Source organism: Altererythrobacter chaiwopuensis, assembly GCF_054957755.1.
Map to the genome: position 1 here is coordinate 164,618 of NZ_JBTXJG010000001.1, position 113,119 is coordinate 277,736.

Genomic DNA, 113,119 nt, shown 5'->3' on the forward strand with positions numbered 1-113,119 from the left:
TCGGCGGAGATTCCGGTCAACAACCGCATCATTGCGATCCGCTACAGCGACGGCGACCCGGCGATGGCGGCGATGATCGCCAATGCCTATGCCCGCAACTTCGCGGTGAGTGACAATGCCCGCCGGCTGGAAGCCAACGCCTATGCACTCGAATATCTGAGCGGGCAGATTTCGCAGACACGAGCGAAACTGCAGGATGCCGAACTTGCGGCCAATGCCTATGCCCGCAGCAACCGAATTATCAGTTCATCAACCGGCCAGACCAACTCCGTGCCGTTTGGCAACGACAATTCACCCACCATCACAGCGGCCAATCTGGCTAGCGTGAACGCAGGCTATACCGAAACGCGCGCCAACCGGATCGCGCTTGAACAGCGTTGGCTTGCGATAAAGGATGTCCCCGCCGGGCAGATTTCCGAAGTGCAGCAAAGCCAGGTTTTGCAAGACCTTTCTGCTGAGCGGACGCGAGTGGCCGCCGAGCTTGCCGATTTGCGCGAGCGCTATGACGAAAGCTTTCCGCAGGTCGCCGAACTCGCTGCCAAGCGGGCCGAGCTTGACCGGCAGATCGCCCGCACCGGCGCCGATATAAAGTCCGCCCTCGAAAACGAATTCCGTATTGCGTCGCGGCAAGAACGCGCGCTCGCGGGTGAGCTTGAGCGGATCTCGCAGGAATCGCTGGCGGAACAGGATCGCAAGGTACGCTTCGGTATGCTCGATCGCGAAGCCGGGGCGCTGCGGCTGCAGCTTGCTGCCTTGCTTGACCGTTACAATGACATCGCAGCGGCCGAAAATGTCCAGGCAGGGTCAATCACCTTGCTCGATTCCGCCGTCATTCCCGCAACGCCGGCTTCTCCCAGCCTGATGCGCAACCTGCTGATCGCGCTGGTGCTTGGCTCCGGGCTGGCACTGACGCTGGCGATCCTGCGCGAAGTGCTCGATGACCGACTACGCAGCCTCGAAGATGTCGAAGCCAAGTTCGGGGTTCCCCTGATCGGGCACACGCCGTTCATTGACGGCACGCGGATCGAAGAGGAGATCAGCAAGCCTTATGGGGCGCTGCTCGAATCCTATTCCTCGATTGTCTCGACGCTGGACTATATCCTGCCGCGCGAAGGCCAGGTGTTGCAGTTCACCAGCAGCCAGGCTTCGGAAGGCAAGACCACCACCGCCAAGGTGGTGGCCGAACGTTACGCCCAGCTTGGGCGCAAGACGCTGCTCATTGACGCCGATTTGCGCCGCCCCGCACTGGCCGCAGAATTTGGCCATGAGCGGCCCGATTGCGGGCTGACGGAAGTTCTGCTGGGGCATTGCGACCTTCAGGCCGCACTGCTGCCCGGAACGCCCGAAAATCTGGATGTGCTGGCGGTGGGCAAGGTTCCCCCAAATCCGGTGGATCTGCTGTCATCCGACGCACTGGGCGCATTTATCGCCCAGCTACGGCCGCATTATTCGCGCATCATCCTGGACACATCGCCGGTGATGGGAATTGCCGATGCGCCGCTGCTGGCGCGCCATGCCGACGGCACGGTGTTCATCGTCGAAGCGAACCGCGTCCACTTCGGCCAGGCGCGCGCGTCGCTGCGCCGCCTGCAAGCGGTGGGTGCCAGGGTATGCGGCATCGTGCTGACCAAATATCGCGCACTCGAAGCTGGCCAATCCTATGGCTACGAATACCGATATTACAGCTATTCGGCAGAGCAATGAATGGCGCTGCGCGCGCAGGGGCACCTCAGGCGGGCGACCTGACGGCGGCAACACCCGCCTTTTCGATCGTGATCCCTGCGCATGATGAAGAGGCAGTGATCGCCCGGTGCCTTGAGGCAATCCGGGCTGATCGGCCCGCACATGCTGCGGCGGAAATCATCGTGGCGGTCAACGGAAGTTCTGATCGCACAGCCTGCATTGCCCGCGAGATTGCACCGGAGGCCCGGGTAATCGAACTGCCGCGAGCATCAAAGGCGCATGCGATCAACCGCGGCTTCACCATGTGCACTCACGCCATCCGGCTAGTGGTAGATGCCGATGTCATCACCAGCTACCGCGCACTGGCCGCCACTGCACAAGCTCTTGCCCAACCCGGCGTAATGGCGGCATCGCCCGCGATTGCGATCGAGCTGAGCCGATCGAGCGCGCCCGTGCGGGCCTATTACAGGGTGTGGGAAAGCCTGCCCTATGTCACCCAGCGGCTGGTCGGCGGCGGGGTCTATGGACTTTCGCAAGCGGGTTATCGCGCGTTGGGCGAGATGCCCGATATCATCGCCGACGATCTCTATGTGCGAACGCGTTTCAGTTTCGAGGCGCGCCGGTGCGTTGCCGCCGACGCCGCGGGGATTCCGATTTCAACGACCATCTATCCACCCCGCAATATGCGTGACCTGATCCGCACCGAGGCGCGGCGGCTGCGCGGCAAACGGCAGGTTGACCGTCGCTTCGCCACAGCTGAAACCGGCACCATCAACGGCGGCCGTGCGTTGGTCGGCGCAATCAGGCAGGGCGCAAGCTTGTCAGACGTTGCAACTTATGTCGCGGTCAAGCTGCTGGCAAAAGCCCTCCATGGCTGGCACCGGATCAATGGCCGGCAGGGCTGGAGCCGCGATTTGTCATCGCGGGTGATGCGATGAGGAATCAGGCAACTCCGCCTGCTCAAGTGGCACCGTTACAGGGGCGCTGGCAGGGATTGCGCTTGCCCGCCATACCCGGGCACATCTGGCCAGCAATCATTGTCGCCTATGCAGTGCTTCTCCCACGCGAGTTTTCGATCTCGATCGCCGGGGCGGCGTTCTATCCCTATCGGCTCGCCCTGTTTGGCGTGCTCCCCTTCATCGTGGGCAGCCTGTTCAAGCATCAGTTGCGCCTTCACCCGATCGACGCGGTGGCAGGGTTTGTTGCGCTGTGGGTGGTGGTGGCGCTGATCGCGAACGAACCGCTCCTGCGCGCGCTTGAGGCCGGGCTTGCGCTGAGCCTTGATTTCAGCCTCGCCTATCTGCTGGGCAGGGTCACGCTGCGGCGCGCCGATGACTTGCGCTGCCTGCTGGTGGCACTGCTGCCGGGTCTGATAATGGTCGTGGCGGTGCTGATGGCAGAGGCATTGGCGGACCGGCAAATTCTCAGGCCGCTGGTGGCAGAGCTGGCCGGATTGCCGCCGCCCGAGGTCTATGATGAAGAGCGGCTGGGCCTCTACCGCGCGACCGGCCCGTTCCCGCACCCCATTCTGGGCGGGGTGCTGCTTGCGACCCTGCTGCCAATGATGTGGTTCGCGCTCGACGACTGGCGCCTGCGGATGATCGGGATTGTGGTTGCGAGCGGCATGATCTTTACTGTCAGCAGCGCGGCCATTCTGGCCTATCTGGGCTGCGCCGGGTTGATCGCGCTTTACCTCGCTCAGCGATGGAGCGGGCTGCCGCTGCATCTGATTGCCGGCGTAGCGGTGCTGTTGATGCTGGGCGCAATCATGGTCCTGTCCGATTCGGGCTTGCTGTCCTTTTTCGGTCGCTACCTGTCGCTGTCACCCGCATCGGGCAATTGGCGCATTCTGATCTGGCAATATGCCACTGCCGAGACATTGGCCAATCCGCTGTTCGGGATCGGCCTGCGCGACTGGTCGCGCCCGGTCTGGATGTACACCGATTCGATCGACGCCCACTTCCTGCTGTGGTCGATGCGGTTCGGACTTCCCGCCGGTATCGGTGTGCTCGTTGTCATGCTCGGCTCTGCCCTGTTGTTGCTGCTTAATGCGCGGTTTCAGACGCCGCGCGCGCGGCTGGTTTCGCTCGGTCTGGCGTTCACCCTGCTGACGATCGTGTTCAGCGGGTTTACCGTTACACTGCTTGAAGGCGTGGGTGCATGGATGCTGATGCTCAGCGGAATGGCGGTGAGCCTGGGAACGCCGCCGCCCGGGCTGCGTAAGGCGCAGGCCCGTGTCCATTTGCGGCGCCGGGTTGAACAAGAATGACGCAGTTCGCACTGGTCACGAAAACCTATCGCGGCGATCTTGATCTGTTTGCCGGGCTATGCCGCACCATCGACCGGCACATGCCGGACGTGCAGCATTATGTGCTGGTCGACAGCGCTGACGTGGCGCTGTTCGCGGGGTTCGCGACCGCTCGGCGCCAAGTGGTCGATTGCGCCGAGCTGTTGCCTCAGCTGCGTGAATTCAACCTGCCCGGGTACCGTTTGTGGCGGCGTGCGCCCTTCACGCTTGTGCGCGGCTGGATCTACCAGCAACTGGCCAAGATCGCCTTTGTTGCCGGGATGCAGGAACAGGCCGCAGTGCTCGTCGATAGCGACTTGCACCTGCTGAATGCGATCACACAGGAACATGTGTTTTGCGAGGGGCGCCCGCGGCTCTATCGCAATCCGGGCGGCGGGCGCGGCAAGCACCACCGCAAATGGCACCGCATTGCGCAAGCGACGCTTGGCCTGCCGCAAACCGGCTATCAGGGGTTCGACTACATCGGCCAGGGCGTGGTCTGGTCCCCCAGCGTCGTGCGCGAAATGATCGCCCGGATCGAGGCGGTTTCGCATAGGCCCTGGCTGGATGTGCTGGCGGGACGATTCCGCTTCTCCGAATATCTGCTCTACGGGGTATTCTGCGACCAGTTCGAAGGCCCGCACCAGCAATGCGTTTGCCCTTCGGACGAGAGCTTCTGGCACATGTCCTGGCATTATGATTTGACCAGCAAGGCCGGGACCGATGCATTCTTGGCTGCAATTGCCCCGCAGCATATCGGGCTGTTGATCCAGTCCAACCTTGGCCTGGACCTGGCGCGACGGGATGCGATCATCGCGCACATCGAACAGAAATATCGCGGACACGGCCAGTGACCTGCGGCAAGCCCGATGTGAGCGTGCTGATAGTGGGCTATCATTCGCAGGAGTTTCTGCCTTCATGCCTGACAGCGCTTGAAAGGGCGAGCGCTGGATTGAACAGCGAATTATTGTTCATCGACAATGGCGACGAGGAATCGGAGGCTTTGGTCAGTCAGCTATGCCCGGCTGCGCGCATTGTTCCCGGGCAAGGCAATATCGGCTTTGGGGCAGCCAACAATCTGCTTGCCAAGCAAGCGCAGGGCCGCTGGCTGCTGTTGCTCAATCCCGATACCGAGATCGCCCCCGGCGCGATCGGGTATCTGCTGGAGGCGGCGCGCACCCACCCGGAATTCGGCATTTTGGGCGGAATGACGATAACCGATCGCGACACCGGCAGCCTGCTGCCGCCGCTTTCCCCGCCCGGGCCGGGCACGGCGATCAGGGGAATGTTCGGGGCAGCACGGCAACAATGGAAGCTATCCGGGAACGAGCAGCTTGTGCCCGTCCAGGTAACCAGTGGCGGCTTTATGCTGATCGAGCGCGATGTGTGGAGGCGGCTGGGCGGCTTCGACGAACGCTTCTTCCTCTACGGCGAAGACTTTGACCTTTGCACCAGGGCGGGGAACATTGGCGTGGGAGTTGGAATTGTCCCTCATGCGAAGGCATTTCACGCAATCGGCGGCGGGGCACCTTATTCCCCGCAGCGACTGACCAGCCAGATGCGCGGCAATGCCACCTATGTCCGCAAGCATTATCGCCAGCCCGCTGGCACGCTGGTGCTGGCGCTGCTGTGGCTGTCTGTCTGCGTGCGCATGTTTGGCGCCATGCTGCTTCAGCTTGGCAGCGAGCATTATCGCCAGATGTTTCGCGGCTATGTTCCCCTGGCTTTGAAACCGCAGCGCTGGTTCGCGGGCTACAGCGACACAAAGTGCACTGAAACGACCAGAGACCGCGAATTTAGAACCTGATTGGTTACAACAGTATTTTTCATTTTCCTACATGGTACATGATTCGGTAGGCACTCCAGCGAAATCAACGGAGTGAACCATGCCACAGGACAATTTCCAGACTACTACCGAAAGCCTTACCGCGCCCGCCAAGATCTGCTTCGAGATCACGCCCGACGATCTTGCCGAGGTGTCTCAGGTGACCAAGGCAATCTATGTCGGTGGCGGCGGCGACGTGAGGCTGCGCGCGCTCGACGGGCCGGGCGATGTCACCTTCGCCAATGTTCCTTCAGGCGCGATCCTGGACGTGCGGGTGATCGCGGTCCGGGCCGTCGGCACCACCGCCTCTGGCATCGTGGGCCTGGCCTGATGGGCCGGTTCGGCTTAGGGTTTCCCGCAGGGCGACGGCGGCGCCTGCCGGGCGGCGAACCAGCGATTGCGGCCGTCGTTCCAGGCCCGCAATGGAACGGGATGGCTGCGAGCGGGTTCTCCGTGACCCCGACTGATCCAGTGCGGACCACAGCCAAGCCCGCGATCAGGCTGCTCGCACCGCCCGACCAGTTCTTTACCGACACGGTGACGATCGGCGTGCTGGCCATGGCCAACAATGGCGGCTCGCTGCTCAACAATCTCGGGCTAAATTATGTCCGGGTGCATTATGAGGGCACGGTCCACGATATTACCGCCCCCACCCTGCGCAGCTTCACCGACGTCAACGGTGTGCAGCGGACATATCTCGGCTGGTGGATCACGCTGCAGCACAGCGGCACCAGCGGCGCGGCGCAGCTCTATTTCGAAGCTGTGCCCAAGGATGCGGCCATGCAGAGCCGCGTGATTGGGCCTTACACGTTCCACCCAACCGCAACCCTGCATGATTTCGAGCTCGAAGTGGCTGCTACTCCCGCGACTATCGTTGGTGCGCGCTACAAGACGATTTACGAAGCCACCGCCTATCTTGTTGCACAAGGTGCCCAAAACCCGCGCATCACCGTGACCGAGACGGCGGATTACGATATGCTGATCTGGCACAGCGGCTATCAGGGCGCGGGCTATTGCACCGTTGAAGCCACCGTCCCGATCACGATCAGGAAGCCCCCGCATGTCGCTGGCGCAAATTCGCTGCTGCGCCCCCGCTATGACGGGATGTGGTTCAAGGGCAGCAACATCACCTTCGACTTCGCCAATGTGGGCAACATCTACCATGAGGCTGCTACTTGGCGGCAGCATGTGTTCGAAGGGGTCAATTTCACGGACAGCAGTGGCCGTTCGGCGCTGTGGCTCAAGGGGCAGCGGCCCACGCCCTATATCGCGCGCGACAACCCCTATTACCTCGAATGCAGCGTCTCCCACATCCAGAACGCCTTCCTCAATGCCTCGCTGGTTCGCGGGTGCACCTATAGCGACGGCGGTTTTGACGTGTTTTCCAATGCGCGTTGTGCCGTGTCCAATAGGGTTACAGGCCACCACGATCAGATCCTGCGCGCACCCATCGATGCAATGACGGTGCATTACACTGGCGCAGCCGCCACCGCCACGATCGAACTTTCAGGTGCCAGCGACACCAACAACCGCGTGCTGACGGTGAAGGAAGATGGCGTCACAGCCTCTAGCTTCACCCTCAAGAATACCGAAGCGGACTTCACCACCGGCACCAATTACGATGTGGCTGATGTGGTGGCCTGGCTCAATGGCTTGGCCGGTTGGTCTGCCACGCTCCTTGACGATACACGCAGGGCAACCGCGCTTTCGCATGTATCGGCGGGTTCGTTGGGGGCCGCTTTTGCCGCAATCGACGCCAAGAGTGCGCCCGTTACCCTGCATACTGTGTTCGACCCGCATGGCGATGTGTGGACGTTGGATAATACCATCCCTGAAAACGCCATCGCCTTCGCCAACCTGCTGCACGGCAACTTCGTCCCCTCGATCAATTTCGGCAATAGCCAGCATCGCGACCAGTTCTTCGTCAATAACACAACCGAAACCGACGAGGTGCTGGACCCGTTCTTCTTCAACATGATCAGCCAGTGGAGCAAGCCCAGCAGCCATGTGGTGGTGGCGCACAACAGCTTCGCCAATCATCGGCTGCTGATCCGCCCTAGCATGGGCATGACAGCCGATGGCTTCTGCCTGCTGGCCAACAACACCATGTCGAAAATCGAGTGGGAGGGGACGCCGCAGCCCAACCTGACCATTGCCGACAACCACCTGCACACCGGCTCGGTCGCGCCAAGTGGGGCTACGGGAACGACCATCGGCGGCGACAAGGCAAGCCTGTTCGTCGATGCGACTGGCGGCAACTTCGCTCCTGCGGGCGAGCTGCTGGCGAACACAAAAACGCCGCGCCTCAAGCACGACATGCTCGGCAGGCTTCGCGGCTCGTCGGCGGCTGCGGGAGCTGTCGCCTAGCGGCTAATCCGCCCCGCGCACAAGCTGGCGTGCTTCGGACAGGATCGGATGCCGGCTGGCGGCCACGGCCGCCAGCCACACCGCCGCCGCGACCAGGCACAGCACAGCCATCAGGCCCGACTCGCCAAGTTTGCCCCGCAGCAATTCGAGCATGGCCCAGCTGGCAAGGCCGGTGATCAGCGCGACGAATGCGCTCCTCATGCTCGTTCGCGCCAACTCACTCAGCCGCAGCCCGATCGCCTGATGGAGCAAGCGCTGATGCACCGCGAAACCGAACAGGGCGGCAAGCACGGCGGCACCCGCAACTGCCGCTGCATTGATCTGCGCTGCCGCCACCAGCATCACCAGATAGGGTAGCTGCAACCACACTTCGCGGTTGAGTATCTGCCGGGTCTGGCCGATGGCGGCGTGCAATTGCTGCGACAGGCCGCTGGCGGCATAGACCAGCCCGCCTGCACACAATATCTGCATCAGCGGGGCGGCGGGCAACCATTCGCGCCCGAACAATGTAAGGGTTAGCGGCTGGGCAACCACGATCAGCCACACCAGCGCGGGCCAGGTGAATACGGTGAGCAGGCTGGTCGCGTGAAGATAATTCTGCCTGAGCAGCGTGCGATCGCCGCGCACGCCCGCAAATTGCGCCAGCACGATCGGATGAACGGCACCCTCGATGCCGGAACGCAGCAACTGCATCACCATCCGCCCGCGATTGTAAAAGGCCGTCACCGCCAAACCCTGATACGCGCCCAGCATCAGCGAGGTCACCGATACCGATAGTGTGATTGCCAGATGGGCGCCGGTATAGGGCAGGCAATAGGCGATCACTTCGCGCGCGCCATCGCGAAACGGTGGCACAAAGCGAAACCCGCGCTTGACCCGCGCGATGCCGGCCAATTCGGTGGCGCCCTCTGCCAGCACGCCCCAGGCCAGCGCTTCAGGCCCCCATCCGGCGGCGAGCAGGCCCACAGTCAGTAGCAGCTTGGCGAGCGCCCCGCCCAACCTGATCGCCGCGATTTCACCATGGCGCATGTCGCGTGCCAGCACCGCCATGGGCACCAGCGAGAACGGGCGGATCACGAAGCTGAAGCTCATGATCAGCAGACAATTGGCAATCTCCGGCGCGGGATAGCTGGCGAAAAAGATGGCGCTGGCAATGAGGCACACCGCGAGGCCCAGAGCCGAGCTTGACGCCGAAACGAACATCACCGACCTTAGCGCATCAGGCGAAATCCCGCCGCGCTGGATGACATAGTTCTGGAGCTGGAAATCGCGCACCGGCAATGTCAGCAAGATCACTGCATAGGCCATCAGATAGCTGCCCACCTGATCGGGCGGCAGGATACGCGAGGCGATCACCACCAGCGCGAGCGAAATCAGGAGCTGCCCGAAATAGGCTAGGCTCGACTGGACCAGAGATTTACCGACCTTGGGCATCAGCCGCGCCGCCCCGCGCCTTGCCCGAAACTCATGCGTTCACCAACGGGCGCCACCAGCCTTCATGATCGAGATACCAGCGCACGGTCTTGGCAAGGCCATCGGCAAAACCGTGCCCGGGCCGCCACCCAAGCTGCGCCGAGGCCTTGGCCGGGTTGATCGCATAGCGCCAGTCATGCCCCGGCCGGTCATTGACGAATTGCATCAGCCCGGCGGTGCCCCCGCCGCTGGCAGCGGGGCAATCGGGAAAGCGCCGGGCCAGTTCCGGCTGGCGGGCAAAGGCATCGTCAATCGCAGCGCAGAGCGCTTCCGCCACCGCCAAATTGGGCAAGTCCTCACCGCTGCCGAAATTATAGGTTTCGCCGGCAATGCCGCGTTCGAGACAGGCCTCGATCCCGGCGCAGTGATCCGCCACATGCAGCCAGTCGCGCCGGTTCCCGCCATCCCCATAAACCGGCATTGCCCGCCCGTGCAGCGCGTTGAGCAGGAACAGCGGGATCAACTTTTCCGGATATTGATAAGGCCCATAATTGTTCGACGAATTGGATGTGGTGACTTCAAGGCCGTAGGTCTGGTGATAGGCCCGCACGAGATGGTCGGATGCCGCTTTCGAGGCGGCATAGGGCGAATTGGGCGCGTAAGCGGTGGTTTCGGCAAAGGCAGGGTCATCAGGGCCAAGCGCGCCGAACACTTCGTCGGTCGAGATGTGGTGGAAGCGATGCGGCTGGCCGCTGCCAGTCTCGATCCAGGCCGCACGGGCCGCCTTGAGCAGGCTGTGCGTGCCGACGATATTCGCCTCGATGAAACTGTCAGGCCCGCTGATCGACCGGTCGACATGGCTCTCGGCAGCGAAATGGACCAGCGTGCCTATCTTGTGCTCGGCCAGCAGCTTCTCAACCAGTGCCGTGTCGCGGATATCGCCGACAATCAGCCGCGCCTGCTCGATATCGGCAATGGTGGCCCGGTGGCCGGCATAGGTCAGCGCGTCGAGCACCAAGATCGCGTCATCAGGATGGTTTTCAGCCCAATAGCGCACGAAATTGCCGCCGATGAAGCCGGCACCGCCTGTCACGAGCAGGTCAGGCATCGGCCATCTCCTCGCGCAGCATCTGTTCCAGCGTCTCGCGCCAGTGGGCCGTGCTGTCCTGCAAGGCAGCGCGCGTGGCACTGTCATCCAGCACCGAGAACGCCGGGCGCGGTGCCGCAGCGCCATATTCCGCCGAAGTGACCGGCAGGATCTCGGGATTGCGCTCCAGCAGGCCCAGTGCCGCCGCCTCTTCGCCAATTGCGAGGGCGAATTCGTACCAGCTCGCCTGCCCGGCGTCGCGGTGGTGATAAATGCCTGGAACGCCGCGCTGCGCCAGCGCCCAAGCGGTTCGCGCCACGCCCGCCGCATGGCTGGGCGCGGTGATCTGATCAGCCACCACCCGCAGCGGCCTGCCGTTCTGCATGGCATCGAGCATGGCGGTGACGAAGTTCCTGCCATGCGCGGAAAATATCCCGCTTGTCCGCAGCACCACCGCTTCCGGCCCTGCTGCCAGCTCTCCTGCCAGCTTCGATTTCCCATAGGCAGACAGCGGATCGGGGCGATCATCCGGCAGATAGGGCCGCGAAGCAGCGCCGCCAAAAACATAGTCGGTCGAAACCTGCAGCAATCGCCCGCCCCATGGCTCGAGGGCTTGCGCGATGGCGCCGGGCGCAAGCGCGTTGACCGCCCAGGCCAGCCCCTGTTCTGCTTCGGCACGGTCGACCGCCGTATAGGCTGCGGCATTGATGACCCAGTCGGGCCGCTCCGCCGCGATCACGCGCGCGATTTGCGCACGATCGGTGAGATCAAGCTGGCTGCGCGCAAGGCCCGTGCATTGCCAGCCTTGCGGCACTGCCGCCAGCAGCGCCAGCCCCAGCTGGCCCGCCGCTCCAGTCACCACCGCCTTCATGGGAAGCAGGCGCTTTCAGCCAGGCTCAACCCGCGCCGGTCCTTGTCCGAAATGATCGGTTCACTTCCACCGAGCGGCCATTCTATTGCAAGCACTGGATCGTCCCAGGCCAGGCAATGCTCATGCTCGGGCGCGTAATATTCGCTGCAAGCGTAAGCGACCCCGGTGTCGGATTCGAGCGCCAGGAAACCATGCGCAAACCCGCTGGGCACCCACAGCTGGCGCCTGTTTCGCGCGCTCAGCGCATAGCTCGACCAGCGCCCGAATGTAGGCGATGATCGCCGCAGGTCGACCACCACATCGAAGATCGCGCCGCTGGTCACCCAGACCAGCTTGGCCTGCGGCAAGGGATTCTGGAAATGCAGCCCGCGCAGCACGCCTGCCTGCGAGTGGCTGTGATTGTGCTGAACAAAACTGGTCTCGATCCCATTCGCGGCCAGATCCCTGGCGTTCCAGCACTCCATGAAGAACCCCCGCCCATCGGCGTGGATTTCGGGCTCGATCAGGCAGACCCCCTCAAGCTCGCCCGGCACGATCTTCACAGCCGGTAGCCCGGCTCGAGCAGGCGCAGCAGATACTCGCCATAGCCCGATTGGCGCAGCGGAACTGCCAGATCGCGCAATTGCGCGTCATCGATGAAGCCCTGACGCCAGGCGATTTCCTCCGGGCAGCAGATCTTCAGCCCTTGCCGCTCTTCGGTGATCCGCACATAACTCGCCGCATCGAGCAGGCTGGCATGGGTTCCGGTATCGAGCCAGGCGAAGCCGCGCCCCAGCACTTCGACCGCAAGCTTGCCCTGATCGAGATAGGCCCGGTTGAGATCGGTAATTTCATATTCGCCGCGCGCTGAACGGCTTAGCTCGCGCGCCTTTTGCGGTGCCGTTTCATCGTAGAAATAGAGCCCGGTAACTGCGAATTGCGAGCGCGGGCGGGCGGGCTTTTCCTCGATCGAAAGAACCCGGCCATCCTCGGCGAATTCGATCACCCCATACTGCTCTGGCCTGCTCACAGGATAAGCGAACAGCGTAGCCCCCGATTCCTGCTGACCCGCGCGGGCGAGCAGGCCGGGCAGCCTGTGCCCGTGAAACAGATTGTCACCCAGAACCAGCGCGCAGTTCCCGCCGGCCAGAAATTCCTCTGCAATAACCAGTGCCTGCGCAATGCCTTCGGGCCTATCCTGGGTGGCATAGGAGAGCGAAATCCCAAGGTCCGAACCATCACCCAGCAATCGCTCGAAAAGCGGGCGATCGTCAGCCGTGGTTATCAGCAGGATCTCTCGAATTCCGGCCAGCATCAGCGTGCTGAGCGGGTAATAGACCATCGGCTTGTCGAAGACCGGCATCAGCTGCTTCGATATCGCGCGCGTCAGCGGATACAGCCGCATGCCCGCCCCCCCGGCGAGTATAATCCCCTTGCGACCCGTTCGCGCCACTTGCGCTGCCCTTTTCTGCATGATGCCCGGAAGCCGGGCACGAACAAGGAATTGCCTGATCGCTCTGGCGAATTCAACTGCCAGCGGTGCGAAGTGCACCGCCGCGGCGCTATCAATCCGGCTGCGCCAACCAATCAAGCATGGCCGCCCGGCGATGATGCTCGGCCAGAAATGCCGGATCGCGCCTACTGCGCCAGTAACGCCCTCCCTTGGCCAACAGCCAGGCGGGGTAGCCGATCCAGCGCAGCGGGCTTGCGGGCGACTGCCCGGAAAACTGCGCCAGCTGGTGCCGTTCAGGCATGGCGATGCGCGACAAAGCCGCCAGCGCCTCGGGCCTCCCCTCGCTGCGGTGGCTGAGCCGGCGCAATTGATCGTGCGCTTCGACCTGTTCGCGCCCGGCAAACATCGCGGCCGCCGCTGCCGGGGCATAAGGGGCGGCAGATTGCGCCCGCTTCGCCAACGCGGGCGGAACCCATCGCGCGCCGTACTGCCGGGCGATCTGCGCGACCAGGATCAGCGCCCGCGTCAGCCCCATTTGCCCGGCGGCATGGCTGATTGCATCCCAATCGGGCTGCGCCCGTGTGGCCATGAAATGCAGGTCGGCCAGCACCAGTGGCCCATTGGAAAAGCCATGATGGAGCGTCGCGTGCTCGACAAGATGCAGCAGATTGGCCTGAGTGGACGGAACGCGAACCGGCGTGCCAAGCAACTCAATCGTCTCTTGCTCTCGCCACATCGCCTCCAGCAATTGCGGCTCCCCCGCCCAGCCGCGCGCATTCAGACGATGGTGAATCTCGATCACCACGGCGTTGTCCTGGTCCTCGATCTCCGGCAATTGGTGCCCGTAATCGATGCCGTATGGCCCCGCCCAAGCAGGCTTGCGATAGCCAGCATGAGACAGCAGCAGCGCGTGCGCGGCCTCGGCCTCATCAGGGCGGACCAGCAGGTCGATGTCGCGCAGCGGGCGCAGCTGCGGGGCGGGATAATCGCGGAACGCCAATGCCGCGCCTTTCAGCGCGATGCACTCGATCCCTGCATCACGCAGCAGGCCAGCTGCACGCGCCAATCCGCGCGCCTGGCTTAGCGCATGAAGGGTTTGCCGGCGGGATAATCGGGCCAATTGCGCCGCCATTGCCGGGGGCCCCTCCGCCGCGCGCGCAAGACAGAACTCGGCCAAAGGGCCGGTCCGGGTCAGTTCGAACAGATACGCCGCTTCGCCCGGGCTGGCGGCGCCGAGCAATTCTGCAAGCCCGCCATGCTCGCCTTCGGGATCGGCGCAGCATCGCAGCAACGCCTCTTGCAGCGGCGAGAGCGGCTGGTTCATCCAGCGGCATCCAGTTCGATAATGCGATCGGCCAGCGTCAGGAATTCGCGATCATGACTCAGCAGCACGATGGTGCACGATCCCCTGAGGCCTTCGGCCGTGCGCATGATCGCCGCGCGGTTGGCCGCGTCAAGCCCGGCGGTCACCTCGTCAAGGATCAGTAGCTGCGGCTTCGCCACCAGCGCCCGCGCCAGCGCCAGCCGCTGCAATTCACCACCTGAGAATTGCCTGCCGCCCTCACCCATCACGGTTGCCAGGCCATGCGGAAGCTCGCGCGCGAATTCGGCCGAGGCCTGTGCCAGAGCGGTTTCAATCACTTGGGGATCGATATCGCCGCGGCCCCAGCACAGGTTCTCCGCAATTGTGGCATCGAGGAAGAACGGCTTCTGTTCGACGTAACCGACCTGCCGCCGCCATTGCAGGCTCTGTGCCGGATCAAGCGCGCAGCCATCAATCAACAGCTCACCGCGATCAGGCCTGAGAAGCGCGGATAAAAGATCGGCCAGGCTGCTTTTGCCCGAACCCGATGGGCCGGACACACCGGTCACGCTGCCCGCCGCGAGCGACAGGGTGAAGCCATCGAAAACGGTCACGCCGCGATCGGGGTATTCAAGGCAGACATCGCGCAGCTCGATCGACTGCGAAAATGCGATCGGCGTGCTCGTTTCGCCCGCCACCTCGCTGTGCCGTTCGGCTGACCCGACATGCGCAAGCAGCTGCGCCAGTGCAGGCCGGTTATAGCGCCAGCCGCGCATCCCCTGTTGGATCGTGGAAAGAAGCGGCACCGCACGGATCGCGATCAGCAGCACGGGCAGCCACATAAACACCGGTGTCCGCCACACTTCGACCATCGCATAGACACCGGCGGCAAGCGCTGTCACGGCAAGAATCTGGAAGATCATCTGGGCAAGATGACCGGCCCGGAAATAGACCCGCTCAAGCTCCGCCAGATCGCGCGTTGCCCCTGCGAAATCCCGCTCCAGCACCGGCTCGGCCCCGGCAATCCGCGCCGCGCGCAAATGGGCAAGGCCTTGCGACAGGATGCGCTGGAGGCGCGCATAGGCGTGCCAATAGGCCTCGCCCTCGCGCGCGCGCCGGGTGCGCAGCAGCGCCATCAGGCCCGCTAGGGCGCAAACCGCGATCAGGCCGGCCAGAGTCAACCAGGGTGAAATCGCTGCTGACGCTGCCAGCAGCACCAACAAGGTCGTCGCCGCAGTGGCGATGACCAAGGCATCATTCGCCAGGCTGGCGCTGCGATCGGCCTCGCCGATGATCAGCGCAGCATGGTCGGCGCTGTTCTGCCTGCTCAACCAGCGCCACTGAGCGTTCAGAATGGCGCGGTGCGCCATCAGGCGCAGGCGGCGGCTGAGCGAAAGGCCGATTCCGCGGCGCAATTCGCTGGCCATGAACACGATCGCTGCGCGCAAGGCAACCAGCGCGACCACGGCGACCAGCAGCGCCGCCAGCGGTTGGCCCTGCAAGCCGGCAAGCCATGGCGGGACCACCTGCGAGCCATCCCCCGCAACCGATTGCGCGATCGGCACCAGCAGCAGCAGCCCGACACCCTCGGTCAGGCTGGCGGCCAGCATCAGCGCCCCCAGCAGCGCGATCTTCCCCCCACCCAGCTGGCGGCCGAGGAAGCTCAGCGCTTCACGGCTGGAGATGTCCCGCTCAGCCAAGCGATCCACTTTGGACGCGGTGTGCAAATCGCGCCAGCGCAAGCCCGCGCGGAAGCTGCGCCGCGACTTCAAGCCAATCATTGCCGCCTGTGCCGCTGACCCCGTCGCAGCGCTGCGCAATCGCGCCAAGCCGGTCGAGGTCAATCGGCAGTTCTGGCGGCAGGTCTGGCGGCAAGGCATGTTTGAGCACGGCAATCTCATCCAGGATCTGTGCGCGGTCGCGCTGCATCCTGCCAAGCATGTCGGCAGACTGTATGGCAACCCGTGACTGATCGGCGATCACCGGCGGCGTGCGCTGGCGCAGCAATTGCCGCGCGAGCAGGCGGCGCGAGCCGCCGCGGAGGAACATATCGTCAGGCAAGCCCGCGCAAAACTCCCACAAGGGGCGAAAGGCGAAGGGATCACGGCGCTCGATCCCGTGCAGCAGCCGCAGGCCCAGATCGACTTCCGGCCCTTCTGAAACCGGCATGGCAATCATTGCCGCGCGCGCTTCACGGCTCGATGCCGCCGGATAATAATTGATGTCATATCCTTCGCGCGCTGCGCGCTTCAAGGCCGCGCGGGTTAAAGGGTGGCGCGGATCGAGCGGTGACCAGCGCGCAAAGGAAGGCTTCGGATTGCCGCGCAACCGCTCGATCGCGCGGCGCAAACTGCCTGGCAACAGCGGCAGGAGCGCATGGGAGGCAAACCGCCGCCACATCGGCCGCGCATCATCCAGCGCGCCAAGTTCGCCCCGCAAGCGCCGCAAGCTGCCACTGCGCAGCCAGCCGGGAAATGCACTCAGCCCGTCATAGCTGAGCGAGGAATCGCCCAGCTCGCCATGCAGCATCACGTCGCAGCCATCGGTTGCGGCCCGGGCATGGACCGCATGCACCCAATGCATGTTCATCTCATTGGTTGTGGACCATGCGGTCAGCGCAATCATCCGGTCAAGGTGTTCGCCAAAGCGCGCATCTTCGCCGGTCAGAAAATTTGGCAGAAGGTTCGGGTATTGGCCCGCTAGCGCATCGACATGCGCGCGCTCATCATAACTCAGCCTGGGGTCGCTGCGCGGCAACCAGTCCGCCACCGGCACGGAGGTGTAGGACCGCAGCCGGCCCGCGTCGCCAAGCTGTTCGAGCGCGCTCGCCGCCAGCAATTGCGAATCGAGCCCGCCCGACAGCGAGATTGCAGGCTTGCCCGCGCCGCCAAGCGCATCTGTCACGGCGCGCCCGAGAAGTTCCTCTGCGGCATCGAGGCAGGCATCGGCAGAAGGCAGGCGCACTTCAGGCAAGGCCTCGATGGACCAGAAACCTTGGCGCCGCTGGCCAAGCTGATCGTGCCATTGCTGCGTTCCGCAGGCGACCCGGTGCAGCCCGCGATAGAAACTGCGCTCGCCGACGCGAAAATTGAGCAGTCCGGCGTCAGCCAGATGTGCCATGTCGAGCTGAGGTTTGATCCCGGCGGCAAAGATCGCGCGCGGAGTGGAGGCAGCAATTACCCGGTTTCCATCGCGCCACACATGCAGTGGCGGCGCTTGCAATGGCGAGCGAGCCAGGCGCAAACGTCGCTCATCCGCGAACCATTGAATCACGGCATAGGAGCCGATGATCTCACGGTCGCAGGCTTCGCCCCATCTGCGATAGGCACAGGCGTATAATTCGGCGTCATCGGCAGGCGGTGCGATCCCCAGCCGGGCCGCCAGTTCCCCCCTTTCCGAAAGGCGTCCAGCCAGCAGGGTATAGCCCCCGTCAGGCCCGGCCTGCACATCAAACGGCTTGATATGCGGTGATTGGGTGCCTGGCACTATGTCAGCGCGCACTGCAAGCCCCGCACCCTTGACCCGCGTCTGAAAGATATCGCCCGCCATGCCCGCGCCAAGGCTGCGTGCTATCTGCGCCCAAAACGGCCCGAACCAATCCCCGCCATCGAGATCGATCGCTGCACTGATCAGAAGATTCCGCGTCATTTGCAGGCGATCAGCCAGCCTCCCGCCAGCTTGATTAGGCGAATTGGTCGAAGCTCGCCACGCAGGAATAGCTCGCCCTGTCGCAGTGGCCAATCACCAGTTCGCCGCCCACTTCGATCCAGGCGTGAAAGCTGTGCCTATGCGCGCGATCAGATTTATGGACGGCAATGACCAACCGCGATCCGATCGCCTCGCGCCGCAAGAGCCACTGCAGCGCCATGGCCTGCGGCAGGCACTTGCTCTCACCGGGAAGGCGGCTTGCGGCGCGCTCGACACGGTTGGCCCAGGCATGCGCATGCGCGATGGCAGCGGCCCCGGCCTTCGGTGCGCACTGCCGCGAAACCGCGCCCAGGCTCCCCCTCCACACCCGAAACGGAACGAAGCCCACCAGCACGCGCGCCCGCACCAGTTGCAGCAAGGCGGCCAGGGTTCTCCAGCGCAAGATGGCCGGGCTTTGGGAAAGGAAACTCGCGCTGTCCATCGCAGCCGCTAGGCGTATTCGGCGAGCCCGGCCTCAACCAGCTCGCGGGCGAATGCGCCAATTTGTGCGCTACAATCCTGTGCTTCGATCTCGTATTCCTCGACCAGCTGGCCGCACAGGCGATCAAGCTCGTCGCTGTGGTCAAGCAGTTGCCAGATTTCCAGACCCACATCCCTGATCGAAAAGAAGCTGCCGGTATCGCCATGGATAAGGATCAGCTCGCCATCGACCTCGCTGGCAATATAGTTGCCAGGCAGCTTTCGTATGCGCGCAGGTTGCACAGTCATCCGGCCCGATTTCAGGAAACTGGCGGGACGAGCGATTTGCCCGACCCGCTGTTGCCATCGCCCGGTGGAAAGTTCGCCCCGGCAACACAGCTCAAATCCGCCGCCAGCTTTTCAAGCTGCGGCACGATCCATTGCTTGCGTTTCGGCGATGAACGCTCGTTTGCGGGCGTCATGGCGGATGCTCCAGAGTTCCTCGAAAAATATTCTAGGTAATTCTACTTAGCATACCTGCATTTACTTGCATGGGCAATACACACCGTACCATGCGATATTTGGCATGCGGATTATCGCGGCAGAATGCCAGCAGCGGTCAGTTCTTTCGCGATCATATCGAAGTCCTGATCGAACCGACTTCCATCGACCGGCCGTGTAAGTTCCCAGAACCGCACATTACTTGCCAATGTCAGGGCCGCACGCGCATGAAAGTCGCGGTCGCCAAGCGCCGAATGGATAAACCCGCGGTAAAACAATTCGGGCAGTCGCTCGAACTTGGCCGAACCGGTGACCGGCGCAAGCGAGATCTTGTCCCCCTCCTTCAGCCAGACGATATCCCGCAGGGGCACTGGCTGATCGCTGGCGTGCCGGGGCTGTACGTAAAACTTGCCCGGCAAGGCATCAATCTTGGTCGCTTCGGATACGGATAGCATGCTCGCCGCATCACCCCATAGTTTTGCAGGCTTGCCATCGGGCAGCGCCCACGGCCCTCCGCCCGACATACTGAGCACCAGCGTATCGTCGCATAGATGCGCAAGACCCTGCTTTACCAGCGCAGCGGCCATGGTCGACTTCCCGCCCCCCGAAGGCGCGGTGAAAGCCACCGACCTGCCCGGCAACGAAACCGCGCTGCAATGCAGCGGCACCAGCCGGTTGAGCCATGCAATGGCTCCGAAAACTGTGCCCCACAGGTAGAGCGCGCATTCGCCTGCCAGTTCGGGATGCGGGCAATCGACCTTCACACGCTCGCCCAGCCGATAGGAAAAGCGCGCGCCGCCCGGAGTGCGGAAGGCAAAACCGTCATGCGTAAGCCGGGTAAAACGGTCCTTGTAGAGCAGTTCACCCTCAAGCTCGGCCACCGGCCCGCGATCGGGCACCATCGCCGCGCGCAGCACCGCCAGCGCAGCCCGGGCGCTGCGCTGCGAAGCTTCGTCAATGATCGGCGGTGAATGTGCCATATCTGCGTGCCGAAAGCCTGGGGGTGATTGCGCGATGCCGCCAAGCTTAGCTCGCAATTGCCCGCCCCGCCATCGCAGCGAAGCCTTTTCGCACGGCTGGATTGCGCTCTAACGCTCTGCTAAGGGTTTTCCCGTAATACAACATGCTGCTGAACCGCTGCCTGCGTAATTCTGCGGGATGCGAATTGGAGATGTCGCAATGGAATTATGGCTGAAAAGGCTGTTTTTGGCCTCGGTTTCGATCAGTGTGATCGCTGTGCCAAGCGCATCTCTCGCCAACACACGGGCTGGCGGCAATGGCACTTATTACACAGCTGCATCCGGCACACAGGCAAGCACTTTTCTGTATTCCAGCTGGCTGGTGCAGACAGAGGCTGACGAAACTTACCTGTGGCAATGGATGCTTGGCGGCACTGCGTTTTTCGGACCCATGCAGGCAGCGGTATTGACCAATCGGGATTCCACCCCGCCTCGAAACCAGTCGAACGGTGCGAACTGATCTGAACGCGCGGGTACGCATGCGCCCGCCCGAAGCTTGACCGCCGCCAGAACCGAAACTGGCTTGCCAGCCTGGCGCAAGCCGGAAGCTCAACTGGCTGTGCTGATCGCTATGGCCGTGCTGCTGGGCGGCGGCGGCGTGGCTTATGCCTTCAACAATCTGGCGGTCCAGCTGCTTGCGCTGCTGATCCTGGCGCTCAACGCGGAACGGTTCGCGCAATTCTGGCGTGATGCGCCCCGGCCACTCACAGGGCTCGTTGCGCTGTCGCTGGCGCTGCCGCTGCTCCAACTGGTGCCGTTGCCACCCGCCATCTGGCAGCAACTACCGGGGCGGGAACTGGTGCTGGAGGCGCTCGATGCGGCACAGCTGCAACCTGGCTGGCGCCCCCTCTCGCTCGATCCGGCGCGGACATTCGTGGCGGCGCTGGGGCTGATCGTGCCGCTGACGCTGCTGTCCATCGGTTGGCACCTGCCGATGCGCGCCATCGCACGGCTTGCCGGGCTGGCGGTCATCCTCGGCCTCGTCAATTTCATCTGGGGAATCCCGCAGGTGCTTTCGAACGGCTCGGCCGCGATCCCCTATCCTGAAAATCCGATGCCGGGCGTGATGTTCGGCGGCTTTGCCAACCGCAATTCAACCGGGCTTTTCTTCGCCGCATGCCTGGCCTTGACGCTGGGCCTGAAGTGGCCGCTGCGCCAGGATTGGGCAAGCGGGGCGAAGGTAGCGGCGGGAGCCACTTTCCTGATCGCGATCCTGCTCACCCAATCGCGCACCGCCATCGCGCTGGGGGCGGTGATTGGCGGTGTAGCCGCCTTGCGCTGGGCCATCGCCCGGCCCGCGCTAAAATGGATCGGCATCGCCATCATCACCGTATTGATTGCGGCGGCTTTTGGGGCGACGTTGTCGAGTGGAACACGCATCGAATCGGCAATCGATCGCTTCAATTTTGAGGGAGATACGCGGCTCGAGCTGTGGGAGGATGCGGCTTATTCCGCGCAGCGGTTCTGGCCAATTGGCGCCGGGATGGGGACTTTCGACGAGGTGTTCCAGCTCGACGAATCGCTCGAACATCTTTCGGCGCGCAAGGCCGGGCGCGCGCACAATGACTATCTCGAGCTGGCCGTGGAAGGCGGGGCCCCGGCGCTGATCCTGCTGCTCGGCTGGATATTGCTGACAGGCAGGCTGGCATGGCGAACGCGCCGCACGGATCAGGGCGGATTGGCGCTGGCCGGGGTGCTGGTGCTGCTCGCTATTGGGCTACAGTCGATTACCGATTATCCGCTCCGGAACCAGGCCATGCTGGCGGTGGCGGCATTGGCGCTATTGATGCTTGCGCGCACAAGCATGGAGCGGCGGGAATGACGCGCGTGCTTTGGCCCGCATTTCTGCTGGTTGTCGCGCTGACAGCGGCGGCGGCGCAGCTTGACCGGCAGTCGCGCTATCATCCGCATCTGGCCGTGCTGGTTCCCGAAGCATTCCGCAGCTTTGCCGCCGATCACCTGGCCGTAGATGCGGCGCGCGGCGCGGACCAGGAAAGGGCGCTGCGCAGTGCGCGCCTGCTGGTGTCGAGGCGGCCGGTCCCGGCTGGACATCTTTCCTTGCTCGCCGCGGCACAGCTCCAGCGCGATCCGCAAGGGCGCGGGCTGCTGACGATGGAGCAGGCTGCACGGCGCGGCTGGCGCGATCTGGCCGCCCAGCAAGCCATGCTGGCCCTCGCGCTCAGGGCGGGTGACGATGCGGAAGCTGCAGCACGGCTGGCGGCGCTATTGGCACTTGGCGCTAACGAAGATGAACTGGCAGCTTTGGCCACGGACGCCCTCGCCCGCCGAGGCGTGCGCCAGGCGTTTGCGGAGATCCTGGCCTCCACCCCCCGCTGGCAGAGCGCCGTGATCGTCAGATTGGCGCGCCTGATACCTGCACCAGCATTCGCCGACACGCTCGCGCGCGCAGGCGCGGCAGGTGCCCGGTTCGATTGCATGCGGCTGCGGCGCAGCTTGCCCGCAAGCGAGGGTCAGATCATGCCGCGCGCGTGCCAGTGATCCTCGCCTGCGGCCCTGCTTTCGTCGGCCCGCATCAGGCTGGTGATGGCACGGTCCTGCGACAGGAAGACTTCGCCGTGCAGATCATCGAGGAAGTGGGATTTGTGCAACCGGTCCATCACCGGCCCCTTCACTTCTGACAGGTGCAGGCTGATCCCGGCATCGCACAGCCGATGGTTGATCGCCTCAAGGCTTTCGAGCCCCGATGCGTCGATCGCATTCACCGCCGAACACATCAGCACCACGTGGCGCAGTTCGGGCTTTTCCACCACGCGTTCGAGCACATATTCCTCCAGCCAGCGCGCGTTGAGATAACTCAGGCTTTCATCGATCCGGATCGAAAGGATATGCGGCCAGGTGATGACCTTGTGCCGGTCGACATTGCGGAAATGTTCGGTGTCAGGCACGCGCCCGACAATTGCGGCATGCGGGCGCGAAGCCTTCCACAGATAGAGCAGCAGGCCAGTCGCGACACCCGCGATGACGCCCGTCTCCACGCCCATTGCCAGCGTCACCGATATGGTCGCAGCATGGGCGCTGAAGTCGCTTTTGGAATAGCGCCACAATTGCACCGGCGTGCGCAAATCGACCAGGCTCAACACCGCAACGATGATCGTTGCCGCCAGCGTTGCCACAGGCAGCGAAAACAGCAGCGGGGTCAGGAAGACAGAGGCCAGCGCAATGCCAACGGCCGTATAGGCGCCCGCCGCCGGGGTCTGCGCGCCAGCGTCAAAATTGACCACCGAACGGGCAAAGCCGCCGGTTACCGGATAGCCGCCGGAGAAGGCCGAGGCGATATTGGCCGCGCCCAGCCCGATCAGTTCCTGGTCGGGCGCAATGCGCTGCCTCCGCTTGGCCGCAAGGGTTTGTGCAACGGAAACGGACTCGACGAAGCCGATGATCGAGATCAGCAGTGCTGGCACCCACAGCTGGCTCCACAGGTCCAGATCGACGCCGGGAACTGCCAGTGGCGGCAAACCGCTGGGGATCGCGCCGACAATGGCCACCCCGCGCTGCTCCAGATTGCCCCAGATGACCGCCAGTATCGTCGCAAACACGGCCAAGACAGGCCCTGCCTTGGCCAGCAGGTCGGCCATGCGCGGCCCCAGCCCTGCGCGCATCAGCAGCGGGCGGGCACCCTTGCGCACCCAGAACAGGAAGGCGATGCTCAACCCGCCGATCGCCAGAGTGGGCGCGTTCCACCCCATGATGTTCGAAGCCAGCGTGCGGGCAAGCTCGGGCAGATTGTCACCGCCTCCCTTGATGCCCAGGATGTGGCGCAGCTGGCTGGTCGCGATCAAAATGCCGCTGGCGGTAATGAAGCCGGATATGACCGGGTGCGACAGCAAATTGGCGAGAAAGCCCAACCGCAGTAAGCCCAGCAGCGCCAGCATCAGGCCCGAGAGCATCGCCAGCGCCATTGCCGCCTCAAGATATTCTGCGCTGCCCTGTGCCGCCACGCTGCCCGCTGCGGACGCTGTCATCAGCGAGATCACCGCCACCGGCCCCACGGCCAGCGTGCGGCTGGTGCCGAGCAGCGCATAGGCGACCAGCGGCAGGATCGAGGCGTAGAGCCCCACCACCGGCGGCAGCCCCGCCAGCAAGGCGTAGGCCAGGCTTTGCGGGATCAGCATGATGGTGACGATTACCGCCGCCATCATGTCGCTGCCCAGCATGGCGCGATCATACTGCTTGCCCCACTCGAGGATGGGGAGATACCGCGCCAGCCCGCTCACCGCATTTTTCCCTTGCTTCACGCGGCCATAAATCGGCGCTGATTGAAGTCGGTGAACTGGCGCTGCATCCACATGCCCGCCAGCATCGCAGCGACCAGCACGAATGGCTGCCAGTCACCCAGCGCCATGCCCGCGATCGCGGGCCCGGGGCAATATCCGGCAAGTCCCCATCCGGCACCGAATATGGCGCCGCCAATCAGCAATTGACGGTCTATCGTTTGGTTTTCCGGGATGTAGAACTGGGCACCAAGTACCGGGCGCTGCATCCTGCGGGTAAACCAGTATGCGATCGACGAAGGGATGATCGCGCCAATCATGACAAAGGCAAGTGCCGGGTCCCACGCACCGAAAATGTCGAGAAAGGCCAGCACGCGCGCCGGGTTGACCATGTCGGAAAGCGCCAGCCCGGCTCCGAAAACCAAGCCGGTCAACAGGGCAATGACAATCTGTTTCATGGCCTCAACCTCCAACCATCATTCGCGCGGTGCCAACCACCAGGAAGCCGACCAGCATGAAGCTGGCGGTTGCGGCAATCGAGCGCGGGGAAAGCCGCGACACGCCGCACACGCCGTGTCCGCTGGTGCAGCCATTGCCCATGCGGGTGCCGAAACCAACCAGAAGGCCAGCCACGATCAGCAGCGGGATGGAAGTCGTCACGCCGATGTCAGGCGTGCGCACCCAGTTGCTGACCAGCACGGCGCCGATTGGCAGCCCGGCAACGAAGGCCAGCGCCTGCGCGCGCGGGATGCCGGTATCGGCTATGCCAACTGCGCGCGCGACCATGCCGCTGATCCCGGCGATGCGGCCCGAGAATACCAGCAGCAGTGCGGCAGCGAGCCCGATGAGCAGGCCTCCTGCCAGCGCTACCAGCGGATCGAGCGGTGCAATATCTGTCATGGCTGCAATCCTTTCCTTACAAAGTGTTTAGCGGAAGCTTGAGGTAACGGGTACCGTTGCTTTCGGGCTCGGGCAGGTGCCCAGCGCGCATGTTGATCTGGATCGAAGGCAGGATCAGCTGCGGCATACCCAGCGTGCCGTCGCGTGCCTCGCGCATGGCGACGAAGGCCTCCTCGTCAACACCCTCGTGCACATGCACATTGCCACTGCGCTGCGCACCGATGGTCGTCTCCCAGGCAAAGGTATGGCGGTTCGGTGCCTTGTAGTCGTGACACAGGAATACGCGGGCCTCATCCGGCAGCGCCAGCAGGCGGTGGATTGAACGATAGAGCGTGCGCGCATCGCCGCCGGGAAAGTCAGCCCGGGCGGTGCCATAATCAGGCATGAACATGGTGTCGCCGACGAACACCGCGTCACCGATGACATAGGCGAGGTCCGCCGGGGTATGGCCCGGCACGTGCAGCGCGATGATCGCGATCTCGCCCAGTTCGAGGCGATCGCCATCCTTCAGCAGGATATCGAACTGCGAGCCGTCGCGGGCGAATTCCGATCCCTCGTTGAAGACCTTGCCGAATACTTGCTGCACGGTCAGGATTTCGTGTCCGATCACGATCTTCCCGCCGAGCTTTTCCTGCAGATAGGGCGCGGCCGAAAGGTGATCGGCATGGGCATGCGTTTCGAGCAGATAGGCCGCGCTGAGGCCGTTTTCGCGCACATATTCGATGATGGCATCGGCCGAAGGCGTGCTGGTGCGGCCCGAAGGCTGGTCGAAATCGAGTACCGAATCGACAATCGCCGCCTGTCGGGTCGCCGGGTCATGCACCACATAGCTGGCGGTAAAGGTGGGCTCGTGAAAGAAGCTCTGCACTATTGGCGCACGGGCTGGCGCTGCGATCACTGCTTCGACCTCGCCGATGGCAGTTTGAAGATGGGTGTCGGTTGGCATATCTGTCGCTCCTCAGTCTTTGGTGTCATTCCGCAGCATTCGGCATCGGCTGGCGCGTATCAGGCTCGCAAAAGATTACGTGTAGCGTGCCAAGAAGGCGCTCCGCACGCGGATCTTCGATGCGATAGAACACCATCTGTGCCTGTTTGCGGAACGCCACCAGGCCCTGCGCCCGAAGCTTTGCCAGATGCTGCGACAGTGCCGACTGGCTGAGGCCGACCCGCTCGACCAGCTCGCCAACGGGCAGCTCGCCCGCCTCAAGAAGGTGGCACAGGATCAGCAGTCTCGGCTCGCTCGACAGCATCGCCAGGAAATCGGCTGCCCTGCCGGCATTGGCGCGCATGGCGCTCAGTTCAAAGGGCTGCGGAACAGTCATGCGCTCAATATATTAGATATTTCTACTTTATCAAGTACTAATATATTCCGGCGCCCTTTTCCAGGTGGGAAGCGGACAATTGGGCGGCCCGCTTGTGCAAGCCCCGTGGCGAAGCTATTGGCGCAGTACTGAGCCAAGTCGCATCTCAACCAAAGCCCAAGGCAGAACGTGAACACCAATCCGCTCGACATCTATGGCGCCTGGATTGCCGAAACTCCGGACAACTGGCCGCAGGACGCGAGGGACTGGGCGCATCGCGAATTCGTCGACACCGTAGCCGTGATGGTGCCCGGCGCGATCGAGCCGGTGGCCGAGAAACTGTTCGGTGTGGTTGCACCATGGGGTGAGGGGCCGTGCACAGTGTTCGGCAGGCCAGGCAAACTGGCCGCACCCTGGGCCGCGCTGGTCAACGGCACCATCGCCCATGCGCTTGACTTCGATGACAATTTCGATCCGCCCAAGGCGCACCCCACCACTGTGCTGCTGCCCGCAATCATGGCGATTGCCGAGCAACAAAGGCTTTCGGGCGCGGCCTGCATCGATGCCTATATTGTCGGCCTGCAGATCCTTGGGCGCATCGGGCAGGGCCTCAATCCCACGCATCGCAATCGCGGCTGGCACGCGACTGCGACGGTCGGGGTTATGGGCGCTACGGCGGCAGTTTCGCGGCTGCTGAAACTCGACGCCGGGGCTTGCGCGCGGGCACTGTCGATCGCGACCAGCATGTCGTCTGGCTTCATGAGCCAGTTCGGCTCGGAGATGAAGCCGGTGCACGCCGGGCTCGCCGCCAAGGGCGGAATAATGGCGGCCACCATGGCGCAGGCGGGGATCACCGCCGGGCGCGATACGCTGGACGGGCGCACTGGCATGAACCGGCTGATGGTGGGGCCCGATTACGAACATCTGCGCGATACCATCACCCATATCGAACACGGGCAGAACCTGCGGTTCGAACTGGAAAATGTCGGTGAGCCGCTGCTGATCACCGAGCACAAGTTTCGCGTGAAGCGCTTCCCCACCTGCGGCGCGATCCACCGCGCGATGGATGGCGTTCTCGAACTGATGACTGAACATGGCTTTAGCGCGGGCGATGTAACCGCCGTCGACCTCCACATGCCGCGCGTCCATTTCAATAACGTGTTCTACACCGATCCGCAGGAACCGCTCGAAGCCAAGTTCTCGGCCGAATATGCAGTCGGCTGCGTGCTGGCGCGGGGCGATTGCACTTTGGCAGATTTCACCCCCGAGCGGGTCATGGGGGATGACGTGCGCGGCCTGTTCCCGCTCATCCACCGTCATCCGGTCGACAAGCTGGAAGGCGAATTCCCGACCGAGGTACACATCACCCTGAAAGACGGGCGGCAACTGAAATCGGTGCACGAATGGCCCAAAGGGAGCAAGGCCGCACCATTCAGCTGGGCGGAATACTGGTCCAAGTTCGATGCCTGCTGTGATGGCGTGATCGATGCAGAGACTCGCGCGGGCCTGCGCGAAACGCTCGAGAGCTTCCCGTCCCTCGACGATGCCGGTGCGCTGATGCGCCATGCCGGCCTGGCTTTCGCGCAGCAGCCATGATCCACCTGGAATATAGGAAGCGATAGAGATGCAGGCAGGCGAACAGGCAACCCCCGAAGGTTACAAGCCAGCAGTGCTGGTGATGGCCGCCAGCCGCCGCGGCGTGGAAGATCCGGTGGCAAAATTGCAGGGCAAGGCGCACAAATGCCTGGTCGAGCTTGACGGCCAGGTGATGCTCGAGCGCGTGCTCGAAGCGCTGGTCGACAGCGGCTGTTTCGACAAGATCCATGTCTCGCTCGACAGCCCCGACGTCCTGCTGGCGACCCCGCGGATGCGCGGCTGGGTGGAGGAAGGCCGGGCGATTTTCGTCCAGGCCAGCGGCAATCTGGCTGACAGTGTGCTGGCCGCAGTGAAAGAGATCGACAATCCGCTGCCGCTGGTGATCACCACGGGCGACAATGCGCTGCATACGCCCGAACTGGTACGCGATTTTGTCGAGGGATTTCTGGCTTGCGATGAAGATGTGGCGCTGGGCTTGTCGAGCGAGGAAGTGGTGCTGCGCGAATTCGCCAATTCGGGCCTTGCCTTCCACCAGCTGAAGGATGGCGGATCATCTTCGTGCAATCTCTACGGCCTGCGCAACCGGCGCGCGCTCACTGCGGTCAAGGTGTTCGAAGGCGGCGGCCAGTTCGGCAAGCGTCACTGGCGCATCCTCAAGGCTTTCGGGCTGTGGCCCTTCGTGCTCTACAAGCTCAAGCTCACCACCATGCGCGGCCTGGTGGATGCAATCGGGCGCCGATTGGGCGTCAGCATTGCACCGGTGATGCTCGACTATCCCTACGGGCCGATCGATGTCGATCACAAGCACAGCTTCGACATTACCGAGGCAGCGCTGATCCGCCGGCGTGAGGCAGCGCAGGGCTAGATTCTATAACCGCTGATCCGATGCATCGAGCGGCAGCGCGGACTTGACATCGTAAAGCACCGCGCCCGGCTTGCCCAGCGCGCGGATGCTTTCAGCCCCCATGGCGACGATGTCATCATGCGCCACGGCCAGAATGATCCCGTCGTATTTGCCGGCTTCTAGTGTGCTCACCGGACGGATGCCATATTCGTGCGCGCATTCGTCCGCATCCACCCAGCTGTCATAGACATCCACCGCAATGTCGAATTCATTCAGATGGGTGACGATGCTGGCGACCTTGGTGTTGCGGTGATCCGGGCAGTTTTCCTTGAACGCAAAGCCCAGCACCAGCACGCGCAGTTCATCCTTCAACAGACCCTTGCGGCCCATCAGGCGGACGAACTGGTTCACCACATATTTGCCCACCCGGTCATTGATCCGGCGCCCGGCCAGGATCACTTCGGGATGGTGGCCGATCTCCTCGGCCTTGTGGGTAAGGTAATAGGGGTCAACGCCGATACAGTGCCCGCCAACCAGGCCGGGGCGCACGGGCATGAAGTTCCACTTCGTCCCCGCCGCCTCAAGCACTTCGGTGGTATCGATCCCCAGCGAATTGCAGATCATCGCCAGTTCATTGGCCAATGCGATGTTGAGATCGCGCTGGGTATTCTCCATCACCTTTGCCGCCTCTGCCACACGGATCGAGCTGGCGCGATGCGTGCCTGCGGTCACTACTGTGCGATATAGCGCATCGACGAAATCAGCCGCTTCCGGCGTAGAGCCACTGGTGATCTTCTGGATATCTGGGAGCTTGCGCAGCTTGTCGCCGGGATTGATTCGTTCGGGGCTGTAGCCGCAATAGAAATCCCGATTGTAAGATAGCCCTGACACCTCCTCCAGGATCGGCACGCAGAATTCATCCGTGCACCCGGGATAGACGGTGCTTTCGTAGATCACCACGTCGCCGCGCGTCAGCACCTTACCGATCGCGCGGGTAGCACTTTCGAGCGGGCCCAGATCGGGATGATTGTGGCTGTCGAGCGGAGTGGGGACGGTGACGATGAATATATTGCAGCCTGCCGCGTCGGCCCAGTCCAGGGTAAATTCCAGCTGACTGGCCGCAGCCAGTTCCTCTGCCGTAGCTTCCTTGGTTTCGTCATATCCCGCCTTGAGGTTGGCGACTCGCTGCGGCCGGACATCAATGCCCACGGTGGGGAAACGCTGGCCGAAATTGACCGCCACCGGCAAGCCGACATAACCGAGGCCGACCACGCAAATGCGGGCATCCTCAAGCTTGAGCGGGAATTTTTGCGACTCGATCTGGCTCATGGGGGGCTTAACGCTCGGTCGTCTGAAGCGGCCAGTAGCCCGACAGGATCCGTTCGCCGCCCTCGCCGCGCTCGACTTCGGCGATCACGCGCTTGCCGATCCCTGAAAGATTGCCTTCATGCATCCGGTAGCTGAACAGCGGCTCGGCAATGTGGCGCCCGCGCCAGCCATTGGCGACGATGCGCTTCCACTTGTGGTGCTTGGTGCCCTTGCGGATCGTCTCGTCATAGGGCCCGGCTTCCAGCACCGGTGCGGCCAGGCACATGGCCGGTTCGGGAATGAAGGAATAGCGTTCGAGCAGCGCCGGATCGAACGCTGCCGACTTGCCCCGGTCAAGCGCCTCCCCGGTGGCGGAAATCAGCATGCAATCGGTATAGATGATCGCGATGCTGGGATCTTCGGCGCGCGCCGCTTCGAGTTCGGCGATCGTGCGTTCTACATATCCGGGCGACAGCAGATCGTCCGAATCGTGGATCACGAAATAGCGGCCGCGCACATATTCGAGCGCGCGGTTGAGCGCGCCCAGCTTGCCGACATTTTCTTCCAGCGCGATGAGCCGCGTGCTGATAAGATTGTCAGCCTTGTCCAGCGCCTCGCGGATCGCCTCAAGCGAATTGTCCGTGCTCGCATCATCGACCACGATCAGCTCGATCGGGGCATAGGTTTGCGCCGCGATGCTGGCGATCGCCTCGCCAACGAATGCGCCATAGTTATAGTTGGGGATGACCACGCTGAGCAGGCCTTCAGGGGTGACGTCGGTCAATGGTTGTTCCAATTGTACGGTTCGTGTGTCTGGTGGGGGTGCTTCTGCGCGGCTGGCTTTAGCCCGATTGGCCGGATAATGCCAAGGATTGCGTACGGGGAAAAAGATTGGCTGGCGAAGAGTCCAGCTTTTCCATCTGCCCGTCGCAGATCCGCGCCACCAGCGCACGATCACGCTCAGGGATGGAGGCGCGCTTTTCCGCGCTGTCAGACTTGAACTGCTGCTGGTTGTTATCGTCCTTGGAGTGGAACTGGAACTGTTCGAGCATCAGCGCCAATTCCTCCTCCGCAGGCTTGAAATCGAGCCCGCGCGCCAGGATGTGGGCGAAGTTTTCCGGCTTGATATCGCGATAGTTGAGCAGTCCCACCCGCTCACCCATCTGCGCGGCAAAGCCCAGATAGCGGGCAAAGCAATGGGCAAGATACTCGACCTCGTCCATCTCCGCTGTTGCGCGCCAATCGAGCCCCGAAAGAAAACCGGCTTGCGGCCGCCCCTTGGCCCACACCACCGCCGAGGTTTCCTTGAGCACCGAGGCGATCACCTCCACCGGCTCACGATAGAGGAACAGCGCCGGCATCTGCGGAAACGCGGCCAGCGCGAAATCCATATACAGCGTATTCCACGAGATGAATTTGATGAAGGCGCGTTCTTCCTGCGGGAACCGGCAGCGGGTCATCGCCAGCACCAGGTTGCGGAACGCCTTGAGGTTTTCAGGGCTGGCCTCTGCCTCCTGCGACCAGTCGCGGGTGATGGTAGCCCAGAAGCCCCGCTGTAGCGGCGCGCCCTGGTTGATCACCAGATGCCGCGGGCTGCGCGCCAGCGCCTTGCCCGTAAGCGTCGAGCCGCAGCGCGAGATATGGAACATGAAACCGCTCGGCTCGATCGGATCGGCAAGGATGCGGTCATCCTGCAGGATCGCGAAATCGGTGACGAAGGATTCGCCGATTTTGCCCTGTTCCGCCAGCGTGCTGATGGTGAAGATATGCTGCCATTCGCGATAGGGATAATCGCCAATATCGGCCCACAGCACCTTGCCGGAGCCGCCGATGTCTGTCTCGGGGTCGATCGCGACCGGGATCATCCCGGGCGTGGAATGGATCCTGGCAATCGCCTCCTCCGCGCCGAGGTGGCGGCTCCCGATATCGGGGATCAGGCCTGAAACCACTTCATGGTCTGGCAGGGCATAGAGCGCCGTCAAAGTGACTCCATAGCATGCATGGCTGGGCCCGTATCCGCACGGACGCGCGGCTCCTAAGGCTGCTGGCCACGCGCTGTCAACCGCCCCCTTCAGTCAGGTTGAAACGGAATATTCGCAGCTGCGGCTTGGCAAGCCATGGCAAAATGGGCACAGCGGCACTTCAATTGCACGGTGAAATTCGCACACTGGCGAGACAGGCCCAAGGGAACATCCAAGGCGACATGAACATCATTTCCTCCATCCTCAGTCCCGACGCGCTTGACGATTCCGGCGGCATGGCAGTGGCCAACCCGGCAACGGGCGAAGAATTGGCCAGGGTGCGGACCTATACCGCGCAGGAAGTGGACGGGATGATCCACGCGGCCGAAGCTGCACGGCGCGATTGGGCCGCCGAAACCGCGAAATTCCGTGCCGACAAGCTGCGCGACTGGTTCAACCTCATCATTGCCCACCGCGAGCAGCTGGCCGAAATCTGCACGCTCGAATGCGGCAAACCATTGGCCGAAGCGCGGGCAGAACTCGATTACGCGGCAAGCTTTGTCGAATGGTTCGCGGAAGAGGCGCGCCGCGCCTATGGCGAGACGATTCCCAGCTTCGCAGCAGGCAAGGAAATCCTCGTGCGCAAGGAACCCGTGGGCACCTGCGCCGCGATCACCCCGTGGAACTTCCCGCTGGCGATGATTACGCGCAAATCGGCCCCGGCGCTGGCAGCGGGCTGTGCGATGGTGATGAAGCCTTCCGAGGCAACTCCGCTTTCGGCCCTCGCGCTGGAGGCGCTGGCGGTGAAAGCGGGCATTCCTGCGGCGATTCTGCGGATCGTGCCTAGCGCAGACCCGGCAGAGACTGGCAGGCTGTTCTGCACCCATCCGGTGATCCGCAAGATCAGCTTCACCGGCTCTACCGCAGTGGGCAAGCTGCTGCTCGAACAGGCGGGCAGCACGGTCAAGAAAGCATGCATGGAGCTGGGCGGTAACGCCCCTTTCATCGTGTTCGAGGATGCCGATATCGATGCGGCGGTCGATGGCGCGATGATCGCGAAGTTTCGCAATGCCGGGCAGGCCTGCATCGGCGCCAACCGGCTGCTGGTGCAGCAGGGTGTGCATGATCGCTTCGTCGGCGCGCTGGCTGAACGTGCGGCTGCGCTGAAGGTGGGCAACGGGATGGACCCCGAAAGCCAGATCGGCCCGCTGATCAATGACCGCGCGCTGGAAAAGGTCGAGCGGCTGACCGATGCTGCGCTGGGCGATGGCGCAACGCGGGTGTGCGGCGGGGGGCGGCACAATGCCGGGGCGCAGTTCTATACCCCCACCGTGCTGACCGGCGTCAGGCAAGACATGGGAATCGCGCAGCAGGAGATTTTCGGCCCGGTCGCATCAATCATCCCCTTTGCCGACGAGGCCGAGGCGATCCGCATCGCCAATGACACCCGCTCAGGCCTGGCGAGCTATTGCTATACTGGCGATCTTGCCCGCGCCTGGCGAGTCATGGGTGCGCTCGAATATGGCATGGTCGCGATCAATGAGGGGCTGCTGGGCACCGAAGTCGCGCCGTTTGGCGGGATCAAGGAATCGGGCATCGGCCGCGAAGGCTCGCGCCACGGCATGGACGAGTATCTCGAGCTCAAATACGTGCTGATGGGCGGTTTGCGCGGCTAACTGCAGATTTGTGCGGCGGTAGATCGCATTTGGCATTTTGCCCTGCGCGGGGTAAACCGTTTCCATGAAGACGACCCCCTGGCATGCCCGCCTCGCGCTGACCCTCGCCCTGCTCCTGCCGCTATATTTTGCAGTGGCTGCACTAGGCACCAAATTCAGCCTGTGGGATTGGAAAACGGGCCTGCTGACGCTGACCATGAGTGCGGGACCGATCGTGCTTGGTGCAGTTGCACTGTTCGCGCTGATCTCGCTGGTCGTCACGCTGTGGCGCAAGCCGCGAACCGGCTGGAAACTGGCGTTGCTCGCCCTGCTGGTACCGGTCGCAATTGTTGGAATGCTGGGCTATATCCGCAGCGAGGCGGCACAGATCCCGCCGATCCACGATATTGCGACAGACCTGTCTGATCCGCCGCGCTTCTCGGACGAAGTGCTGGCCGCGCGGCAGGCAGCAAGCGCCAATCCGCTCAATGATTACCAGGTTCCGCTTGGCGAGCTGGAACCCTGGCGCGGGCGTGCAGCCGAACTGGCGAAGCTTTCCCATGCCGAAATCATCGCGCAGTCCTATCCTGATCTGGCACCGCTTCCGCTTGGTGCCGCCAGCCCGGCTGAAGGCGTGGAAGCGGTCGCCGCAGCAATGCGCGAGATCGGGCTGTCAGATGTCTCCACCGATCCGGCGACTGGCCATGTCGAAGGCGTGGCAGAAACCTTCTGGTTCGGCTTCAAGGATGATGTCGTGGCGCGGGTGGGCGATGACCGGATCGACTTCCGCTCTGTATCCCGGGTTGGCCTGAGCGATCTGGGGGCCAATGCCGCGCGCATAGCCGAACTGCGCAGCAAGGTGCAGCAGCGGCTCGATCGCTGATCGCAGCCGGAACGGATATCGCAACCACTCGCTCCGCAATTCGGGTTCAGACCGGATCGTACGGCACATATCGAAATGGCGGGTTCTGACCCTTGTATTGACCGATCGTTCCAAACCAACTATACGGCGCCAATGCCCTGGGAAAAGCGCTTCGATGTGGATGAGACACTCACCCGGGTGATGCATGCCTTCTGGACGCATGGCTACGAGGCAACATCGATGCAGAGCCTGGTGGATGCAACGGGCGTCAACCGCGCGAGCCTCTATGCAACCTATGGCGACAAGCACGATCTGTTTCTGGCCGCTCTGCGGAAATACGACAGGGAAGTCAGGGGCCGGCTGCTGGAAGAACTCGGCGCGAGTGAACCGCCGGCACGGGCCATTTCAGCGGTTTTCGACAAATTCATCGGCCAGGTGCGATTGCCACAGGGCAATTGGGGGTGCTTCCTGATCAATTCCGCACTGGAGCTGGCTCCGCACGAGCCTGAGATCGCCGCCATCGTCAACGATGCGCAAGATGATATCGAGGCATTTTTCCTCGCCATGATCCGCAAGGGCCAGCAGACGGGTGCCTTCAGCGCCAGCCTCGATGCCGCCGACCTCGCGCGGGAAGCCCTTGTCACTCTTTTGGGCCTGGTGGTCATGATCCGCAGCAGGCCAGAGGAAGGCTATCTTCTTGCGGTTCGTGACAGCTTCTTGAAACGCCTCGCCTGACGCCGCCATTTTTTTACCCAATATGGAACGATCATTCCAACGACATCCCTCCCCCCACCGAAAGGAAATGATGATGAGTAAAGTATTCAGGACCAGCCTGCCGCTGCGCACCGCGGAAGATACAGACCCGGCTGTCAGCGCCCCGCTCAAGGAGACGCAGGCCAAGATGGGCATGGTGCCCAATATGTACGGGGCAATGGTCAATCTGCCCGCGCTGCTCGACACCTACAGCCATGCTTATGGGAAGTTTCGCGCCGAATCCGGCTTCTCACCGGTCGAGCAGGAAGTCGTCTTCCTCGCCATCAGCCGGGCCAATGGGTGCCATTACTGCATGGCGGCCCACAGCTTCGTGGGCGACATGATGACCAAGGTTCCGGCCGAAGTGACCGATGCCATCCGCGACGGCCGGCCGGTTGCCGATGCAAAACTGGAAGCGCTGCGTGCCTTTGCCCATGTGATGACCGAGAGCCGCGGCAATCCCACGCCAGAGCAGGCCCAGGCCTTTCTTGATGCCGGTTTCGAAGAAACACATATCCTCGGCATCATCCTTGCCCTGAGCGCCAAGGTTATCTCGAACTATTCGAACCACATCTTCCACACCGAAGTCGATCCGGCCTTCGCCAGCCGGGCATGGACGCCGTCCGAGTAAAAGTGACCCCGGCTTCAGCCGTGATCGTCCGACCGGTGTTGGAAAACCCGCCGGGCGATCACGGTGCGCTGGATCACTGTCAGAATACAAGCCGCTGAATATATCCACGCAATGAGGGCAAACGCCGCCGGCCAAAGGCACATGGCCAAGAATGCCGCGATCGTTTCGGTCCCTTCGGCAAGGCCTGTATTGTAGAAGAAGCTCTTCTTGCCATGGGCGTCGGTTTCAATGCCCCGCTTGGCTGCGAGCGTGGCGAAGGCAAGGAAGCTGACGCCGGTTAGGGTAAAGCTGGCAATCAGCACCGCAGCCGGCAGGGCATTTGCTGGCGTGGCCAGGGCGAAGCCCAGCGGCACCGCTACATAAAACACGAAATCGCCGACGATATCGAGATACCCACCGAAGTCGGTCAGGCGGGTGGCACGCGCGACCGCTCCGTCAAGCCCGTCAAGCAACCGGTTGGCAAGCACAAGTGCAAGCCCGGCAATGAAGTATCCGTGCGCAATCGCGCCGCCCGCTGCCAGGCCCAGCGCAATGCCGGACAGTGTCAGCATATTGGCGCTGAGCCCTGCACGAGCAAGCCGCCGCCCCAAGGCATTGAGCGGCGGATCGATCAGCGGGCGCAAGCGGGCATCCAGCACCGGAAAGCTCCCTATACCCAGGTGACCAGGCCGATCACGGCCCCGGTCATCATCGAAGCCATATTGCCCGCAATCCAGCTCTTCATGCCCAGGCCGGCAACTTCCGCCCGCCGCTCTGGCGCAAGGGTGGAAATGGTCGATACGATCAAACCGACACTGGCCAGATTGGCGACCCCGCACAAGGCATAGGTCACGATCAGCAGACTGCGCGCATCGAGCGTGCCGGGTTCGAGCGCGGCGAGATCGAGGAAGGCGACATATTCGTTGAGCACCGCCTTGGTTCCCATCAGCGCACCTGCACTTCCCGCCTGGCCCCAGGGAATCCCAATTGCCCACATGAAGGGGGCGAAGATCCAGCCGAACAGGCCGCGCAGGGTCAGCGGCTCGCCCGATCCGGTCGGCACCAGCACCAGCATCTGGTCGACCAGATTGACCAGCGCGAACACCACGATGATCACCCCGATCACCGCCAGCATCAGCTGGACCCCCTCCATCGTCCCGCGCACCGCGGCGTCCATGCTGCTTTCATATTTCAGATCGGGTTCGATGGATTCGCTTTCCTCTTCGCCTTGTTCAGCCGGTGGCACCATCAGCCGCGCCAGCAGCACCGCCGCCGGAAGCGAAATCAGCGAAGCAACGATCATGTGCCCCACGGCATTGGGCACCGTCTTGGACAGCGTGGTGGCATATAGCACCAGGATCGCACCCGAAATTGTCGCCATGATCAGCACCATGATCATGAACAGGTCAGACCGGCTCATCCGGCCAAACCATGCGCGCAGCACCAGCGGGCTTTCGACCACGCCCAGGAAGATCGTCGCCCCGCCGCCCAATCCGACCACGCCGCTGACGCCAAGGGTCCGCTGGAGTGCCCATGACAGCCCGCGCACCGCCGCGCGCAGGATACCCCAGTGCCACAGCAACGCCGAAAGCGCGGAAAAGACGATCACGAGCGGCAGGATCTGGAAAGCAATGACAAGCGGCGGGGTCGCGCCTTCCTTCAATTCGAAGGGCAGCGGCGCCCCGCCGATATAACCGAACATATAGCTGGATCCGACCAGGGTCGCCGCCTCGATAGCGGACACCGCCCGATTGGCCAGGCCCACCACTTCCCAAACAAAGGGAACACGCGTGACGACCAGCGCGATCGCGATTTGCAGCACCAGCGCACCCGCAATCCAGCGCCAGCCGGGCCGGGCGGCGCGGTTCTCTGAAATCAGCCAGGCCAGCACCACCAGAGCGGCGAGCCCGATCAGCCCCTGCAGATTATGCATCGCCGCCATTGCGCGGTTACTCCTGCCCTAGAATTTCAACGCCGCACCGAACTGGAACTGGCGCGGCGGCCCGGCATTGCGCTGCACAAAGGGTGCCCCGCCGCCGAACTGCACCTGATTGGACGTTGTCGCCGCATTGGCAAAGCCCGATTCATTATTAGTGTTGAAAAGGTTGAACACATCCGCACTCAATTCCAGCCCGGCAAGCCCCGGAACGGCATAGCGTAACCCTATATCGACCGTGGCCGACCACGGAAGCCGCCCGGAATTCCGGCTTTCCCCCGGATAGCGATCCGAATTGCCGACGAAGTTCTCGCCGAAGCTCGCACCATCGCCGTTGAGGTCCTGGGTTCCGAAGATGCGCGCATCGGGCACCAGATTGACCGGCTGGCCTGACTGGAACAGCCCCGCGACGCTCATCGTCAGACCATCGAGCGGATAGAGGAATCCAACCGCCGAGATGACGTGCCGCCGATCGTTCGCCGATGGCCCCCATTCGGTGCTGAAATCATTGCCGTTGGCAGCGCGGAAATTGATGTCATCGGTGTCGTTCTTGAGGCTCGAGAGCGTGTAGGCGAGCCGGAAGGCATAGAAATCCCCACCACGCGCCTTGTTCGCCTGAAGGATCAGCGCCTTGTATTCGGCCTCGCCCTCGGTTTCCGAAACGGTAATCTGCCGCGCCCCGCCCGCCACCGGCGCGACCGGACGCGAGGCATCGGCATCGGCCTGGCTGCGCACCAGGCCGAGCGATTGCGCCAGCGCGAACCGCGCGGCGTTGTCAGGTTGGCCTTGCAGCAGCGCAATGTTCGCCGCCGTCAGATTGGCGAGGTTGGGAGTGAAGGGTGAAGGTGCATTGAGATCACGCAGCCGCACGAGATTGTGTGAGCGGCTGTAGATAAGGTCGGCCGAAAGCGTGATCGTGTCGGTTGCCTGATACTGGTAGCTACCGCTCAATTGCACGCTGTAGGGGCTGTCATAGCCGTCAGGGCTGAGGATACGCGCTTCGTTGATGGTCGCCGTGTCGCGCAGGTTCTGCACCTCATCGGGCGAAGGGCATTCGGCCACTGTCGCACAGGCAGGCGAGACAGTTAGGTTGCCGTCAAAAGTCGCCGCAGAAAGATCGGCATCGGCGCGGATGATCCCCAGCGATTGCAACTGGCCCAGCTGCGCGAGGAAGCCGGGCGAGGTGGTGTTGCGCTGCAACGCGTCCGAAATCACCGAATAGCTAAGCTTGCCATAGAACAGGCCCGCGCCGAAGCGCAGGCTCGATCGGGCATCGGGGCGATAGTTGAGCGAAAAGCGCGGGGCGAAATTGTCATAATCGCCGCCGGTTCCGCCCTTTGCAGTGAGGCTGTCATAATCCCAGCGCACGCCCAGCGTGGCGGTAAGCTGCGAGGAAAGCTGCCATTCGTCCTCAAGATAGAAGGCCAGCTGCGTCTGCGCGGTGCCGAAACTTTGCGGGCGTAGTTCGACCGAATAATTGGCCACCGCGGGATTCAGCGCAAGCACGTCCTGCGCGGTAAGGCCAAGGCCCGCGCCGCTGCCTGCAAGCGTCGCCAATTGCTGCGCAGTCAGATCGACGGTGAAATTGCCATCGGGATTGCCCCCGCCCAGCAGCGCAAAATCGGAACGGATCACATCTGCCCCGACAGTCAGCTTGTGGCTATCCAGCTTGCGCTGCAAGCGGTGCGTGGTCTGCCAGGTTTCTTCCAGATCGTCGAACACGAAACCGGGGTGCCCCACTACGCCGACCGTCAGGCCGGATGGGTCGCGAACCGTCACTTGCGGCCCGGGCCCGGCCACAGGCTCGCCATAGTCCCAGCGGAAGCGGCTATATTGCACCGCCCCATCATAACTCCACTCGTCACCCGCATAGCTGGCGGTAGCCGCAACCAGGGTTGAAAAGCGGTCCTGATCGGAACCCGCCGAAGGGAAGCTTGCGTTGCCGCCGCCCAGGGCGCCGCCGGGCCGCTCGATCGTCACCCGCCCGATATTGGCGCGCAGGCCCAGCGTCCAGTCGTCCGTCAGCCTGTGGTCGAGCCTTACCGAGCCGAGGTAGAATTCATTGTTGCCGGTGACGGTGTCGACCACGCCCAGCGCCGGGGCATCGACCACCTGCAGATTGCGGTCGCGGGTATATTCGAAATTGGCGTAGAAGAAGGTCTTGTCACGCGCGATCGGGCCGCCAAGGCTGGCGCCTGCCTGATAGCGTTCGAAGCTTTCGCCAACCGGATTTCCCGACAGGTCGCGGCGCGGGAACGGCGAATTGGCATCGAGCGGTTGCCCAGGGCGAACCAGCGCATAAACCTCGCCATGATACTCATTGCTGCCCGATGGCGACGTGTAGTTGACCACGCCATTGGCGGTGCGCCCGTACTCGACCGAATAGGAATTGGCGAGCACTGTCACCTCGCGGGTGAAGCCCAGCGGCACGGGGAACTTGATCCCGCCGAGGAAATTCTCGTTATTGTCGAGCCCGTCGAGCAGGTAATTGGTGTCGAGCCCGTTCGACCCGTTGATCGAGATTGATGGAGCCTCGGGGAAGAAGCCGGTCGACGGCACGACATTGGGCAGGCGGATCAGCGCGCCGATCACATCGCGCCCTTCGATCGGCAGCGCGGCCAGTTCCCGGGCGTCGAGCGAGGCAGACACCTCGGCATTGACGGTGTTGATCCCGGTGACCGCTGGCCTGCCAGTGACCACAATGCCGCCGGTTCCGCTGGGGATCAGGCGCAAGGTCACGCTGCTGGTGAAATTGGCGCGCAGGTTGACGCTGGCCTGCTGATCGGACTGATACCGCCCCCCCTGTGCAACCGACACCTGCCAGGTTCCTGCAGTGGTCAGGCCTTCGAGCCTGACAAACCCGCGTTCGTCGCTACGCAGTGCGCGCGAGAAGCCGATTTGCGCGTTCTCTACCTTGACCTCGACATTCGCTGCCGGCTCACCGGTATCGGCATCGACAAGCGCAATCTGGATACCGGCCTGCTGGGCATAGGCAGGCGAAGAAACTGCAACCAGGGCAAGTGCGGTGGCTGCCAGCGTCTGACGAGAAAGAAACAAGCGTATACTCCAAGGTTTGGCTCTGATGGGGAAATTTCGGCTATTTTCGCAATCTGTCGTAATGAGATCGAAATTCTTACACTGCGGCCCAAAAATTTCCCGAGCGACCGATTGTAACCATATCTGCGGGCATGGCGAACCCCGTTAACAGAGGTTGTTCGATGATTTCAGCCATTCGCCTGATATTGGGCGCGTTCGCCGCATTACTGCTGCCAACGGGCATCGCAGCTGCCGAGAGTCCGCGTTCGCTTCAGCGGGAATTCCCCAAACTGGATCTGACCAGATCGGCGGTTGACCTGAGCGAAATCCGTTCTGGAGGCGTGCCGCGAGACGGCATTCCGGCAATCCTCAAACCGCAATTCGTCGATTCCGGCCAGATCGAAAATCTGGGTGAGGATGAGCCTGTCATCTTCCTGTCGGGGAGCTGCGGTGCATTCGCATTCCCCTATCGCATCCTGATCTGGCACGAAATTGTCCACCATGATCACTGCGGACAACCGGTGGCGGTGACTTATTGCCCACTTTGCAACACTTCGATGGTGTTTGACCGCAGGATCGACGGTTCTACCCTGACCTTTGGCACCACAGGCAGGCTGCGGCATTCCGACCTGGTGATGTACGATCATCAGACCGAGACTTTGTGGCAGCAGTTCACTGGCGAAGCGATCGTGGGGCGCCATACCGGCAAGACACTGGCAGCCATTCCCGCGCGCATCGAAGCCTGGAGATTGTTCCGCGAGGAATTTCCCGATGGGAAAGTCCTTGTCCCTTCCACCGGCCGCCACCAACCCTATGGCCGCAACCCCTATGCGAGGTATGACAGAGCTCCGGAACCATTTTTATATGCCGGAAAAATGCCCCATGGCATTGAACCGATGGCGCGCGTGGTTCGCGTCGGCTCGCGGGCATGGGCACTGGATTTCGTGCAGAAGCACTCTCCCGTGATGACCGATGATGGCTTGAGGATAGAGTGGCTGAAGGGCCAGAATTCAACATTGGATCGTTCCAGAATTTCCAGCGGTCGGGACATCGGCAATGTCCGCGTTACACGCGGCGGCATCCATGTCGCTTACAGTGTCGACTTCGCCTTTGCCTTTCACGCTTTCTACCCGGAAGGTGAGCTGACCAAGTGATTGGCCGCAAGGCAGCCATTATCGCAGCCTTGTTAGTGGCGCTGCTCGCTTCAAGGCCGGCGCTCGCCGATACACCTGCCGCTTTTACTGACGAGGGTTTCGCGGCAGCGCAGGCACAGGGCAGAACGATCGTTATCGAAACTTTTGCGCAATGGTGCCTTCCCTGCCGGTTGCAGGAGCCAATCCTGGAACGGATACGCAAGCGCAAGCCATTTGAATCCATATTGATTCTACGTATCGGCGAGGAGACGCCGCCGGAAACCTGGAAACGTTTCCGCCTCAGTGGGTATGGAACGCTGCTGATCTACAAGGGCAATCGCGAAGTCGCCCGAGGCAACCCCACCGACGAACCGGCAATTGCAGCGCTGTTGCGCCAGGGTGTTTAGGATCAGGGCCCATCAAGCGCATGACCGCGCCTAACAAATAGGCTGATCGTGTAACCCGGCTGCGCTTGGCCGCGAATATCTCATTGGGGCGCCCGACTGGAGAGCTACCATGAAAATTGCCACAATTGTCGACCGTAAGGGCCGCCAATTCAATACAGTCAGCCAATCTGCCTTGCTGGTTGAAGCGATCAAGATCATGCACCGATTGTCGATCGGATCGGTCGGCGTCACCGGAGATACGCCTGGCGATGTGCTGGGGATCGTTTCACAGCGCGAGTTGATGGCGGCGATTGCGGAACGCGGAATTTCCGGGCTGAATTTGCCGGTGCTGATCTTCATGCGCAAACCGATCCTCTCGTGCAGTTGCGAAGATAATGCATCTGACGTGATGCAGATGATGACGCGTGAGCGCAGCCGCCATGCGCTTGTCCGCAAGGGCAACGCAATGGTTGTCGGTATCGTGTCGCTCGGCGATCTGGTGGCGGCTCTGCTGGAAGAGGCCAAGCTGGAGGCAGGCGTTTTGCGCGACATGGCCCGATCACGCATCATGGCCCTGTCGGCATAAGGCGTGGGGGCGCTATCGGCCATCGGGCGTGCAATCGCGAAGTTCCTCAGCAAGCCCTCGCGAGCGCCCTATGCCAATGCGCCAAGCGACGAAGCGGCTTTGGCCAGGATCATCAAGCCAGGTGATGTCTTGCTGGTTGACGGGCGGCAGCGGATCAGCTCGGCGATTAAATACCTGACCCAATCGACCTGGTCACACGCAGCGCTGTGCATTGCCGCAGCAGACACCAGAACCGGCGCCTTGCCCCAGTTCGTCGAAGCTGACGCTGTCGTTGGCGTTCGCCAGATTTCGAGCGATGCGTTTGCCGGCCTGCATATCCGAATCTGTCGGCCGATAGGGCTGACCGATGCCGATGTCGCTGGCATCATTGCATTCGCGACGAGCCGTATCGGCGATGAATACGATCTGGCAAATGTTATCGACCTGGCGCGTTATCTGTTCCCGACCCCGCCGGTTCCGGCAGCCTGGCGGCGGCGCATGATTGCGCTGGGCAGCGGCGAACCTACGAAAGCGATCTGCTCGACCTTGATCGCCATGGCCTTTCAGTCGGTCCATTATCCGATCCTGCCGGAAATAACCCAGGAACTGATCGACGATCCCGATTGCAAGGGGTGCCTGCGCGATATTCTGCACATCAGGCATCACAGCCTGTTCACACCGCGCGATTTCGATGTCTCGCCATATTTCAAGATCATCAAGCCATCGCTGGAACAGGGTTTCGATCCTTACCGTTTGCGCTGGAGTGCGGACACAGCTCCACCGGCGATCGCCAATGCCTGACCTGGCAACCCCGATTGCCCCGATCAGCCAGCCCCGCCATCCGATCGCGCGCCGCCGCGCATGTGATCGAGTGACAGCCGGTCTTCATCGAGAAATGCCAGCAAGACGAGCGATGCCGCAGCCATGCCGAGCGAGGGAAAGAACAGGATCTGGCTGCTGGCCCGATCGAGCAACCACATGCCGAACGGATCGAGCAGATATTTCCAGATCGACAAGGCTCCGGTGACCAGCACCACCGCCTGCGCGGCATAAGAGTATCGACGCCATAGCCCGGCAATCACCAACGCTCCGACTACCAGCAAGATCGCGCCCCAGCCCAGCTGGATTGCATGCGCAGACCCCAGGCCGGAATAGTATTTGTCGCTGACATGCGCGCCCACATCCGGCTTCATCACCCTGACGAGCCCCCAGACTACCAGCAACAGCCCGGTCGAAATGCGCAGGAACAGTAGGCTATAGGCTTTCATTTCTCTCTCCCCCTCGCCGGTCGCCAAAAAAACAGCGCGCGGCTTATCCATCAATATACATCACATTGCGCCAAAAAGTTACATCGTGCCTTGCCGATATGACTATCTTCGGCGCCAGGAATGATAGCGTGCGACCAGCCTGAGCAAGCCTTCGGGCGCATGTTTCTTCTTCCATTCCCCGGCCGCATACTTGTTGGCTTCCGCCATGGTCGGATAGGTGTGTATCGTGCCCAGTATCTTGTTCAAGCCCAGCCCGTGCTTCATCGCCAGGACATATTCGGCAAGCAGTTCTCCGGCGTGTTCGCCAACGATGGTCACGCCCAAAATCCGGTCCTTGCCCGGCGGGGTCAGCACCTTGACGAATCCCGTAGTGGCGCTTTCAGCGATGGCGCGATCAAGTTCGTGCAGCGGGTAAACCGTCACTTCGTGGTCGATGCCCTTTTCCTGTGCTTCAAGCTCGTTGAGGCCCACGCGCGCGACTTCGGGATCGACAAAGGTAACCCAGGGGATCACCCGGTAATCGGCCTTGAAACGCTTGAATTGGCCGAACAGCGCATTGACGCTGGCAAACCATGCCTGGTGCGAAGCGGTGTGGGTGAACTGATAGGGGCCGGCGACGTCCCCCGCAGCATAGATATTGGGGAAAACGGTGGCGAGGTATTCGTCCGTCACCACGGTCTTCCCGGTCTCGATACCCAGTTCCTCCAGCCCATAGCCTGACAGCCGCGCCTTGCGCCCGATCGCAACTATCAGCGCATCATAGGGCAGAGCCTGCTCACCCTCGTCGTTCCTGGCGATCAGCACGCGCGTGCCGCCATGCGTTTCGGCCCGCAAGGCCTGGTGACCGGTCAGGACCGTCACTCCGGAAGCTTCCAGCGCGGCCTGGGCCAGTTCGGAAACCTCGCGGTCCTCGCGGGTCAGCAAGCGATCCGCCATCTCTACCTGGGTCACTTCAGCGCCGAGCCGCGCCAGTGCCTGGCTGAGCTCCGACCCAATCGGCCCGCCGCCGAGTAGGACAATGCGCCCAGGTATTTCATCAAGCTGGGCGAATTCTTCCCACAAGGTGTCGCTGGTGAGATAGCCGGATTCGGCAAGGCCGGGCAGGTCTGGCACCAGCGGTTCCGCGCCTGCAGCGATGACGATCGAGCGGGTAGTGAGGCGCTGTACGGTGCCGTCGTCGCACGCGATCTCGACCGTCCATGGATCGATGATCCTGGCATAACCCTTTACGACATCGACCCCCAGGCCGGTGTAACGTTCGACGCTGTCATGCGGCTCGATCTCGGCGATGACATCGTGGATGCGCTGCATCACCTGCCGGAAGCTGAAGCGCGGTTCGGCGCTTTCCAGTCCGTAACGATCGCCATGCCGCATCTGTTCGGCAACCTTGGCGGACTTGATCAGCGCTTTGGACGGAACGCAGCCGTAATTGAGGCAGTCTCCGCCCATCTTCCCGGCTTCGACCAGCGTGACCTTCGCCTTGACGGTGGCGGCGATATAGGCCGAGACGAGCCCGGCCGCACCGGCGCCGATCACCACCAGATTGCGGTCAAAATGCCGTGGCTTCTTCCAGCCTGAATAAACCCGGCGGCGCTTGATCAGGCTCATGATCCATTTGCCGAGCCACGGCAGCAGACCCAGCGCGGCGAACGAAGCGAGCAGGCCAGGCGATGCAATGTCGGACAGGTTTTCGATCCCGGCCAGCTGTGTCCCCGCATTGACGTATACGATCGTGCCCAGCAACATACCGACCTCGCTGACCCAGAAATATGTCCAGACCCTGATGGGTGTCAGACCCATCAGCAGATTGACCGCGAAAAAGGGAAATACCGGCACCAGTCTGAGCGAGAAGAGGTAGAATGCACCATCGCGCTCCACCCCCTCGTTGATCCGCTTCAATCGTTCTCCGAAGCGCGCCTGCACCGCGTCATGGAACAGGTAGCGCGATGCGAGAAACGCCAGTGTAGCCCCGATCGTCGAAGCGAAGGAGACGAGGATCGTCCCGGTGACTATTCCGAAAATAGCACCGGCGGCCAAGGTCATGATAGCAGCACCGGGAAATGACATCGCGGTGAGCGCGACATAGATCGCAAAAAACGCCGCCAGCACCAGCACAGGATTGGCGCGATAGAAGCCGTCAATTGTCGATTGCTGCGCCTTGAGCGTCTCGATCGTGAGATACTGCCCCAGGTCAAACTGCACCCATGCCGCGATGACGGCTAGGAAAAGGACAATCAGGGCAAGGCGTTTGTACATTTGCTTTCCAGTCGATTGGTGTTTGCGACCTGTTTGTCGTTCCTGCTTCGCATATCTTACGGTTTGGAGCGATCAACAGGTTCCGCCAGGCATTTGGCCGCGCGTCTGATCTGCGGCAGCTGGCGCTCGAACTGACGGCATGGCCGACATATCAGCAAGTGCATCCGCAGCCTGATGCGCTCGCCAAGCGTAAGCTTGCGGTCCTGCGCTTGCGAAACCAGCCCGGTCGCATGCTGACAATTCATTTCGACGCGGCTCCTTCTCCAAACCAATGCGTTTCAAGACATGCCCTGAGCGCGAGCCGGGCGCGGTGCAGAATGACATGAACGTTGGACACCGAAAGTCCCAGTTCAAGGCAGATTTCGGGGGTTTCCAGGTCAATAACCTCTCGCATCAAAAACACCCGCCCCTGCTGCGCGGGAAGCCGGTTGAGGCAGGCATAGAACACCTCGAGAAACTGGCGCGAATTGAGATCGGCCTCGGGATCTTCCCACTGCGCCGGCCGGGCGGCATCATGCCACATGCCGCGCCGGTCGAACATATCGGGCAGTGGGCCATCGTCAGCCGCCATCGCCATCTGACGGGAGCTGACCCGGCGCCGTTGACGTGCGCGCAGCAAATCGGCGATCTTGTGCTTGAGGATGGCGATGATCCAGGTCTTGAGCGCCGCCTCGCCCCTGAAACTCGCCGCGCTGCGAAGCGCGCCGGCAAGAGCTTCCTGCACTACGTCTTCGGCCTCTGAGTCGTCGCCCAACTGCTGCCGGGCAAACGCCAGCATATCCGCGCGAACCCGGAAAAGGAATTCGGGAGACGTGCCTTCTGCCATGCTGGACAGGCCCTGATCTTCAGCCATGTGCTTGATTGGTCCTGATCCTGGTTCGTTCGGCGCTGGCATCAGTCCCCAATCGTGTAACACTCAACAAATCTCCGGTCCAGCCAGCCCTCCAGAAGCCATTCGGATGGCGGTTTGCCACTGTCGGTCAAAACGATGATGAGGGCCAGGAGGAACGACACGCCGGAAACAATAGGTTCCGTTGCGGTTCTGGATGTCGTTTCTCACGGTCATGTTCCCTGCTACACATGCAACAGCCAACCGTCAAAAATCCTTTTATTTTCATGGCTTTCGAGCACTCTCAGTCACTTGAGAGGCCATGGTGCCCAGAAGAGGACTCGAACCTCCACGCCCTTGCGAGCGCCGCCACCTGAAGACGGTGCGTCTACCAATTCCGCCATCTGGGCACACAGTGCGTCCGGTCATCGTAAGCCGGGCCGCAGGTAGGGGCGGGCCAATAGCGATTGCAGGCGTCATCTGTCAACGCAAGAAAGCACAATCTTGCTTAGGAACGCTTGCAGTGCGCTGCGCGTTACGGCAAGGCGCGCTCCATTGTGCATACCGGCTCGGCAGGACGGATAGATCATGGCCAACACCGCCCCCCTGAAGGACAAGCTCGTCACCATATTCGGTGGCAGCGGTTTCCTGGGAAATTATGTGGCGCAGGCGCTGCTAAGTTGCGGCGCAAGACTGCGCATTGCAAGCCGCCATCCCGAAAGAGCTTTTGCGCTGAAGCCGCTGGCCAATCTTGGCCAGGTGCAGTTCCAGCGCTGCGACATCACCGATGGACGCAGCCTTGAAGCCGCGCTTGCCGGTAGCGAGGCGGTGGTCAATCTGGTCGGTGCCTTTGACGGCGACCTGCGCCAGCTTATGGGCAAGGCGCCCGGCCGGATGGCGAAATTGGCCAAGACCGCCGGAGCAAGGGCATTCGTACACGTCAGCGCCATCGGCGCCGATGCGGATTCCCCGATCGCCTATGCCAGTGCAAAGGCTTTGGGTGAGCGCGAAGTGGCGGAAGGGTTCCCCAACGCGACGATCATCAGGCCTTCGGTGATTTTCGGCAAGGACGATAATTTCGTGAACATGTTCGCGGGGCTGATCCAGTGGATGCCGGTGCTGCCGGTTTTTGGCCCCGATGCGGTGTTCCAGCCGGTTTATGTCGATGATGTGGCCAAAGCGATCGCAGCGGCTATCGGCGATCCTGGCAAGCATGGCGGCAAGACATATGAATTGGGGGGGCCTGAGAAGCTGACCATGCTCGAAATCAATCGCAGGATTGCCGCCGCGCAGGGGCGCAAACGCCATTTTATCCCCATGCCGGATGCTGCATCGGCAGGTTTCGCCGCCATGCCGCTGACGCCCCTGAGCCGCGCGCAATGGGGTTTGCTGAAGCAGGGGAACAGTGTTTCGGGCCAATATCCCGGATTTGCGGCGCTAGGAATCCAGCCGCGCCCGCTAGGGCTGTTTCTCGACAAGTGGATGCTGCGCTATCGCAGGCATGGCCGGTTCAGCACGGGGCAAGCCGCCGCGGGCTGAAGCGGTTCAGTTGTCGTCCGCTTCCGGCGCCGTGCCGGTTTCGGTGCCTAGCAGGTTTGCCCGCTCCACCTGCAGGACCGCCCCGTCGCTGCCGATGATACGCACCCTTGTGCCAATCCCCATGTCCGGCCCGCGCGCGATCCATTCGCTATCGCCATATTTGATGCGGCCCGATCCACCATCGAGCGCCTGGGTAACGATCGCGGTCTCCCCCACCAGGCGCGAGCCGCGCCGGTTGAGCAGGGGATCCGAACTTTCGATCGGCGAATCGCGCAGCATTCGCCGCGCGCTGAAAGCCGCGATCAGCGACAGGAATACAAAGATGACAATCTGCGAAGGAAAGCCGAGACCAAGGCCCAGAGTGAGCACACCGGTGATGACCGCAGCAACGGCGAGCCAGATCAGGTAAACCCCCGGCACCAGCATTTCCAGTGCGGCAAGGATCAGCCCAATGGCAATCCAAATCCAATGCGCATCAAAGCCTTCGAGGCCGTCCATCAACTATCCCCTGTGCGAGGCACGCTGGTACGCGGCTTTCCCGGTGTAAGTTGCGTGCCTGAGCGAGAGCCCATCGCGGTTGTGACGTCGCCTTCGGCTGGCTGGATTGCACTGCGCACCAGCTCGCCGATCCCGCCCAGCGATCCAATCAACTGGGTCGCCTCTACCGGGAACAGAATGGTCTTGGCGTTGGGGCTTTCAGCGAATTTGGCCACCGCCTTGGTGTATTCCTGTGCGATGAAATAGTTGATCGCCTGATTGCCCGAAGCGGCAATCGCATCCGATACCATCTGCGTTGCGCGCGCTTCCGCCTCGGCCGCGCGCTCGCGTGCTTCGGCATCGCGGAACTGCGCTTCGCGCTTGCCTTCAGCCTCGAGGATGGCAGATTGTTTTCGCCCCTCGGCGCGCAGGATAGAGCTGGTCTTGTCACCTTCAGCCTCGAGAATTTCCGCGCGCTTCAGCCGCTCTGCCTTCATCTGCCGCGCCATGGCTTCGGAGATATCGTGCGGCGGGCGGATATCCTTGATCTCGACGCGGGTGATCTTCACGCCCCAGGGCGAAGTTGCATGATCGACCACGGCCAACAAGCGGGCGTTGATCTCATCCCGCTTCGAAAGCGTCTCGTCCAGATCCATGCTGCCCATCACTGTGCGCAGATTGGTGGTCGTGAGCGCCATGATCGCCTGATAGAGGCTGGAAACTTCATAGGCTGCCTTGCCCGCATCAAGTACCTGGAAGAACACCACCGCATCCACGCCGACCATGGCGTTGTCGGCGGTGATGATTTCCTGCCCCGGAATGTCGAGCACCTGCTCCATCATGTTTACCTTCTGGCCAACGCGGTCGACGAAAGGGATGATGATGTGCAAGCCCGGTTCGGCAGGCATGGTGAATTTTCCGAGCCGTTCTATCGTGTAGACATAGCCCTGCCTCACGACCCGCACCGCCATCAGCAAGAACACGATCAGCAAGAACACAAGCGCGGCGAGGGCAATATATTCCATCAATGCTACTCCAGAAACCGGGGTCGAGTGGCAGAGTAACGTCCATCCACTCGTGGGCCAAGCAAAAGCGGATCGATAACAGTGACCGTTCCGCTTATTTGCATGCTTGCGCGCGGTGAGCGACCGATCCCGGCGTCACAGTGCCTTGCCGTAAAGCGCCAGCAGATCGGTCCAGGCCTTTTCCGCCGCTGCCTGGGCATAAACCGGGCTGTCAGGCACGGTCCAGCCATGGTCGCCATCGAACACCTCGACCTGCGCAGGACGACCGGCAGCCTTGAACGCCTCGGCCAGCACAGTCTTTTCCTCGGGCGCCTTGTCATCGTCGTTCTGCCCGATGGCGACGAGGAAGCTCGCCTGCGTCTGGCCGATCAGCGCGTGCGGGCTCAGCGGATCGCCCTCGCGAACCAGCCCGCCGCCGTGGAAACTTGCCGCCGCGCGGACCCGCGATGGCACCGCCGCCGCGGTCCAGAAGGTGAAGGGCCCGCCCATGCAATAACCCTGTGTGCCCACGCCGCGCGCGATATCGACCGCTGCCTGCGTGTCGAGCCAGCCGATTGCCGCAACGGCATCGCGCATGATCGCCTCTGCGTCCAGATGCCCGCGCATCTCGCGCGCCATGGGCCAACCGTCATTGCCGGCGAAATCGGCGAAGTCCTTCCATATCTCGCCCTTGGCGTCGCGGTAATAGGGATTGGCGACGAGGACCGCATAGCCTGCGCCCGCCAGCCGCCGCGCCATAATACGCTTGGCCTCGCGAATGCCGGCGATATCAGGCCACAGCAGCACGGCGGGATGCGCTCCGGATGCGGGGTGGACGAAGAAGCCGTCCATCGTCCCGTCGGGCGTACCGAAGGAGACCGTGCTTTCGGTGAGCAGCGCCGAATTACCGTTGTCGGCCAACCCATCGCCAGGGTTGCAGGCGGCCAGCACCGCGATCCCGCCCAGCGTGCCGAACTGGCGGCGGCTAAGCCCTTCCTTCGCCCAGCGGGTTATCATTGCTTCATCACACATCGTCTGCTCCTTCGATTGGCCTGATCCTGCCCTGACTAGCTTATTTGCACAATGGACAGTTGCGCAACTTCGCGGCAGTCTGCTTCGCGGACGAGAACGGAAGGTGGACCAAGCGCCAGTTCTTTGGGGAGAGATAGCGCAATGAAAGCGAACGGTTTTATCGTAGCAGCCTTGAGCGCTGCCAGCCTGCTGCTCGCCGGATGCAGCGATAGCGGCCGGATCGGTTCGGAAGAGCTGCTCAATGCCGATGCCGATAGTGCCAACTGGATCACCTATGGGCGCACTTACTCGGAGCAACGCTTTTCCCCGCTTGACCAGATCAATACCGGCAATGTCGACCAGCTGGGCCTGGCCTGGTTCGCTGATATGGACACCGCGCGGGGGCAGGAAGCCACCCCGCTTGTGATTGATGGCAAACTCTACCTCACCACCGCCTGGAGCAAGGTGAAAGCCTTCGATGGCGCCAGCGGCAAGCTGTTATGGGAATATGACCCGCAAGTTCCCGGCGAAACCGCGGCCAAGGCCTGCTGTGACGTGGTCAATCGCGGGCTCGCGACCTGGGGCGACAGGCTGTTCCTCGGCACGCTGGACGGCCGGTTGATCGCGCTGGAACGCGGCAGCGGCAAGGTGATCTGGGAAAAGCAGACCACCGATCCAGAAAAATCCTACACCATTACCGGTGCACCGCGGGTGATCGACGGCAAGGTGCTGATCGGCAATGGTGGGGCCGAATTCGGTGTGCGCGGCTATATCGCTGCCTATGATGCAAAGGACGGCGATGAGCTGTGGCGCTTCTACACCGTGCCCGACGAGCCGAGTGACGACGATCCCGAATATCTCAAAGCTGCGGCCGAAACCTGGAGCGGCGAGTGGTGGAAGCTTGGCGGCGGCGGCACTGTGTGGGATGCGATGGCCTACGATCCCGATCTCGACCTGCTCTATATCGGCGTGGGCAACGGATCACCCTGGAACCGCGCATATCGCAGCCCCGGCGAAGACGGCACCGGCGATGGTGACAATCTCTACCTATCCTCGATCGTCGCGATCCGCCCGGATAGCGGCGAATATGTGTGGCATTACCAGACTACGCCGGGCGAGACCTGGGACTATACCGCCACCCAGCACATCATGCTGGCCGATCTGGAAATCGACGGAAAACCGCGCAAGGTGCTGATGCAGGCGCCGAAGAACGGATTTTTCTACGTCATCGACCGCGAAACCGGCAAGTTCATCAGCGGACAGCCCTATATCCCGCAAAGCTGGGCCCTGGGCATAGATGAGAACGGCAGGCCCATCGAAAATCCCGAAGCCCGCACCGAAAAAACCGGAAAGCCGGCCTTGGTCATGCCAGGGCCGCTAGGCGGACATAACTGGCATCCCATGGCCTATCACCCTGGCGAAGGCCTGGTCTACATCCCGGCGTTCGAAGCAGCCTCTATCTACGCCCCCCTCAAGGGCTGGAAGCCTGATCCCAAGCGCGGCTTCAATGTCGGTTATGACCTTGGCGCTGGCGATCTCCCGCCTGACCCGCAAATCCGCAAACAGGTATATGGCACTGTGCGGGGCAAGCTGCTGGCATGGGATCCGGTGGCCCAGAAGGCACGCTGGGAAGTGGAGCATGCCGGTCCGTGGAACGGCGGTGTGCTGGCAACCGGTGGCGGCCTGGTATTCCAGGGCAATTCCTCCAGCGAATTCAATGCCTATGATGCGGCAAACGGCACGAAACTGTGGAGCTTTCCCGCACAAACAGGCGTAGTTGCTCCGCCCGTCACCTACACTATCGCTGGCGAACAATATGTGGCGGTTCTGGCAGGCTGGGGCGGCGCTTATGCCATCACCGCCGATGGCGGTTTGATCGATGACGCCAAGCCGGTCCAGAACATCAGCCGACTGCTGGTTTTCAAACTCGGTGCCGCTGGCAAGCTGCCGCCCCAGCCGGAGTTGGCCAAACTGCCGCTCGATCCACCCCCGAGCCGGGCCAACGCTGAAACCATTGCGCTCGGCAAGCAGAAATACGCCCGCTATTGCGCGGTGTGCCATGCTCCTGCAGCGGTGGGATCAACCGTCCTGCCTGATCTGCGGCGATCGGGCACGCTGCAAAGCCGCGACACATTCCTTCAGGTCGTGCGCGGGGGCATGTTGCAGGACCGGGGCATGGTGAGCTTTGCCGAAAGCCTGACCGAACCGGAGGCAGACGCGATCCGCGCCTATATCATCGCCCGTGCCAATGAGGACAAGGCAGCGGGGCTTGACTGAGGGCAGCGCGCTGCCCGGCATCAGCCCCTGAATACCACGGTGCGTGTGCCATTGAGCAGGACGCGTTCCTCAAGGTGCAGCCGCACCGCTTCGGCCAGCACGCGCCGTTCGATATCGCGCCCCTTGCGCACCAGTTCCCCGGGCGTGTCGGCGTGGGTTATCGGCTCGACATCCTGGTGGATGATCGGGCCTTCATCAAGGTCATGCGTGACGTAATGCGCGGTGGCGCCGATCATCTTCACCCCGCGAGCATGCGCCTGGTGATAGGGCTTGGCGCCCTTGAAACCCGGCAGGAAACTGTGGTGGATATTGATGCAACGGCCCGAGAAGAACGCCGCCTGCTCGTCTGACAGGATCTGCATGTAACGGGCCAGCACCACCAGCTCGGCATCGCATTCTTCTGCGATGGCGCGAACCTGCGCCTCCTGCTCAGGCTTGGTTTCGCGCGCGACCGGCAAGTGGTGGAACGGCACGCCGCCAATATCGGTGTGGTGGATCGCTGTGCGCGGGTGGTTTGACACGATCGCCACCGGCTCCATCGGCAGCTCCCCGATGCGCCAGCGATAGAGCAGATCGGCGAGGCAATGGTCGAACTTGCTGACCATGATCATCACCCGGCGTGGCCGATCGCGCAACGAAAGTTTCCATTGCATCTCGAACTCGCCCGCCAGCGGGGCGATGCCTGCGCGGATTTCCTCGCGCGGTACGGCGCCCGGATCGAATTCGACGCGCATGAAGAAGCGGTCGCTCTCGCAATCGTTGAACTGCTGCGCTTCGAGCACATTGCCGCCGCGCTCGAACAGCAGCGAGCTTACCCGGGCGGTGATGCCGGGCCGGTCAGGGCACGACAGGGTCAGGACAAGCGGCCCAGCCATGTCAGCGCCGCGTCAACGCCTCTTCGCTTTCAGCCATCAGGGTCTGGATGATGTCTGCGACCGGCTCTTCTGCCTTGACCATGCCGACCGACTGGCCTGCCATCAGGCTGCCGCCTTCGACATCACCGTCAATCACTGCGCGGCGCAGCGCCCCTGCCCAGAAATGTTCGATCTGGAGCTGCGCTTCGCCCATGTCGACTTCCGCCCGGTCGAGCCTGCCCGCCACTTCGAACTGCTTGGCAGTGAATTCCTCCGTACCCTTGTTCCTGAGCGCGCGGACCGGGATTACCGGCAGCCGCGGATCGACCTGCACGCTGGCGATCGCATCGCGCGCGCTGGCGCGGAAAAAGGCCTTCTTGAAATCGGGGTGGGCAATGCTTTCCGTGGCGCAGGCAAAGCGCGTGCCCAGCTGCACGCCCGCCGCGCCCATCTCGAGATAGCCGGCGATCGCCTGGCCCTTGCCGATCCCGCCGGCAACAAAGATCAGATGCTCGTCCGCCAGCTCAGGCAGCATCTCCTGCGCCAGCACGCTGGTCGATACCGGGCCGATATGGCCACCGGCCTCCATCCCTTCGATCACCAGTGCATCAACGCCGGAACGCAGCAGCTTCTTCGCCAGCGCCAGCGTGGGGGCGAAGCAGATGACCTTCGCATCCTTGCCGCTTTCGCCCTTGATTGCTTCGACGCTGCCCTTGGGCGGGATGCCGCCAGCGAGCACCACATGCCCGACGCCGTGCCGCTTGCAGACATCGATCAGCTCGAACAGCTGCGGGTGCATCGTGATCAGGTTCACACCAAACGGCCTGGATGTCAGCTTCTTCGTCTCGGCGATTTCGGTGTCGAGCAGTTCGGGCGTCATCGCGCCGCACGCGATCACGCCGAAGCCGCCGGCATTGCTGATGGCCGAAACGAGGTTCCGCTCGGATACCCAGCTCATCGCGCCGCACAGAATCGCATAATCGCAGCCGAGGAAATCGGTGCCGCGCTGCATCAGGCGGCTGGTCTTGGGATAATTGCTCATGCGCCGCCGATTAGGGCCGAAGCCCGCGCGCGGCAAGCATGTCAGTCATTATAGAGGATTCTCACCTTGCCAGCCGCTTCGGCAGCGATGCGCCGCGCCGTGTCTGTATTGTCAGCCACGGCCAGGGCCACGCCCATGCGGCGATAGGGCCGCGTGGTCGGCTTGCCGAACAGGCGCAGGTCAACCGTGCCGCCCGTCACGCCCAGCGCATCTTCCACTCCGCTAAAGGCAAAATCCGCGCTCTCGCGATCCGCCAGGATGACCGCCGAAGCCGATGGCCGCGCGCGGATTTCGGCGGGAACCGGCAGGCCCATGATCGCCCGGGCATGCAGGTCGAACTCGGTCAGGTTCTGCGAGATCAGCGTCACCATTCCGGTGTCATGCGGTCGCGGGGAGAGTTCCGAGAAGATCACCTCCTCACCCCTGACAAAGAATTCGACGCCGAACAGGCCCCAGCCAAGGCCAGCGCCAGCGAGATTCTCGACCACTTTGCGCGCCATATCCTGCGCCTTGGCGATGGCCGCCTCGCTCATCGGGGTGGGTTGCCAGCTTTCCTGGTAGTCGCCGCGTTCCTGCCGGTGGCCTATCGGCGGGCAGAAGGTTACCCCGCCCGCATGCCGCACCGTAAGCAAGGTGATTTCATAGTCGAAATCGATGAACTGCTCGACGATCACCCGGCTGCGATCGCCGCGCATATTGGCCACGGCATAATCCCACGCCGCTTCGAGCCCGGCCGCACTGTCGACCTTGCTCTGCCCCTTGCCCGATGAGGACATGACCGGCTTGATGACGCAGGGAAAGCCGGTGCGCTGCGCCGCGGCCCGCACTTCCTCCAAATTTTCGGCATAGCGATACACAGAAGTCGCCAGGCCCAGCTCCTGCGCGGCCACATCGCGGATCCGGTCACGGTTCATGGTCAGCTGCGTGGCGCGGGCAGAGGGAACGATGTTGAAGCCTTCCGCTTCTAGTTCGCCCAGCACCTCTGTGCGGATTGCCTCGATCTCCGGCACGATCAGGTCAGGCCGGTGTCTCTCCGCTACGGCGCGCAAGGCTGCACCATCGAGCATGGAGAACACTTCGCTTGCATCGGCCACCTGCATGGCGGGCGCATGGGCATAGTCATCGCAGGCGATGACATAGGCACCCAGGCGTTTGGCCGAGATGGTGAACTCGCGGCCCAGTTCGCCAGAGCCGAGCAGCAGGATTTTCTTGGTGAATGACATGGCACGGCTCTAGCCGCAGAACCTGGCCAAGCCAACGGTTGGGTTGGTTAGGTGCCGGTTAGCCGGGATCCCTTGCCGGAGTGGTCGTGGCGGATTTCGGCCCTGCGCCCGCCCATGGCCCGGGCCACCACCAGCGCACGCTCTGCATGCGCCATGACCGTATCGAGCGATCCCGCAAAGCTCGCAACTCCGGCAGAGGCCGTCAGCCGCATATCGCCGCCTTTCACTTCACCGGAAAGGCTCGCAAAAGTCGCCAGTGCATCCTGCGTAAGCGCCAAGGCATCAGGTGCCGCGCAATCAGGCATCAATACCGCAAAGCGGTCTCCATCGAGCCGGGCCAGAATGCGATCTTCGGGCAGGACATTGGCCAGAAAGCTGCCAAACGCCCACAGAACATCATCGGCAATCGCATGGCCGAAGCGCAGTTTGAATGCGGCAAATCGGTCAATCTCGAAGAGCGCGACGGCCCCGTTTGACCTGCGAGCCAGCAACTGTGCGAGCATCGCCTGGAATGCGCGAGCATTGGCAAGGCCGGTGGCAGCATCGGTCATGGCAGCCGCCGCCAGCTCGCCTTCCAGAGAACGGCGGCCTTCAACCGATCGCAAAAGACCCAGCGCGCCGACAATTCTGCCCTGCTCATCAGGGGCAGGGCGCAGGCTGAGCGCGTACCAGGCCTTTTCCGGCGAGCCGCTGGCCAGCGGAAATTCGAGCCGGTTGGCTGGCGTGCAACCGGCCAGCGATTCCTCGTGATAGGCGCGCACCGCTTCGGCGTGCCCGGGCGTGGTAAGATCCGCCAGATGAGGCTTGAACAGCATCTCAGACAGGCGCAGCCCCAAGGCCTCAATTCCGCGCGAAGCGTCCTCGATAAATCCTTCCACATCGGTTTTGATCAAGATGCTGCCGGCTGTTTCAGCCAGCATGTCCTGCAATATTTCCCCGTATCTTCCGGAGAAGGATTCCTTCATTGCCGAATGCCCCCGGCTTGCGCGACCAAACCCATCAACCCGCCGTCAGGCCCTGTGTATAACTTAACTAACCGGTTTACGAATTTATTGACAAGATTACCTGTTTTTCAAGTATTTCACCTGGCAATCGTTTAGTTTGTTAAGTTAACCTGACTAAAAAACGAATCAATTTATATCCTTGTTTACCATAATACATCCGGAGGTGAAGAAATCTGTTCGCATTGAAGAATAATGCACTGGCAGTCAGATTTCGATCAGGATGCGAACCATGCGGGCGTCCAGGCCCAGCGCCCTGGCTATCTGGTCACGGCTGGTATGCAGCAATTGGGAAACACCCACAGGATGATGCGCCGAAATCAGCTCTTCTGGATTCAGCCCCAGCACTTCTGCGATCGCGGGAATGCGGTCATCCACGGGGCGAGCCTTGCCCTTTTCCCACGCCCAAACGGTGGGTTTACTAACGCCCAGCTGGTCGGCGACCTGGGCCAGGGTTAGCCCCCGGGCCTTGCGGGTCTGCTCCAGCTTCTTGCCCAGTCCGGCGCCGAGCAAGGCGGTGTCCACAGGCGCAGCGGGCATTGGGGGAAGCGGCGCGCCCGCCCTGAGCTCGACCGCGCTGAGCGCGGCGGTGCCGATGGCGCGATTGAACTGGCATCCGAACAGGCTGCCGCTTGACCACACGACGCGAGCAACCACTGCTCCCTCATGGGGGAGATCGACTTCAATTTCCGCACCAGAGCCGAGTTCAAGCTCAGTCTCGATCAGCATGCCGGTTGCCGAGACATTGTGCACGGTGACATTGGCCCGTTCGCTCGTTGCAGTGCCGCCGCTTGTCTTAAGGTATAGATAGCGTCGGTCATGCAGCCGCGAATCAGGCCCGGCCGTGTCTTGAAACAGTTGCGCCTCGATCGGGATGGTTTGCTCTCCTTGCTAGACCCCAAGAGGTCGTCCGAGAGCATTAAGATTCGGTTATCGGCCACGCTCGGCGCGACGCGATGTGCTACCTTCGCGGCGGGTTGGCCAGCCAGGCGCAGGGGATCATCCGCTTAACCGGGGCTGCCACTAAGCAGCCTCATCCTTGGCATCAAGGCCATAGGCAGTGTGGAGCACGCGCACGGCCAGTTCGGTCTCGTCCTCGTCGATCAGCACCGAAACCTTGATCTCGGAGGTCGAGATCGCCTGGATATTGATCCCGCGATCGCTGAGTGCGCGGAACATGGTGCTGGCAACACCGGCATGGCTTTTCATCCCCACGCCCACCACGCTTACCTTGGCGATCTTGTTGTCGGTAATGATACGGTTGAACCCGATTTCCTCGCGCTTGTCCTCCAGCAGCGCCTGTGCGCGGGCAAGGTCGGCTTGAGGTACAGTGAAGGTCACGTCAGTCTCGCCTTTGTCGCGGCCGACATTCTGGATGATCATGTCGACATTGATCGAGGCAGCAGCCAGCGGCTCGAAAATATGCGCCACAGCGCCCGGCTTGTCAGGCACGCGGGTAAGAATCACCTTCGCTTCATTCTTGTCATGCGCGATACCGGTCACGAGTTGGCGTTCCATGTTGCCGTCCTCCACTAGCTGGCTCATTTCATCATCCGACACGATCAATGTACCGGGCAGGTCGTCTGCGGGGACCGCGTCATCGCCCAGGAAGCTTGAAAGCACCTGCACGCGAACGCCCGCTTTCATCGCCAGGCCGACCGAGCGGGTCTGAAGCACCTTGGCCCCGACCGAGGCCAGCTCGAGCATTTCCTCATAGGTCACGGCCTTGAGCTTTCGTGCCTTGGCCACGATCCGCGGATCGGTGGTGTAGACCCCATCGACATCGGTGTAGATATCGCAGCGATCGGCATGCACTGCCGCAGCAACCGCCACAGCAGAAGTGTCAGACCCTCCGCGCCCAAGCGTGGTGATCCGGCCGTCATCGCCGAGCCCCTGGAAGCCAGGGATGACGGCGATTTCGCCTGCCTCCATCGAAGCGATCAGCGCATCCGCCTCGATCGATTCTATCCGCGCCTTGGCATGCGCTTCGATGGTACGCACGGGCAATTGCCAGCCGAGCCAGCTGCGCGCCCTACAACCCATCGATTGCAGGGTCAGCGCCAGCAATCCGCTGGTCACCTGCTCGCCGCTGGCAACCACCACGTCATATTCCGCCGGATCATAGATCGCGTTGGCTTCGCGGCAAAAATTGACCAGCCGATCGGTTTCGCCCGCCATGGCCGAAACAACCACTGCCACCTGGTGCCCGGCGGCCTGCTGTTTGCGCACGATATTCGCCACGCGACGAATGCGCTCGGTCCCCGCCATCGAGGTGCCGCCGAATTTCATCACGATGCGTGCCAAGGCTTTTGCGCTCCAAGCTGGTTCGAATCTGTGCGCGCTGTTAGGGACGCACAATGACAAAGGCAAATGTCACAAATGTAACCATCCGCCCAGAGGAAGCAGCGCATTTTTCATCGCTGGCGCGCGAATGGTGGAATGCCAAGGGCCCGATGGCTTCGCTGCACCAGGTCAATCCGGTGCGCCTCGCTTTCCTGCGCGAAGCGATCGACCGCCACTGGGGCGGCGATATCCGCGCGCCCCGGCCGCTCGCCGGCAAGAGCGCGCTCGACGTGGGCTGCGGCGCCGGGCTGGTGTGCGAGCCGCTGGCCCGGCTCGGCGCGCAGGTGACCGGCGTCGATGCCTCAGCCGAGAATATCGGCGTCGCTAGCGCGCATGCCGCAGGTGCCGGGCTCGACATCCGCTATATGGCGGGCGAGCTCGCCAGCCTCGATCTCGGTACCTTCGATCTCGTCACCTCGTTCGAGGTGCTGGAGCATGTGGCTGACAAAGGCGCTTTCCTTGCAGCCGTTGGTGCAAGCCTCAAGCCTGACGGCCTGCTGGTCATGTCCACTCCCAACCGCACGGCGGCGAGCCGCCTGCTGCTGGTCGAGGCGGCAGAGCGCGTCGGCTATGTCCCGCGCGGCACGCATGACTGGAACGACTTCGTGACGCCAGAGGAACTCGCTGACCTGCTGGCCGAGGCTGGCCTGGCCATGGGGGAAGTGCGCGGAATTGCGTGGCGGCCGGGCAAGGGCCTCCACCTGTCCGATGACGTGTCACTAAATTTTATCTTCAGCGCCCGTCCCGCGCGCTGACTGCACCGCCGGGATCGTCGGCAAACACGCCCGAAACCCCTGCCCGGCCAAGCAGGCCAAGCAATGCAGCCTGGTCGCCTCTGCCCGCATCACCGCCGCTGCCACGCAGGCTGGCAGGCAGGAAGGCATTTTCGGGGCGGAGCGTCCAGGCGTGGAGTGCGAGCCCTGCCGCCTTCGCATCGGCGGGTAGCGAAGTGGGGGTGCCATCGGGCCCGAGAATCATGGCGATATGCGCCGCAACCACATCGGCATATCGGGCAATCTCCGCCAGCCCGGTCGGCGTGATCATTTCCGCATAGCGCATCGCGGGCTCATCGGCCGGGCCATCCTCGGGCTTCACCAGCTGCACCAGCTTGAAATCGCTGCGCTGGCCAAGCCGCCGCAAAGTCCCGACCTCAAAGCTCTGGATGAATACCGGATCCGCCGCTGTAATGCCGAGATTACGCAGTTCCTTGAGCAGCAGGTCGACCATGTCGATCCCCGCCTCCTGCAGCAGGAAGTTGGGATGCTTGAGCTCGGGATAGAGGCCGATCCTGCTTCCTTTGTCCGCCTCTTTCGCCCGTACCAGTTTTACGATCTCTTCCAGCGTCGGCACCTGATACAGCCCGTTGAAGCGCGCATTGGCCGGGCGAAAGGCGGGAATCCGCTCCTTCGCGCGCAGGGTGCGTAGCTCGGCAAGGGTAAAGTCCTCCACAAACCAGCCTGCAATGCGCTGCCCATCAACAGTCTTTTCACGGCGGCGATCCTCGAACTCTTCCCGGCTGGCAACATCGGTAGTGTCCGATAGCTCGTTCTCGTGGCGTGAAACCAGCACCAGGTCCCTGGTCACGACCAGATCGGGCTCGATATAGTCAGCCCCCTGATCGATCGCGCGTTCATAGGCGGCCAGCGTGTGCTCTGGCCGTTCTGCACTTGCGCCGCGATGGGCAATAATCAACATGTCATCACCCATTGCATGGGCCGCCGCCGGGAATGCGGCTGCCAGGCTCACTGCGGTTAACAGGCCGATAAAGCCACAATTTAACCTCACCTTAGCAATGATCCCTGTATTTTTGCGGGCTATGTTCAAGAAACTGCTCCTTGCGACCTTGATCGTGGTCATCGGCATGTGGGGTGCCGGCTATGATGTTGCGGGAATCAAGGATGATATCTGGAACGCCGCCAACAAGCAGGCGGGCGCCATGACCGGTCGCGCGCACATGGAAGGCAGCGACTGGGGCGACAGCGCCACTTAAAACGCCGCGTTCCATTCACTTTCCTTGAAGCCTACCAGAATGCCACCTGCGTGCTCGATCACCGGGCGTTTGATCATGCCTGGATATTGTGCGAGCAATGTGACGGCCTTGGCTGCGTCGATATCGGCCTTTTCTTCATCTGACAGCTTGCGAAAGGTCGTGCCGCGGCGATTGAGCACGACATCCACGCCCTTGGCCTCGATCCACTGCGCCAATTTGGCCGGATCGGCACCTTCCTTCTTGTAGTCATGAAATGCGTAGGCGATGCCCTTTGCATCAAGCCAGCTGCGGGCCTTCTTCACTGTGTCGCAATTGGGAATGCCGTAAAAATGGATCGTCACTTGGTGGTGTCCCTTGCTTCGAAGCGGTGGATACGCGGATTGTCGCAGCCGAACAGCGTGTAGCTGGCGTAATATTCATTGCGGCCATTATCCTGGGCCGCGCGGTGTTCTGCCACCTTGCCCCAGGCGCGGGCAGCCGCCTCGCTTTCCCATTCGGACAGGGCGATAACCTCGCCGTCCTCGGCAGTGAAGCTCTTGAAGCCGAGAAAGCCGGGCTGCACCGAGGCAAGCGCGAGCATGGCGTCAGCCTCGGCATCATATTCGGCCTGGTCCAGATCGGCACGTTTGCGATTGCGAAACACCACCAGATACATCAGCCGGTTCCCCTGAGATGGGCATCAGCGATCGCCACTGCCAGCGCATCGGCGGCGTCGGCCCCGGCAATTATCGCCCCCGGCAAAAGTATTTTGAGCATGGCCTGGACTTGCGCCTTCTCGGCCCCGCCGGTGCCGACAACGGCCTTCTTGACCAATCGCGCGGCATGCTCGCTGACGTGAAGGCTGGCCGCGCCGCAGGCAGCCAGCACTGCGCCGCGCGCCTGCGCCAGCTTGAGGGTCGATTGCGGGTTCTTGTTGGCGAAGACTTCTTCCGCCGCAGCCCGGTCGGGCGAATGGGCAGCGATCACCGCGGCGATCGCGCCATGCAGGTGATCGAGCCGCTGCGCCATCGGCGCCTTGGAATCCGTCTTGATCTCGCCGTTGGCGATATGGACGAGGCGCGATCCCTCGACCCGGATGACGCCCCAACCGGTGCAGCTGAGCGAGGGGTCGAGGCCAAGGATCAGCATATCGGAATCATATCCGGATGCCGATGCGCGGACCGAATTGCACCATGATGAAATAGAGCGCCACGGTCAGCGCGCAGCCTGCCGCGAGCGTGATCCAGAAGCTGAAACCCTGGCGCAGCATCAATGGCATCAGAAGAAACATCGGGAGGCTGGGCAGGACGAACCAGAAGGTTGCCTCGGCATGGGTGGCCATGTTTTCGGCATCCGGGCGCGCATGCCAAAGGAAGATCATGCCCAGGATCGAGACCAGTGGCAGCGAGGCAATCAGCGCCGCCATCGCGGGCAGCCGCCGGCCCACTTCGGCAATCGCCGCGATCATCGCACCGGCAAGCAGCGCCTTCGCGACGAAGCTCCACATCAGCCGATCTTCTCCATGATCTCGTCGCTGATCTCGTAATTGCCCCACACAGTCTGAACGTCATCATCGTCATCCAGCGCATCGACCAGCTTCAGCAATGTCGCCGCGCCCGATTCGTCCATCTCGACGGTGATATTGGGCTTCCACGCCAGCTTGACGTTTTCCGCTTCGCCAAGCACGGCTTCGAGCGCGCTGGCAACAGCGTGAAGGTCGTCGGCAGCGGTCCAGATGGTGTGGCCATCTTCGCTGCTTTCAACGTCGACTGCACCCGCTTCGATCGCGGCTTCCAGCAGTTTTTCCTCATCGCCTGCACTGGCCGGATATTCGATCAGGCCAAGCCGCTCGAAGCCGTGTTGCACCGAACCTTCAGTGCCCAGATTGCCGCCGTTCTTGGAAAAGCAGGTGCGCACATTGGTGGCCGTGCGGTTGCGGTTGTCGGTCAGTGCCTCGACAATGATCGCGCTGCCTCCCGGGCCATAGCCTTCATAGCGCACTTCCTCGTAATTATCTCCGTCATTGGCAGATGCCTTGTCGATCGCGCGCTGGATATTGTCCTTCGGCATCGATTGCGCCTTGGCCGCATTGATCGCAAGGCGCAGGCGCGGATTCATGTCCGGATCGGGCATGCCCATTTTCGCCGCGACTGTGATTTCGCGCGAAAGCTTGGAGAAGAGGTTTGAGCGCTTCTTGTCCTGCGCGCCCTTGCGATGCATGATGTTCTTGAATTTGGAATGGCCTGCCATGGGATGTCGTTTCGCAAATCTCGATTGGTGGGAACAGGGGGTCGCATTAGCCGCATGACGCGTAAAATCACAAGCCTTCCCGCGCATATCCATGCGCAAGCGGAATGGGCGAGCTATTTGGCCTTCGTTAAACTCCCGGCACTTCCCGAACAAACCGCTCCATTCGGATTCGGGAGTTTGAAAGCGGTTCTCCGCATGCTGGTGCTTGATCTGGGTATCATGCTGGTGCTGGTTTCTGTCGCCTTGCTGGCCCTGATGGTTGGCGTAAACCTGCCCCAAACGGCGTTGTCCGGCTTCGAGATCGATCTGCGACTGGCCCTTATGGTGGTTATCGCCGCGCCTCTTGCCGAAGAAATCCTGTTTCGTGGCTGGCTGTCGGGACGGCCCGGCCATCTGCTGGCATTTCTGGTTATGCTAAGCGGGGGAACAGCAGTCACTCTCTCCTTTGCTGCCCGTGACCAGGGACAATATCTGGCTGTGCTGGTGGCCACCGCATTGCTTGCCTTCCTGGCAATCCTGTTGCTACGGAACCGGCCTGCACTTGGCTGGTTCCGCGCCATCTTCCCGATCATCTTCTGGCTCAGCACTTTCGCCTTCGCTTCGATCCACCTCCTGAATTACGAAGAGGGCAGCCTCGCTATCCTGCTGCCACTCGTACTTCCGCAATTCGTGCTGGGCACGATCCTGGCCTATTTGCGGGTCCATTACGGGCTGTGGAGCTGCGTGTTGCTCCATGCCGCGCACAACGGGCTGATCCTGGGTGTTGTGGCGCTGGCGAGCGCTTTTGGCGGCTAGCCCGAGACGGGCATGCTCCGCTCAAGAAAGGCGATGACCGCAGCATTGAAGGCATCGTTCCTGTCGCCTGCCACCATATGGCCCGCGTCGCCCACATCCACGCTTTCGGCATGCGGCACCTTGGCGCGGAAAGCTGCGATGCTGGCATCAGACACCATATCGGACAGCTTGCCGCGCACGACCAGCACCGGCACATCCGGCCGTTCGCCCAGCCTCATGGTTGAACGCTGCAGGGGATCGTGGAACTTGCTCGGATCTTCAACTCCGAACATTACCGGATCCCAGTGCCAATAGAGCCGGCCATTGCCGCGCAGGCGCAGGTTCTTCATCAAACCGCTCGGATCTTCTGGCCGCGGGCGCTCAGGGTAATAGGCTGCCACCGCGTCTGCCGCCTCATCCAGTGAGGCAAATCCTGCGTGGTGCGCATTCATGAAGCCGACGATGCGCTCTACCCCTGCCGGTTCCATGTCGGTGACGATGTCGACCAGCACCAGCGCAGCGGGCGAGGCCCCTTCACCGATCGCATGAATGGAGGTGAGCCCGCCCATCGATGCGCCAACCAGCGCGTATGGCCCGTCATGCCCGTCGACAATGGCATGAATATCCTTAATCCGGTCATGGATCGAATAGGCCTGTGTCGGTGACCACTCGCTTTCGCCATGGCCACGGGCATCCAGATTGACCACACGGTATCCTGCCGCGACGAGCGCGCGCATGGCGCCTGCCCAGCTGTGCCGGGTCTGCCCGCCGCCATGCATCAGCAAAACAAGCGGCGCAACATCCGGCCCACCAACATCGCCGGCCAGCACTAGCCCATCCGAAGCGGTGAAGCGCGCGGGGCGAAATTCGAACGGGTCCTGATCGGCCATGAAAGCCCCTTGCAGCGGTCAACAGATGACCGCGCGTAAAACCCGCCGCCCGGTATCACAATTACCCAATTGCACAGCAAGCCGGTGCCCCGCCGCCATGCGGTTTCAGACGGCTAGATTCTGACCGCTGTTCCACTGGCCGAAACCATCAGCATCGAGCCGGTATCGCCGATCACTTCATAATCGAGATCGACGCCGACCACGGCATTGCCGCCGCGCGCGCCGCATTCGGCCTGCAGTTCCTGGATCGCCTGTTCGCGCGCCTCGGCCAGGATGCGCTCATAGCTACCCGAACGGCCGCCCACGATGTCGCGGATATTGGCGAAAAGATCGCGGAAGATATTGGCACCGACGATCACCTCGCCGGTGACGATGCCGAGATACTGCTGGATTGGCTGCCCTTCGATCGTGGGTGTGGTGGTGACGATAATCCCGCGTGCGTCTTTCCAGGGTCCTGCCATTGTCCTTCTCTCCTTAACCGAGGCCGAGCGCGGCCTTGTAGGTGTCGAGCACCATTTCCATTTCGGCCCGATCATCAGGCTTCATCTTCCGCAGGCGCACGATCTGGCGCATGATCTTGGCGTCATAACCTACCGCCTTGGCTTCGGCATAGACATCACGAATATCGTCGGCGATGCCCTTCTTTTCTTCCTCGAGGCGTTCAATGCGTTCAATCAAAAGGCGCAGGCGGTCATCGGTGGCTTCAGCCATCTGGTTCTGTCTCCATTGGAATGAGAATCGGTTGGACGAGCGATAGCCAGCGACCGGGGCGGCGTGAACCCGCCCCTGGATCAATCCACCTTATTTTTCGCTTACTGGTTCTTTTTCAGACTTGCTTCCATCGCAGCAAGCTGTTCGGCGGTCGCGGGGCTTTGCCTCGTCGCCTTCCACTCGTCTTGTCGCATGCCATGAACCAACTCTCGCGCCGCAGCCTTGTCACCTGCATATCCCGCATCACGGATCCAGTCTGCCAGGCAATTGCGGCAAAAGCCCGCTAGCCCCATCAGTTCGATGTTCTGCGCGTCGTGGCGATGGCGCAGATGCCGGACCAGCCGACGGAAGGCAGCGGCGGCCACCGCATCGTCCAGCTGATCAAGCGCATCGCCAGAGGTAATGGGCGCATTCGTATCCATGGTTACTATTCCTTGTCTTGCAATATAGCTGTGCCATAGCAGTTTGCCATGTCCAAGCCCTCACTCAACCGGCTCGATCCGCGTAACCGCAAGGTCAAGATTCTCGCCACTATCGGCCCAGCCAGTCGTTCGCCCGAGATGCTGCGCCGCCTGCTCAAGGCCGGGGCCGACGCCTTTCGCGTCAATATGAGCCACGGCGAGCACACGGTGCACGGCGAGGCGATCCGGGCGATCCGGGCGCTGGAAAAGGAATTCAGCCGCCCGATCGCGATCCTGGCTGACCTGCAGGGGCCCAAGTTGCGCGTGGGCACGTTCAAGGAGGGGCAAGCGGTGATCCGCCATTCGGGCCACTTCACGCTCGACCGCAATCCCGAGCCGGGCGATGAAACGCGGGTCTGCCTGCCCCATCCCGAACTGTTCGGAATTCTGGAAAAGGGCCAGCGGCTGCTGATCAATGACGGCAAGATCCGGCTGAAGGTGATCAAGGCGAGCGCAGACGAGATCCTTTGTTCGGCTGAAGTCGGCGGCGTGATATCCGACCGCAAAGGCGTGAATGTGCCCGATGCCGAAGTGCCGATCCCGGCACTGACCGAAAAGGACCGCCGCGATCTTGCTTTCGCTATCGAGCAAGGCGTTGACTGGGTGGGCCTGAGCTTCGTGCAACGCCCTGAAGATCTGGCCGAAGCGCGCAAGCTGATCGGCGGCAAGGCCGCGCTCTGCGCCAAGATCGAAAAGCCGATGGCGGTTCGGCGGCTGACCGAGATCATCGAGCAATCGGACGGCATCATGGTGGCGCGCGGCGATCTGGGCGTCGAGCTGGAGCCCTATGAGGTTCCGCCGCTTCAGAAACGCATCGTCAACGCCGCGCGCACGGCAGGCAAGCCGGTGATCGTCGCGACGCAGATGCTCGAATCGATGATCGAAAGCCCCACGCCAACACGCGCCGAAGTGTCCGATGTCGCCAATGCGGTCTATGACGGCGCCGATGCGGTGATGCTCAGCGCCGAAACGGCAGCGGGCGAATGGCCGGAAGAGGCGGTGTCGATCATGGACAAGATCGCGGTGCAGGTCGAGCGCGACGAAGGTTACAAGGCGCGAGTCCGGTTCCTTGCGACACCCCCCGATGCAACCACATCTGACGCGCTGGCACACGCCTGCATGACCATCGCTGACACCGTTGCAATCAGCGCGATCAATGTTTTCACATCCTCCGGCTCGACCGCGCGGCGTGTGGCGCGCGAGCGGCCCGGCGTACCGATGCTGGTGCTCACCCCTTCACAGCGCACCGCCCGGCGCATGGCGCTCTTGTGGGGCGCGCACGCGGTGATGACCAAGGATATCGGCAGCTTCGAAGAGATGATTGCGAAGGGCAAGCGGATGGCCCTGCGCCATGGATTTGGTACGGCCGGCAGCAAGCTGATCGCGCTGGCGGGTGTGCCGTTCGGGACGCCGGGGAGCACGAACCTGCTGCATGTCGTGACCCTGGCGGGTGACGAGCTGGAGAAGCATGGGGGGTAGAGCCCGGGCCGCCTTCGCCGAGCCGGAACAAACTTTAAGCATGGGCGTTGATTTCCGAGTGCGTTTGCTCACTCAAAGTTTGGAAAGGAATCGTCTAGTGCGGGGTATCCTGGGACTCATTGTAACCATCGTGGTGATCGTACTGGTGCTCAGATTTATGGGCGTGCTTTAGCCCCTTTCACCCCCGATAGACCGCTTCTGTTTGCCGGCGGCATATCGTCGCCCATTACGGACGCTCGCAGACTGGGTAATCTTTGTAGCATGAAGAAGTTATTTGCCGAGGGCCTTGCCGAGGCTGAGAGGGAGGGTGTTGTAAAAAGAGTCACTCATATCCGGCCCGCGGTCCATGCCCGTAAGCGCCTGGCGCAGCGGCAAGAACAACGGTTTGCCCTTGCAAGCGTCAAGCCGCGAGCTGGTTGAGATGTTCCAACGTCGGCCCGTAAAGCGGTTCTTCGAACACGATCCCGGCGCGCTGATCCTCGATCCACACAACTTCGGCGGGCTGGTAGCCAAGGCCGGGTAGTTTGACTGCAACCAGTTCCCCGGGGCGGATCGACCATGAACGTGCATCCACCATGCAGCCCCCCACGCTGATATCCAGCACCGGCAACTGAAGCTTCAAGCCCGAGCGATAGCGCACTTCGGCATTGTAACGCGCCGCAAAGCGTTCGTTCTGTCTGCGCTCTGTCTGCAAATCCATGCCTGTTCCCCAACGTGCTTGCCCATCAGTAACGCGGCAGGCTTGCCAGTCCCGTTACGAGCATGGCGGATTTCTGGTGGAGGAAACTGGTTAATTCGCGGTTACGCAGTTTGCCGCAGGGTTCAATCAGCTGTGGGCGGCCCTTTCCAGCCGCGCCCGCGCCTCTGCCTCGCCGATCAAAGGCAGCAGCTCGGCCATATCCGGCCCGTGGTCCATGCCCGTAAGCGCCTGGCGCAGCGGCAGGAACAGCGGCTTTCCCTTGCGGCCGGTCTTGTCCTTCAACGCGGCTGTGAGTGTGTGCCAGGGGTCATCGCTCCATTCGAGCGTTTGCGCCGCCTCAGCCATATAGGCGCGGTCTTCAGCGCCGAATTCGATCCGGTCGATCGGCCCGGTGACCAGCCGCCACCATTCACCAGCCTCGGCCACTGTCGCCAAATTGGGCCGGATCGCGTGCCAACCTGCCTCATCCATCCCTGCAGGCAGGCGGTCCTTTACCTCGACGAAATCGAGTTGGTGGATGATCGCCTTGTTGATCCGCTCAAGCTCGGCATCGTCAAATCGGGCCGGCGCGCGCCCGAAAGTCGCCAGGTCGAAGCTTTCGATCAGCGCCGCCCGGTCGGCAATCGGCTCCACGGCAAGCGAAGTTCCCAGCCGCGCAAGCAGTGCAATCAGCGCTTCAGGCTCAATGCCTTTCTCGCGGAACGCATCGCAGCCAAGCGATCCGAGGCGCTTCGACAATTTGCCTTCCTTGCCCATCAACAACGCCTCATGCGCGAATGCGGGATGCGGGCCTGCTGCATCGGATGCTGCAACAAAACCTGCAGCATGAAGTGCGGTAAACATCTGAACTTGAACAGCAGTGTTGGAAACATGGTCTTCGCCGCGCAGCACGTGCGTGATGCCCATTTCGATATCGTCGACCGCGCTTGGAAGCATATAGAGCCAAGATCCGTCGGCCCTTCTAATCACAGGATCGGAGAGTGTGGACGGATCGAATTTCTGCGGCCCACGAATTCCATCTTCCCATGCGATCGGCTCTGCATGGTCGAGCAGGAAGCGCCAGTGCGGAAGAATGCCCTCGGCTTCTTTCGCCGCTCGCTCCGCATCGGTCAATTTGAGCGCCGCGCGATCGTATATCGGCGGCAGGCCCCGCCCCAGAAGAACCTTGCGCCTGAGCTCCAGCTCCTGCGCGGTCTCATAGGCTGGATAGACCCGCCCGGCAGCCTTCAACGCTTCGAAGGCTGCCTCGTAATGCGCCAGCCGCAGCGACTGGCGTTCCTCACCGTCAGGTTCCAGCCCCAGCCAGGCGAGGTCAGCCCTGATTGCCTCGACATATTCCTCGCGCGATCTTTCGGCATCGGTATCGTCGATCCGCAGCAGGAAGCGCCCGCCGCTCTGCTTCGCCAGCATCCAGTTATGGAGCGCGGTGCGGATATTGCCGACGTGAAGGCGGCCCGTGGGCGAAGGGGCAAAACGCGTGGTGGTTGTCATGGCATTGGCCGTTAGCGCCAGTTGGCACAAAAGCGAAGCCCCGCCAGAGCACAAACTCCGGCGGGGCCAAGGTTGTTCAGCCCGGTATGGGCGCGGCGATTATTCGCTCGACTCGGCGGCGGCGGACGAAGCACCCATCGCCGCCTTCATCGCTTCTTCCGAAGGGATGGCGTCGGCTGCGGGCTCTGGCTCAGCCTGGGGCGCGGGCGCGCTGGCTGCAGCCAGTGCATCCTGTTGCTTCTTCCACTGCGCGCGGAGCGCCGCGTCACGGCTTGAAGCGATAACGCGCATGCGGTTCATGCCGGCGCCCGTCCCTGCGGGGATCAGACGGCCTACGATCACGTTTTCCTTCAGACCGATCAGCGAGTCCTTCTTCCCTTCGACCGCCGCCTGCGTCAGCACGCGGGTGGTTTCCTGGAACGAAGCGGCCGAAATGAAGCTGCGCGTCTGCAGCGATGCCTTAGTAATGCCGAGCAGGATCGGCTTGCCCTGGGCCGGAGCCTTGCCCTTGCCCAGCTTGGCATTCGCTTCGAACATTTCTTCAAGGTCGACCTGTTCGCCCGGCAGCAGCACGGTATCGCCGCCATCGGTGATCTCAACCTTTTGCAGCATCTGGCGAACGATCACCTCGATGTGCTTGTCGTTGATCTTCACGCCCTGCAACCGGTAGACTTCCTGAATCTCGTCGACGAGATATTCAGCCAGCGCTTCCACGCCGAGCACTTCCAGGATGTCGTGCGGATTGGGCGAGCCGGAAATCAGCGTATCGCCCTTCTTCACGAAATCGCCTTCCTGAACGTCGATCACCTTGGTCTTCGGAATCAGATACTCGACCCGATCTCCCTCTTCCGGAACAATCGCGATCTTGCGCTTGGCCTTGTATTCGCGGACAAATTCGATCTTGCCAGAGATCTTGGCAATCACCGAAACATCCTTTGGCATACGCGCTTCGAACAGCTCGGCAACGCGCGGCAGACCGCCAGTGATGTCGCGCGTCTTGGCAGCTTCGCGAGAAGCACGGGCAAGGATGTCGCCAGCCGCAACCGTCTGGCCATCCTGAACCGAAAGCGTAGCGCCTGGGGCCAGCATATAGCGCGCGGCCTCGGTTTCCTCGCCCTTCTTGCCACCTTCTTCGCCAAGCAAGGTCAGGCGGGGACGCAGGTCTTCCTTCCGCTTGCGACCGGTGGCGCGGTTTTCGGTGACGACCCGCTGGGCGATGCCAGTCGCTTCGTCAGTGCGTTCTTCCAGGGTCGTGCCTTCAACCAGATCCTGATAGCGCACCACACCTGACTGTTCGGTGATGATCGGCAGAGTGAACGGATCCCATTCAGCCAGGCGGTCACCTTCCTTAACATTCGCGCCATCCTGATGCATCAACACGGTTCCGTAAGGCACCTTGTGGATTTCACGCTCGCGGCCTTCCTTGTCGATCACCGCGATCTCGCCATTGCGGGCGAGCGAGAGGATACGCCCCTTTTTGTCCGTGATCGTCGGCATGTCGCGATACTCGACCCTGCCGTCCGAAATGGCTTCAAGGTGCGAAGTCTCGTTGATCTGCGCAGCACCGCCGATATGGAACGTCCGCATGGTCAGCTGAGTGCCCGGCTCGCCGATCGACTGCGCCGCGATCACGCCAACGGCTTCGCCGATGTTCACCGGTGTGCCGCGGGCAAGGTCGCGGCCATAGCAGGTCGCGCAAACGCCCTGGCCCGCTTCGCAGATCAGCGGGCTGCGGATCTTGGCCGACTGCACTTCCGCATCTTCGATCGCCTTGACCATGGGTTCGTCGAGCAGCGTACCCGCCTTGACGACCACTTCGCCGGTCTTGGCGTTGACGAGATCCTCGGCCACGGTACGGCCCAGGATGCGCTCGCCGAGCGAAGCGATGACCGAGCCGCCCTGCACGATTGCGCGCATTTCCAGCGCGTTCTCGGTCTTGCAGTCCTCTTCCACGATCACGCAGTCCTGCGATACGTCCACCAGGCGGCGGGTCAGGTAACCCGAATTCGCCGTCTTGAGCGCGGTATCGGCCAGGCCCTTGCGGGCGCCGTGGGTAGAGTTGAAGTATTCAAGGACGGTCAGGCCTTCCTTGAAGTTCGAGATGATCGGGGTTTCGATGATCTCGCCCGAAGGCTTGGCCATCAACCCGCGCATACCTGCAAGCTGCTTCATCTGCGCTGGCGAACCACGCGCACCGGAGTGGCTCATCATGTAGATCGAGTTGATCTGGGCTTCCTTGCCGTCGTCACCGATCGGCTGCGCCTTGATCTTCTCCATCATCGCATCGGCCACCTGATCGCCGCAACGGCTCCAGGCGTCGATCACCTTGTTGTATTTTTCCTGCTGGGTGATCAGGCCGTCCTGATATTGCTGCTCGTAATCGGTGACCAGCGCCTTGGTCTGATCGACCAGCGCCACCTTTTCGTGCGGGATGATCATGTCATCCTTGCCGAAGGAAATACCGGCGCGGAATGCATAGCGGAAACCCAGCACCATGATCGCGTCAGCGAACAGCACCGTGTCCTTCTGGCCGGTGTGGCGATAGACCTCGTCGATCACGTCGCCGATGTCCTTCTTGGTGAGAAGGCGGTTGACGATGTCGAAGGGAACCTTGTGGTTCTTGGGCAGGCATTCGCCGATCAGCATCCGGCCAGGCGTGGTGACAAAGCGTTTCATCTCCACCTTGCCGTCTTCATTGGCCTGCGGAACGCGGGCGATGATCCGCGTGTGCAGCGTAACAGACTTCACTTCCAGCGCCTGGTGCACTTCGGCCATGTCGGAGTAACGCGGCAGCTTCTCGATCCGGGTGCCGTCCTTCTCCTCGATATATTCGGGCGTCTTCTCCTGCCGTTCCATCGACAGGTAATAGAGGCCCAGCACCATGTCCTGCGAAGGCACGATGATCGGCTTGCCGTTGGCAGGCGAGAGGATGTTGTTGGTGCTCATCATCAGCACGCGCGCTTCCAGCTGCGCCTCAAGGCTCAGCGGGACGTGCACGGCCATCTGGTCACCGTCAAAGTCCGCGTTGAAGGCGGCGCAGACCAGCGGGTGCAGCTGGATTGCCTTGCCCTCGATCAGTACCGGCTCGAACGCCTGGATGCCAAGGCGGTGAAGCGTGGGCGCGCGGTTGAGCAGCACAGGATGTTCGCGGATCACCTCGTCGAGGATGTCCCAGACTTCCTTGCGTTCCTTCTCGACCCACTTCTTGGCCTGCTTCAGCGTCATCGACAGGCCCTTGGCATCGAGCCGGGCGTAGATGAACGGCTTGAACAGTTCGAGCGCCATCTTCTTGGGCAGGCCGCACTGGTGCAGCTTGAGTTCGGGGCCGGTCACGATGACCGAACGGCCCGAATAGTCGACGCGCTTGCCGAGCAGGTTCTGGCGGAAGCGGCCCTGCTTGCCCTTGAGCATGTCAGACAGTGACTTGAGCGGGCGCTTGTTGGCGCCGGTGATCACGCGGCCGCGGCGGCCGTTGTCGAACAGCGCATCGACGGCTTCCTGCAGCATGCGCTTTTCGTTGCGCACGATGATGTCAGGCGCGCGCAGCTCGATCAGGCGCTTCAAGCGGTTGTTGCGGTTGATCACGCGGCGATAGAGATCGTTGAGGTCCGAGGTCGCGAAGCGGCCACCGTCCAGCGGCACCAGCGGGCGCAGCTCGGGCGGAATGACCGGAATTACTTCCAGGATCATCCATTCGGGGCGGTTGCCCGATTCGATGAAGCTTTCGACAACCTTCAGCCGCTTGATGATCTTCTTGGGCTTGAGCGCGGACTTGGTGGTGGCGAGATCTTCCAGCAGATCTTCGCGCTCTTTTTCAAGATCGAGATCCATCAGCATGATCTTGACCGCTTCCGCGCCGATCCCGGCGCTGAAGGCGTCTTCGCCAAATTCGTCCTGATATTCAAGCAGCTCGTCTTCGGTCAGCAGCTGGAATTTTTCGAGCGGAGTCAGGCCCGGCTCGATCACCACATAATGCTCGAAATAGAGCACGCGTTCGAGCTGCTTGAGCTGCATGTCGAGCAGCAGGCCGATGCGCGAAGGCAGCGACTTGAGGAACCAGATATGCGCAACCGGCGCCGCCAGTTCGATGTGGCCCATGCGTTCGCGGCGGACCTTGGTCACGGTCACTTCCACGCCGCATTTTTCGCACACAACGCCCTTGTACTTCATGCGCTTGTACTTGCCGCACAGGCACTCGTAATCCTTCACCGGGCCGAAGATGCGCGCGCAGAACAGTCCGTCACGCTCGGGCTTGAACGTGCGGTAGTTGATGGTTTCCGGCTTCTTGATCTCGCCGAACGACCAGCTGCGGATGCGCTCGGGAGAGGCAATGCCGATCTGGATCTGGTCGAAGGTTTCCGGCTTGGCCAGGTGGTTGGTGAATTTGGTCAGTTCGTTCATTTTTCAAATCCCATACGGGTGAAATCTCGGGGCGGTTTGCGGTCGGGCCTTGCGGCCCGACGCGTTATTCCGCCGCCTCCGGCCATTCGTTCTCGCCGTCCTCATCTTCGCCAAGCGATTTGAGTTCGACATTGAGACCCAGGCTGCGCATTTCCTTGACGAGCACGTTGAAGCTTTCCGGAATGCCGGCCTCAAAGGTGTCATCGCCCTTGACGATCGCTTCGTAGACCTTGGTCCGGCCGACCACGTCGTCAGACTTCACCGTCAGCATTTCCTGCAAGGTGTAGGCCGCGCCGTATGCCTGCAGCGCCCAGACTTCCATTTCGCCGAAGCGCTGGCCACCGAATTGCGCCTTGCCGCCCAGCGGTTGCTGGGTGACGAGCGAATAGGGGCCGATCGAGCGGGCATGGATCTTGTCATCGACCAGGTGGTGGAGTTTGAGCATGTACATGCAGCCCACAGTCACCTTGCGGTCGAACGCATCGCCGGTACGGCCATCGAACAGCGTGACCTGGCCGGATGTCGGCAGGTTGGCCTTTTCAAGCATGGCCGAAACGTCAGCTTCGCGGGCGCCGTCGAACACCGGCGTACCCATGGGGACGCCAGTCACCAGATTACCAGCCAGTTCGAAGATCTCCTCGTCGCTGCGTCTGCGCACCTCGTCGGCATAAACATCGCCGTAAATCTCGACGAGCTTTTCGCGCACCACTTCGGGCGGGCGCCCTGCACTGGCATCGGGATTGGCCGCACGCCATTCCTCCAGCGCTGCGGCCACCTGCTGGCCAAGGCCGCGCGCGGCCATGCCCAGATGCGTTTCGAAGATCTGTCCAACGTTCATGCGCGAAGGCACGCCAAGCGGATTGAGCACCATGTCAACCGGGGTGCCGTCTTCCATGAACGGCATGTCCTCGATCGGCAGCACACGGCTGATGATGCCCTTGTTACCATGACGCCCAGCCATCTTGTCGCCGGTCTGCAGCTTGCGCTTGATGGCCACGAACACCTTGACCATCTTGAGCACGCCCGGAGCCAGTTCGTCGCCGCGCTCGAGTTTTTCCTTACGGTCCTCGAACTTGTCTTCGATGCCCTTCACGGCCTCGTCATACTGACTCTTGACCGCTTCAATCTGCGCCTGGCGATTGTCGTCAGCCACTGCAAACTTGAACCATTCGAAGCGTTCGATCGAATCGAGCAGTTCTTCGTCAATCACCGTACCCTTCTTGATGCCCTTGGGCGCTGCCGAGGCGGTCTGGCCGATCAGCATGTCGCGCAGGCGATTGTAGGTTGCACGGTTGAGGATAGCGCGTTCATCCTGGCTGTCCTTGCGCAGGCGCTCGATTTCCTCGTGCTGGATCGCGCGCGTACGGTCGTCGATCTCGATACCGTGGCGGTTGAATATCCGCACGTCGACGATGGTGCCCGAGGTGCCCGGCGGCAGACGGAGCGAAGTGTCGCGCACGTCACTGGCCTTTTCGCCGAAGATCGCGCGCAGCAGCTTTTCTTCGGGTGTCATCGGGCTTTCACCCTTGGGCGTGATCTTGCCGACCAGGATATCGCCCGGATGCACTTCAGCACCGATATAGACGATGCCCGCCTCATCGAGGTTGCGCAGCGCCTCCTCGCCAACATTGGGAATGTCGCGGGTGATATCTTCCGGGCCCAGCTTGGTGTCCCGGGCCATCACTTCGAATTCCTCGATATGGATCGAGGTGAACACGTCATCCTTGACGATACGCTCGGAGATCAGGATCGAGTCTTCATAATTGTAGCCGTTCCACGGCATGAAGGCGACGAGGCTGTTCTTGCCCAGCGCCAATTCGCCCAGATCGGTCGAAGGCCCGTCTGCAATGATGTCGCCAACTTCGAGCACGTCACCCACCTTCACCAGCGGACGCTGGTTGATGCAGGTTGACTGGTTGGAGCGCTGGAACTTCTGCAGCGAGTAAATGTCGACGCCCGACTGGCCGGGTTCGACATCGCCGATCGCACGGATCACGATGCGGGTGGCGTCGACCTGGTCAACGATACCGCCGCGCGTGGCGGTGATCGCCGCGCCCGAATCGCGCGCCACGGTTTCTTCCATGCCGGTGCCGACAAATGGTGCCTCGGCACGAACCAGCGGCACCGCCTGGCGCTGCATGTTCGAGCCCATCAGGGCGCGGTTGGCGTCATCGTTTTCCAGGAAGGGGATCAGCGATGCGGCGACCGACACCAGCTGCTTGGGCGAAACGTCCATCAGCGTGATCTGTTCGCGCGGCGCCATGAAGTAATCGCCGTTCTGGCGTGCAGAAACGAACTCTTCGGTGAAGCTGCCGTCTTCGTTCAGTTCAGCCGAAGCCTGGGCCACGGTGTGGCGCTGTTCTTCCATTGCCGAAAGGTAGATCACCTCGCTGGTGACCTTGCCATCGGCAATCTTGCGATACGGGGTTTCGATAAACCCGTACTTGTTGACGCGGCTGAAGCTTGCGAGCGAATTGATCAGGCCGATATTCGGGCCTTCCGGCGTTTCGATCGGGCAGATGCGGCCATAGTGCGTCGGATGAACGTCGCGCACTTCGAAACCGGCGCGTTCGCGGGTGAGGCCGCCCGGGCCAAGCGCCGAAACACGGCGCTTGTGGGTGACTTCCGAAAGCGGGTTGGTCTGGTCCATGAACTGCGAAAGCTGGCTGGAACCGAAGAACTCGCGCACTGCGGCAACCGCGGGCTTGGCGTTGATGAGATCGTTCGGCATGACGGTGCTGACGTCGACCGAGCTCATGCGTTCCTTGACCGCGCGTTCCATGCGCAGCAGGCCGACCCGGTACTGGTTTTCCAGCAATTCGCCAACCGAGCGGACGCGGCGGTTGCCAAGGTTGTCGATGTCATCGACTTCGCCCTTGCCGTCCTTGAGGCCAACCAGTTCCTTGACCACCGCCAGGATGTCTTCCTTGCGCAGCGTGGTGACAGTGTCTTCGGCATCGAGGCCAAGGCGCATGTTGAGCTTCACGCGGCCAACTGCGGAAAGATCATAGCGCTCAGCGTCGAAGAACAGGCCCTCGAACAGCGCCTCTGCAGTTTCCTTCGTCGGCGGTTCGCCCGGACGCATCACCTTGTAGATTGCCTCAAGGCCTTCGTCGCGGTTTTCGGCCTTGTCCGCCTTCAGCGTGTTGCGGATCCACGGGCCGGTGTTGATTTCATCGATGTCGAGCAGGTCGATCTGGTCGATCCCGGCAGCATCAAAGGCTTCGATGTGTTCAAGCGTAAGCTCGTCACCGGCTTCAATATAGATGCGGCCGGTCTTCTCATCGATCAGGTCGTTTGCAGCATAATGGCTGACGATTTCCTCAGTCGGGAGCAGCAGCTCCTTGAGGCCATCCTTTTCGGCCTTGTTCGCTGCGCGCGGGCTGATCTTCTGGCCGGCGGGGAACATTTCCTCGCCGGTCTTCGCGTCAACCAGCGCAAAAGCCGGCTTCTGCCCGCGCCACTGTTCGGCAACAAACGGAATGGTCCAGCCTTCGCCGGTCTTGCCCGATGCCCGCTTCCAGGTGATCGTGGCATAGAAGTGATGCAGGATCGCTTCGCTGTCGAGGCCCAGCGCATAAAGCAACGCTGTTACCGGCAGCTTGCGCTTGCGGTCGATACGGACGTTGACGATATCCTTGGCGTCGAATTCGAAATCAAGCCACGAACCGCGATAGGGGATCACCCGGGCGGCGAACAGCAGCTTGCCCGATGAATGGGTCTTGCCGCGATCGTGATCGAACAGCACACCCGGCGAACGGTGCATCTGGCTCACGATCACGCGTTCCGTGCCGTTGATGATGAAGGTGCCGTTGTCGGTCATGAGCGGCATATCGCCCATGTAGACATCCTGCTCCTTGATATCGAGCACGCTGCGGGTCTCGGTTTCCTGGTCGACTTCGAACACGATCAGTCGCAGCGTCACCTTCATCGGGGCGGCATAGGTAATGCCGCGCTGACGGCACTCGGTGGTGTCGTATTTGGGCTCTTCCAGCACGTAGTGGACGAAATCGAGCTCGGCGGTGCCAGCGAAATCACGGATCGGGAAAACGCTGCGCAGCGTTTTCTCAAGGCCGGAAACGTAATCGATTTCCTTGTTCGAACGCAGGAACTGTTCATAGCTCTCGCGCTGAACCTCGATCAGGTTCGGCATCTGAACAACTTCGTGGATGTCGCCGAAAATCTTGCGGATACGCTTCTTCGCAGTACCCGAAACCTTGGGGGTCTTCGCCTTGCTCGCCATGGAGAGGATCGCCTCTTTAATTGTTGCGCCGAACGCTGTTGCGCCAGCTGCCGTGAACTCGATCGGTCACGCGTAGGGTGATTCCTGATCCGGGACGCGAAAAGGCCGCAGCGATTGACGCGCCTTTTCTGGCGCGCTGCTGCAGCACTATGACCGCCCGCGAATATGGAACCCGCCGCTTCCATCCTTGAGACCAATCCCCGCGCATGAATCGGTCTTGCTCGAAGCGTGCGGTTGGCGGGCATATAGGAAAGGTCGCCAGCACTGTCAAACAATGCGGCTGCCCCAGCGGCACTTTCCGCTTCTCGATCAGGTACATATCGTTTTTCGATATTATCGATTGACAATAAGAGCGAATCACCTTATTGACTATCGATATTGGATATCAAGGAGATCGATAAATGACCCGTTTTGCCACTCAAACCTTCGCTGCCATCGCCGCCGTGCTGATCGTGGCCGCCAGCATGATCCAGCTCGTGACCGTCCCCCCGGCAGAGACTGTCACGCTCGTCGCCCCGATCCTCGCCTGATCCGGGCAGCAACACAAAGGAACGGACAATGGACACAATCAAACGCGACCCTCTCCTGCTGGCGGCCCAGATTCTGCTGTGGTTCTTCATCGGCGTGCTGGGCCTTGCTCTGGTCGCGGTAGCGATCGGAACCCCCGCCGCAGCCATATTCCAGGACCGCATCATAACCGAGGCGGCTGCCAAGGGCATCACCGCCGGGCCGGAGCTGGTGGGCGCCGTGCTCGTCATCCTCGTGGCCGTGGCAGCCTTCCTTGCGCTGGCGATCTATTTCCTCGTCCTGCTGCTGCGCATCGTGGGCAGCGTGAAGGACGGCGATCCGTTTGTTGCGATCAATGCCGAACGGCTGTCACGGATGGGCTGGATCGCGCTGGCAGGCCAGGTCGCGATGATCCCGGTCGGTGCGCTGCTGATGTGGATCGCGGAGATCACCAAGGACATCGAGAACGTCCATGTCGACAGCGACTTCGGCCTCAATCTCGAAGGCATACTGCTGGTGCTGATCCTGTTCATCCTCGCCCGCGTGTTCCGGCAAGGCGCTGCGATGCGCGAAGACCTGGAAGGGACCGTGTGATGGCAGCTGAAACCGCACCCGAAACCGTGGAAGGAACCCGTATCGTGGTCAAGCTTGATGACATACTGCACGACCGGCGCATGACGTTGACCGAGTTGGCAGAACGGGTGAACCTCACCCTCGCCAATCTCTCGATCCTCAAGACCGGCAAGGCGAGAGCGATACGCTTCTCCACACTGGAGGCGATCTGCCGCGAGCTGCATTGCCAGCCGGGCGACCTGCTCGCTTACCACAGCGATTGACCCGGCCACTGCGACTGACCCGGTTTCGCTTGACAGCCGCCCCAAATGCCTTAGAGGCCCGCCACCGAACGGCGGGCTTCTTTTTGCGCGCAGTTCATCCGTCCGAGACAGTTGGTGACCGGGATTGGCCGGTCTTAATTTCCAGCCTAGACGGGGACAGAGTTTTCTGGCCTGCGCCTGTGGCGCAGCGTCTCGCGCTTCGGCGCACCTCCTTCCCCATCGCAACGGACTCGCCCATGTTGCTTTTGCGACATGGACATACGTAGCCGGTCGCGCGGGGAGCCATCCCTGCGCGGTCAAATTGAAGGAGTATGGCATGGATCGTTCGCAAAAAGCCGATGCGGTCGCTGAGCTTAACTCGGTCTTCAACGAGGTCGGCGTGGTGGTTGTCACCCGCAACCTCGGCCTGTCGGTGGCCCAGTCCACCGATTTGCGCGCGAAGATGCGGGAAGCAGGTGCGTCCTACAAGGTTGCGAAGAACCGTCTCGCCAAGCTCGCCCTGAAGGACACCGATTACGCCGGGCTCGAGGAATTCCTCAACGGCCCGACCGCGCTGGCCTGGTCAACTGACCCGGTCGCAGCCGCCAAGGCTGCTGTCGAATTCGCCAAGTCGAACGACAAGCTGGAAATCGTCGGTGGTTCGATGGGTGCGCAGGTGCTCGATGAAGCAGGGGTCAAGGCGCTTGCCTCGATGCCGAGCCTCGACGAACTGCGCGGCAAGCTCGTGGGTCTCATCAACGCCCCGGCGACCAAAATCGCCCAGGTCGTCAATGCCCCGGCTGCCAAGCTGGCCCGTGTCTTTGGTGCTTACGGCGCCAAGGAAGCAGCATAAGGTTCATCGCACACAACGATTTTTCACGGGGCCAAAGGGAATAGCCCGGCGCCCCAGCCGATTTTTTGGAGTAATACATCATGGCCGATATTGCCAAACTTGTTGAAGAACTGTCGAAGCTGACCGTCCTTGAGGCGGCTGAACTTGCCAAGGCGCTGGAAGAAGAGTGGGGCGTTAGCGCCGCTGCTGCCGTTGCCGTGGCTGGCCCCGCCGCTGGCGGCGATGCACCGGCTGCTGAAGAGCAGACCGAATTCAACGTCATCCTGACCGGTGACGGTGGCAAGAAGATCCAGGTGATCAAGGAAGTTCGCGCCATCACCGGCCTGGGCCTCACTGAAGCCAAGACCCTGGTCGAAAGCGCTCCTGCTGCGGTCAAGGAAGGCGTCAACAAGGCCGAAGCCGAAGAGATCAAGGCCAAGATCGAAGCAGCTGGCGGCACCGTCGAGCTCAAGTAAGCTTCACAAGTTTTGCGGATGTCTTGAAGCATTCGCAGATGGGAGGGCGGTGCCGCAAGGTGCCGCCCTTTTCGCATGTCCGCGCAGAATGTGTGGCGCAGATGCCGCATGTTGCGCGCCTTGCCGCAATTCGGCTCACAAGGCACTTTCCCCTCCTGAAGCCCGCGCCTATCCGGTCCGGCTGTCTGCGCGAATCGGGCAGCGCGCGAACCATGAGCGACGCACATGCCCTGAAGCCCCTGCCGCTGAGCAGCGAAGGCTGGCGCGACGAAATCGGCGCCACGTTCCGGCTGGCCTGGCCGCTGGCGCTCGCCAATCTGCTGCAGATGCTGGTGCATGCGGTCGACGTCATCTTCGTCGCGCGGCTGGGCGAAGTGGAACTCGCCGCATCATCGCTCGGCATCGCGCTGTTCGGCCTGCTGATGTGGGCTTTCTCCGGCCTTACCGGGATCGTCGCCGCACTGATCGCAGAGGAACTGGGCCGCCGCCGCCACGCGGTTCGCGAGGTGCGCCGCTCGGTCCGCATGGCGCTGTGGCTGGCGCTCGCCTCGGGCCTGGTCGGCATGGCGCTGTGCTGGCACGGCGAAAAATTGCTGCTGGCCAGCGGGCAGGACGCGCACCTTGCGGCGCGGGCTGGCGATTTCCTGCGCATCATCATGTGGGCGATGGTGCCGATGATCTTCGCCAGCGTGCTGCGCAATTTCGTTTCCGCGCTTGGGCGCCCGGTCTTCGCCACCGCCATCACCGGGCTAGCGCTGGGCGCAAACATATTGGCCAATTACGCTTTCGTGTTCGGCAATCTGGGCGCACCGGCGCTGGGGCTGGAAGGTTCGGCCCTGGCCAGCGTGATCACCTCGCTGTTCGTGCTGGCGAGCTATCTTGTCGCGATCCGGGCGGACCGCCGCATGCGGCGCTACCATATCCTTGGCAACTGGTGGCGGCCGGAATGGGATCGGCTGCGCGATCTGATCGTGCTGGGCTCGCCCGTGATGGTGATCATCATCGCCGAGGCGGGGCTGTTCAGCGGCGCTGCCTTGCTGATGGGGCGGATCGGCGCATCCGAACTGGCCGGACATACGGTGGCACTACAGGTGGCAGCACTTGCATTCCAGGTGCCTTTCGGGGTGGGACAGGCAGTGACAATCCGGGTCGGCTATCACTTTGGTGCGGGCGATCGAAATGCAATCGGGCGCGCCGGCTGGGTTGGCATGGCAATGGGTGCGGGCTTCATGTGCTTCACCGCTGCGTTGATGGTCTTCGCGCCTGAACTGCTGCTGCGCATCTATGTTGACCCGGCGCTGCCAATGAATGCCGCCATGGTTGGCTTCGCCGTGCAATATATGGTGGTCGCCGCAGCATTCCAGCTGTTCGACGGCATACAGGCGGTTGCTGCGGGCGCATTGAGGGGGCTTCAGGATACCCGCATGCCCATGCTGATTGCGATCTTCAGCTATTGGGTGCCGGGCTATGGCGTGGCGATCTGGCTGGGCTTCTACACCGGCCTGCAGGGAACCGGCGTGTGGATCGGGCTGGCGACCGGCCTGGTTTTCGCCGCAGCGCTGCTCACCTGGCGCTGGCTGCTGCGCGAAAGGTTGGGCCTGACTTCAAGGCTGAGCTGAAGGCCCGCGCATAATCCGCGATCCCGAGAAAAATTCCATTGCCTCCTGTTGACTCGGGGTCGGCGCATCCCCAAATGCGGCGCGCTGGCACTCTCGAGGTGAGAGTGCCAATGCTGATATTCACTCAAGCAAGAAAGGTCATACCGATGGCATTTCGTCCGCTGCACGACCGCGTACTGGTCCGTCGCATCGAAGCCGAGGAAAAAACCTCCGGCGGCATTATCATCCCCGACAGCGCCAAGGAAAAGCCGAGCGAAGGCGAAATCGTCGCCGTCGGCGAAGGCACCCGTGACGACGATGGCGATCGCATCCCGCTCGACGTCAAGCCCGGAGACCGCATCCTGTTCGGAAAATGGTCGGGCACCGAGGTCAAGCTCGATGGTGAAGAGCTGCTGATCATGAAGGAAAGCGACATCATGGGGATCATTTCCTGATCCTTTGACCGCTTCAAATCCTCTCTAACACATCAATTCCAGGAGAAACAACAATGGCTGCCAAGGACGTAAAGTTCTCGCGTGACGCACGCGAACGCATCCTGAAGGGCGTTGATACGCTCGCAAACGCCGTGAAGGTCACGCTCGGCCCCAAGGGTCGCAACGTCGTGATCGACAAGAGCTTCGGCGCTCCGCGCATCACCAAGGACGGCGTTACCGTCGCCAAGGAAATCGAGCTCAAGGACAAGTTCGAAAACATGGGTGCGCAGATGCTGCGCGAAGTGGCTTCGAAGACCAATGACCTTGCCGGTGACGGCACCACCACCGCCACGGTGCTGGGCCAGGCCATCGTGCGCGAGGGCATGAAATCGGTTGCCGCGGGCATGAACCCGATGGACCTCAAGCGCGGCATCGACCTTGCGGTCGACAAGATCGTTGAGAACCTCAAGGGCCGTTCGAAGGAAGTATCCGGCTCGAACGAAATTGCGCAGGTTGGCATCATTTCGGCCAATGGCGATCGCGAAGTTGGCGAGAAGATCGCCGAAGCGATGGAAAAGGTCGGCAAGGAAGGCGTGATCACCGTCGAGGAGGCCAAGGGCCTCGAGTTTGAACTCGATGTTGTGGAAGGCATGCAGTTCGACCGTGGTTATCTGAGCCCCTACTTCATCACCAACCCGGAAAAGATGACGGTCGAGCTCGACAACCCCTATATCCTGATCCACGAAAAGAAGCTCTCGAACCTGCAGCCGATGCTGCCGGTGCTGGAAGCCGTGGTGCAGGCGGGACGTCCGCTGCTGATCATCGCCGAAGACATCGAAGGCGAAGCGCTGGCCACTCTGGTGGTCAACAAGCTGCGCGGCGGCCTCAAGGTTGCAGCGGTCAAGGCTCCCGGCTTCGGCGATCGCCGCAAGGCGATGCTGCAGGATATCTCGATCCTGACCAAGGGCGAGATGATCAGCGAAGACCTCGGCATCAAGCTCGAAAGCGTAACCCTGGGCATGCTGGGCGAAGCCAAGCGGATCACCATCGACAAGGACAACACCACCATCGTCGATGGTGCGGGCGATGCTGGCGAGATCAAGGCACGGGTCGAGCAGATCCGCGCGCAGATCGAAACCACCTCCAGCGATTACGACAAGGAAAAGCTGCAGGAACGCCTGGCCAAGCTGGCTGGCGGCGTTGCCGTAATCAAGGTTGGCGGCGCTTCGGAAGTTGAAGTGAAGGAACGCAAGGACCGCGTCGATGACGCTCTCCATGCGACCCGCGCTGCGGTGGAAGAAGGCATTGTTCCTGGCGGCGGTACTGCGCTGCTCTATGCCACCAAGGCGCTGGAAGGCGTCAAGGGCGCAAACGATGACCAGACCCGCGGTATCGACATCGTACGTCAGGCAATCCTGGCTCCGATCCGCCAGATCGCTGAAAACGCCGGCCATGACGGCGCAGTGGTGTCAGGCAATCTGCTGCGCGAGAATGACGAAACCCAGGGTTTCAACGCGGCAACTGACACCTATGAAAACCTGGTGGCAGCCGGGGTGATCGATCCGACCAAGGTCGTTCGCATCGCTCTGCAGGATGCAGCTTCGGTTGCCGGCCTGCTGATCACCACGGAAGCGGCGATCGCGGAGTTCCCCGAAGATAAATCCGCCGGTGGCGGCGGCATGCCCGATATGGGCGGCATGGGCGGAATGGGCGGAATGGGCTTCTAAGCCGCTGCGCCATAAAATGCCAAAAAGAGAGGCCCGGCTGGAGCGATCCGGCCGGGCCTTTCCTTTTGTTAGCAGTGGCCCGGTTCAGCCGCCCTTGCGGCTTGCCACTGCTGCTGCGGCAAGCTCCTCAGGCCAGGTTACCTGGGTTTGCGTCTGCGGGTTGAACTCATCGCCGGGATGAATCGCGCCTTCAGCTGCGGTGATTTCCTCCCTCGTCAGGAATTCGCTCGGTTCCAGAGCGAACACATCAAGCCCGCGCGTGATCTCGGTCGCGTAGATCCGGCCCTTGTACCAATAGGCTGACCAATAGCCCCCCACGACCATCTGCTCCTTGTCGACCGGCCCGCGGTCGAAATAGGCGATTTCCTTGATGTTGGCCGGATCAGTGAAGTCGATCACCGAGATGCCGCCCTGATACCAGGCCTGGACGAAGATATCGCGCCCCGGGACGGGGATGATCGAGCCGTTATGCGCAACGCAGTTTTCCTTGTCGGTCTGCGGCGCGGGCAGCTTGTAGGTGCCGCGATAGACCAGCTTGCCATCTTCGATGCCGTAAAAGGCATTGGCGCCCCAGCTTAGCGGATCGCCCGCCTGGCAACGCGGACGGCCACCGCCGCCCCATTCATCGGTGAACAGGACCGTGGTGCCGTCATTGTTGAAGGTGGCCGAATGCCAGTAGGCGAAGCCCTTGTCGGTCACATCGTCGATCCGCTTGGGAGCCAGCGGGTCGGAAATGTCGAGAATGATGCCATTGCCCGAACACGCACCTGCGGCCAGCTTCATTGCGGGAAAAACCGTGATGTCGTGGCACTGGTTGGTGACGCTGGTCTCCTGCGTGCCTTCGCCGTGATCGCCGCCGCGCCACAGGCCGGCGATCTTGCCATCGCGGGCGAAAACGCGCGGGCTGTCGACAATCCGTGCGGCAGCTGGGTTGGCAACGGGAATTTCGATCACATCGATGCTGAACAGCGCGGTTTCATCGCCAGCCGTGTTGTAACACCCTTCGAGTTCCTCAGCGTCGCGAACAGAGGAAGTCCCGGAATTATAGACCACGATCCGCTTGCTGTCGCTGCTGACCACCGAATGCGTGTGACTGCCGCGGCAGGTCTGCACCTGGCCGACCTGGTAGGGGCGGGTAATGTCCGAAATATCGAAGATGCGCAGCCCGCGGAAACGCGTGCCATCGACCCGACCTTCGGTGCCCTTGAGCCCGCAATCGACCCGGCCACGCTGTTCCTCGACGCTCATCACCAGCAGTTTGCCGACGATCGAGACGTCACCCTGCCCGCCCGGACAGACGATCGAGCTCACCAATTGCGGCACCCCGTCCTGGCCCAGGCGATAGGCATTGAAACCATGATAATTGCCCGTCACCAGCAGGTCGCCGGCAAAGGCCATGTCGGTATTGGCGAAATCGAGCAGCGAGCCGCGCTCGCCGAATTGCGGCTTGTCCTCTTCCGCCTCGGGATCGCGCGGATCGGCAGGCGGGGCGCCTTCGGCTGCCTGCTCCTTGGCAGGCATCACGTGGCCGGCATGCGGATCGGCTGCATCGGTTTTCGCTTCGTCCTTCTTCGGCTTGAGCGGCTGCAGCCCTGCCGGATTGGCCGGGTCAAAGAAGCCGACCGGCTTTGGCAGGGCAACAACATGGCGAAGATTGCTGATCGCCTCACCCGCATCGTGGAAGCCTGCTGCCAGCGTGGCGCGCGGATCGGTTGAAAGACCGGCCAGTAACCCGTTCATCCGGTCGATCTCGGTAGTCTGGTCATTGACCACATCATTGGTGAACTGGAACATCACCGGATCATAGGCAGTGCCGGGGGCCTCCAGCAGGTCATCGACCATGTCGAGTGCGCCGCGATGGTGCACGATCATCAACTGCAGAAACAGCCGGTCGAAACCGGTACCGCTGGATGCAGCCAGCTCCGCCATCTGCGCCGGGCTCGCCATCCCCATCATCTTGTGCTGGGAGTGGTCCATACCGGCCATTTCCAGCGGTTCGCCCCGCGCCTCGAGCCACTCGCGCATGAATTTCATCTCATCGGCCTGGCTGGCGTTGATCCGTCCCGCCAGCGCGACGATGTCCGGGTTGTTGGTGCGCCTTTCAACCAGCTGCGCCATGTCGACTGCCTGCTGGTGGTGCACGATCATGCCCTGCATGAACATCACATCGCCCGGCGCAAAGCTGGTGTTCGCCAACCTGATCGCTTGTGCCGCGTCGATAACCTTGGGCACCTCGCCCGGTGCGCCGGGCAATACAATCGGCACCTCCTGCGCGATCGCAGCAGTGGAAGTTCCGGCAAGCAGCCCGGCAGCCAGAAGCGCGACCCCGCGCCGCCGAACGAAGGAGGTAGTTGAAATCATGTCCTGTCCCATCACGTCAAAAGATGGCGTGCAGTCCTGCCAAGTCGGGATTCAAGGTCAAGCGCAATTCTCCGCTATGCTGCAAAACCGCTATAATGATCGACGAACGACCCGAACGGGCGAGCCTGCCTGACCCAATCACTTGAAAAAGCGAGCCTCGAAGCCTGATCCATCCGCCGCTGCACCAATTCCGACGTATGACGGGAACTTTTCATCGCAGCTTGCAGGATTTGGGGTTGAACTGGGGATTCGCAGGGCGTTAATCCCTCCCTAACCACATTCGGGTTAGGGGCATGTGCATGATCAAGCCATTCGCAACGATATTGACGGGAGTGCTGGCGGGGATCGGCCTGGCGGCGGCGCCGGCCTCTGCGCAGAGCAGCGACCTCGAAGCGCAATTCGACCGGACCTTCGGGACCGAGCTGCGCGCACCGCAAACCTTCGATGCGATTTACGAGACTTCTTTCGAGCGGCGCATTGCGCAGCTAGCGGATGGAAGCAAGGGGCGGATCGGAGTTGCCGCGCTTGACCTCGCCACTGGCGAAGAGATTGGCGTGCTGGACAATCAATTGTTCCCCATGGCGTCAACCAGCAAGATTGCTGTGGCGGCAACCTTCCTGGAAATGGTCGAGCAGGGGAAATACTCCCTGACCAGCGAATTTCCGCTGATGATGCCGCTCAGGTCTGCCAGATTTTCCTCTCCTGTCGCGCCGGTGCGGGCGGGGGAGTATATGCCCGCCCACCAACTTATCGAAATCATGATCAGCCGCTCGAGCAATCCGGCCACCGATGCCTTGCTGGCGGTGGTTGGCGGTCCGTCCAAGGTCAATGACTGGGTGAGACGTCAGGGCATAAAGGACTTCAGCATCAACCGCGACATCGCGACCCTGGTGCGCGACGATGGCGAGTTTGATCCGGCCTCACATATCGACAAGCGCGATGCAGCTACGCCGCGTGCCATGCTGGAGCTGCTCAAGGGGCTTTATCAGGGAAAGTTTCTTTCGGCAGAGAGCCGTGCCGTGCTGCTCGATGCAATGTCCAAGACCCGCACCGGCAAACGCCGCATCCCCGCACTGATGCCAATGGGTGTGACGGTGAGCCATAAAACCGGATCGCTCAACAATACCTCCAGCGATATCGGCATTATCGAAGGACCGAATGGCCGCGCCATTGCGGTTGCGATCTATGTCACCGGACAGGGCTCACGGCTGGCGCGCGAAGAGCGCATAGCGGCCATTGCCCGCGAGCTCTATGATGGCTTCGCTTCACGTGCAGGCAAGCGTGGGCCCGTCTGGACGAACGCCGAACACACCGGCGGCTAGGATCAGGGGGCGGCAGGCCACCAAATCACAACAGTCTGCCCGCCCTCACGTAGGCAAACGAAAAGGGCGGCACCTTCCGGTACCGCCCTTCCGCAAATCGAAAAATCGATTCTGCCGATAAATTACTCGGCAACTTCTTCCGCTTCAGCAGCAGCTTCTTCGGCAGCGCCTTCAACGGCGTCAGTTGCTTCAGCAGCAGCGTCAGCAGCCGAATCAGCAGCTTCAGCGGCCGCATCAGCAGCGGCGTCAGCATTTGCTTCGGCGTCAGCAGCCATCGCGTCAGCGGTTTCGCCAGCTTCGTCAGCGGTTTCCGAGCAAGCAGCGAGGCCCAGAGCAGAAACTGCAACAGCGGCAGCAAGAACGATTTTACGCATAAGTTCAATTCCTTGATCAGCGAGTGATTCTGCGCGGCAAATTAACATTGGCCCCGCACAAAGCGGGCCGCTGGGCTCGCTTCAAGCGCGCTAAATAATGGCGACTTTGTGGCAGTGCAAGTGAATTCGATTGTATCTGCCATTTTTCGGCCTCATTTCAACCCGCCCCCTAACCGCCTTATCCGGCGCTAACAGACATGCGCACATCGCTTGCAAAGCGGCTTACCAGCGCCGCTGCGCACTGCTAGCAAGCTCACATGGCCGAACATAAGCACCTCTATCTCGTCGACGGGTCTTCATATATTTTCCGGGCCTATCATCGGCTCCCGCCGCTAACCGATCCGCAAGGCACACCTGTGGGCGCGGTTTACGGCTATACCACCATGCTGTGGAAGCTCGCCGAGGATCTGGACAAGGCCGAAGGGCCCACGCACCTCGCGGTAATCCTCGACAAGGATTCAAAGAGTTTCCGCAACGAGATTTACCCTGAATACAAGGCGAACCGGCCGCCTGCCCCCGAAGATCTGGTGCCGCAATTTCCGCTGATTCGCGACGCAACCCGCGCTTTCAGCCTGCCCTGCATCGAGGAATCGGGGCTTGAGGCTGACGATCTGATCGCATCCTATGCCCGCGCTGCACAGGCGCGCGGGTGGGACGTTACCATCGTTTCTTCCGACAAGGACTTGATGCAACTGATCGGCGAGAAAGATGGTGCGCGGATCGACATGCTCGATACGATGAAGAGCCAGCGCATCTACATCGAAGAGGTGGAAGAAAAGTTCGGCGTGAGGCCCGAGCTGGTCGGCGATGTGCTCGCGCTGATGGGCGACAGCGTCGACAATATCCCTGGCATCTTCGGGATCGGGCCAAAGACCGCGAGCAAATTGATCGCCGAACATGGCTCGCTGACGGCGGCACTGGATTCAGCAAGCGAAATGAAGGCGTCCAAGCTCAAGGAACGGCTGATCGAACACCGCGCCAATGCCGAGCTCAGCCGGGTGCTGGTCGAACTCAGGCAGGACTGTGATCTTCCCCAGCCGCTCGAGGAATTCGAACTCGACGGTGTTCCGCCCGAACCACTCGCCGCTTTCCTTGAAAAACATGGCTTCACCTCGCTGCTGAGGCGGCTCGGCAATGGCGCGGGCAGCCCTTCGCGCGCGACCGATCTCAACCCGCCCAAACAGGAAACCGGTGGCGATGCCGGCAGTATCGCAGGCAATCGCCAGCCACTGCCTGAAATGCCAGCCATTGATCGCAGCCTGTATGAAACCGTTCAAAACGTGGAGCGGCTGCAAGCCTGGATCGAACGCGCCACTGCCGCGCGGCTGGTGGCGGTGGACACCGAAACCAGCAGCCTCGATGCCATGCAGGCCGATCTGGTGGGCGTCAGCCTGGCACTGGGGCCCAATGATGCCTGCTACATCCCGCTTGCACACGGCGGCAGCGATATGTTTGCCGAAAAACCGGATCAGGTGGATCGCGATGCCGCGATCACCGCACTCAAGCCGCTGCTGGAAGACGAGGCCGTGCTGAAGATCGGGCAGAACATCAAATACGATATCAATGTGCTCGCCCGCTACGGCATCCAGGTCAGCCCGGTGGATGACACCATGGTCCTGAGCTTTGCACTCGATGCAGGCCGATCCGAGAACGGGATGGGCGGCCACGGGATGGACGAACTTTCACAGCGCCATCTGGGCCACACTCCGATCGCCTTCAAGGATGTGTGCGGCACCGGGAAGAAGCAGATCCCGTTTGGCGAAGTGCCGCTGGACAAGGCAACCGAATATGCCGCCGAGGATGCGGACGTGACCTGGCGGCTGCACCAGTTGCTAAAGCCGCGCCTTGCCGAAGAGGGCGCAACGCGGGTTTACGAACGGGTCGACCGTCCGCTGATCCCGGTGGTGGCGCAAATGGAGCGGCACGGGATCAGGGTTGACCGCGCGCGGCTGGCCAGGCTGTCAGAGGAATTCGCCAAGGAGACCGCGCGGCTGGAGAAGCAGATCCACCAGCTAGCAGGCGAGGAATTCACCGTTGGCAGCCCCAAGCAGCTGGGCGACATCCTGTTCGACAAGCTGGGTTACAAGGGCGGCAGGAAGGGCAAGAGCGGCCAGTATTCGACCGACGTATCGGTGCTGGAAAAACTAGCGGCAGAGGGCGCGGAAATCGCCAGGCAGGTGCTCGAGTGGCGCCATATGACCAAGCTCAAGTCAACCTATACCGACGCCCTGCAGGAAGCGATCAATCCCGAAACCGGGCGGGTGCACACCAGTTACAGCCTGGTCGGCGCACAGACCGGGCGGCTTTCCTCGACCGATCCCAATCTGCAGAACATCCCGGTGCGCACCGCAATCGGGCGACAGATTCGCGAAGCATTTGTGCCCGAAGAGGGCAACGTGTTGCTGGCAGCAGATTATTCGCAGATCGAACTGCGGCTGGCGGCGCATATGGCCGATGTGCCAACCCTGAAGGAAGCCTTCGCCAATGGTGAGGATATCCATGCCCGAACCGCGCGCGAGATGTTCGGCGAGGTGACGCGCGATACGCGCGCGCGCGCAAAAACCATCAACTTCGCGATCCTGTATGGAATCTCGCGCTGGGGCCTGGCGGGAAGGCTGGAAGTCGAGCCCGACGAAGCGCAGGCCATGATCGATACCTATTTTCAGCGTTTTCCCGGCATCCAGGCCTATATCCATTCCACGCTCGAAACAGTGCGTGAGCGCGGATATTCGCAGACCCTGTTTGGCCGAAAAACCTGGTTTCCGCGGATCAATTCAAAGAACCAGGCCGAGCGGCAAGGCAGCGAACGCGCGGCGATCAACGCACCGCTCCAGGGCACTAGCGCCGATATCATCAAGCGGGCGATGGCGCGGATGATGCCCGCTCTCGCAGATGCCGGGCTGGGGCATGTCCGCATGCTGCTGCAGGTGCATGACGAGCTGGTATTCGAACTGCCCGAAGCCGACGTAGCGGCCGCCTCGCCAGTGATCGAACGGGTTATGGCGGAAGCGGCCAGCCCTTCGGTCAAGCTCGACGTTCCGCTTGGCATCGACATCGGAACAGGCCTGAGCTGGGACGCCGCGCATTAGCGCCGCGACTGCGCCGCCAGCCTTCGCCTTGAAAGCCAAGCGCTTCCCGCATAGGTGAGGCGTGATGCTTGAACAATTCAATCCAGACAACTGGCGGATCGCCTGGGACCAGGTGATGGTCACGGCGATCTCGGTACTCGTGGCCGTAGCAATCGCCTATGCTCTTTACCGGCTCGTCTTCTCGGTGGTCGCGCGCCTGACCCGGTTTTCGGAAACCAAGGTTGACGAAATGGTGGTGGAGCGCGTCCGCCGCCCGGTCAAATGGGCATTCATCGCGATCGGCGTGACCGTTGTCGCCCAGGCAGATCCGCAGCTGCAAGGGATCTGGGAGCCGATCGCGCGCTTCGTCCGCCCCGCGCTGCTCGGCTGGATTGTCTTTACGCTGGTCAAGGCCTTTACTGCCGCGCTCGAATACCGGCTGGAGATTTCCGAAGATCCGGTGGCCATGCGCAGCCGCCGCACCCGCATCGCGATCCTTTCGCGCACCGCCACATTCGGCATCATATTTATCACGGTCGGCCTGATGTTGATGGGCATACCCGGCGTGCGCGATATCGGCACCACGCTGCTGGCCTCGGCCGGGCTTGCCGCACTGGCAGTGGGCGCAGCAGCGCAGCCCGCGCTCAAATCGCTGATAGCAGGCCTGCAAATGGCCCTGACAGAGCCTTTGCGGATCGGCGATCTCGTCAAGGTTGATGGCCAGGTCGGACGGGTCGAGGAAATCCGCATGAGTTTCATCACGGTGCGGACCTGGGACGAGCGCGTTCTGCTGGTGCCGACCAGTCGATTTATCGATGAGAGCTTTGAGAATTGGTCGCGCAAGAGCGAAAGGCTGACCGGGCCGGTAATGCTGCATCTCGATCCGATCACCGATGTCGAACCGATCCGCACCGAATTCGAGCGCTTCGTCAAGGCGCATGAATTGTTCGACGGCCGCAACATGGCGCTCTTGATGACTGAAGCCTATCCCGAGAGCATCGAGCTGCGGCTGTCCGTCAGTGCGCAGACGATCGGCGATCTGTGGCAGCTCCGCTGCGACCTGCGCGAACACATGCTCAAGTGGCTGCGCGAGAACCAGCCCGAGGCGCTGATCCGTCACCGGCTCGAGCTGCCTGGCGGCCATAGCAAGGCGGGCGAAGCCGCCGCCCCTGGCGGCTGACGCCACCGGGCTGGCGCGGCTAGTCGCCGCTATTCGATCCCGGTTTCCTCCGGCCCGCCATGCTTGCGATCGCGGACCGGCTCCAACATGCCTTCGTGGATGAAGCCGATCGGGTGGATTTCAGCTGCTCGTTTCTTCAATTCGCCGCGCATGTTGCGATATTCCTCTTCCATCTGCTCGGTCACCGTCGCGCGCGAATCCTTCAGCGCTTCGGCAAAGTCCTGTGCCGCAACTTCGCTCACCTCGTCGCCAACCCGGCGCATCGCGCTCATTCCAGCGCGCCGGACGACGTCCTCCAGATCAGCCCCGGTGAAGCGCTCTGTCTTGGCTGCGATATCGTCCAGGTCGACATCGCTCGCCAGCGGCATGGCCTTGGTGTGGATTTCAAGGATGTGCTTACGGCCTCCCTTGTCGGGCGTGCCGACATAAACCAGCTCGTCAAACCGGCCCGGCCGCAGCAGCGCCGGATCGACCAGCGCGGGCCGGTTGGTCGCGCCGATCACCACCACCGATTGCAATTCCTCCAGCCCGTCCATTTCCGCCAGGATGGTGTTGACCACGCGCCCGGTCACCTGCGGCTCGCCCTGCCCGCTGCCGCGCGCAGGCACCAGGCTGTCGATCTCGTCAATGAAGATCACGCAAGGCGCCACCGACCGCGCGCGTTGGAACATGCGCGCGATCTGCTGCTCGCTTTCGCCATACCATTTGCTGAGCAGATCAGAGCTCTTCATCGAGATGAAGTTGGCTTCAGCCTCTTTCGCTACCGCTTTGGCCAGCAAGGTCTTGCCGGTGCCAGGCGGGCCAAAGAGCAGGAAGCCCTTGGCCGGGCGAATGCCCAGCCGCGTGAAGGCATCCCGGTTCTTGAGCGGCAGCTCGATACCTTCCTTGAGCTTGTCGATCGCGTCTTGCACCCCGCCGATGTCGCTCCAGGAGACATTGGGCATCTGCACCATGACTTCGCGCATCGCGGATGGCTGGATGCGCTTGAGTGCCGAAAGGAAATCGTCGCGCTCGACGCACAGATCCTCAAGCACTTCAGGCGGAATGGTACGCTCATCAAGGTCGAGCCTGGGCATGATCCGGCGCACCGCATCGATCGCGGCTTCGCGCGCCAGCGCAGCGATATCCGCACCGACGAAACCATGCGTGACCCGCGCCAGCTCCTTGAGATCAACCTTTTCACCCAGCGGCATTCCGCGAGTGTGGATGCTGAGGATCTCGCGCCGGCCCATTTCGTCGGGCACGCCCAACACGATTTCACGGTCGAACCGGCCCGGTCGCCGCAGCGCCTCGTCGATCGCATCGGGCCGGTTGGTGGCAGCAATCACGACCAGGTTGGCGCGGGATTGCAGCCCGTCCATCAGTGTCAGTAGCTGCGCCACCAGCCGCTTTTCCGCTTCGCCCGTCACCTGGGTGCGCTTGGGCGCGATCGAATCGATTTCGTCAATGAAGATGATCGAAGGTGCGGAACGCGCCGCTTCCTCGAACACTTCGCGAAGCCGCTTTTCGCTTTCGCCATAGGCCGAACCCATGATCTCAGGCCCGTTGATGGTAAAGAATTCGGCATCGCTTTCATTGGCGACAGCCTGCGCCAAACGGGTCTTGCCAGTCCCCGGCGGGCCGTGCAGCAGCACGCCCTTGGGCGGATCAACGCCCAGCCGGGTAAACAATTCGGGATAACGCAGCGGCAGTTCCACCATCTCGCGCAATTGCTGGATGGTATCCCCCATGCCGCCGACATCGTCATAATTGACAACCGCGCGCCCATCGCGCGGCTCCTCGAATTCGGCGCGCAGTTCAACCTCGGTGTTCTCGTCGATATGCACGATGCCTTTGGGCGCGGTCGACACCACCGAAAGGCGGATTTGCGTCAATGCATATGCGGGCGCACGCAGCAGCTGGCGCACATCGGGGGGCATATTCTGCACCGGTTGCTGGCCGGTGGTCGCAACCAGGTCACCCGCCAGGACCGGGCGGCGGAAGAAGTTGCGCTTCAACGCCTGGCCCGGCCCCTGCAGCCGCATTTCGCGCTGCGCCGGGGCGAAAACCACGCGGGTCGCCGGGCGTGACTGGGCCACTGCAATGGTCACATGCTCGCCCGAGCCAACCTGGGCATTGCCGCGCTGCAAGCCGTCAAGCCGCACCACGTCCAGCGCTTCGTCTTCGTCATAAGCTGCCATGGCAATCGCCGGTGTGCTACGCTTGCCGGTAATCTCGATCACATCGCCCTCGGTGATGCCAAGCGCCTGAAAGGCCGATCGCGGCATGCGCGCGATGCCCTGCCCCGATTCCTCTTGCCGCGCAGCTGCAACCTGAAGGCGCACGGTCGCAGCTTCCTTGCTGACCTTTTTCGAAGGGGCATCGGCATCAGCCATGGGAAATCTCTCCGTCCGCAGCGGGGAATAGTAGAAGAATGTAAGCTAGGAAGCCTGAACCCGATGTGCAAACTTTGTTCGCTGCGCGGCCGCCCGATCAGCCCCGCAGCACCTGGTCGGGCGGGCCAAAAGAAAAAGGCCCGACCATGACGGCCGGGCCTGAAAGTCTTTGGGAGAGGATGCCTGAAAGGCAGGCTCTAAGTGCGGCGGAATGCGTTTTTGTGCAAGTGCGAAAAGAACATTGTCTGTTGCGTGAAATGCAACCTGTGGTTTGTGTTCCTAATTAAGCTTCTGAAATTTCATTAAAAATCTATCTGTCTTCCCGCGGATGGCTTCGTCGAACACATTGAGCGAGTGATCATCTTCGCTGCGCTGCAACATATCCGATTGCGCCACCAGCTCGAATCCGGCCCTGGTCATGGCCGAGACAACCGTATCCGGCGCGATCCGATGCAATGCCTGAGTCACTTCGCGCGGCGAACCAGTTGGCCCCACGTGGTCTGCAACGATCACATGGCCGCCCGGCTTCAGCGCGGCGAACCAGTTGGCCAGCACCATTTCCTCGTCCAGCCGCGGAAACTCGAACCGTTCGGATTCCCAATAGAGGTCATGGAAGGTGAGATGCGTGAAGATCATGTCAACGCTGCCAGGCGCGAGCAGCATCGATCTGGGGTGGACCGGCATGACACGGATATTGCTATGCGCGGCCAATCGCCGTTCCCACTCCGCCGGATCATGGAAGCGGACCGGATTGATCGCATAGACGACCCCTCGTTTGCCCACCATATCGGCAATCATGGCCGAGTAATAGCCGCCGCCGGCCATGAAATCGGCCACGGATGCGCCAGGCTCAATGCCAGCGAAGCGCAAGATTTCCACCGGCCTGCGGCCTGCGTCAAGCTCTCGATCGGCGTCCGTCCGGCTCGTTGCCGACACGGCATCTTGCGCCTCGTCGGCGAGCAGCGGTGCGGCCTGCACCAAAGCCAGACCGGCAACAGCAGCATATAGCGATTTGCGCAGCATCTCTTCCCCCTATTCAAACTCACAACATCGTTGCCCTTGCTTCGTCCTTGGCGAGAACCTGCACAATCCGTGCTCGACCAACCCCCGGAGATATTCGACCGGCGATGGAGAGCATTGGCGCGCCTGCTCAAGTCAGCGGATGACAGTCACCCGGTGACACGCTATGCGGCGCGCATCTCTCCCTGCCTCCACGAGGAGCCGATGCAGAAACAATTTCCAGATGCCGCCGCCGCCCTTGAGGGTTTGCTGCATGATAACATGATGATCGCAGCGGGAGGCTTCGGCCTGTGCGGCATTCCCGAACGACTGCTTGACGCGATCCGAGACAGCGGGGTCAAAGGCCTCACCTTTGCCAGCAACAATGCCGGGATCGACAATGAAGGGATCGGCAAGCTGCTGCGCACGCGCCAGGTGAAGAAGATGATCAGTTCCTATGTCGGGGAGAACAAGGAGTTCGAGCGGCAATTCCTCTCCGGCGAGCTCGAAGTTGAATTCTGCCCGCAAGGCACGCTGGCAGAGCGCATGCGCGCAGGCGGTGCGGGCATTCCCGGCTTCTACACCAAAACCGGCGTCGGCACCCAGGTGGCCGAGGGCAAGGAACATAAGGAATTCCCCAATCGCGACGGGGTGATGGAAACCTATATTCTCGAGCACGGCATTTTTGCCGATCTCGCGATCGTCAAGGCGTGGAAGGCAGACGAAACGGGGAACCTGATGTTCCGCAAGACCGCGCGCAACTTCAACCAGCCCGCTGCAACCTGCGGCAAGGTATGCGTGGCCGAAGTGGAAGAGATCGTACCCGCCGGCAGCCTCGATCCCGATTGCATCCATTTGCCCGGCGTGTTCGTGAACCGCATGATCCTGGGTGCGCCTTACGACAAGAAGATCGAGTTCCGCACGGTTCGCGAGAGGGAGACGGCGTGATGCGCGCCTTGACATTGACGCTTGGCCTGCTTCTGGCTGGCTGCGCGAGCGCGCAAGGCGAGCCGATGGCGGTTTCACCTCCACCTCCGGCTCAAACCAGTGAAGCCGCAACGCCGCCAGCGCCGCTGCAATATCTCTATGGCTCTGCCGAAGCCGCAATCGCGGTGCGTGCAACCTACACCCGCATCGCCGACTTTGCGGCCTTGCGTATCACGCAGCGGCCACAGGACAGTGTTATCCTGACGGCCGAAGCCAGCATGGATGCCCCGCGCTTCGAGCCCTGCGGTGACAAGCCCTATGCCGCTATCTTCGATGCCGATGAGACGCTGATCTGGAACCTCGGTTCGATGCGCTGGATTGCGCAGCGGGGTATCTCGTTCGATCCCAAAATCTGGGACCAGTGGGAAAAGACCGGCGCGGGCAAGGCCGCGGCGATGCCCGGCAGTGTCGAGCTGGTGAACGCCCTGCGCGGCGCAGGCATCACCGTCATCGCCAACACCAACCGCAGCGCCGCCAATGCCAAAGGCAGCGAGGATACGCTGCGCGCTGCCGGGCTGGGCGAGTTCAGGCATGGGGAGACATTGTTCCTGCGCGGCGACGATGCTGGCGGATCGAGCAAGGATCTGCGCCGCGCCACTATCGCGTCGAGATATTGCGTTATCATCATGGCCGGCGACCAGCTCGGAGATTTCAGCCAACAGTTCAACGAGCGCAGCCTGCCCGCCGCCAGCCGCATGAAACTGGCGACCGGCCCTGCAGCGAGCGCGCTGTGGGACAATGGCTGGTTCCTGTTCCCGAATCCCGTCTATGGCCCATGGGAAAGCCTGAGCTGGGACGACACCTTCACCACTGGCAGCGAATGGGAGCCGAATTGATGGCCGAGGCAACCAGCGGCTGGACCCGCGACCAGATGGCCGCCCGTGCGGCACGCGAACTCGAGGACGGATATTACGTCAATCTCGGCATCGGCATCCCCACGCTGGTCGCCAACCACATCCCCGAAGGGATGCTGGTGACGCTGCAGAGCGAGAACGGCATGCTGGGTATCGGGCCCTTCCCCTATGACGACGAGGTCGATGCCGACCTGATCAATGCCGGCAAGCAGACCATCAGCGAATTGCCGCATTCGGCCTATTTCGACAGCGCCACCAGCTTCGGGATGATCCGCGGCGGACATATCGACCTGACGGTTCTGGGCGCGATGGAAGTGGCCGAGAATGGCGACATCGCCAACTGGATGATCCCGGGCAAGATGATCAAGGGCATGGGCGGCGCGATGGACCTCGTCGCCGGGGTCAAGAAGATCATCGTGGTGATGGACCAAACCAGCAAGGATGGCAGCCCCAAGTTCATCCCATCCTGTACACTGCCGCTGACGGGCACCAATGTGGTTGACATGGTGATCACCAATCTCGCCGTATTCAGGCGCAAGGACCATTCCAGCCCGTTCCAGCTGATCGAGCTGGCGCCCGGCATTACTGCAGACGAAGTGGCCGCAAGCACCACCGCCAGATACGAAGTGGCGCTTTAGAGACCCTGATGACGGAATTTGGTGCGACTCGCGTGCACGTGCAATAAAAGCGCATGGGTTTGCACGCCGCCTTTCGTGCCCGTTTTCTCGACGTCCTCGCGTCAATCTACATCTATAACGAACATCGCGGCTACACCTCGCTCGACCGGGTGCTGGAGGCGGTGCGTGCACGCTGCCCCGAAGACACCGGCTTCATCGGCGCAGTCGAAAAGCACCGCGCGGACGAAGAAAAGCATTATCGCATGTTCCGCCGCTGGTTCGAACTGCAGGGCCGAATGCCGCTCAAGGTCGATCGCACCTGCGGGCATATCGACCATTTCATCGAAAGCGTGTTCGGCTGCACGATCGAGGATCTGGACACTGACGGCGTGGTGACCGACACTGACGCGTTCGAGAAATTGTGCCGGGTGATCATGATCACCGAACAGCGGGGCATGAGTCAGGTCGAAATCCTGCTCAGGAACCGGCACGTCCTGTCAGACCGGGGAATGACCAGCATTTTCAAGGTGGTCGAGCGTGACGAACCCAGCCATTGGATGCCCTATGAAGCCTGGCTACGGGCCAATGGTCGCCGCCCGCGGCCGCGCTGGCGCGAGTTATGGACCGATTTCTGGATTCACAAATCGCTGATGCTGGCGAAATTACCCTCCGTCTTCCTCAATCGGCATTCACCGCGCCTCGCTGCCTGGCCGGACGAGAATCCGGCGGCTTACGCCATGTGAGAGCTTGACCTTGCTCGCCCGCTGCCGCAGCAGCGCGGTCATGTGGCTGAATGAACCCCGCAATCCCCACGTCCCACTGGCCGGGCTCAAGGTTGTCGAGCTTGCCCGGGTTCTGGCCGGTCCCTGGGTCGGGCAGATCCTTGCTGATCTTGGCGCCGATGTAATCAAGGTCGAAAGCCCTGACGGCGACGGCACGCGGCAATGGGGCCCGCCCTGGGTCGAACGCGCCGGGCCTGGCGGCGAAGCGCTGCGCGAGGCGGCCTATTACCACGCCTGCAACCGGGGCAAACGCGGGATCGTGGCGGATTTCGGAAACCCGCAGGATCTGGACCGGGTCAAGCACCTGATCGCCGATGCCGATGTCGTGGTGGAGAATTTCAAGACCGGTTCGCTGGCGAAGTTCGGGCTCGACTATTCGGCGCTGGCCCGCGCCAACCCCGGCCTCGTCTATTGTTCGATCACCGGCTTCGGTCAGACCGGGCCGCGTGCGCACGAAGCGGGGTACGATTTCGTGATCCAGGCCATGAGCGGCTTCATGGCACTGACCGGCGAGCCTGACGGCGCGCCGATGAAGATGGGCATTTCGATCTCCGATCTCGTCTGCGGCCTCTATGCAGTGATCGGCATCCAGGCGGCGCTGACCATGCGCGAGCGAACCGGAACAGGCCAGCATGTCGACATGGCACTGCTCGATTGTTCGGTCGCACTGCTCGCGAGCCAGGCGCTGCATTACCTGACGACCGGCACCAATCCGCCGCGCATGGGCAATGAACATGCGCAGGTCAGCGCCTATGGCGTTTTCCCGACGCTGGACGATCCGATCATCCTTGCCCCCGCCAATGACGGGCTGTTTCGCAAACTGCTGCACGTGCTCGGGCGCGACGATCTGCTAGGTGACGCGCGCTTCGCCAGCAACGAGGCTCGAATCGCCAACCGGGGCGCACTCGATGCCATGATCGCAGCGGAAACTGGCCAGCACACACGCCAATGGCTGCTCGAACAGTGCCACGCGCACGGCATCCCGGCCGGGCCGATCCACACCATCGATCAGGTCTTTGCCGATCCGCAGGTGGTCGCCCGCGGCTTGCAGATCGAACTCGATGGACTGCCAGGCGTGCGCAGCCCGTTCACCTTCTCCGGTGCAGAGCTGGCGCTTGACCGGCCCTCGCCCAGGCTGGGCGAGGACCAGGGCGATCTGGATTAGGCCAGCGCAGCCTTGAGATCATCGACCAGATCGGTGCGTTCCCAGGGGAAATAATCGCCATCGGGCTTGCGGCCGAAATGGCCATAGGCCGCGCTCTTGCGATAGATCGGCTTGTTGAGGCCCAGGTGCGTGCGGATCGCGCGCGGTGTAAGGCCGCCAAGCTTCGCGATCGACTTGATCGCCGCCTCAAGCCGGTCGTCACCCACTGTCCCCGTGCCATGCGTATCGACATAGAGCGACAGCGGCTGCGACACGCCGATGGCATAGGCGATCTGGATCGTGCAGCGCGTGGCCAGACCCGCCGCGACCACATTTTTCGCCAGATAGCGCGTGATATAGGCGGCAGAGCGATCAACCTTGGTCGGATCCTTGCCGCTGAACGCGCCGCCGCCATGCGGCGCTGCGCCGCCATAGGTATCGACGATGATCTTGCGGCCGGTCAGCCCTGCATCGCCATCCGGCCCGCCGATCACAAAGCTGCCGGTGGGATTGATGTGCCACATGGTCTCGTCGGTCAGGAAGCCTTCGGGCAGGATTTCGGCCACGACGCGCTTCACATAGGCTTTGAGTTCGGCCTCTTTCTCGCCCTGGTCATAGCCCTCTGCATGCTGGGTGCTCACCACCAGAGCGGTGCAGGCGACCGGCTTGCCATCCTTGTAGCGCAACGTAACCTGGCTCTTTGCGTCGGGTTCCAGGAAGGGCGCCGCACCGGAATGGCGGTCAGCGGCAAGTCGCTGCAGGATCTTGTGGCTGTAGTCCAGCGTCGCGGGCATCAGATCAGGCGTTTCGTCGCAGGCGAAGCCGAACATGATACCCTGGTCGCCCGCGCCTTCATCCTTGTTCGACCCATCCTTGCCGGCATCAACCCCTTGCGCGATATGCGCGGACTGGCCGTGCAAGTGGTTCTCGAAGGTCAGCGACTTCCAGTGGAAGCCTTTCTGTTCATAGCCGATCTCGCGCACAGTGCTGCGGACAGCCTGTTCGATCTCTTCCTTGGCGCCGGGAGCCCATCCGCCATTGACCGCCCACTCTTCATTGTTCTCGTCATACATCGGCGCGCACCGGATTTCGCCCGACAGGATGACGCGCTGGGTCGTCGTCATGGTTTCGCAAGCGACGCGGGCTTCAGGGTCCTTCGCCAGCATCAAGTCAACGACGGCATCCGAAATCTGATCGGAAACCTTGTCTGGATGCCCTTCGGAAACGCTTTCGGAAGTGAACAGGTATTCGCTGCGCATGCTACCTCGATATAAAGAGTTCTTTATGTGTAAAACCGGCTCCTAGACGCGGCGGCGGCGCATGGCAACCAGAGATGCTGCCAATAACAGCATGGCCCACCCGATCGGCAGGAAATTCCCCAGCTTTGCGAACAGGGTTGCAGCGTGCGGCGCGGGAATCATCCCATCAAGCCTTCCGGCAACTCCGCTTTCCACATGCTGGCGCACCACGCCGTTGGCATCAATCACCGCGCTGATCCCTGTGGTGGTGGAGCGCAGCACCGGCAAACCCTCTTCGATCGCACGCATTCTTGCCTGCGCAAGATGCTGCGGCGGCCCCCAGCTTCCGAACCAGCCATCATTCGAGGGATTGAAGATATAGTCTGGCCGGTTCGTGCGGTCGACCACCTGGCCGGAGAACACGATTTCATAGCATATCTGGATTCCGGCATCCCCGAACTTGCCAAGGTCGATAGTTTGCGGGCCCGGCCCCGGCAGATAGTCGATAGATCCCGGCACCAACCGCGACAGGCCCAGCGGCTCCAGAATCGGACGCATCGGCAGATATTCGCCGTAAGGCACCAGATGCGCCTTGGCGTAATTGGCGAAAATACGCCCCTCGCCATCGATCGCGCTCACGGAATTGCGCGCGCTAACGGCCCGGACAATGCCGCCCGCCTGACCCATATCGAGATGGGCCAGGCCGGTGAGCAGCACCGACTTTTCGCCGATCAGCGCCCCGATCCTTTGACGCGCAAAACCGGGATCGGCGCCGGCGGTGCGCGCGCTGTAGTAACGCTGCGGATAGCCATCCTCGAGATAGTCAGGGATCGCCGCTTCGGGCCACAGTACCAGCCGTTCCTGCTCGTTGCCTGGCATGGTCAGTTGCGCGGTGCGGATGAACTGTTCTTCGAACCTGGTCGGATCCTCACGCTCTTCCTGCGGGATCAGCGGCTGGATAAGGGCATAGCGGATCGTCCCTTCGGCATTGGAAATGCCTCCAAGCGGAACATTCATCGCGGCCACCAATGCAGCCGCAAGCACCGCTTGCCCAAGAATGCTGCTGCGCTCGACCGTAAAAATCGCCAACCCCGCGATCAATATCGCCAGGCCGGAAAGCGCATAGGTGCCCAGCCACGGCAGCAGCAGCGCGATGCCCGGGCTGTCAAAATCACCCAGCAGCATCAATCCCAGCGGCGGCCAGGGATATCCGGTGAAGACCCAGCTGCGCAGCCATTCGGTGGCGATCCAGACCGCGGCGAAAAGCGCCGAAAATGGCAGGATTGCTGCATTGCGCCCTGCCAGATGCGCTGCGAGCGCCGCCAGAGCCGGATAGATAGCGAGATAGAGGCACACCAGCGGCACCGCGAACCAGCCGAGGATTGGCGGCATTTCCACCTGAAATGTAAAGGCGGTCGCGATCCAGCTATTCGCGACGGTCAGATGCGACAGGCCAAACAGCCATCCCAGCAGCGCAGCCGATTTCCAGCTTGGGGCTTTGCGGAGTAACGCGATGAACAGCGCCAGCGCGAACAAGCCAATCGGCCATAGGCCCAGCGGCGGGTATCCCGTCGCTCCAACTGCGCCGAACAGGGCCGCGGCCCAGCGCGGATGCGCCAATAACCATTGCCACAGCCTGACGACTTTATCGCTCATGCTGCGACCTGGCTTCCTGGTTGCGCTGGTTCGGCCCCCGGCGGGTTAACCGACGGCTTGCACGCCGTCATCGCTATTGTCGCTAATCTTGCGGCGGCGGCGCGGCTTGGGTGCTTCTTCGCCATCCTTCCGCGCCGAAATTGCGGGCGGCAGCACGGCAGCGTCGATTTCGCCGGACTGTTTGCTTGCTTCTTCGCGCGGCTTGCGGCGCGGGCGGCGCGGCTTGCGCGCTTCATCCGAATCTCCGCCGCTCCCAAACGATCGGTCATCCCTGTCGCGCTCTGTCTCACGCCTGCCTTCAGATGCCTCTGGCGCATCGTCATCGCGGTGATCTTGCTGCGGCTTGCGATGGCGGCGGCGATCCTCACCCTCATCCTCATCGTCATCATCGTAGTTCGACTGGGAGCGTTCATCCTGCCGCTTGGTCCGACCATCGTCCTGGCGGGCCTTGTTGTCGGCGATCACACGGAAATAGTGGTCCGCAAACTGCAGATAGTATTCCATCTGCACCCGGTCACCATTGTGCTGCGCGTCCTGGGCCAGCTTCTTGTACTTGTCGAGCAGCTGCGGAGCGTTGCCCCTTGCGCGGCTGTCAATCCGGTTGGCGTTATTGCCGCCACCGCTCTGATTGCGGCTGCCGCGACCGCGGCGACGATTAATGCGATTATTGTTCAAGGAATGTCATCCTCATTGGAGTTGCCGCGCCGCCAGTTTCCGGCACCGGGCCATCTCACCCCTTTGCTTGAGCTTCGCCACAGGGCGGAGCAGTCCTATCCACATGATCTGGCGAGCGTTGCTGCGCTGCCTGGAAAACTGAAAATGCGGAGCTTTGCTTGTGGTTTGCACGCTGGCGAACCGGAAGCTGATTCGGAACTAGACTCCGAAATGCACTTTGCCAAGTGTTTATCTCAATACCAGGGCGCGCGGGTGGCCGCCAAGGTCATGGCGCAATGCAACACAAAACCCTGCTTCTTGCGAGAGTTGCGTAATATTATCCGCCTGAGTGGAACCGATTTCGAGCACAGCGCCACCTGAATCTGTCAACAACTGGCGCAATTGCGGGATGATGAGGCGGTAATCATCAAGCCCGTCAGGGCCCGCGAACAGCGCCGAGGAGGGCTCGAAATCGCGCACATCGGGTTCAAGCGCGGCATCCTGTTCGACATAGGGCGGGTTGGCGATGATGAGCTCGAATTTTCCCAGATCCGCGGCCCAGCCAGCTGTGTGCCAGTCGCGGTGCAAAATCTGCGCCCGCTCCGCCACGCCCAGCATTGCCGCATTTGCCGCGGCGACAGCTACCGCGCCCAGCGAGAAATCGATGCCCACCCCCTTGAGGCCGGGCCGCTCCGCCAGCAAAGTCAGCAGCAAAGCGCCGGAACCGATACCCAGATCGAGCACGCGGCCTTCCTGCGGCGCTGCCTCGAGCGCGGCTTCGACCACGGTTTCACTGTCGCCGCGCGGGATAAGGACGTCGGGGGTGACCGTGAAGGTGCGCCCGAAAAACTCCGCATGTCCCAGGATATAGGCCACAGGTTCATGCCGCGCGCGCCGCCCTGCCAGCGCGGCAAACTCCGGCGGCGCGGGCGCATCCATATGCCGCAAAAGCATATCGGAACGCGAAACCCCCAGCGCATGCGCCATCAGCAGTTCGCCGTCGAGCCGCGCGGTGTCGCTGGTGCCGGAGAGCTGCCGTGTCGCGGCGCGGATGGCTTGGGCGACTGTCACTGTCACCCTGTGATCTCCTGCGTAGGCAGGAGTCCAGTACACTCCGACCGAGCGCCAAAGGCTCTGGGTTCCTGCTTTCGCAGGAACTCACCCACTATATCTACACCCATCACCCATCCATCGCCGCCAGCCGCTTGGCCTCGTCCTCGGCAGTCAGCGCGCCGATGATCTCCCCAAGTCCGGGTCCAGCCAGCACTTCCTCAAGCTTGTGCAGCGTCAGGCCGATGCGGTGATCGGTCACGCGCCCTTGCGGGAAATTATAGGTGCGGATGCGTTCGGAACGGTCGCCCGAGCCGACCATGGCCTTGCGCGCCTCGGCCTCGGCCCCCTGCGCCTCGTCACGCATTTTTTCATAGAGCCGCGCGCGCAGCACCTGCATCGCCTTGGCGCGGTTCTTGTGCTGGCTGCGCTCATCCTGGCAGATCACCACGAGCCCGCTGGGCAGATGGGTGATGCGCACCGCGCTATCGGTGGTGTTGACGTGCTGCCCGCCCGCGCCCGAAGCGCGGTAGATGTCGATCTTCAGGTCCTTGTCCTCGATCTGGACATCGACCTCGTCCGGCTCGGGCAGCACCGCCACGGTCGCCGCCGAGGTGTGGATGCGCCCGCCGCTTTCGGTCACCGGCACGCGCTGGACGCGGTGGACCCCGCCTTCGAACTTCAGCTTGGCGAACACGCCCTGTCCGCGCACATTGGCGACCACTTCCTTGAAGCCGCCGACTTCGCTGGCGTTCATGCTGACCGGCTCAACCTTCCAGCCCTGCTCCGTGGCATAGCGTTCGTACATGCGGTAAAGGTCGCCCGCGAACAGCGCGGCTTCATCGCCGCCGGTGCCGGCGCGAATTTCCAGCATCGCCGGGCGCATGTCGGCGCTGTCACGCGGCAGCATGGCGATGGCGAGCTGCCGTTCGGCCTCAGGCAGCTTCTGGCGGATTTCCGCCAGTTCCGCCTCTGCCATTTGTTTCATCTCAGGGTCGGCGAGCATCTCTTCGAGGCCCGCGATCTCATTGCGCATTTCCCGCACTTCGCGCGCGGCCTTGGCCACCGGCTCGAGCTCGGCATAGTCGCGGCTCGCCTGGACGAATGCCTCGCCCTCGAGCGTGCCCGAGGCCATGCGCGCCTCAAGCTCGGCGAAGCGATGGGTGATCTGGTCAAGGCGGGCGGCGGGTATGGTCACTGGTTACTCACTACATTCGTCATCCCGGCCCTGAGCCGGGATCCCGCTTCTTGATGACCCGCCGCGAGAAGGAAGCGGGACCCCGGATCAAGTCCGGGGTGACGAAGGAGGCTAGTGCTCTTTGAAACCGATAATTTCTGCAGGCTTTAACTGGATATACTGCCCGTAGTGTATCTGATTCTGCGAAGTAGCGAACCGATCCGCAAAGCTTGTTCGAATACGTTCTAATATGTCGGATGGGTTTTGTTCATTTTGTCCCATACCAACTTTGAATGGGCGGAAGTGAACGCTGATATACTCGCTCCCCACAGCCACCGTCTCTTGCAAGACGATAAGCGAGCAAGGTTCGTCGCGCATAGCCTTGTCAAATCTCTTCTTCTTCGAACCCCTGTCATAGACTTCGACGGAAACACCATGGCTACGAAGTGCTGTCGAGATCATTTGCGTCAGCCCGAAATCGTCAGCTGTTTCGTCGACTAAGGCTACTTCAAGACGTTCGCCGCCACTACCTTCACAAAGCATCGCCAGCCGCTCGATACCCGCAGCCCAGCCGACCGCAGGAGTGGGCGGCCCGCCGAGGCTTTCCATCAGCCCGTCATAACGCCCGCCGCCCAGGATGGTGCTCTGGCTGCCAAGCTTGCCCGCCGCCTCGCTGCCCTCATCAGGCACGAACTCGAACGCCGTATGGCGGTAATAGTCGAGCCCGCGCACCAGGCTTTCGGCGCGGGTCCACTTCACTCCCGCCGCATCGAGCCCGCTCGTCACCGCTTCAAAGAAGGCACGCGCTTCGTCTGACAGGAAGGCGTCGATCTTCGGCGCGCCTGCCAAAAACCCGCGGTCGCGCGGGTCTTTGGAATCGAGAATGCGCAGCGGGTTCTTCTCGAGCCGCTCCTGCGAATCTTCGGACAATTCGCCCCGAACCGCCCTGAAATACTCCACCAGCGCGGCCCGCCAGGCCTCGCGGCTTTCCGCATCGCCCAGCGTGTTAAGGTGCAGCGTCACACCCTCGATCCCGAGCTCACGGATCACCTGATCGGCCATGGCGAGCAGTTCGACATCGGCCTGCGGCTCCGCTGCGCCGATAATCTCGGCATCGATCTGGTGAAACTGGCGATAGCGGCCCTTCTGCGGGCGCTCATAACGGAACAGCGGGCCGTGTGTCGCCACCTTGAGCGGCGCATGCTGCTGCCATCCATTGGTCAGGTAAGCGCGCGCGATCCCGGCGGTGAATTCGGGCCGCAGGGTGAGCGATTCCCCGCCGCGATCCTCAAACGAATACATTTCCTTCGATACGACATCGGTCGTCTCGCCAATGGCGCGGCTGAACACTTCGGTCTTCTCGAACACCGGCATTTCCACCCGGCGGAAGCGATAGAGCCGCCGCACGCGCTCGAAGGTTTCGACCACGAAGGCGAAAGCCTCGGCATCGGCGCCGAAAATATCCTGTGTGCCGCGAATGGCGCCTGGCGTTCTGGCGGAAGTGTTCTTGCTCATCAATTCCTCGTTTCGGTGGGCGCTTAGAGCGATTTCGAGTGAAATGGAACATTTCACGGCTTGGGAGCCGTAGGCGTGCACAGCACAAATCGCGGCGAGACAGGTTTGACGCTTTCGGCGGAACGGGGAAAGCCGCTCGTCGATCAAGCGCTTGCCTCCCTGGCAGGGAGTCGGCAAAGGCCGCGCCCATGAAAAAAGTAACAATTGCGGTCGCCCTCCTTTCCACTGTTGCATTCGCCGGACCGGCACAGTCGCACGCCGCGGAGCGCTCTGCCCCGGTTGCCACGCCGCTTGCCGATGCCACGCCGATGCCGGCCGACACGCCCTGGCCCGGCGGCACGATCACGCTCGATATCGATGCCAGCGATACTTCGCGCGGGGTCTATTCGGTCACCCAGACATTTCCCGTTGCTCCGGGCACAAGCAGGCTGACGCTGCTCTATCCCGAATGGCTGCCGGGCAATCACGCCGCGCGCGGGCCGATCAATCTCGTCAGCAACATCCGCTTTTACGCCAATGACAAGCCGCTCGATTGGAAGCGCAACCCGCTCGACGTCTACCAGTTCGATATCGCGCTGCCGAAAGGGACCAGCGAGGTTACCGCGCGTTTCGTCCACACCTCGCCGGTTACGGGCCGCGAGGGCCGCATCACCATGACGCAGGAAATGCTCAATCTGCAGTGGGAGAAGATGAGTTTCTACCCGGCGGGGCATTACACGCGCCGGATCGCAGTGAAGCCGAGCGTGACCGTGCCCGAGGGATGGAGCACCTTCACAGCGCTCGACGGCAAGGCGCAGCAGGGGAGCCGCGTGAGCTGGGCCGTGACCGATTACGAAACGCTGGTCGATTCGCCGATCTTCGCCGGCAAATATGCGCAGCAATGGGAAATCGGCGAAAACGTACGCCTTGGTGCGGTGGGTGATGCGCCCAAATACCTTGCCCTGGCGCCAGAAAACCTCGCCCGTTTCGAAAAGCTGGTCGACGAGGCCGATGTGCTGTTCGGCACGCGCCAGTTCGACCATTACGACTTTCTGCTGGCGATGACCGACCGGATGGGCGGGATCGGGCTGGAGCACCACCGCTCTTCCGAAAACCAGTATGAGCCGACCGCGCTGATCGACTGGGAAGCGATGGACTGGGATCACAATGTCGTGAGCCACGAGCTGGTGCACAGCTGGAACGGCAAATTCCGCCGCCCGGCGGGCCTGTGGACGCCCGATTTCCGCACGCCGATGCAGAACAGCCTGCTGTGGCTCTATGAAGGGCAAACGCAGTTCTGGGGCTGGGTGCTGGCGGCCCGGTCCGGCCTGCAACGCAAGGACACGATCCTGGGCACGATTGCGCTGGCCGCAGCCAATTATTCCGAAGGTCAGCCGGGCCGCGAATGGCGATCGGTCCAGGACACCACCAATGATCCGATCATCAACTCGCGCCGCCCGCTGCCCTATTCCTCGCTCTCGCGTAGTGAGGATTACTATGTCGAAGGAGCATTGACCTGGCTCGAGGCGGACCAGATCATCCGCCAAGGGACCGGCGGCAAGGCCGGCCTCGATGATTTTGCCAGCGCCTTTTTCGGCAAGACCGACGGCGATTGGGGCGTGCTGACCTACGACTTCGAAGAGATCGTCAGCACGCTGAATGAGGTCTATCCCTATGACTGGGCCAGCTTCCTCGACACGCGCCTGCGCCAGCCGAACCAGCCCGCACCGCTGCGCGGGATCGAAATGGCCGGTTACCGCCTGGTATGGAAGGAAGAACCGAACAGCTACAGCGCCGGGCGGATGAAGGGCAGCAAATATCTCGACCTGTTCTATTCGCTCGGCATCAACCTTGATTCGCAGGGCAAGGTGATCTCGACGCTGTGGGATGGCCCCGCCTTCCGCGCGGGCATCGTCAACGGCTCAATCGTGGTCGCGGTCAATGGCGCGGCCTTTTCGCCTGATGTGATCAAGGAAGCGGTGACCGCGGCCAAGGGCAATAGCGCGCCGCTCGAGCTATTGGTCCGCCGGGGCGACAATTTCGCCACCGTCGCGCTCGATTACCACGGCGGGCTGCGTTATCCTTGGCTCGAGCCAGCCATGGCTGGTGAAGCAGGGCTTGACCGTCTGCTCGCAGCGCGGACGAAATAACGCGCGGTCAGATCATTGATATTGCAGCGCAGCAATGCCGCCAGTAAGGGAGCTGCCATGCAAATCGACAAGATCCCCACCGGTAGCAATCCGCCTGAAGAGCTCAACGTCATCATCGAGGTGCCGACTGGCGGCGAACCGGTGAAGTATGAATTCGACAAGGAATCGGGCGCGCTGTTCGTTGACCGTATCCTGCACACGCCGATGCGCTATCCCGCGAATTACGGCTTCGTGCCGCACACACTCAGCCCCGATGGTGATCCGCTTGACGCGCTGGTGATCGCGCGCAGCCCGTTCATCCCCGGCTGCGTGGTGCGCGCCCGCCCGATCGGCGTGCTCAACCTTGAAGACGAGCATGGCGGCGACGAGAAGCTGATCTGCGTGCCGGTCGACACGACCTTTCCCTATTATTCGGATGTCGGCGAGACCAAGCATCTGCCTTCGATCATCTTCCAGCAGATTGAGCACTTCTTCACCCACTACAAGGATCTGGAAGCCGAAAAATGGGTCCGCGTGGGCAGCTGGGGCGATGCCGAAGAGGCGCGCCGGATCGTGGTCGAGGCGATCGAGCGTTACAAGGGCTGAGCGCTATTCAACCGGGCGGTCGGGATCGAGCAGGTCCTCGGACTGCTTTCCTTTGGCTTGCCTTTCCTTCTTCACCATATCGGTAATCTCGCTTTCAGGCCGCACGTCCTGGTCGAGCCTGGCCGCGGGTGCGGCGCGTTCCGCGGATGGCTTCTCTTCCGGCGCAGGTGCGGATCGCCCGATCGGCAATGCTTCGCTGCGCGCATCGACCCGCAACCGGTAGATCGGCTCTGGCAAGGCGAAGCCGGCCTGCTCCAGCGCATCCTTGACCGCTGCAATCGCCTGGCTGCGCGACTTGTACCAATCGGCTTTCTCCTGGTCGATCCAGGCGAGGAACCGGATCTCGATATTCGAATCCCCGACACGTTCGATCCGCGCCTGTGGTTCGGGATCACCCAGCAGAAAGGGCATCCCCGAAAGCGTATCGATGCCCACCTGCATCGCCACGCGCGGATCGTCATCGGCATCCACCCCCAGCACGAAATCGAACCGGCGCTGCGGATTGCGCGTGTAATTGAGGATCACCGCCTTGAAGACCTGCGCATTGGGGATGCGCAAATGATTGCCGTCGAGCGTCATCAGGATGGTGGCGCGGCTCGTCAGGCGGATCACCCGCCCTTCCAGTTGATCGATCACCACCCAGTCATTGGCGCGGAACGGCTGGCGGATGCTGAGCATCAGCGAGGCGACATAATTCTCGACCGTGTCGCGCATGGAAAAGCCCAGCGCGATGCCGATCACCCCCGCGCCGCCCAGCACAGCGCCCATCAATGCCCCTGCGCCCAGCATATCCAGCGCGATCAGCATCCCGCCGACCACGAACAAAAAGCGGATCGCGCTGCGCACCAGTTCGGAAAGGAAGGGGTTGGGCGTGATGCGTGCCCAAACCCCCTTGAGGCCGGCAATGAGATAGCCAAGCCCGCCGATCAGGACCGCCGTGATCAAGGCCACCAGAATCAACGGCAGCGCCTTCAGGAAATTTCTGCCAAGATCCGAGGTCTGGCCAATTACCGAGAGGTTTTCCTCGACCGAAAGATCGCGCTGCAGCCGGTTCTCGACCGTGACCACGCCTGAAACGCGGCCTGCGATATTGCCCGCCCGCCCGATTGCAGCGGGATCGGCAACCTTGCCCGAAAGCGTGACCACCCCCTCATTCACTTGCACCGCAACGTCGGAATAGGCGGGCAGTTCGGCGAA

The 113,119-nt window shown here is 62.0% G+C and carries 105 protein-coding genes and 1 tRNA gene (2 of these 106 cut by a window edge); 44 read left to right on the forward strand and 62 right to left on the reverse strand.

What is annotated here, in order from left to right; genetic code table 11:
* The 7 genes from ACX2DJ_RS00880 to ACX2DJ_RS00910 all read left to right on the forward strand — a co-directional run.
* Window positions 1-1,704 carry the 3' portion of a GumC family protein gene (locus tag ACX2DJ_RS00880; protein ID WP_462570451.1) on the forward strand. It extends 516 nt beyond the left edge of the window, so 1,704 of the gene's 2,220 nt are visible here — the last part of the coding sequence; the start codon falls outside the window, past its left edge; its stop codon occupies window positions 1,702-1,704.
* Window positions 1,701-2,621, forward strand: a complete 921-nt coding sequence (locus tag ACX2DJ_RS00885) for a glycosyltransferase family 2 protein (protein WP_462570452.1) — start codon at window positions 1,701-1,703, stop codon at window positions 2,619-2,621. Before ACX2DJ_RS00880 ends, ACX2DJ_RS00885 begins: the two co-directional genes overlap by 4 nt.
* Window positions 2,622-2,683: 62 nt before the next feature.
* Complete coding sequence (locus ACX2DJ_RS00890; RefSeq protein ID WP_462570453.1) at window positions 2,684-3,952, forward strand: O-antigen ligase family protein; 1,269 nt, start codon at window positions 2,684-2,686, stop codon at window positions 3,950-3,952.
* Window positions 3,949-4,824 carry a DUF6492 family protein gene (locus ACX2DJ_RS00895; RefSeq protein WP_462570455.1) on the forward strand — a complete coding sequence of 292 codons (876 nt, stop codon included), beginning with the start codon at window positions 3,949-3,951 and terminating at the stop codon, window positions 4,822-4,824. Before ACX2DJ_RS00890 ends, ACX2DJ_RS00895 begins: the two co-directional genes overlap by 4 nt.
* Window positions 4,821-5,777, forward strand: coding sequence for a glycosyltransferase family 2 protein (locus ACX2DJ_RS00900; protein WP_462570456.1), 957 nt, complete (start codon window positions 4,821-4,823; stop codon window positions 5,775-5,777). The genes ACX2DJ_RS00895 and ACX2DJ_RS00900 overlap by 4 nt, the downstream gene beginning before the upstream one ends.
* Before the next feature lie 79 nt (window positions 5,778-5,856).
* Entirely contained in the window at window positions 5,857-6,126 is a 270-nt protein-coding gene (locus ACX2DJ_RS00905) for a spike base protein, RCAP_Rcc01079 family (protein WP_462570457.1), read from the forward strand.
* 101 nt (window positions 6,127-6,227) lie between these two features.
* On the forward strand, window positions 6,228-8,162 hold the full coding sequence (locus ACX2DJ_RS00910) for a hypothetical protein (protein ID WP_462570458.1): 1,935 nt from the start codon (window positions 6,228-6,230) through the stop codon (window positions 8,160-8,162).
* A gap of 3 nt (window positions 8,163-8,165) precedes the next feature.
* Here the strand turns inward: ACX2DJ_RS00910 and ACX2DJ_RS00915 are convergent, their stop codons facing one another.
* From ACX2DJ_RS00915 to ACX2DJ_RS00970, 12 genes are all read right to left on the reverse strand, one after another.
* Complete coding sequence (locus tag ACX2DJ_RS00915) at window positions 8,166-9,596, reverse strand: oligosaccharide flippase family protein (RefSeq protein WP_462570459.1); 1,431 nt, start codon at window positions 9,594-9,596, stop codon at window positions 8,166-8,168.
* A 31-nt stretch (window positions 9,597-9,627) separates the two neighbouring features.
* A complete protein-coding gene (gene rfbB, locus ACX2DJ_RS00920; protein WP_462570460.1) occupies window positions 9,628-10,683 on the reverse strand; it encodes a dTDP-glucose 4,6-dehydratase in 1,056 nt (351 codons plus the stop codon).
* Window positions 10,676-11,533, reverse strand: coding sequence for a dTDP-4-dehydrorhamnose reductase (rfbD, locus tag ACX2DJ_RS00925; RefSeq protein WP_462570461.1), 858 nt, complete (start codon window positions 11,531-11,533; stop codon window positions 10,676-10,678). The genes rfbB and rfbD overlap by 8 nt, the downstream gene beginning before the upstream one ends.
* A complete protein-coding gene (gene rfbC, locus ACX2DJ_RS00930) occupies window positions 11,530-12,075 on the reverse strand; it encodes a dTDP-4-dehydrorhamnose 3,5-epimerase (protein WP_462570462.1) in 546 nt (181 codons plus the stop codon). The genes rfbD and rfbC overlap by 4 nt, the downstream gene beginning before the upstream one ends.
* Window positions 12,072-12,986 carry a glucose-1-phosphate thymidylyltransferase RfbA gene (gene rfbA / locus ACX2DJ_RS00935; protein WP_462572517.1) on the reverse strand — a complete coding sequence of 305 codons (915 nt, stop codon included), beginning with the start codon at window positions 12,984-12,986 and terminating at the stop codon, window positions 12,072-12,074. Before rfbA ends, rfbC begins: the two co-directional genes overlap by 4 nt.
* Window positions 12,987-13,077: 91 nt before the next feature.
* A complete protein-coding gene (locus tag ACX2DJ_RS00940; protein ID WP_462570463.1) occupies window positions 13,078-14,289 on the reverse strand; it encodes a nucleotidyltransferase domain-containing protein in 1,212 nt (403 codons plus the stop codon).
* Window positions 14,286-15,968, reverse strand: a complete 1,683-nt coding sequence (locus tag ACX2DJ_RS00945) for an ATP-binding cassette domain-containing protein (protein WP_462570464.1) — start codon at window positions 15,966-15,968, stop codon at window positions 14,286-14,288. Before ACX2DJ_RS00945 ends, ACX2DJ_RS00940 begins: the two co-directional genes overlap by 4 nt.
* Entirely contained in the window at window positions 15,961-17,916 is a 1,956-nt protein-coding gene (locus ACX2DJ_RS00950; RefSeq protein WP_462570465.1) for an asparagine synthase-related protein, read from the reverse strand. Before ACX2DJ_RS00950 ends, ACX2DJ_RS00945 begins: the two co-directional genes overlap by 8 nt.
* Before the next feature lie 34 nt (window positions 17,917-17,950).
* Window positions 17,951-18,358: a lasso peptide biosynthesis B2 protein gene (locus ACX2DJ_RS00955; RefSeq protein WP_462570466.1), complete on the reverse strand. Its 408-nt coding sequence runs from the start codon at window positions 18,356-18,358 to the stop codon at window positions 17,951-17,953.
* Between the two features lie 47 nt (window positions 18,359-18,405).
* Complete coding sequence (locus tag ACX2DJ_RS00960; protein WP_462570467.1) at window positions 18,406-18,684, reverse strand: PqqD family protein; 279 nt, start codon at window positions 18,682-18,684, stop codon at window positions 18,406-18,408.
* An 11-nt stretch (window positions 18,685-18,695) separates the two neighbouring features.
* A complete protein-coding gene (locus tag ACX2DJ_RS00965; protein ID WP_462570468.1) occupies window positions 18,696-18,857 on the reverse strand; it encodes a hypothetical protein in 162 nt (53 codons plus the stop codon).
* Window positions 18,858-18,968: 111 nt separating this feature from the next.
* Window positions 18,969-19,856 (reverse strand): phosphoenolpyruvate carboxykinase (ATP), encoded by an 888-nt coding sequence (locus ACX2DJ_RS00970; RefSeq protein WP_462570469.1) that lies wholly within the window; start codon window positions 19,854-19,856, stop codon window positions 18,969-18,971.
* A gap of 199 nt (window positions 19,857-20,055) precedes the next feature.
* Between ACX2DJ_RS00970 and ACX2DJ_RS00975 the strand changes: the two genes are divergently transcribed.
* The 3 genes from ACX2DJ_RS00975 to ACX2DJ_RS00985 all read left to right on the forward strand — a co-directional run bounded on the left by ACX2DJ_RS00975 (window position 20,056) and on the right by ACX2DJ_RS00985 (window position 22,394).
* Window positions 20,056-20,355, forward strand: a complete 300-nt coding sequence (locus ACX2DJ_RS00975; protein ID WP_462570470.1) for a hypothetical protein — start codon at window positions 20,056-20,058, stop codon at window positions 20,353-20,355.
* Between the two features lie 99 nt (window positions 20,356-20,454).
* Window positions 20,455-21,717 carry an O-antigen ligase family protein gene (locus ACX2DJ_RS00980; RefSeq protein ID WP_462570471.1) on the forward strand — a complete coding sequence of 421 codons (1,263 nt, stop codon included), beginning with the start codon at window positions 20,455-20,457 and terminating at the stop codon, window positions 21,715-21,717.
* Window positions 21,714-22,394 carry a hypothetical protein gene (locus ACX2DJ_RS00985; RefSeq protein ID WP_462570472.1) on the forward strand — a complete coding sequence of 227 codons (681 nt, stop codon included), beginning with the start codon at window positions 21,714-21,716 and terminating at the stop codon, window positions 22,392-22,394. The genes ACX2DJ_RS00980 and ACX2DJ_RS00985 overlap by 4 nt, the downstream gene beginning before the upstream one ends.
* Here ACX2DJ_RS00985 and ACX2DJ_RS00990 read toward each other — a convergent pair.
* From ACX2DJ_RS00990 to ACX2DJ_RS01010, 5 genes are read right to left on the reverse strand one after another with little or no spacing between them, the layout of a single operon-like run.
* Entirely contained in the window at window positions 22,367-24,130 is a 1,764-nt protein-coding gene (locus ACX2DJ_RS00990) for a SulP family inorganic anion transporter (RefSeq protein ID WP_462570473.1), read from the reverse strand. The genes ACX2DJ_RS00985 and ACX2DJ_RS00990 overlap by 28 nt on opposite strands.
* A 17-nt stretch (window positions 24,131-24,147) precedes the next feature.
* On the reverse strand, window positions 24,148-24,585 hold the full coding sequence (locus tag ACX2DJ_RS00995) for a DUF6691 family protein (protein ID WP_462570474.1): 438 nt from the start codon (window positions 24,583-24,585) through the stop codon (window positions 24,148-24,150).
* Between the two features lie 4 nt (window positions 24,586-24,589).
* The gene (locus ACX2DJ_RS01000; RefSeq protein WP_462570475.1) at window positions 24,590-25,027 is read right to left on the reverse strand and encodes a YeeE/YedE family protein; all 438 of its coding nucleotides are present in this window, start codon (window positions 25,025-25,027) and stop codon (window positions 24,590-24,592) included.
* A gap of 16 nt (window positions 25,028-25,043) precedes the next feature.
* Window positions 25,044-25,973 (reverse strand): MBL fold metallo-hydrolase, encoded by a 930-nt coding sequence (locus tag ACX2DJ_RS01005; RefSeq protein WP_462570476.1) that lies wholly within the window; start codon window positions 25,971-25,973, stop codon window positions 25,044-25,046.
* Between the two features lie 25 nt (window positions 25,974-25,998).
* Window positions 25,999-26,349: an ArsR/SmtB family transcription factor gene (locus ACX2DJ_RS01010; protein ID WP_462570477.1), complete on the reverse strand. Its 351-nt coding sequence runs from the start codon at window positions 26,347-26,349 to the stop codon at window positions 25,999-26,001.
* A gap of 168 nt (window positions 26,350-26,517) precedes the next feature.
* On the opposite strand from ACX2DJ_RS01010, the gene ACX2DJ_RS01015 reads away from it, so the two are divergent.
* Window positions 26,518-27,924 (forward strand): MmgE/PrpD family protein, encoded by a 1,407-nt coding sequence (locus ACX2DJ_RS01015; protein WP_462570478.1) that lies wholly within the window; start codon window positions 26,518-26,520, stop codon window positions 27,922-27,924.
* A gap of 28 nt (window positions 27,925-27,952) precedes the next feature.
* A complete protein-coding gene (locus ACX2DJ_RS01020) occupies window positions 27,953-28,789 on the forward strand; it encodes an NTP transferase domain-containing protein (RefSeq protein WP_462570479.1) in 837 nt (278 codons plus the stop codon).
* Window positions 28,790-28,792: 3 nt separating this feature from the next.
* Here the strand turns inward: ACX2DJ_RS01020 and ACX2DJ_RS01025 are convergent, their stop codons facing one another.
* Genes ACX2DJ_RS01025 through ACX2DJ_RS01035 form a run of 3 tightly spaced genes read right to left on the reverse strand, consistent with a single transcriptional unit; the run spans window position 28,793 to window position 32,058 of the window.
* Window positions 28,793-30,097 carry a nucleotide sugar dehydrogenase gene (locus ACX2DJ_RS01025; protein ID WP_462570480.1) on the reverse strand — a complete coding sequence of 435 codons (1,305 nt, stop codon included), beginning with the start codon at window positions 30,095-30,097 and terminating at the stop codon, window positions 28,793-28,795.
* 7 nt (window positions 30,098-30,104) lie between these two features.
* Window positions 30,105-30,860: a glycosyltransferase family 2 protein gene (locus ACX2DJ_RS01030; RefSeq protein WP_462570481.1), complete on the reverse strand. Its 756-nt coding sequence runs from the start codon at window positions 30,858-30,860 to the stop codon at window positions 30,105-30,107.
* 58 nt (window positions 30,861-30,918) lie between these two features.
* Window positions 30,919-32,058, reverse strand: coding sequence for a hypothetical protein (locus ACX2DJ_RS01035; protein WP_462570482.1), 1,140 nt, complete (start codon window positions 32,056-32,058; stop codon window positions 30,919-30,921).
* Between the two features lie 221 nt (window positions 32,059-32,279).
* Between ACX2DJ_RS01035 and ACX2DJ_RS01040 the strand changes: the two genes are divergently transcribed.
* The 4 genes from ACX2DJ_RS01040 to ACX2DJ_RS01055 all read left to right on the forward strand — a co-directional run bounded on the left by ACX2DJ_RS01040 (window position 32,280) and on the right by ACX2DJ_RS01055 (window position 35,938).
* On the forward strand, window positions 32,280-33,713 hold the full coding sequence (locus ACX2DJ_RS01040; RefSeq protein ID WP_462570483.1) for an NAD-dependent succinate-semialdehyde dehydrogenase: 1,434 nt from the start codon (window positions 32,280-32,282) through the stop codon (window positions 33,711-33,713).
* Between the two features lie 64 nt (window positions 33,714-33,777).
* The gene (locus ACX2DJ_RS01045; RefSeq protein WP_462570484.1) at window positions 33,778-34,575 is read left to right on the forward strand and encodes a DUF1499 domain-containing protein; all 798 of its coding nucleotides are present in this window, start codon (window positions 33,778-33,780) and stop codon (window positions 34,573-34,575) included.
* 132 nt (window positions 34,576-34,707) lie between these two features.
* Entirely contained in the window at window positions 34,708-35,289 is a 582-nt protein-coding gene (locus tag ACX2DJ_RS01050) for a TetR/AcrR family transcriptional regulator (protein WP_462570485.1), read from the forward strand.
* Window positions 35,290-35,362: 73 nt separating this feature from the next.
* The gene (locus ACX2DJ_RS01055; protein ID WP_462570486.1) at window positions 35,363-35,938 is read left to right on the forward strand and encodes a carboxymuconolactone decarboxylase family protein; all 576 of its coding nucleotides are present in this window, start codon (window positions 35,363-35,365) and stop codon (window positions 35,936-35,938) included.
* A gap of 14 nt (window positions 35,939-35,952) precedes the next feature.
* On the opposite strand, the gene ACX2DJ_RS01060 is transcribed toward ACX2DJ_RS01055, so the two are convergent.
* The 3 genes from ACX2DJ_RS01060 to ACX2DJ_RS01070 are packed head-to-tail and all read right to left on the reverse strand — an operon-like array spanning window position 35,953 to window position 40,910.
* Window positions 35,953-36,576 carry a CDP-alcohol phosphatidyltransferase family protein gene (locus ACX2DJ_RS01060; protein ID WP_462570487.1) on the reverse strand — a complete coding sequence of 208 codons (624 nt, stop codon included), beginning with the start codon at window positions 36,574-36,576 and terminating at the stop codon, window positions 35,953-35,955.
* Between the two features lie 11 nt (window positions 36,577-36,587).
* Window positions 36,588-37,859 carry a NupC/NupG family nucleoside CNT transporter gene (locus tag ACX2DJ_RS01065; protein WP_462570488.1) on the reverse strand — a complete coding sequence of 424 codons (1,272 nt, stop codon included), beginning with the start codon at window positions 37,857-37,859 and terminating at the stop codon, window positions 36,588-36,590.
* 18 nt (window positions 37,860-37,877) lie between these two features.
* Window positions 37,878-40,910: a TonB-dependent receptor domain-containing protein gene (locus ACX2DJ_RS01070; RefSeq protein ID WP_462570489.1), complete on the reverse strand. Its 3,033-nt coding sequence runs from the start codon at window positions 40,908-40,910 to the stop codon at window positions 37,878-37,880.
* Window positions 40,911-41,071: 161 nt separating this feature from the next.
* On the opposite strand from ACX2DJ_RS01070, the gene ACX2DJ_RS01075 reads away from it, so the two are divergent.
* The 4 genes from ACX2DJ_RS01075 to ACX2DJ_RS01090 all read left to right on the forward strand — a co-directional run bounded on the left by ACX2DJ_RS01075 (window position 41,072) and on the right by ACX2DJ_RS01090 (window position 43,774).
* Window positions 41,072-42,043: a DUF3179 domain-containing protein gene (locus tag ACX2DJ_RS01075; protein ID WP_462570490.1), complete on the forward strand. Its 972-nt coding sequence runs from the start codon at window positions 41,072-41,074 to the stop codon at window positions 42,041-42,043.
* Entirely contained in the window at window positions 42,040-42,429 is a 390-nt protein-coding gene (locus tag ACX2DJ_RS01080) for a thioredoxin family protein (RefSeq protein WP_462570491.1), read from the forward strand. The genes ACX2DJ_RS01075 and ACX2DJ_RS01080 overlap by 4 nt, the downstream gene beginning before the upstream one ends.
* Before the next feature lie 109 nt (window positions 42,430-42,538).
* On the forward strand, window positions 42,539-42,994 hold the full coding sequence (locus ACX2DJ_RS01085) for a CBS domain-containing protein (protein ID WP_462570492.1): 456 nt from the start codon (window positions 42,539-42,541) through the stop codon (window positions 42,992-42,994).
* Window positions 42,995-42,997: 3 nt separating this feature from the next.
* Window positions 42,998-43,774: a YiiX/YebB-like N1pC/P60 family cysteine hydrolase gene (locus ACX2DJ_RS01090; RefSeq protein WP_462570493.1), complete on the forward strand. Its 777-nt coding sequence runs from the start codon at window positions 42,998-43,000 to the stop codon at window positions 43,772-43,774.
* Window positions 43,775-43,797: 23 nt separating this feature from the next.
* On the opposite strand, the gene ACX2DJ_RS01095 is transcribed toward ACX2DJ_RS01090, so the two are convergent.
* The 5 genes from ACX2DJ_RS01095 to ACX2DJ_RS01115 all read right to left on the reverse strand — a co-directional run bounded on the left by ACX2DJ_RS01095 (window position 43,798) and on the right by ACX2DJ_RS01115 (window position 47,736).
* Window positions 43,798-44,241, reverse strand: coding sequence for a DoxX family protein (locus ACX2DJ_RS01095; protein WP_462570494.1), 444 nt, complete (start codon window positions 44,239-44,241; stop codon window positions 43,798-43,800).
* Window positions 44,242-44,343: 102 nt separating this feature from the next.
* Window positions 44,344-46,497, reverse strand: a complete 2,154-nt coding sequence (locus ACX2DJ_RS01100) for a dihydrolipoyl dehydrogenase family protein (RefSeq protein ID WP_462570495.1) — start codon at window positions 46,495-46,497, stop codon at window positions 44,344-44,346.
* A 56-nt stretch (window positions 46,498-46,553) separates the two neighbouring features.
* A complete protein-coding gene (locus ACX2DJ_RS01105) occupies window positions 46,554-46,742 on the reverse strand; it encodes a zf-HC2 domain-containing protein (protein WP_462570497.1) in 189 nt (62 codons plus the stop codon).
* Window positions 46,739-47,350, reverse strand: a complete 612-nt coding sequence (locus ACX2DJ_RS01110) for a sigma-70 family RNA polymerase sigma factor (RefSeq protein ID WP_462570498.1) — start codon at window positions 47,348-47,350, stop codon at window positions 46,739-46,741. The genes ACX2DJ_RS01105 and ACX2DJ_RS01110 overlap by 4 nt, the downstream gene beginning before the upstream one ends.
* Before the next feature lie 299 nt (window positions 47,351-47,649).
* A tRNA-Leu gene (locus ACX2DJ_RS01115) sits at window positions 47,650-47,736 on the reverse strand.
* Between the two features lie 178 nt (window positions 47,737-47,914).
* Between ACX2DJ_RS01115 and ACX2DJ_RS01120 the strand changes: the two genes are divergently transcribed.
* Entirely contained in the window at window positions 47,915-48,865 is a 951-nt protein-coding gene (locus tag ACX2DJ_RS01120) for a complex I NDUFA9 subunit family protein (RefSeq protein ID WP_462570499.1), read from the forward strand.
* 6 nt (window positions 48,866-48,871) lie between these two features.
* On the opposite strand, the gene ACX2DJ_RS01125 is transcribed toward ACX2DJ_RS01120, so the two are convergent.
* The 3 genes from ACX2DJ_RS01125 to ACX2DJ_RS01135 all read right to left on the reverse strand — a co-directional run bounded on the left by ACX2DJ_RS01125 (window position 48,872) and on the right by ACX2DJ_RS01135 (window position 51,378).
* Window positions 48,872-49,363, reverse strand: a complete 492-nt coding sequence (locus tag ACX2DJ_RS01125; protein WP_462570500.1) for an NfeD family protein — start codon at window positions 49,361-49,363, stop codon at window positions 48,872-48,874.
* Complete coding sequence (locus ACX2DJ_RS01130; protein ID WP_462570501.1) at window positions 49,363-50,367, reverse strand: SPFH domain-containing protein; 1,005 nt, start codon at window positions 50,365-50,367, stop codon at window positions 49,363-49,365. Before ACX2DJ_RS01130 ends, ACX2DJ_RS01125 begins: the two co-directional genes overlap by 1 nt.
* A gap of 135 nt (window positions 50,368-50,502) precedes the next feature.
* Entirely contained in the window at window positions 50,503-51,378 is an 876-nt protein-coding gene (locus ACX2DJ_RS01135; protein WP_462570502.1) for a dienelactone hydrolase family protein, read from the reverse strand.
* A 141-nt stretch (window positions 51,379-51,519) separates the two neighbouring features.
* Here ACX2DJ_RS01135 and ACX2DJ_RS01140 point away from each other — a divergent pair, with 141 nt between their 5' ends.
* Complete coding sequence (locus ACX2DJ_RS01140) at window positions 51,520-53,634, forward strand: PQQ-dependent dehydrogenase, methanol/ethanol family (RefSeq protein WP_462570503.1); 2,115 nt, start codon at window positions 51,520-51,522, stop codon at window positions 53,632-53,634.
* 20 nt (window positions 53,635-53,654) lie between these two features.
* Here ACX2DJ_RS01140 and purU read toward each other — a convergent pair whose 3' ends face one another.
* The 6 genes from purU to ACX2DJ_RS01170 form a co-directional block, all read right to left on the reverse strand.
* A complete protein-coding gene (purU, locus tag ACX2DJ_RS01145; protein WP_462570504.1) occupies window positions 53,655-54,509 on the reverse strand; it encodes a formyltetrahydrofolate deformylase in 855 nt (284 codons plus the stop codon).
* 1 nt (window position 54,510) lies between these two features.
* Window positions 54,511-55,530 (reverse strand): NAD(P)H-dependent flavin oxidoreductase, encoded by a 1,020-nt coding sequence (locus ACX2DJ_RS01150; RefSeq protein WP_462570505.1) that lies wholly within the window; start codon window positions 55,528-55,530, stop codon window positions 54,511-54,513.
* Between the two features lie 41 nt (window positions 55,531-55,571).
* Window positions 55,572-56,753, reverse strand: a complete 1,182-nt coding sequence (gene purT / locus ACX2DJ_RS01155; protein WP_462570506.1) for a formate-dependent phosphoribosylglycinamide formyltransferase — start codon at window positions 56,751-56,753, stop codon at window positions 55,572-55,574.
* 47 nt (window positions 56,754-56,800) lie between these two features.
* Window positions 56,801-57,646 carry a GGDEF domain-containing protein gene (locus ACX2DJ_RS01160; protein ID WP_462570507.1) on the reverse strand — a complete coding sequence of 282 codons (846 nt, stop codon included), beginning with the start codon at window positions 57,644-57,646 and terminating at the stop codon, window positions 56,801-56,803.
* 315 nt (window positions 57,647-57,961) lie between these two features.
* Window positions 57,962-58,630 carry a helix-turn-helix domain-containing protein gene (locus ACX2DJ_RS01165; protein ID WP_462572518.1) on the reverse strand — a complete coding sequence of 223 codons (669 nt, stop codon included), beginning with the start codon at window positions 58,628-58,630 and terminating at the stop codon, window positions 57,962-57,964.
* A gap of 147 nt (window positions 58,631-58,777) precedes the next feature.
* Complete coding sequence (locus ACX2DJ_RS01170) at window positions 58,778-60,058, reverse strand: aspartate kinase (RefSeq protein WP_462570508.1); 1,281 nt, start codon at window positions 60,056-60,058, stop codon at window positions 58,778-58,780.
* 53 nt (window positions 60,059-60,111) lie between these two features.
* Between ACX2DJ_RS01170 and ubiG the strand changes: the two genes are divergently transcribed.
* Entirely contained in the window at window positions 60,112-60,852 is a 741-nt protein-coding gene (gene ubiG, locus ACX2DJ_RS01175; RefSeq protein WP_462570509.1) for a bifunctional 2-polyprenyl-6-hydroxyphenol methylase/3-demethylubiquinol 3-O-methyltransferase UbiG, read from the forward strand.
* Here the strand turns inward: ubiG and ACX2DJ_RS01180 are convergent.
* Window positions 60,830-61,804: a glycerophosphodiester phosphodiesterase family protein gene (locus tag ACX2DJ_RS01180; RefSeq protein ID WP_462572519.1), complete on the reverse strand. Its 975-nt coding sequence runs from the start codon at window positions 61,802-61,804 to the stop codon at window positions 60,830-60,832. The genes ubiG and ACX2DJ_RS01180 overlap by 23 nt on opposite strands.
* Before the next feature lie 109 nt (window positions 61,805-61,913).
* On the opposite strand from ACX2DJ_RS01180, the gene ACX2DJ_RS01185 reads away from it, so the two are divergent.
* A complete protein-coding gene (locus ACX2DJ_RS01185) occupies window positions 61,914-62,087 on the forward strand; it encodes a hypothetical protein (RefSeq protein WP_462570510.1) in 174 nt (57 codons plus the stop codon).
* On the opposite strand, the gene ACX2DJ_RS01190 is transcribed toward ACX2DJ_RS01185, so the two are convergent.
* From ACX2DJ_RS01190 to ACX2DJ_RS01210, 5 genes are read right to left on the reverse strand one after another with little or no spacing between them, the layout of a single operon-like run.
* The gene (locus ACX2DJ_RS01190) at window positions 62,084-62,428 is read right to left on the reverse strand and encodes an arsenate reductase (protein WP_462570511.1); all 345 of its coding nucleotides are present in this window, start codon (window positions 62,426-62,428) and stop codon (window positions 62,084-62,086) included. The two genes, ACX2DJ_RS01185 and ACX2DJ_RS01190, sit on opposite strands and share 4 nt — an antisense overlap.
* Window positions 62,425-62,742, reverse strand: coding sequence for an antibiotic biosynthesis monooxygenase family protein (locus ACX2DJ_RS01195; protein ID WP_462570512.1), 318 nt, complete (start codon window positions 62,740-62,742; stop codon window positions 62,425-62,427). Before ACX2DJ_RS01195 ends, ACX2DJ_RS01190 begins: the two co-directional genes overlap by 4 nt.
* Entirely contained in the window at window positions 62,742-63,215 is a 474-nt protein-coding gene (gene ruvC / locus ACX2DJ_RS01200) for a crossover junction endodeoxyribonuclease RuvC (protein ID WP_462570513.1), read from the reverse strand. Before ruvC ends, ACX2DJ_RS01195 begins: the two co-directional genes overlap by 1 nt.
* 7 nt (window positions 63,216-63,222) lie before the next feature.
* Entirely contained in the window at window positions 63,223-63,573 is a 351-nt protein-coding gene (locus ACX2DJ_RS01205; protein WP_462570514.1) for a DUF3147 family protein, read from the reverse strand.
* The gene (locus ACX2DJ_RS01210) at window positions 63,573-64,316 is read right to left on the reverse strand and encodes a YebC/PmpR family DNA-binding transcriptional regulator (protein ID WP_462570515.1); all 744 of its coding nucleotides are present in this window, start codon (window positions 64,314-64,316) and stop codon (window positions 63,573-63,575) included. The genes ACX2DJ_RS01205 and ACX2DJ_RS01210 overlap by 1 nt, the downstream gene beginning before the upstream one ends.
* A gap of 177 nt (window positions 64,317-64,493) precedes the next feature.
* Between ACX2DJ_RS01210 and ACX2DJ_RS01215 the strand changes: the two genes are divergently transcribed.
* Window positions 64,494-65,111, forward strand: coding sequence for a CPBP family glutamic-type intramembrane protease (locus ACX2DJ_RS01215; RefSeq protein ID WP_462570516.1), 618 nt, complete (start codon window positions 64,494-64,496; stop codon window positions 65,109-65,111).
* Here ACX2DJ_RS01215 and ACX2DJ_RS01220 read toward each other — a convergent pair.
* From ACX2DJ_RS01220 to ACX2DJ_RS01235, 4 genes are all read right to left on the reverse strand, one after another.
* A complete protein-coding gene (locus ACX2DJ_RS01220; protein ID WP_462570517.1) occupies window positions 65,108-65,980 on the reverse strand; it encodes an alpha/beta fold hydrolase in 873 nt (290 codons plus the stop codon). The two genes, ACX2DJ_RS01215 and ACX2DJ_RS01220, sit on opposite strands and share 4 nt — an antisense overlap.
* A gap of 113 nt (window positions 65,981-66,093) precedes the next feature.
* The gene (locus ACX2DJ_RS01225; RefSeq protein ID WP_354143856.1) at window positions 66,094-66,441 is read right to left on the reverse strand and encodes a heavy metal-binding domain-containing protein; all 348 of its coding nucleotides are present in this window, start codon (window positions 66,439-66,441) and stop codon (window positions 66,094-66,096) included.
* 13 nt (window positions 66,442-66,454) lie between these two features.
* Window positions 66,455-66,691 carry a DUF2312 domain-containing protein gene (locus ACX2DJ_RS01230; RefSeq protein WP_203111360.1) on the reverse strand — a complete coding sequence of 79 codons (237 nt, stop codon included), beginning with the start codon at window positions 66,689-66,691 and terminating at the stop codon, window positions 66,455-66,457.
* Window positions 66,692-66,792: 101 nt separating this feature from the next.
* Window positions 66,793-67,113, reverse strand: coding sequence for a DUF1244 domain-containing protein (locus ACX2DJ_RS01235; protein ID WP_462570518.1), 321 nt, complete (start codon window positions 67,111-67,113; stop codon window positions 66,793-66,795).
* A gap of 48 nt (window positions 67,114-67,161) precedes the next feature.
* On the opposite strand from ACX2DJ_RS01235, the gene pyk reads away from it, so the two are divergent.
* Window positions 67,162-68,631 (forward strand): pyruvate kinase, encoded by a 1,470-nt coding sequence (pyk, locus tag ACX2DJ_RS01240; protein ID WP_462570519.1) that lies wholly within the window; start codon window positions 67,162-67,164, stop codon window positions 68,629-68,631.
* Window positions 68,632-69,031: 400 nt separating this feature from the next.
* Here pyk and ACX2DJ_RS01245 read toward each other — a convergent pair whose 3' ends face one another.
* The 4 genes from ACX2DJ_RS01245 to rpoB form a co-directional block, all read right to left on the reverse strand.
* Window positions 69,032-69,331: a PilZ domain-containing protein gene (locus ACX2DJ_RS01245; RefSeq protein WP_462570520.1), complete on the reverse strand. Its 300-nt coding sequence runs from the start codon at window positions 69,329-69,331 to the stop codon at window positions 69,032-69,034.
* 126 nt (window positions 69,332-69,457) lie between these two features.
* On the reverse strand, window positions 69,458-70,822 hold the full coding sequence (locus tag ACX2DJ_RS01250) for a glutamate--tRNA ligase (protein WP_462570521.1): 1,365 nt from the start codon (window positions 70,820-70,822) through the stop codon (window positions 69,458-69,460).
* A gap of 99 nt (window positions 70,823-70,921) precedes the next feature.
* Entirely contained in the window at window positions 70,922-75,223 is a 4,302-nt protein-coding gene (rpoC, locus tag ACX2DJ_RS01255; protein WP_462570522.1) for a DNA-directed RNA polymerase subunit beta', read from the reverse strand.
* A gap of 64 nt (window positions 75,224-75,287) precedes the next feature.
* Entirely contained in the window at window positions 75,288-79,466 is a 4,179-nt protein-coding gene (rpoB, locus tag ACX2DJ_RS01260; protein WP_462570523.1) for a DNA-directed RNA polymerase subunit beta, read from the reverse strand.
* Between the two features lie 401 nt (window positions 79,467-79,867).
* Between rpoB and ACX2DJ_RS01265 the strand changes: the two genes are divergently transcribed.
* From ACX2DJ_RS01265 to groL, 8 genes are all read left to right on the forward strand, one after another.
* Entirely contained in the window at window positions 79,868-79,996 is a 129-nt protein-coding gene (locus tag ACX2DJ_RS01265; protein ID WP_462570524.1) for a hypothetical protein, read from the forward strand.
* Window positions 79,997-80,024: 28 nt separating this feature from the next.
* Window positions 80,025-80,567 carry a DUF2975 domain-containing protein gene (locus ACX2DJ_RS01270; protein ID WP_462570525.1) on the forward strand — a complete coding sequence of 181 codons (543 nt, stop codon included), beginning with the start codon at window positions 80,025-80,027 and terminating at the stop codon, window positions 80,565-80,567.
* On the forward strand, window positions 80,567-80,809 hold the full coding sequence (locus tag ACX2DJ_RS01275; protein ID WP_462570526.1) for a helix-turn-helix domain-containing protein: 243 nt from the start codon (window positions 80,567-80,569) through the stop codon (window positions 80,807-80,809). Before ACX2DJ_RS01270 ends, ACX2DJ_RS01275 begins: the two co-directional genes overlap by 1 nt.
* 316 nt (window positions 80,810-81,125) lie before the next feature.
* Window positions 81,126-81,641: a 50S ribosomal protein L10 gene (rplJ, locus tag ACX2DJ_RS01280; RefSeq protein ID WP_462570528.1), complete on the forward strand. Its 516-nt coding sequence runs from the start codon at window positions 81,126-81,128 to the stop codon at window positions 81,639-81,641.
* A gap of 80 nt (window positions 81,642-81,721) precedes the next feature.
* On the forward strand, window positions 81,722-82,096 hold the full coding sequence (gene rplL, locus ACX2DJ_RS01285) for a 50S ribosomal protein L7/L12 (protein WP_462570529.1): 375 nt from the start codon (window positions 81,722-81,724) through the stop codon (window positions 82,094-82,096).
* Between the two features lie 212 nt (window positions 82,097-82,308).
* A complete protein-coding gene (locus tag ACX2DJ_RS01290; RefSeq protein WP_462570530.1) occupies window positions 82,309-83,715 on the forward strand; it encodes an MATE family efflux transporter in 1,407 nt (468 codons plus the stop codon).
* A gap of 146 nt (window positions 83,716-83,861) precedes the next feature.
* Entirely contained in the window at window positions 83,862-84,149 is a 288-nt protein-coding gene (gene groES, locus ACX2DJ_RS01295; RefSeq protein ID WP_462570531.1) for a co-chaperone GroES, read from the forward strand.
* A 53-nt stretch (window positions 84,150-84,202) separates the two neighbouring features.
* On the forward strand, window positions 84,203-85,855 hold the full coding sequence (gene groL / locus ACX2DJ_RS01300; protein WP_462570532.1) for a chaperonin GroEL: 1,653 nt from the start codon (window positions 84,203-84,205) through the stop codon (window positions 85,853-85,855).
* 84 nt (window positions 85,856-85,939) lie between these two features.
* On the opposite strand, the gene ACX2DJ_RS01305 is transcribed toward groL, so the two are convergent.
* Complete coding sequence (locus ACX2DJ_RS01305; protein WP_462570533.1) at window positions 85,940-88,216, reverse strand: DUF305 domain-containing protein; 2,277 nt, start codon at window positions 88,214-88,216, stop codon at window positions 85,940-85,942.
* A 299-nt stretch (window positions 88,217-88,515) separates the two neighbouring features.
* Between ACX2DJ_RS01305 and ACX2DJ_RS01310 the strand changes: the two genes are divergently transcribed.
* Window positions 88,516-89,538 carry a serine hydrolase gene (locus ACX2DJ_RS01310; RefSeq protein ID WP_462570534.1) on the forward strand — a complete coding sequence of 341 codons (1,023 nt, stop codon included), beginning with the start codon at window positions 88,516-88,518 and terminating at the stop codon, window positions 89,536-89,538.
* Between the two features lie 25 nt (window positions 89,539-89,563).
* Here ACX2DJ_RS01310 and ACX2DJ_RS01315 read toward each other — a convergent pair whose 3' ends face one another.
* Window positions 89,564-89,884, reverse strand: a complete 321-nt coding sequence (locus tag ACX2DJ_RS01315) for a hypothetical protein (RefSeq protein ID WP_462570535.1) — start codon at window positions 89,882-89,884, stop codon at window positions 89,564-89,566.
* Between the two features lie 285 nt (window positions 89,885-90,169).
* Here ACX2DJ_RS01315 and polA point away from each other — a divergent pair, with 285 nt between their 5' ends.
* On the forward strand, window positions 90,170-93,001 hold the full coding sequence (gene polA / locus ACX2DJ_RS01320; RefSeq protein WP_462570536.1) for a DNA polymerase I: 2,832 nt from the start codon (window positions 90,170-90,172) through the stop codon (window positions 92,999-93,001).
* Window positions 93,002-93,065: 64 nt separating this feature from the next.
* Complete coding sequence (locus ACX2DJ_RS01325) at window positions 93,066-94,160, forward strand: mechanosensitive ion channel family protein (RefSeq protein ID WP_462570537.1); 1,095 nt, start codon at window positions 93,066-93,068, stop codon at window positions 94,158-94,160.
* 29 nt (window positions 94,161-94,189) lie between these two features.
* Here ACX2DJ_RS01325 and ACX2DJ_RS01330 read toward each other — a convergent pair whose 3' ends face one another.
* A complete protein-coding gene (locus tag ACX2DJ_RS01330) occupies window positions 94,190-96,535 on the reverse strand; it encodes a CDC48 family AAA ATPase (RefSeq protein WP_462570538.1) in 2,346 nt (781 codons plus the stop codon).
* Between the two features lie 279 nt (window positions 96,536-96,814).
* On the reverse strand, window positions 96,815-97,558 hold the full coding sequence (locus ACX2DJ_RS01335) for a class I SAM-dependent methyltransferase (protein WP_462570540.1): 744 nt from the start codon (window positions 97,556-97,558) through the stop codon (window positions 96,815-96,817).
* 201 nt (window positions 97,559-97,759) lie between these two features.
* Here ACX2DJ_RS01335 and ACX2DJ_RS01340 point away from each other — a divergent pair, with 201 nt between their 5' ends.
* Genes ACX2DJ_RS01340 through ACX2DJ_RS01360 form a run of 5 tightly spaced genes read left to right on the forward strand, consistent with a single transcriptional unit; the run spans window position 97,760 to window position 101,939 of the window.
* Window positions 97,760-98,482: a CoA transferase subunit A gene (locus tag ACX2DJ_RS01340; RefSeq protein ID WP_462572520.1), complete on the forward strand. Its 723-nt coding sequence runs from the start codon at window positions 97,760-97,762 to the stop codon at window positions 98,480-98,482.
* The gene (locus ACX2DJ_RS01345; RefSeq protein WP_462570541.1) at window positions 98,482-99,357 is read left to right on the forward strand and encodes an HAD family acid phosphatase; all 876 of its coding nucleotides are present in this window, start codon (window positions 98,482-98,484) and stop codon (window positions 99,355-99,357) included. Before ACX2DJ_RS01340 ends, ACX2DJ_RS01345 begins: the two co-directional genes overlap by 1 nt.
* Window positions 99,357-100,013, forward strand: coding sequence for a 3-oxoacid CoA-transferase subunit B (locus tag ACX2DJ_RS01350; protein WP_462570542.1), 657 nt, complete (start codon window positions 99,357-99,359; stop codon window positions 100,011-100,013). The genes ACX2DJ_RS01345 and ACX2DJ_RS01350 overlap by 1 nt, the downstream gene beginning before the upstream one ends.
* A 53-nt stretch (window positions 100,014-100,066) precedes the next feature.
* Window positions 100,067-100,735, forward strand: a complete 669-nt coding sequence (locus ACX2DJ_RS01355) for a ferritin-like domain-containing protein (protein WP_462570543.1) — start codon at window positions 100,067-100,069, stop codon at window positions 100,733-100,735.
* A 40-nt stretch (window positions 100,736-100,775) separates the two neighbouring features.
* The gene (locus ACX2DJ_RS01360) at window positions 100,776-101,939 is read left to right on the forward strand and encodes a CaiB/BaiF CoA transferase family protein (protein ID WP_462570544.1); all 1,164 of its coding nucleotides are present in this window, start codon (window positions 100,776-100,778) and stop codon (window positions 101,937-101,939) included.
* On the opposite strand, the gene metK is transcribed toward ACX2DJ_RS01360, so the two are convergent.
* The 6 genes from metK to hisS form a co-directional block, all read right to left on the reverse strand.
* Window positions 101,936-103,177, reverse strand: coding sequence for a methionine adenosyltransferase (gene metK / locus ACX2DJ_RS01365; RefSeq protein WP_462570545.1), 1,242 nt, complete (start codon window positions 103,175-103,177; stop codon window positions 101,936-101,938). The genes ACX2DJ_RS01360 and metK overlap by 4 nt on opposite strands.
* 42 nt (window positions 103,178-103,219) lie before the next feature.
* Complete coding sequence (gene lnt, locus ACX2DJ_RS01370) at window positions 103,220-104,812, reverse strand: apolipoprotein N-acyltransferase (protein WP_462570547.1); 1,593 nt, start codon at window positions 104,810-104,812, stop codon at window positions 103,220-103,222.
* 45 nt (window positions 104,813-104,857) lie between these two features.
* Window positions 104,858-105,487, reverse strand: coding sequence for a DUF4167 domain-containing protein (locus tag ACX2DJ_RS01375; protein WP_462570548.1), 630 nt, complete (start codon window positions 105,485-105,487; stop codon window positions 104,858-104,860).
* Window positions 105,488-105,715: 228 nt separating this feature from the next.
* A complete protein-coding gene (gene prmC, locus ACX2DJ_RS01380; protein ID WP_462572521.1) occupies window positions 105,716-106,537 on the reverse strand; it encodes a peptide chain release factor N(5)-glutamine methyltransferase in 822 nt (273 codons plus the stop codon).
* Window positions 106,538-106,646: 109 nt separating this feature from the next.
* Window positions 106,647-107,714 (reverse strand): peptide chain release factor 1, encoded by a 1,068-nt coding sequence (prfA, locus tag ACX2DJ_RS01385; RefSeq protein ID WP_462570549.1) that lies wholly within the window; start codon window positions 107,712-107,714, stop codon window positions 106,647-106,649.
* 111 nt (window positions 107,715-107,825) lie between these two features.
* Window positions 107,826-109,208, reverse strand: a complete 1,383-nt coding sequence (gene hisS, locus ACX2DJ_RS01390; RefSeq protein ID WP_462570550.1) for a histidine--tRNA ligase — start codon at window positions 109,206-109,208, stop codon at window positions 107,826-107,828.
* A 188-nt stretch (window positions 109,209-109,396) separates the two neighbouring features.
* Between hisS and ACX2DJ_RS01395 the strand changes: the two genes are divergently transcribed.
* The gene (locus ACX2DJ_RS01395) at window positions 109,397-111,337 is read left to right on the forward strand and encodes a M61 family metallopeptidase (RefSeq protein ID WP_462570551.1); all 1,941 of its coding nucleotides are present in this window, start codon (window positions 109,397-109,399) and stop codon (window positions 111,335-111,337) included.
* Window positions 111,338-111,394: 57 nt separating this feature from the next.
* Window positions 111,395-111,922, forward strand: a complete 528-nt coding sequence (gene ppa, locus ACX2DJ_RS01400) for an inorganic diphosphatase (protein ID WP_462570552.1) — start codon at window positions 111,395-111,397, stop codon at window positions 111,920-111,922.
* A gap of 3 nt (window positions 111,923-111,925) precedes the next feature.
* Here the strand turns inward: ppa and ACX2DJ_RS01405 are convergent, their stop codons facing one another.
* Window positions 111,926-113,119, reverse strand: partial view of a mechanosensitive ion channel domain-containing protein gene (locus ACX2DJ_RS01405; RefSeq protein WP_462570554.1) — the 3' portion only. It continues 180 nt past the right edge of the window; 1,194 of the gene's 1,374 nt are visible here — the last part of the coding sequence; its start codon lies off the right edge, out of view; its stop codon occupies window positions 111,926-111,928.

What these genes read in the sequence shown, in the direction of transcription:
- ACX2DJ_RS01020 (WP_462570479.1), top strand. Translation starts at nt 27,953, where the DNA reads ATGCAGGCAGGCGAACAGGCAACCCCCGAAGGTTACAAGCCAGCAGTG.
- ACX2DJ_RS00950 (WP_462570465.1), bottom strand. Translation starts at nt 17,916, where the DNA reads ATGACGCGGAATCTTCTGATCAGTGCAGCGATCGATCTCGATGGCGGG.
- rpoB (WP_462570523.1), bottom strand. Translation starts at nt 79,466, where the DNA reads ATGGCGAGCAAGGCGAAGACCCCCAAGGTTTCGGGTACTGCGAAGAAG.
- purT (WP_462570506.1), bottom strand. Translation starts at nt 56,753, where the DNA reads ATGTCATTCACCAAGAAAATCCTGCTGCTCGGCTCTGGCGAACTGGGC.
- groL (WP_462570532.1), top strand. Translation starts at nt 84,203, where the DNA reads ATGGCTGCCAAGGACGTAAAGTTCTCGCGTGACGCACGCGAACGCATC.
- ACX2DJ_RS01085 (WP_462570492.1), top strand. Translation starts at nt 42,539, where the DNA reads ATGAAAATTGCCACAATTGTCGACCGTAAGGGCCGCCAATTCAATACA.
- ACX2DJ_RS01130 (WP_462570501.1), bottom strand. Translation starts at nt 50,367, where the DNA reads ATGGAATATATTGCCCTCGCCGCGCTTGTGTTCTTGCTGATCGTGTTC.
- ACX2DJ_RS00970 (WP_462570469.1), bottom strand. Translation starts at nt 19,856, where the DNA reads ATGGCACATTCACCGCCGATCATTGACGAAGCTTCGCAGCGCAGCGCC.
- ACX2DJ_RS00905 (WP_462570457.1), top strand. Translation starts at nt 5,857, where the DNA reads ATGCCACAGGACAATTTCCAGACTACTACCGAAAGCCTTACCGCGCCC.
- groES (WP_462570531.1), top strand. Translation starts at nt 83,862, where the DNA reads ATGGCATTTCGTCCGCTGCACGACCGCGTACTGGTCCGTCGCATCGAA.
- pyk (WP_462570519.1), top strand. Translation starts at nt 67,162, where the DNA reads ATGTCCAAGCCCTCACTCAACCGGCTCGATCCGCGTAACCGCAAGGTC.
- polA (WP_462570536.1), top strand. Translation starts at nt 90,170, where the DNA reads ATGGCCGAACATAAGCACCTCTATCTCGTCGACGGGTCTTCATATATT.
- rfbB (WP_462570460.1), bottom strand. Translation starts at nt 10,683, where the DNA reads ATGCCTGACCTGCTCGTGACAGGCGGTGCCGGCTTCATCGGCGGCAAT.
- lnt (WP_462570547.1), bottom strand. Translation starts at nt 104,812, where the DNA reads ATGAGCGATAAAGTCGTCAGGCTGTGGCAATGGTTATTGGCGCATCCG.
- ACX2DJ_RS01305 (WP_462570533.1), bottom strand. Translation starts at nt 88,216, where the DNA reads ATGATTTCAACTACCTCCTTCGTTCGGCGGCGCGGGGTCGCGCTTCTG.
- ACX2DJ_RS00915 (WP_462570459.1), bottom strand. Translation starts at nt 9,596, where the DNA reads ATGCCCAAGGTCGGTAAATCTCTGGTCCAGTCGAGCCTAGCCTATTTC.
- ACX2DJ_RS01005 (WP_462570476.1), bottom strand. Translation starts at nt 25,973, where the DNA reads ATGCCAACCGACACCCATCTTCAAACTGCCATCGGCGAGGTCGAAGCA.
- ACX2DJ_RS01230 (WP_203111360.1), bottom strand. Translation starts at nt 66,691, where the DNA reads ATGGCTGAAGCCACCGATGACCGCCTGCGCCTTTTGATTGAACGCATT.
- ACX2DJ_RS01325 (WP_462570537.1), top strand. Translation starts at nt 93,066, where the DNA reads ATGCTTGAACAATTCAATCCAGACAACTGGCGGATCGCCTGGGACCAG.
- rfbA (WP_462572517.1), bottom strand. Translation starts at nt 12,986, where the DNA reads ATGCAGAAAAGGGCAGCGCAAGTGGCGCGAACGGGTCGCAAGGGGATT.
- ACX2DJ_RS00885 (WP_462570452.1), top strand. Translation starts at nt 1,701, where the DNA reads ATGAATGGCGCTGCGCGCGCAGGGGCACCTCAGGCGGGCGACCTGACG.
- ACX2DJ_RS01180 (WP_462572519.1), bottom strand. Translation starts at nt 61,804, where the DNA reads ATGGGTGATGACATGTTGATTATTGCCCATCGCGGCGCAAGTGCAGAA.
- ACX2DJ_RS00965 (WP_462570468.1), bottom strand. Translation starts at nt 18,857, where the DNA reads ATGACGCCCGCAAACGAGCGTTCATCGCCGAAACGCAAGCAATGGATC.
- ACX2DJ_RS01290 (WP_462570530.1), top strand. Translation starts at nt 82,309, where the DNA reads ATGAGCGACGCACATGCCCTGAAGCCCCTGCCGCTGAGCAGCGAAGGC.
- ACX2DJ_RS01000 (WP_462570475.1), bottom strand. Translation starts at nt 25,027, where the DNA reads ATGACAGATATTGCACCGCTCGATCCGCTGGTAGCGCTGGCAGGAGGC.
- ACX2DJ_RS01135 (WP_462570502.1), bottom strand. Translation starts at nt 51,378, where the DNA reads ATGTGTGATGAAGCAATGATAACCCGCTGGGCGAAGGAAGGGCTTAGC.
- rfbD (WP_462570461.1), bottom strand. Translation starts at nt 11,533, where the DNA reads ATGAAGGCGGTGGTGACTGGAGCGGCGGGCCAGCTGGGGCTGGCGCTG.
- ACX2DJ_RS01025 (WP_462570480.1), bottom strand. Translation starts at nt 30,097, where the DNA reads ATGAGCCAGATCGAGTCGCAAAAATTCCCGCTCAAGCTTGAGGATGCC.
- ACX2DJ_RS01010 (WP_462570477.1), bottom strand. Translation starts at nt 26,349, where the DNA reads ATGACTGTTCCGCAGCCCTTTGAACTGAGCGCCATGCGCGCCAATGCC.
- ACX2DJ_RS01040 (WP_462570483.1), top strand. Translation starts at nt 32,280, where the DNA reads ATGAACATCATTTCCTCCATCCTCAGTCCCGACGCGCTTGACGATTCC.
- ACX2DJ_RS01100 (WP_462570495.1), bottom strand. Translation starts at nt 46,497, where the DNA reads ATGTACAAACGCCTTGCCCTGATTGTCCTTTTCCTAGCCGTCATCGCG.
- ACX2DJ_RS01355 (WP_462570543.1), top strand. Translation starts at nt 100,067, where the DNA reads ATGGGTTTGCACGCCGCCTTTCGTGCCCGTTTTCTCGACGTCCTCGCG.
- ACX2DJ_RS01205 (WP_462570514.1), bottom strand. Translation starts at nt 63,573, where the DNA reads ATGTGGAGCTTCGTCGCGAAGGCGCTGCTTGCCGGTGCGATGATCGCG.
- ACX2DJ_RS01105 (WP_462570497.1), bottom strand. Translation starts at nt 46,742, where the DNA reads ATGAATTGTCAGCATGCGACCGGGCTGGTTTCGCAAGCGCAGGACCGC.
- ACX2DJ_RS01120 (WP_462570499.1), top strand. Translation starts at nt 47,915, where the DNA reads ATGGCCAACACCGCCCCCCTGAAGGACAAGCTCGTCACCATATTCGGT.
- ACX2DJ_RS01245 (WP_462570520.1), bottom strand. Translation starts at nt 69,331, where the DNA reads ATGGATTTGCAGACAGAGCGCAGACAGAACGAACGCTTTGCGGCGCGT.
- ACX2DJ_RS01195 (WP_462570512.1), bottom strand. Translation starts at nt 62,742, where the DNA reads ATGTATCTGGTGGTGTTTCGCAATCGCAAACGTGCCGATCTGGACCAG.
- ACX2DJ_RS01185 (WP_462570510.1), top strand. Translation starts at nt 61,914, where the DNA reads ATGTTCAAGAAACTGCTCCTTGCGACCTTGATCGTGGTCATCGGCATG.
- ACX2DJ_RS01350 (WP_462570542.1), top strand. Translation starts at nt 99,357, where the DNA reads ATGGCCGAGGCAACCAGCGGCTGGACCCGCGACCAGATGGCCGCCCGT.
- ACX2DJ_RS01110 (WP_462570498.1), bottom strand. Translation starts at nt 47,350, where the DNA reads ATGGCTGAAGATCAGGGCCTGTCCAGCATGGCAGAAGGCACGTCTCCC.
- ACX2DJ_RS01310 (WP_462570534.1), top strand. Translation starts at nt 88,516, where the DNA reads ATGATCAAGCCATTCGCAACGATATTGACGGGAGTGCTGGCGGGGATC.
- ACX2DJ_RS01250 (WP_462570521.1), bottom strand. Translation starts at nt 70,822, where the DNA reads ATGACAACCACCACGCGTTTTGCCCCTTCGCCCACGGGCCGCCTTCAC.
- ACX2DJ_RS01045 (WP_462570484.1), top strand. Translation starts at nt 33,778, where the DNA reads ATGAAGACGACCCCCTGGCATGCCCGCCTCGCGCTGACCCTCGCCCTG.
- ACX2DJ_RS01075 (WP_462570490.1), top strand. Translation starts at nt 41,072, where the DNA reads ATGATTTCAGCCATTCGCCTGATATTGGGCGCGTTCGCCGCATTACTG.
- ACX2DJ_RS00910 (WP_462570458.1), top strand. Translation starts at nt 6,228, where the DNA reads ATGGCTGCGAGCGGGTTCTCCGTGACCCCGACTGATCCAGTGCGGACC.
- ACX2DJ_RS01340 (WP_462572520.1), top strand. Translation starts at nt 97,760, where the DNA reads ATGCAGAAACAATTTCCAGATGCCGCCGCCGCCCTTGAGGGTTTGCTG.
- ACX2DJ_RS01220 (WP_462570517.1), bottom strand. Translation starts at nt 65,980, where the DNA reads ATGGCCGATCAGGACCCGTTCGAATTTCGCCCCGCGCGCTTCACCGCT.
- rpoC (WP_462570522.1), bottom strand. Translation starts at nt 75,223, where the DNA reads ATGAACGAACTGACCAAATTCACCAACCACCTGGCCAAGCCGGAAACC.
- ACX2DJ_RS00975 (WP_462570470.1), top strand. Translation starts at nt 20,056, where the DNA reads ATGGAATTATGGCTGAAAAGGCTGTTTTTGGCCTCGGTTTCGATCAGT.
- ACX2DJ_RS00985 (WP_462570472.1), top strand. Translation starts at nt 21,714, where the DNA reads ATGACGCGCGTGCTTTGGCCCGCATTTCTGCTGGTTGTCGCGCTGACA.
- ACX2DJ_RS01225 (WP_354143856.1), bottom strand. Translation starts at nt 66,441, where the DNA reads ATGGCAGGACCCTGGAAAGACGCACGCGGGATTATCGTCACCACCACA.
- ACX2DJ_RS01055 (WP_462570486.1), top strand. Translation starts at nt 35,363, where the DNA reads ATGAGTAAAGTATTCAGGACCAGCCTGCCGCTGCGCACCGCGGAAGAT.
- ACX2DJ_RS01265 (WP_462570524.1), top strand. Translation starts at nt 79,868, where the DNA reads ATGACCCGTTTTGCCACTCAAACCTTCGCTGCCATCGCCGCCGTGCTG.
- ACX2DJ_RS01360 (WP_462570544.1), top strand. Translation starts at nt 100,776, where the DNA reads ATGTGGCTGAATGAACCCCGCAATCCCCACGTCCCACTGGCCGGGCTC.
- ubiG (WP_462570509.1), top strand. Translation starts at nt 60,112, where the DNA reads ATGACAAAGGCAAATGTCACAAATGTAACCATCCGCCCAGAGGAAGCA.
- ruvC (WP_462570513.1), bottom strand. Translation starts at nt 63,215, where the DNA reads ATGCTGATCCTTGGCCTCGACCCCTCGCTCAGCTGCACCGGTTGGGGC.
- ACX2DJ_RS01150 (WP_462570505.1), bottom strand. Translation starts at nt 55,530, where the DNA reads ATGAGCAATTATCCCAAGACCAGCCGCCTGATGCAGCGCGGCACCGAT.
- ACX2DJ_RS01335 (WP_462570540.1), bottom strand. Translation starts at nt 97,558, where the DNA reads ATGCTGCGCAAATCGCTATATGCTGCTGTTGCCGGTCTGGCTTTGGTG.
- ACX2DJ_RS01270 (WP_462570525.1), top strand. Translation starts at nt 80,025, where the DNA reads ATGGACACAATCAAACGCGACCCTCTCCTGCTGGCGGCCCAGATTCTG.
- metK (WP_462570545.1), bottom strand. Translation starts at nt 103,177, where the DNA reads ATGCGCAGCGAATACCTGTTCACTTCCGAAAGCGTTTCCGAAGGGCAT.
- ACX2DJ_RS01065 (WP_462570488.1), bottom strand. Translation starts at nt 37,859, where the DNA reads ATGGCGGCGATGCATAATCTGCAGGGGCTGATCGGGCTCGCCGCTCTG.
- ACX2DJ_RS01275 (WP_462570526.1), top strand. Translation starts at nt 80,567, where the DNA reads ATGGCAGCTGAAACCGCACCCGAAACCGTGGAAGGAACCCGTATCGTG.
- ACX2DJ_RS00895 (WP_462570455.1), top strand. Translation starts at nt 3,949, where the DNA reads ATGACGCAGTTCGCACTGGTCACGAAAACCTATCGCGGCGATCTTGAT.
- ACX2DJ_RS01125 (WP_462570500.1), bottom strand. Translation starts at nt 49,363, where the DNA reads ATGGACGGCCTCGAAGGCTTTGATGCGCATTGGATTTGGATTGCCATT.
- rplL (WP_462570529.1), top strand. Translation starts at nt 81,722, where the DNA reads ATGGCCGATATTGCCAAACTTGTTGAAGAACTGTCGAAGCTGACCGTC.
- rplJ (WP_462570528.1), top strand. Translation starts at nt 81,126, where the DNA reads ATGGATCGTTCGCAAAAAGCCGATGCGGTCGCTGAGCTTAACTCGGTC.
- ACX2DJ_RS01345 (WP_462570541.1), top strand. Translation starts at nt 98,482, where the DNA reads ATGCGCGCCTTGACATTGACGCTTGGCCTGCTTCTGGCTGGCTGCGCG.
- ACX2DJ_RS01235 (WP_462570518.1), bottom strand. Translation starts at nt 67,113, where the DNA reads ATGGATACGAATGCGCCCATTACCTCTGGCGATGCGCTTGATCAGCTG.
- ppa (WP_462570552.1), top strand. Translation starts at nt 111,395, where the DNA reads ATGCAAATCGACAAGATCCCCACCGGTAGCAATCCGCCTGAAGAGCTC.
- ACX2DJ_RS01050 (WP_462570485.1), top strand. Translation starts at nt 34,708, where the DNA reads ATGCCCTGGGAAAAGCGCTTCGATGTGGATGAGACACTCACCCGGGTG.
- ACX2DJ_RS01395 (WP_462570551.1), top strand. Translation starts at nt 109,397, where the DNA reads ATGAAAAAAGTAACAATTGCGGTCGCCCTCCTTTCCACTGTTGCATTC.
- hisS (WP_462570550.1), bottom strand. Translation starts at nt 109,208, where the DNA reads ATGAGCAAGAACACTTCCGCCAGAACGCCAGGCGCCATTCGCGGCACA.
- ACX2DJ_RS01095 (WP_462570494.1), bottom strand. Translation starts at nt 44,241, where the DNA reads ATGAAAGCCTATAGCCTACTGTTCCTGCGCATTTCGACCGGGCTGTTG.
- ACX2DJ_RS00995 (WP_462570474.1), bottom strand. Translation starts at nt 24,585, where the DNA reads ATGAAACAGATTGTCATTGCCCTGTTGACCGGCTTGGTTTTCGGAGCC.
- ACX2DJ_RS00940 (WP_462570463.1), bottom strand. Translation starts at nt 14,289, where the DNA reads ATGAACCAGCCGCTCTCGCCGCTGCAAGAGGCGTTGCTGCGATGCTGC.
- purU (WP_462570504.1), bottom strand. Translation starts at nt 54,509, where the DNA reads ATGGCTGGGCCGCTTGTCCTGACCCTGTCGTGCCCTGACCGGCCCGGC.
- ACX2DJ_RS01330 (WP_462570538.1), bottom strand. Translation starts at nt 96,535, where the DNA reads ATGGCTGATGCCGATGCCCCTTCGAAAAAGGTCAGCAAGGAAGCTGCG.
- ACX2DJ_RS00960 (WP_462570467.1), bottom strand. Translation starts at nt 18,684, where the DNA reads ATGACTGTGCAACCTGCGCGCATACGAAAGCTGCCTGGCAACTATATT.
- ACX2DJ_RS01210 (WP_462570515.1), bottom strand. Translation starts at nt 64,316, where the DNA reads ATGGCAGGCCATTCCAAATTCAAGAACATCATGCATCGCAAGGGCGCG.
- ACX2DJ_RS01140 (WP_462570503.1), top strand. Translation starts at nt 51,520, where the DNA reads ATGAAAGCGAACGGTTTTATCGTAGCAGCCTTGAGCGCTGCCAGCCTG.